The sequence below is a fragment of the Sphingomonas phyllosphaerae genome, assembly GCF_036946485.1.
GTDB classification, from domain to species: Bacteria; Pseudomonadota; Alphaproteobacteria; order Sphingomonadales; family Sphingomonadaceae; genus Sphingomonas; species Sphingomonas phyllosphaerae_E.
In genome coordinates this window covers 1-111614 of the sequence record NZ_JAQIJA010000002.1, presented here as the reverse complement: position 1 = coordinate 111614, position 111614 = coordinate 1, and the positions used below count along the sequence as shown (strand labels likewise).

General features: G+C 68.6%; 120 protein-coding genes and 1 other RNA gene (1 of these 121 running past the window's edge). 63 read left to right on the top strand and 58 right to left on the bottom strand.

The genetic code is table 11. The annotated features are described in order from the left end of the window. Positions 1 to 50 carry the 3' portion of a DUF3597 family protein gene (locus PGN16_RS20190; protein ID WP_443019588.1) on the top strand. It extends 1519 nt beyond the left edge of the window, so only the last 50 of its 1569 coding nucleotides appear in the window; the start codon falls outside the window, past its left edge; its stop codon occupies positions 48 to 50. Between the two features lie 21 nt (positions 51 to 71). On the opposite strand, the gene PGN16_RS06005 is transcribed toward PGN16_RS20190, so the two are convergent. Both PGN16_RS06005 and PGN16_RS06000 read right to left on the bottom strand, forming a co-directional pair. Continuing rightward, a complete protein-coding gene (locus PGN16_RS06005; RefSeq protein WP_335308509.1) occupies positions 72 to 764 on the bottom strand; it encodes a glutathione S-transferase in 693 nt (230 codons plus the stop codon). Continuing rightward, complete coding sequence (locus PGN16_RS06000) at positions 761 to 1030, bottom strand: BolA family protein (protein ID WP_335308508.1); 270 nt, start codon at positions 1028 to 1030, stop codon at positions 761 to 763. The genes PGN16_RS06005 and PGN16_RS06000 overlap by 4 nt, the downstream gene beginning before the upstream one ends. A 90-nt stretch (positions 1031 to 1120) precedes the next feature. Here PGN16_RS06000 and PGN16_RS05995 point away from each other — a divergent pair, with 90 nt between their 5' ends. Next, complete coding sequence (locus tag PGN16_RS05995) at positions 1121 to 1669, top strand: J domain-containing protein (protein ID WP_335308507.1); 549 nt, start codon at positions 1121 to 1123, stop codon at positions 1667 to 1669. A gap of 3 nt (positions 1670 to 1672) precedes the next feature. Here PGN16_RS05995 and PGN16_RS05990 read toward each other — a convergent pair whose 3' ends face one another. The 4 genes from PGN16_RS05990 to sdhC form a co-directional block, all read right to left on the bottom strand. After that, on the bottom strand, positions 1673 to 2245 hold the full coding sequence (locus PGN16_RS05990) for a ClpP family protease (protein ID WP_335308506.1): 573 nt from the start codon (positions 2243 to 2245) through the stop codon (positions 1673 to 1675). Between the two features lie 213 nt (positions 2246 to 2458). Further along, a complete protein-coding gene (sdhA, locus tag PGN16_RS05985; RefSeq protein WP_335308505.1) occupies positions 2459 to 4264 on the bottom strand; it encodes a succinate dehydrogenase flavoprotein subunit in 1806 nt (601 codons plus the stop codon). Further along, positions 4264 to 4641, bottom strand: coding sequence for a succinate dehydrogenase, hydrophobic membrane anchor protein (sdhD, locus tag PGN16_RS05980; protein ID WP_335308504.1), 378 nt, complete (start codon positions 4639 to 4641; stop codon positions 4264 to 4266). The genes sdhA and sdhD overlap by 1 nt, the downstream gene beginning before the upstream one ends. Then, positions 4641 to 5066, bottom strand: a complete 426-nt coding sequence (gene sdhC / locus PGN16_RS05975) for a succinate dehydrogenase, cytochrome b556 subunit (protein WP_335308503.1) — start codon at positions 5064 to 5066, stop codon at positions 4641 to 4643. Before sdhC ends, sdhD begins: the two co-directional genes overlap by 1 nt. A gap of 196 nt (positions 5067 to 5262) precedes the next feature. On the opposite strand from sdhC, the gene PGN16_RS05970 reads away from it, so the two are divergent. Genes PGN16_RS05970 through PGN16_RS05950 form a run of 5 tightly spaced genes read left to right on the top strand, consistent with a single transcriptional unit; the run spans position 5263 to position 10312 of the window. Next, positions 5263 to 6606, top strand: a complete 1344-nt coding sequence (locus PGN16_RS05970; RefSeq protein WP_443019599.1) for a methyl-accepting chemotaxis protein — start codon at positions 5263 to 5265, stop codon at positions 6604 to 6606. A 19-nt stretch (positions 6607 to 6625) separates the two neighbouring features. Beyond that, the gene (locus PGN16_RS05965) at positions 6626 to 7975 is read left to right on the top strand and encodes a methyl-accepting chemotaxis protein (RefSeq protein ID WP_335308501.1); all 1350 of its coding nucleotides are present in this window, start codon (positions 6626 to 6628) and stop codon (positions 7973 to 7975) included. Positions 7976 to 8003: 28 nt separating this feature from the next. Beyond that, positions 8004 to 8702, top strand: a complete 699-nt coding sequence (locus PGN16_RS05960) for an SDR family NAD(P)-dependent oxidoreductase (RefSeq protein WP_335308500.1) — start codon at positions 8004 to 8006, stop codon at positions 8700 to 8702. Next, positions 8692 to 9636 (top strand): 50S ribosomal protein L11 methyltransferase, encoded by a 945-nt coding sequence (locus PGN16_RS05955; protein WP_335308499.1) that lies wholly within the window; start codon positions 8692 to 8694, stop codon positions 9634 to 9636. Before PGN16_RS05960 ends, PGN16_RS05955 begins: the two co-directional genes overlap by 11 nt. 4 nt (positions 9637 to 9640) lie before the next feature. Next, entirely contained in the window at positions 9641 to 10312 is a 672-nt protein-coding gene (locus PGN16_RS05950) for a TIGR02117 family protein (RefSeq protein ID WP_335308498.1), read from the top strand. Positions 10313 to 10410: 98 nt separating this feature from the next. Here PGN16_RS05950 and PGN16_RS05945 read toward each other — a convergent pair whose 3' ends face one another. Beyond that, positions 10411 to 10767 (bottom strand): hypothetical protein, encoded by a 357-nt coding sequence (locus PGN16_RS05945; RefSeq protein ID WP_335308497.1) that lies wholly within the window; start codon positions 10765 to 10767, stop codon positions 10411 to 10413. Positions 10768 to 10804: 37 nt separating this feature from the next. After that, positions 10805 to 11179 carry a hypothetical protein gene (locus PGN16_RS05940; RefSeq protein WP_335308496.1) on the bottom strand — a complete coding sequence of 125 codons (375 nt, stop codon included), beginning with the start codon at positions 11177 to 11179 and terminating at the stop codon, positions 10805 to 10807. 127 nt (positions 11180 to 11306) lie between these two features. On the opposite strand from PGN16_RS05940, the gene PGN16_RS05935 reads away from it, so the two are divergent. Continuing rightward, positions 11307 to 12209, top strand: coding sequence for a pirin family protein (locus PGN16_RS05935; protein WP_335308495.1), 903 nt, complete (start codon positions 11307 to 11309; stop codon positions 12207 to 12209). Here the strand turns inward: PGN16_RS05935 and PGN16_RS05930 are convergent. Together PGN16_RS05930 and nusB are read right to left on the bottom strand one after the other, a co-directional pair. Then, positions 12196 to 12375 (bottom strand): DUF4169 family protein, encoded by a 180-nt coding sequence (locus PGN16_RS05930; protein WP_335308494.1) that lies wholly within the window; start codon positions 12373 to 12375, stop codon positions 12196 to 12198. The genes PGN16_RS05935 and PGN16_RS05930 overlap by 14 nt on opposite strands. Positions 12376 to 12377: 2 nt before the next feature. Then, entirely contained in the window at positions 12378 to 12833 is a 456-nt protein-coding gene (gene nusB / locus PGN16_RS05925; RefSeq protein WP_335308493.1) for a transcription antitermination factor NusB, read from the bottom strand. 166 nt (positions 12834 to 12999) lie between these two features. On the opposite strand from nusB, the gene PGN16_RS05920 reads away from it, so the two are divergent. Beyond that, on the top strand, positions 13000 to 13515 hold the full coding sequence (locus tag PGN16_RS05920) for a YciE/YciF ferroxidase family protein (protein ID WP_335308492.1): 516 nt from the start codon (positions 13000 to 13002) through the stop codon (positions 13513 to 13515). 260 nt (positions 13516 to 13775) lie between these two features. On the opposite strand, the gene hisD is transcribed toward PGN16_RS05920, so the two are convergent. Further along, positions 13776 to 15071, bottom strand: coding sequence for a histidinol dehydrogenase (hisD, locus tag PGN16_RS05915; RefSeq protein ID WP_335308491.1), 1296 nt, complete (start codon positions 15069 to 15071; stop codon positions 13776 to 13778). After that, complete coding sequence (hisG, locus tag PGN16_RS05910; RefSeq protein WP_335308490.1) at positions 15068 to 15718, bottom strand: ATP phosphoribosyltransferase; 651 nt, start codon at positions 15716 to 15718, stop codon at positions 15068 to 15070. Before hisG ends, hisD begins: the two co-directional genes overlap by 4 nt. Before the next feature lie 46 nt (positions 15719 to 15764). Here hisG and PGN16_RS05905 point away from each other — a divergent pair, with 46 nt between their 5' ends. The 4 genes from PGN16_RS05905 (at position 15765) to PGN16_RS05890 (ending at position 22065) form a co-directional block, all read left to right on the top strand. Further along, a complete protein-coding gene (locus PGN16_RS05905) occupies positions 15765 to 16826 on the top strand; it encodes a DUF2332 domain-containing protein (protein WP_335308489.1) in 1062 nt (353 codons plus the stop codon). Positions 16827 to 17116: 290 nt separating this feature from the next. Beyond that, positions 17117 to 17995, top strand: a complete 879-nt coding sequence (gene thiL / locus PGN16_RS05900; RefSeq protein WP_335308488.1) for a thiamine-phosphate kinase — start codon at positions 17117 to 17119, stop codon at positions 17993 to 17995. A 79-nt stretch (positions 17996 to 18074) separates the two neighbouring features. Further along, positions 18075 to 20255, top strand: a complete 2181-nt coding sequence (locus PGN16_RS05895) for a sodium-translocating pyrophosphatase (protein ID WP_335308487.1) — start codon at positions 18075 to 18077, stop codon at positions 20253 to 20255. A 202-nt stretch (positions 20256 to 20457) separates the two neighbouring features. Then, positions 20458 to 22065 (top strand): DNA methyltransferase, encoded by a 1608-nt coding sequence (locus tag PGN16_RS05890; RefSeq protein ID WP_335308486.1) that lies wholly within the window; start codon positions 20458 to 20460, stop codon positions 22063 to 22065. A gap of 135 nt (positions 22066 to 22200) precedes the next feature. Here PGN16_RS05890 and PGN16_RS05885 read toward each other — a convergent pair whose 3' ends face one another. The 8 genes from PGN16_RS05885 to PGN16_RS05850 form a co-directional block, all read right to left on the bottom strand. Then, positions 22201 to 22446, bottom strand: a complete 246-nt coding sequence (locus PGN16_RS05885; RefSeq protein ID WP_335308485.1) for a hypothetical protein — start codon at positions 22444 to 22446, stop codon at positions 22201 to 22203. Positions 22447 to 22531: 85 nt separating this feature from the next. Next, positions 22532 to 22855: a YbaB/EbfC family nucleoid-associated protein gene (locus PGN16_RS05880; protein ID WP_028965658.1), complete on the bottom strand. Its 324-nt coding sequence runs from the start codon at positions 22853 to 22855 to the stop codon at positions 22532 to 22534. Continuing rightward, positions 22852 to 24489 carry a DNA polymerase III subunit gamma/tau gene (locus tag PGN16_RS05875; RefSeq protein ID WP_335308484.1) on the bottom strand — a complete coding sequence of 546 codons (1638 nt, stop codon included), beginning with the start codon at positions 24487 to 24489 and terminating at the stop codon, positions 22852 to 22854. Before PGN16_RS05875 ends, PGN16_RS05880 begins: the two co-directional genes overlap by 4 nt. A 538-nt stretch (positions 24490 to 25027) precedes the next feature. After that, an RNA gene (gene ffs / locus PGN16_RS05870) (signal recognition particle sRNA small type) lies at positions 25028 to 25125 on the bottom strand. A 49-nt stretch (positions 25126 to 25174) separates the two neighbouring features. Further along, entirely contained in the window at positions 25175 to 25504 is a 330-nt protein-coding gene (locus PGN16_RS05865; RefSeq protein ID WP_335308483.1) for a hypothetical protein, read from the bottom strand. A gap of 70 nt (positions 25505 to 25574) precedes the next feature. Continuing rightward, positions 25575 to 25862, bottom strand: a complete 288-nt coding sequence (locus PGN16_RS05860) for a 2Fe-2S iron-sulfur cluster-binding protein (RefSeq protein ID WP_335308482.1) — start codon at positions 25860 to 25862, stop codon at positions 25575 to 25577. Further along, positions 25859 to 26938 (bottom strand): cysteine desulfurase family protein, encoded by a 1080-nt coding sequence (locus PGN16_RS05855; RefSeq protein ID WP_335308481.1) that lies wholly within the window; start codon positions 26936 to 26938, stop codon positions 25859 to 25861. Before PGN16_RS05855 ends, PGN16_RS05860 begins: the two co-directional genes overlap by 4 nt. Next, the gene (locus tag PGN16_RS05850; protein WP_443019587.1) at positions 26935 to 27987 is read right to left on the bottom strand and encodes a cysteine desulfurase family protein; all 1053 of its coding nucleotides are present in this window, start codon (positions 27985 to 27987) and stop codon (positions 26935 to 26937) included. The genes PGN16_RS05855 and PGN16_RS05850 overlap by 4 nt, the downstream gene beginning before the upstream one ends. A gap of 84 nt (positions 27988 to 28071) precedes the next feature. On the opposite strand from PGN16_RS05850, the gene PGN16_RS05845 reads away from it, so the two are divergent. Next, entirely contained in the window at positions 28072 to 28728 is a 657-nt protein-coding gene (locus PGN16_RS05845) for an alpha/beta hydrolase (protein WP_028965652.1), read from the top strand. 133 nt (positions 28729 to 28861) lie between these two features. After that, on the top strand, positions 28862 to 29107 hold the full coding sequence (locus tag PGN16_RS05840; protein WP_335308479.1) for a hypothetical protein: 246 nt from the start codon (positions 28862 to 28864) through the stop codon (positions 29105 to 29107). 282 nt (positions 29108 to 29389) lie between these two features. Here the strand turns inward: PGN16_RS05840 and PGN16_RS05835 are convergent, their stop codons facing one another. Both PGN16_RS05835 and PGN16_RS05830 read right to left on the bottom strand, forming a co-directional pair. Next, a complete protein-coding gene (locus tag PGN16_RS05835; protein ID WP_335308478.1) occupies positions 29390 to 29569 on the bottom strand; it encodes a hypothetical protein in 180 nt (59 codons plus the stop codon). After that, entirely contained in the window at positions 29566 to 30528 is a 963-nt protein-coding gene (locus PGN16_RS05830) for a threonine ammonia-lyase (protein WP_335308477.1), read from the bottom strand. The genes PGN16_RS05835 and PGN16_RS05830 overlap by 4 nt, the downstream gene beginning before the upstream one ends. Before the next feature lie 149 nt (positions 30529 to 30677). Between PGN16_RS05830 and PGN16_RS05825 the strand changes: the two genes are divergently transcribed. The 4 genes from PGN16_RS05825 (at position 30678) to PGN16_RS05810 (ending at position 34595) form a co-directional block, all read left to right on the top strand. Then, positions 30678 to 31910: a type III PLP-dependent enzyme gene (locus tag PGN16_RS05825; RefSeq protein ID WP_335308476.1), complete on the top strand. Its 1233-nt coding sequence runs from the start codon at positions 30678 to 30680 to the stop codon at positions 31908 to 31910. Between the two features lie 109 nt (positions 31911 to 32019). Next, the gene (locus tag PGN16_RS05820) at positions 32020 to 33078 is read left to right on the top strand and encodes a 1,9-bis(guanidino)-5-aza-nonane synthase (protein WP_335308475.1); all 1059 of its coding nucleotides are present in this window, start codon (positions 32020 to 32022) and stop codon (positions 33076 to 33078) included. A gap of 62 nt (positions 33079 to 33140) precedes the next feature. Next, a complete protein-coding gene (locus PGN16_RS05815; protein WP_335308474.1) occupies positions 33141 to 33566 on the top strand; it encodes an MAPEG family protein in 426 nt (141 codons plus the stop codon). 72 nt (positions 33567 to 33638) lie between these two features. Beyond that, positions 33639 to 34595 carry an alpha/beta hydrolase gene (locus PGN16_RS05810; protein ID WP_335308473.1) on the top strand — a complete coding sequence of 319 codons (957 nt, stop codon included), beginning with the start codon at positions 33639 to 33641 and terminating at the stop codon, positions 34593 to 34595. On the opposite strand, the gene PGN16_RS05805 is transcribed toward PGN16_RS05810, so the two are convergent. Then, a complete protein-coding gene (locus tag PGN16_RS05805; RefSeq protein ID WP_335308472.1) occupies positions 34561 to 36294 on the bottom strand; it encodes an asparagine synthetase B family protein in 1734 nt (577 codons plus the stop codon). The two genes, PGN16_RS05810 and PGN16_RS05805, sit on opposite strands and share 35 nt — an antisense overlap. 76 nt (positions 36295 to 36370) lie before the next feature. Beyond that, positions 36371 to 37423: a LacI family DNA-binding transcriptional regulator gene (locus PGN16_RS05800; protein ID WP_335308471.1), complete on the bottom strand. Its 1053-nt coding sequence runs from the start codon at positions 37421 to 37423 to the stop codon at positions 36371 to 36373. Between the two features lie 273 nt (positions 37424 to 37696). Here PGN16_RS05800 and PGN16_RS05795 point away from each other — a divergent pair, with 273 nt between their 5' ends. From PGN16_RS05795 to PGN16_RS05785, 3 genes are read left to right on the top strand one after another with little or no spacing between them, the layout of a single operon-like run. Beyond that, on the top strand, positions 37697 to 38683 hold the full coding sequence (locus tag PGN16_RS05795; protein ID WP_335308470.1) for an alpha/beta hydrolase: 987 nt from the start codon (positions 37697 to 37699) through the stop codon (positions 38681 to 38683). Between the two features lie 29 nt (positions 38684 to 38712). After that, positions 38713 to 40767, top strand: coding sequence for a TonB-dependent receptor (locus PGN16_RS05790; RefSeq protein WP_335308469.1), 2055 nt, complete (start codon positions 38713 to 38715; stop codon positions 40765 to 40767). 36 nt (positions 40768 to 40803) lie between these two features. Further along, positions 40804 to 42246, top strand: coding sequence for a flavin-containing monooxygenase (locus PGN16_RS05785; RefSeq protein WP_335308468.1), 1443 nt, complete (start codon positions 40804 to 40806; stop codon positions 42244 to 42246). A gap of 1 nt (position 42247) precedes the next feature. On the opposite strand, the gene glmS is transcribed toward PGN16_RS05785, so the two are convergent. Both glmS and glmU read right to left on the bottom strand, forming a co-directional pair. Further along, on the bottom strand, positions 42248 to 44071 hold the full coding sequence (glmS, locus tag PGN16_RS05780; RefSeq protein ID WP_335308467.1) for a glutamine--fructose-6-phosphate transaminase (isomerizing): 1824 nt from the start codon (positions 44069 to 44071) through the stop codon (positions 42248 to 42250). Position 44072: 1 nt separating this feature from the next. Continuing rightward, positions 44073 to 45422 carry a bifunctional UDP-N-acetylglucosamine diphosphorylase/glucosamine-1-phosphate N-acetyltransferase GlmU gene (gene glmU, locus PGN16_RS05775; protein ID WP_335308465.1) on the bottom strand — a complete coding sequence of 450 codons (1350 nt, stop codon included), beginning with the start codon at positions 45420 to 45422 and terminating at the stop codon, positions 44073 to 44075. A gap of 61 nt (positions 45423 to 45483) precedes the next feature. Between glmU and PGN16_RS05770 the strand changes: the two genes are divergently transcribed. The 12 genes from PGN16_RS05770 (at position 45484) to PGN16_RS05715 (ending at position 56374) form a co-directional block, all read left to right on the top strand. Further along, positions 45484 to 46155, top strand: coding sequence for an HAD-IA family hydrolase (locus tag PGN16_RS05770; protein WP_335308464.1), 672 nt, complete (start codon positions 45484 to 45486; stop codon positions 46153 to 46155). Next, positions 46152 to 46499, top strand: a complete 348-nt coding sequence (locus PGN16_RS05765) for a hypothetical protein (RefSeq protein WP_335308463.1) — start codon at positions 46152 to 46154, stop codon at positions 46497 to 46499. The genes PGN16_RS05770 and PGN16_RS05765 overlap by 4 nt, the downstream gene beginning before the upstream one ends. A gap of 43 nt (positions 46500 to 46542) precedes the next feature. Next, positions 46543 to 47745 carry an ATP-binding protein gene (locus tag PGN16_RS05760; RefSeq protein ID WP_335308462.1) on the top strand — a complete coding sequence of 401 codons (1203 nt, stop codon included), beginning with the start codon at positions 46543 to 46545 and terminating at the stop codon, positions 47743 to 47745. Between the two features lie 73 nt (positions 47746 to 47818). After that, positions 47819 to 48883: a substrate-binding domain-containing protein gene (locus PGN16_RS05755; RefSeq protein WP_335308461.1), complete on the top strand. Its 1065-nt coding sequence runs from the start codon at positions 47819 to 47821 to the stop codon at positions 48881 to 48883. Continuing rightward, positions 48883 to 50259, top strand: coding sequence for a phosphate ABC transporter permease subunit PstC (gene pstC, locus PGN16_RS05750; protein WP_335308460.1), 1377 nt, complete (start codon positions 48883 to 48885; stop codon positions 50257 to 50259). The genes PGN16_RS05755 and pstC overlap by 1 nt, the downstream gene beginning before the upstream one ends. Further along, positions 50252 to 51520 carry a phosphate ABC transporter permease PstA gene (pstA, locus tag PGN16_RS05745; protein WP_335308459.1) on the top strand — a complete coding sequence of 423 codons (1269 nt, stop codon included), beginning with the start codon at positions 50252 to 50254 and terminating at the stop codon, positions 51518 to 51520. Before pstC ends, pstA begins: the two co-directional genes overlap by 8 nt. Then, the gene (pstB, locus tag PGN16_RS05740) at positions 51517 to 52317 is read left to right on the top strand and encodes a phosphate ABC transporter ATP-binding protein PstB (protein ID WP_335308458.1); all 801 of its coding nucleotides are present in this window, start codon (positions 51517 to 51519) and stop codon (positions 52315 to 52317) included. The genes pstA and pstB overlap by 4 nt, the downstream gene beginning before the upstream one ends. Positions 52318 to 52328: 11 nt before the next feature. Next, on the top strand, positions 52329 to 53015 hold the full coding sequence (phoU, locus tag PGN16_RS05735; RefSeq protein WP_335308457.1) for a phosphate signaling complex protein PhoU: 687 nt from the start codon (positions 52329 to 52331) through the stop codon (positions 53013 to 53015). Further along, on the top strand, positions 53015 to 53707 hold the full coding sequence (gene phoB / locus PGN16_RS05730; RefSeq protein WP_022686745.1) for a phosphate regulon transcriptional regulator PhoB: 693 nt from the start codon (positions 53015 to 53017) through the stop codon (positions 53705 to 53707). The genes phoU and phoB overlap by 1 nt, the downstream gene beginning before the upstream one ends. A 110-nt stretch (positions 53708 to 53817) precedes the next feature. Further along, a complete protein-coding gene (locus PGN16_RS05725) occupies positions 53818 to 54312 on the top strand; it encodes a hypothetical protein (RefSeq protein WP_335308456.1) in 495 nt (164 codons plus the stop codon). A gap of 88 nt (positions 54313 to 54400) precedes the next feature. Further along, positions 54401 to 55300 (top strand): SDR family NAD(P)-dependent oxidoreductase, encoded by a 900-nt coding sequence (locus PGN16_RS05720; RefSeq protein WP_335308455.1) that lies wholly within the window; start codon positions 54401 to 54403, stop codon positions 55298 to 55300. 48 nt (positions 55301 to 55348) lie between these two features. Further along, positions 55349 to 56374 carry a hypothetical protein gene (locus PGN16_RS05715; protein WP_335308454.1) on the top strand — a complete coding sequence of 342 codons (1026 nt, stop codon included), beginning with the start codon at positions 55349 to 55351 and terminating at the stop codon, positions 56372 to 56374. Positions 56375 to 56413: 39 nt separating this feature from the next. On the opposite strand, the gene PGN16_RS05710 is transcribed toward PGN16_RS05715, so the two are convergent. After that, on the bottom strand, positions 56414 to 56758 hold the full coding sequence (locus PGN16_RS05710) for a DUF2794 domain-containing protein (RefSeq protein WP_028965627.1): 345 nt from the start codon (positions 56756 to 56758) through the stop codon (positions 56414 to 56416). Beyond that, positions 56758 to 57450: a serine O-acetyltransferase EpsC gene (gene epsC / locus PGN16_RS05705; protein WP_335308453.1), complete on the bottom strand. Its 693-nt coding sequence runs from the start codon at positions 57448 to 57450 to the stop codon at positions 56758 to 56760. Before epsC ends, PGN16_RS05710 begins: the two co-directional genes overlap by 1 nt. Positions 57451 to 57608: 158 nt before the next feature. Between epsC and PGN16_RS05700 the strand changes: the two genes are divergently transcribed. After that, positions 57609 to 58379: a sulfite exporter TauE/SafE family protein gene (locus PGN16_RS05700; RefSeq protein ID WP_335308452.1), complete on the top strand. Its 771-nt coding sequence runs from the start codon at positions 57609 to 57611 to the stop codon at positions 58377 to 58379. Positions 58380 to 58421: 42 nt separating this feature from the next. On the opposite strand, the gene PGN16_RS05695 is transcribed toward PGN16_RS05700, so the two are convergent. Further along, positions 58422 to 58943 (bottom strand): carboxymuconolactone decarboxylase family protein, encoded by a 522-nt coding sequence (locus tag PGN16_RS05695; protein WP_335308451.1) that lies wholly within the window; start codon positions 58941 to 58943, stop codon positions 58422 to 58424. A 156-nt stretch (positions 58944 to 59099) separates the two neighbouring features. After that, positions 59100 to 59645: a peroxiredoxin gene (locus PGN16_RS05690; RefSeq protein ID WP_335308450.1), complete on the bottom strand. Its 546-nt coding sequence runs from the start codon at positions 59643 to 59645 to the stop codon at positions 59100 to 59102. Positions 59646 to 59796: 151 nt separating this feature from the next. On the opposite strand from PGN16_RS05690, the gene PGN16_RS05685 reads away from it, so the two are divergent. Next, a complete protein-coding gene (locus tag PGN16_RS05685) occupies positions 59797 to 60699 on the top strand; it encodes a hydrogen peroxide-inducible genes activator (RefSeq protein ID WP_335308449.1) in 903 nt (300 codons plus the stop codon). A 203-nt stretch (positions 60700 to 60902) separates the two neighbouring features. Then, positions 60903 to 61577 (top strand): energy transducer TonB, encoded by a 675-nt coding sequence (locus tag PGN16_RS05680; protein WP_335308448.1) that lies wholly within the window; start codon positions 60903 to 60905, stop codon positions 61575 to 61577. On the opposite strand, the gene PGN16_RS05675 is transcribed toward PGN16_RS05680, so the two are convergent. The 3 genes from PGN16_RS05675 to pgsA form a co-directional block, all read right to left on the bottom strand. Continuing rightward, complete coding sequence (locus PGN16_RS05675) at positions 61578 to 62009, bottom strand: molybdenum cofactor biosynthesis protein MoaE (RefSeq protein WP_335308447.1); 432 nt, start codon at positions 62007 to 62009, stop codon at positions 61578 to 61580. Then, a complete protein-coding gene (moaD, locus tag PGN16_RS05670) occupies positions 62006 to 62257 on the bottom strand; it encodes a molybdopterin converting factor subunit 1 (RefSeq protein WP_335308446.1) in 252 nt (83 codons plus the stop codon). Before moaD ends, PGN16_RS05675 begins: the two co-directional genes overlap by 4 nt. A 139-nt stretch (positions 62258 to 62396) precedes the next feature. Beyond that, complete coding sequence (gene pgsA, locus PGN16_RS05665) at positions 62397 to 62963, bottom strand: CDP-diacylglycerol--glycerol-3-phosphate 3-phosphatidyltransferase (protein ID WP_028965618.1); 567 nt, start codon at positions 62961 to 62963, stop codon at positions 62397 to 62399. 128 nt (positions 62964 to 63091) lie between these two features. Here pgsA and PGN16_RS05660 point away from each other — a divergent pair, with 128 nt between their 5' ends. Then, positions 63092 to 64387, top strand: coding sequence for an MFS transporter (locus tag PGN16_RS05660; protein WP_335308445.1), 1296 nt, complete (start codon positions 63092 to 63094; stop codon positions 64385 to 64387). Between the two features lie 4 nt (positions 64388 to 64391). On the opposite strand, the gene PGN16_RS05655 is transcribed toward PGN16_RS05660, so the two are convergent. Next, complete coding sequence (locus tag PGN16_RS05655; RefSeq protein ID WP_335308444.1) at positions 64392 to 64559, bottom strand: hypothetical protein; 168 nt, start codon at positions 64557 to 64559, stop codon at positions 64392 to 64394. An 86-nt stretch (positions 64560 to 64645) separates the two neighbouring features. Between PGN16_RS05655 and PGN16_RS05650 the strand changes: the two genes are divergently transcribed. Together PGN16_RS05650 and PGN16_RS05645 are read left to right on the top strand one after the other, a co-directional pair. Next, entirely contained in the window at positions 64646 to 65170 is a 525-nt protein-coding gene (locus tag PGN16_RS05650) for a gamma carbonic anhydrase family protein (RefSeq protein ID WP_335308443.1), read from the top strand. Positions 65171 to 65345: 175 nt separating this feature from the next. Then, positions 65346 to 66356: an NAD(P)H-dependent flavin oxidoreductase gene (locus PGN16_RS05645; RefSeq protein WP_335308442.1), complete on the top strand. Its 1011-nt coding sequence runs from the start codon at positions 65346 to 65348 to the stop codon at positions 66354 to 66356. Positions 66357 to 66612: 256 nt separating this feature from the next. Here the strand turns inward: PGN16_RS05645 and PGN16_RS05640 are convergent, their stop codons facing one another. Further along, a complete protein-coding gene (locus PGN16_RS05640; RefSeq protein ID WP_335308441.1) occupies positions 66613 to 67074 on the bottom strand; it encodes a DUF1465 family protein in 462 nt (153 codons plus the stop codon). A 105-nt stretch (positions 67075 to 67179) separates the two neighbouring features. Continuing rightward, entirely contained in the window at positions 67180 to 67389 is a 210-nt protein-coding gene (locus tag PGN16_RS05635; RefSeq protein WP_335308440.1) for a YdcH family protein, read from the bottom strand. A 165-nt stretch (positions 67390 to 67554) separates the two neighbouring features. On the opposite strand from PGN16_RS05635, the gene PGN16_RS05630 reads away from it, so the two are divergent. Next, a complete protein-coding gene (locus PGN16_RS05630; protein WP_335308439.1) occupies positions 67555 to 67713 on the top strand; it encodes a YdcH family protein in 159 nt (52 codons plus the stop codon). A gap of 51 nt (positions 67714 to 67764) precedes the next feature. Here PGN16_RS05630 and PGN16_RS05625 read toward each other — a convergent pair whose 3' ends face one another. The 3 genes from PGN16_RS05625 to PGN16_RS05615 form a co-directional block, all read right to left on the bottom strand. Further along, positions 67765 to 68139, bottom strand: coding sequence for a hypothetical protein (locus tag PGN16_RS05625; RefSeq protein WP_335308438.1), 375 nt, complete (start codon positions 68137 to 68139; stop codon positions 67765 to 67767). 66 nt (positions 68140 to 68205) lie between these two features. Next, on the bottom strand, positions 68206 to 68943 hold the full coding sequence (locus tag PGN16_RS05620; protein ID WP_335308437.1) for a prepilin peptidase: 738 nt from the start codon (positions 68941 to 68943) through the stop codon (positions 68206 to 68208). 8 nt (positions 68944 to 68951) lie between these two features. Further along, complete coding sequence (locus PGN16_RS05615; protein ID WP_335308436.1) at positions 68952 to 69200, bottom strand: hypothetical protein; 249 nt, start codon at positions 69198 to 69200, stop codon at positions 68952 to 68954. 79 nt (positions 69201 to 69279) lie between these two features. Between PGN16_RS05615 and PGN16_RS05610 the strand changes: the two genes are divergently transcribed. Together PGN16_RS05610 and PGN16_RS05605 are read left to right on the top strand one after the other, a co-directional pair. After that, entirely contained in the window at positions 69280 to 70467 is a 1188-nt protein-coding gene (locus PGN16_RS05610) for a thiolase family protein (RefSeq protein ID WP_335308435.1), read from the top strand. Positions 70468 to 70756: 289 nt separating this feature from the next. Beyond that, positions 70757 to 72394, top strand: a complete 1638-nt coding sequence (locus PGN16_RS05605) for a Na+/H+ antiporter (RefSeq protein WP_335308755.1) — start codon at positions 70757 to 70759, stop codon at positions 72392 to 72394. 102 nt (positions 72395 to 72496) lie between these two features. Here the strand turns inward: PGN16_RS05605 and PGN16_RS05600 are convergent, their stop codons facing one another. The 5 genes from PGN16_RS05600 to PGN16_RS05580 are packed head-to-tail and all read right to left on the bottom strand — an operon-like array spanning position 72497 to position 76932. Then, positions 72497 to 72844: an L-rhamnose mutarotase gene (locus PGN16_RS05600; RefSeq protein WP_335308434.1), complete on the bottom strand. Its 348-nt coding sequence runs from the start codon at positions 72842 to 72844 to the stop codon at positions 72497 to 72499. After that, on the bottom strand, positions 72841 to 73686 hold the full coding sequence (locus PGN16_RS05595) for a fumarylacetoacetate hydrolase family protein (RefSeq protein WP_335308433.1): 846 nt from the start codon (positions 73684 to 73686) through the stop codon (positions 72841 to 72843). The genes PGN16_RS05600 and PGN16_RS05595 overlap by 4 nt, the downstream gene beginning before the upstream one ends. Positions 73687 to 73696: 10 nt before the next feature. After that, complete coding sequence (locus tag PGN16_RS05590; RefSeq protein WP_335308432.1) at positions 73697 to 74428, bottom strand: SDR family oxidoreductase; 732 nt, start codon at positions 74426 to 74428, stop codon at positions 73697 to 73699. Positions 74429 to 74431: 3 nt separating this feature from the next. Beyond that, the gene (locus PGN16_RS05585; RefSeq protein ID WP_335308431.1) at positions 74432 to 75634 is read right to left on the bottom strand and encodes a UxaA family hydrolase; all 1203 of its coding nucleotides are present in this window, start codon (positions 75632 to 75634) and stop codon (positions 74432 to 74434) included. After that, positions 75631 to 76932 carry an aldo/keto reductase gene (locus PGN16_RS05580; protein WP_335308430.1) on the bottom strand — a complete coding sequence of 434 codons (1302 nt, stop codon included), beginning with the start codon at positions 76930 to 76932 and terminating at the stop codon, positions 75631 to 75633. The genes PGN16_RS05585 and PGN16_RS05580 overlap by 4 nt, the downstream gene beginning before the upstream one ends. A 151-nt stretch (positions 76933 to 77083) precedes the next feature. Between PGN16_RS05580 and PGN16_RS05575 the strand changes: the two genes are divergently transcribed. Further along, entirely contained in the window at positions 77084 to 77836 is a 753-nt protein-coding gene (locus PGN16_RS05575) for an IclR family transcriptional regulator (RefSeq protein WP_335308429.1), read from the top strand. Between the two features lie 26 nt (positions 77837 to 77862). On the opposite strand, the gene PGN16_RS05570 is transcribed toward PGN16_RS05575, so the two are convergent. Both PGN16_RS05570 and PGN16_RS05565 read right to left on the bottom strand, forming a co-directional pair. Next, positions 77863 to 78240, bottom strand: a complete 378-nt coding sequence (locus PGN16_RS05570) for a hypothetical protein (RefSeq protein WP_335308428.1) — start codon at positions 78238 to 78240, stop codon at positions 77863 to 77865. A gap of 59 nt (positions 78241 to 78299) precedes the next feature. Then, positions 78300 to 79619, bottom strand: coding sequence for a sugar porter family MFS transporter (locus PGN16_RS05565; RefSeq protein ID WP_335308427.1), 1320 nt, complete (start codon positions 79617 to 79619; stop codon positions 78300 to 78302). A 153-nt stretch (positions 79620 to 79772) separates the two neighbouring features. Here PGN16_RS05565 and PGN16_RS05560 point away from each other — a divergent pair, with 153 nt between their 5' ends. From PGN16_RS05560 to PGN16_RS05545, 4 genes are all read left to right on the top strand, one after another. Next, positions 79773 to 83021, top strand: coding sequence for a glycoside hydrolase family 2 TIM barrel-domain containing protein (locus PGN16_RS05560; protein WP_335308426.1), 3249 nt, complete (start codon positions 79773 to 79775; stop codon positions 83019 to 83021). 308 nt (positions 83022 to 83329) lie between these two features. Beyond that, positions 83330 to 83755, top strand: a complete 426-nt coding sequence (locus PGN16_RS05555; protein ID WP_335308425.1) for a YbaN family protein — start codon at positions 83330 to 83332, stop codon at positions 83753 to 83755. After that, complete coding sequence (locus PGN16_RS05550) at positions 83740 to 84087, top strand: HNH endonuclease (RefSeq protein ID WP_335308424.1); 348 nt, start codon at positions 83740 to 83742, stop codon at positions 84085 to 84087. The genes PGN16_RS05555 and PGN16_RS05550 overlap by 16 nt, the downstream gene beginning before the upstream one ends. Before the next feature lie 221 nt (positions 84088 to 84308). Further along, positions 84309 to 84908, top strand: a complete 600-nt coding sequence (locus PGN16_RS05545) for an opacity protein (RefSeq protein ID WP_335308423.1) — start codon at positions 84309 to 84311, stop codon at positions 84906 to 84908. Positions 84909 to 85020: 112 nt separating this feature from the next. On the opposite strand, the gene PGN16_RS05540 is transcribed toward PGN16_RS05545, so the two are convergent. From PGN16_RS05540 to lepB, 3 genes are all read right to left on the bottom strand, one after another. Continuing rightward, positions 85021 to 85884 carry an alpha/beta fold hydrolase gene (locus PGN16_RS05540; protein ID WP_335308422.1) on the bottom strand — a complete coding sequence of 288 codons (864 nt, stop codon included), beginning with the start codon at positions 85882 to 85884 and terminating at the stop codon, positions 85021 to 85023. Positions 85885 to 86109: 225 nt separating this feature from the next. Continuing rightward, positions 86110 to 86805, bottom strand: a complete 696-nt coding sequence (gene rnc / locus PGN16_RS05535; RefSeq protein WP_443019584.1) for a ribonuclease III — start codon at positions 86803 to 86805, stop codon at positions 86110 to 86112. A gap of 2 nt (positions 86806 to 86807) precedes the next feature. Next, positions 86808 to 87623 (bottom strand): signal peptidase I, encoded by an 816-nt coding sequence (gene lepB, locus PGN16_RS05530; RefSeq protein WP_335308420.1) that lies wholly within the window; start codon positions 87621 to 87623, stop codon positions 86808 to 86810. A gap of 89 nt (positions 87624 to 87712) precedes the next feature. On the opposite strand from lepB, the gene pgi reads away from it, so the two are divergent. From pgi to gorA, 4 genes are all read left to right on the top strand, one after another. Further along, positions 87713 to 89209: a glucose-6-phosphate isomerase gene (gene pgi / locus PGN16_RS05525; RefSeq protein ID WP_335308419.1), complete on the top strand. Its 1497-nt coding sequence runs from the start codon at positions 87713 to 87715 to the stop codon at positions 89207 to 89209. A gap of 44 nt (positions 89210 to 89253) precedes the next feature. Further along, positions 89254 to 89460 (top strand): type II toxin-antitoxin system VapB family antitoxin, encoded by a 207-nt coding sequence (locus PGN16_RS05520; RefSeq protein WP_335308418.1) that lies wholly within the window; start codon positions 89254 to 89256, stop codon positions 89458 to 89460. Beyond that, on the top strand, positions 89457 to 89855 hold the full coding sequence (gene vapC / locus PGN16_RS05515) for a type II toxin-antitoxin system VapC family toxin (RefSeq protein ID WP_335308417.1): 399 nt from the start codon (positions 89457 to 89459) through the stop codon (positions 89853 to 89855). The genes PGN16_RS05520 and vapC overlap by 4 nt, the downstream gene beginning before the upstream one ends. Positions 89856 to 89985: 130 nt before the next feature. Next, positions 89986 to 91335 carry a glutathione-disulfide reductase gene (gene gorA / locus PGN16_RS05510; protein WP_335308416.1) on the top strand — a complete coding sequence of 450 codons (1350 nt, stop codon included), beginning with the start codon at positions 89986 to 89988 and terminating at the stop codon, positions 91333 to 91335. 143 nt (positions 91336 to 91478) lie between these two features. Here gorA and PGN16_RS05505 read toward each other — a convergent pair whose 3' ends face one another. From PGN16_RS05505 to PGN16_RS05480, 6 genes are all read right to left on the bottom strand, one after another. Further along, complete coding sequence (locus PGN16_RS05505; protein WP_335308415.1) at positions 91479 to 91919, bottom strand: hotdog fold thioesterase; 441 nt, start codon at positions 91917 to 91919, stop codon at positions 91479 to 91481. Then, a complete protein-coding gene (locus PGN16_RS05500; protein WP_335308414.1) occupies positions 91916 to 92380 on the bottom strand; it encodes a vgr related protein in 465 nt (154 codons plus the stop codon). Before PGN16_RS05500 ends, PGN16_RS05505 begins: the two co-directional genes overlap by 4 nt. After that, positions 92371 to 92667, bottom strand: a complete 297-nt coding sequence (locus PGN16_RS05495; protein ID WP_335308413.1) for a hypothetical protein — start codon at positions 92665 to 92667, stop codon at positions 92371 to 92373. The genes PGN16_RS05500 and PGN16_RS05495 overlap by 10 nt, the downstream gene beginning before the upstream one ends. Beyond that, complete coding sequence (locus PGN16_RS05490; RefSeq protein ID WP_335308412.1) at positions 92651 to 93073, bottom strand: copper chaperone PCu(A)C; 423 nt, start codon at positions 93071 to 93073, stop codon at positions 92651 to 92653. Before PGN16_RS05490 ends, PGN16_RS05495 begins: the two co-directional genes overlap by 17 nt. Before the next feature lie 168 nt (positions 93074 to 93241). Next, complete coding sequence (gene hrpB / locus PGN16_RS05485) at positions 93242 to 95656, bottom strand: ATP-dependent helicase HrpB (RefSeq protein ID WP_335308411.1); 2415 nt, start codon at positions 95654 to 95656, stop codon at positions 93242 to 93244. 216 nt (positions 95657 to 95872) lie between these two features. Further along, positions 95873 to 96865, bottom strand: coding sequence for an adenosine kinase (locus PGN16_RS05480; RefSeq protein WP_335308410.1), 993 nt, complete (start codon positions 96863 to 96865; stop codon positions 95873 to 95875). 87 nt (positions 96866 to 96952) lie between these two features. Here PGN16_RS05480 and PGN16_RS05475 point away from each other — a divergent pair, with 87 nt between their 5' ends. From PGN16_RS05475 to PGN16_RS05465, 3 genes are all read left to right on the top strand, one after another. After that, positions 96953 to 97621, top strand: coding sequence for an EI24 domain-containing protein (locus PGN16_RS05475; protein WP_335308409.1), 669 nt, complete (start codon positions 96953 to 96955; stop codon positions 97619 to 97621). Continuing rightward, the gene (locus tag PGN16_RS05470; RefSeq protein ID WP_335308408.1) at positions 97618 to 97992 is read left to right on the top strand and encodes a hypothetical protein; all 375 of its coding nucleotides are present in this window, start codon (positions 97618 to 97620) and stop codon (positions 97990 to 97992) included. Before PGN16_RS05475 ends, PGN16_RS05470 begins: the two co-directional genes overlap by 4 nt. Before the next feature lie 67 nt (positions 97993 to 98059). Further along, complete coding sequence (locus tag PGN16_RS05465; protein ID WP_335308407.1) at positions 98060 to 99361, top strand: cation:proton antiporter; 1302 nt, start codon at positions 98060 to 98062, stop codon at positions 99359 to 99361. 31 nt (positions 99362 to 99392) lie between these two features. Here the strand turns inward: PGN16_RS05465 and PGN16_RS05460 are convergent, their stop codons facing one another. From PGN16_RS05460 to PGN16_RS05450, 3 genes are read right to left on the bottom strand one after another with little or no spacing between them, the layout of a single operon-like run. Continuing rightward, positions 99393 to 99686 (bottom strand): hypothetical protein, encoded by a 294-nt coding sequence (locus tag PGN16_RS05460; protein WP_335308406.1) that lies wholly within the window; start codon positions 99684 to 99686, stop codon positions 99393 to 99395. Continuing rightward, the gene (locus tag PGN16_RS05455) at positions 99679 to 101214 is read right to left on the bottom strand and encodes a PepSY-associated TM helix domain-containing protein (RefSeq protein WP_335308405.1); all 1536 of its coding nucleotides are present in this window, start codon (positions 101212 to 101214) and stop codon (positions 99679 to 99681) included. The genes PGN16_RS05460 and PGN16_RS05455 overlap by 8 nt, the downstream gene beginning before the upstream one ends. Positions 101215 to 101234: 20 nt before the next feature. After that, positions 101235 to 101564, bottom strand: a complete 330-nt coding sequence (locus tag PGN16_RS05450) for a hypothetical protein (RefSeq protein ID WP_335308404.1) — start codon at positions 101562 to 101564, stop codon at positions 101235 to 101237. Positions 101565 to 101919: 355 nt separating this feature from the next. Here PGN16_RS05450 and PGN16_RS05445 point away from each other — a divergent pair, with 355 nt between their 5' ends. The 8 genes from PGN16_RS05445 to PGN16_RS05410 form a co-directional block, all read left to right on the top strand. Continuing rightward, positions 101920 to 103647, top strand: a complete 1728-nt coding sequence (locus tag PGN16_RS05445) for a type I secretion system permease/ATPase (protein WP_335308403.1) — start codon at positions 101920 to 101922, stop codon at positions 103645 to 103647. 3 nt (positions 103648 to 103650) lie between these two features. Beyond that, positions 103651 to 105018 (top strand): HlyD family type I secretion periplasmic adaptor subunit, encoded by a 1368-nt coding sequence (locus PGN16_RS05440; RefSeq protein ID WP_335308402.1) that lies wholly within the window; start codon positions 103651 to 103653, stop codon positions 105016 to 105018. A 268-nt stretch (positions 105019 to 105286) separates the two neighbouring features. Further along, positions 105287 to 107071: an ATP-binding cassette domain-containing protein gene (locus tag PGN16_RS05435; RefSeq protein ID WP_335308401.1), complete on the top strand. Its 1785-nt coding sequence runs from the start codon at positions 105287 to 105289 to the stop codon at positions 107069 to 107071. 217 nt (positions 107072 to 107288) lie between these two features. After that, entirely contained in the window at positions 107289 to 108209 is a 921-nt protein-coding gene (locus PGN16_RS05430) for an ABC transporter ATP-binding protein (protein WP_335308400.1), read from the top strand. Further along, positions 108206 to 109435: an ABC transporter permease gene (locus PGN16_RS05425; RefSeq protein WP_335308399.1), complete on the top strand. Its 1230-nt coding sequence runs from the start codon at positions 108206 to 108208 to the stop codon at positions 109433 to 109435. The genes PGN16_RS05430 and PGN16_RS05425 overlap by 4 nt, the downstream gene beginning before the upstream one ends. A gap of 169 nt (positions 109436 to 109604) precedes the next feature. Continuing rightward, positions 109605 to 110798 carry a TonB-dependent receptor gene (locus PGN16_RS05420; RefSeq protein ID WP_335308398.1) on the top strand — a complete coding sequence of 398 codons (1194 nt, stop codon included), beginning with the start codon at positions 109605 to 109607 and terminating at the stop codon, positions 110796 to 110798. 92 nt (positions 110799 to 110890) lie between these two features. After that, positions 110891 to 111214, top strand: coding sequence for a hypothetical protein (locus PGN16_RS05415; RefSeq protein ID WP_335308397.1), 324 nt, complete (start codon positions 110891 to 110893; stop codon positions 111212 to 111214). Then, a partial coding sequence (locus tag PGN16_RS05410; RefSeq protein WP_335308396.1) for a hypothetical protein occupies positions 111201 to 111614 on the top strand: 414 nt, incomplete at its 3' end. The genes PGN16_RS05415 and PGN16_RS05410, both read left to right, overlap by 14 nt.

The window sequence follows — 111614 nt, the reverse complement described above, 5'->3', positions numbered from 1 at the left end:
GCGAGTTGGAGAAGAGCGGCGGCACGGTGCCGGCGGCGCTCAAGGATTGACGCTTCGGCGGACGGCGGCGCTCAGTCGTCGCCGTCCAGCTCGGGATAATGTCGGAAGATGCCGTCGGTGTTGAACGCCACCCGCCGCTCGCTCGCCAGATACGCCGCCACCGCATCGTGCAGCGCCGTCAGCTGCGGATAGTGTCCGGCGAGCGCCGCCATCCGCCGCGGGAACATGTACCGCAAGCCTTCGATGATCTGGAACAGCGCCATGTCGACCCCGCTCCACGCCGCTCCGGCAACGAACGTGCCCTCTTCGGCTCCGGCCGCCGCCTCGAAATGGTCGAGGAACTTGGGGATGCGCGCGCCACGGAACTGCGCCGCCGCCCGTGCCGCCTCGGCACGTTGCTCGTCGTAATAGGCCATCGGATCGACCGGGTGATGCACCGCATGGACCTCAGCGACCAGATCGGCGACGGTCAGTTGCAACTGGTGCAGCCAGTACCGCGTCCCTTGATCCTGCGGCCCGATGCCATGGCGGTCTTGCAGGAACAGCACGATGTCCGCCACCTGCGCGACGGTGACGTCATCCGTGACCAGATACGGCGGCGCGAACGGACCGCGCGGACCGCGCGCCGCCATGTCGCGCATCATCGCCTCCGCGCCGTCCTCCCGGGCCCGGTCGCGATATCCGATCCCACCCGCCTCCAGCACCAGCCGCACGAACTCGCCGCGCCCCTGAATGGTCGGCCAGTACCACAGGTCGTAGGTCATTCGCCGGGTGCCTTTGCTTGGATCGCCAGCGCATGGATCCGCTCCGCCAGCAAATCGGCCAGCGCGCGGTTGACGAGCCGCTGCCGCGCGACCCGCGACTGGCCGACAAACGCGACGCTCTCGACGATGACGCGGAAGTGGCTTTCGCCCGTCCCGTCGTCGCCGAGATGCCCGCGATGCTGCGCGCTTTCGTTGACGACCTCGAGCTTGGTCGGGGAAAGCGCAGCGGTCAGCCGCTCGGTGATCAAGGTGGCGATGTCAGTCATGCGACCCCATATAGCGCGTCTTGTGCGTCAAGCGACGAGTGAGTGGTGAAGCCCCAGAACGATCGACCCCATACGCGTTTCCATGGCCGGGTGGCGGACTCGGACAAACCCTGCGCGCATCCCGGCTGCGCCGAGCCCGGCGAGTTCCGCGCGCCGCCGCTGGAGGGCGCGGGCGCGCACGACGGCCCGCCGCGCTTCCGCTGGTTCTGCCTCGACCATGTCCGCGCGTTCAACGCCGGGTACAATTACTTCGACGGCATGACCGCCGAGGAGATTCATCAGGCGCAACGTCCGATGGCCGGCTGGGAGGGTGAGACCCGCGCCTTTTCGCGGACGCGGATGGGCGATCAGGGGCCGCGCTGGGCCGACTTCACCGACCCGCTCGACGCGATCGGCGCCAAATACGCCCGCACCGCGGCGCGTGCCGATGGTCGTCGTCTGACCGGCGAGGATCGGCGCAGCCTCGAGACGTTGGGACTGTCGCCCGATGCCGACCGCACCGCGCTCCGCAAGCGCTATTCGGAACTCGTCCGCCGCTATCATCCCGACCGCAACGGCGGCGACCGCAGCCACGAGGCGGCGCTTGGCAAGGTCATCGCCGCCTATCAGCAGCTCCGCCGTGCGCCCGCCTTTGCGTGAGCGTCAGATGATGTCGAGCACCAGCCCGAGTTCGCGCGCCTCCGCCGCCTCGATATACCAATTGTTCGGTGCGCGTTGCTTCAGCTCGTCGAGCGGCACCTTGCTGCCGCGCACCAGGTCGGCGAATCCTTCTTCCTGGATGCGGATCGAATCCTCGATTTCGTTGAGCTTGGCCTTGAGCACCGGCGCCAAGGTGTTGAGCGGACCGGAAAGCTGGACGGTCGAGTTCATGATCCGCTCGTGGATCATGATCCGCGAGTTTCGCGTCAGGAACCTTTTGTCGACCGGGAAGGCGGACATGAACGTCGCGCCCGCCGAATAGACCGCGACCTTGCCAAGGAACAGCGCCTCGCGCCCGGTATATTCCCGCAACAAGCGGATCGAATCACCCATCGCCCGCGCCATCTCCGGGTCGCCGCCGAGCGTCGTGATCGACACGACGATCGGCCCGTCGCCGGGTGCGGCGGCGAGCTGGTCCTTGAAGTTCGCGTACATCATCTCGTCCACGGTGCCGTGGAGCTGGATGTGCGGCACGGCGAGCAGCGGATAGGCGGCGGCGTTGTGGTTCTCGGTCATGCCGCGCTCAAGCCGCGAGCCCGGCGCGAGTTCCGCCACTGTCCTACAAGGCGGCGATCCGGTAAGAGAGCGTGACACTCGGAACACGCTCTTTCTCAGCTACGATAGGCACGCAGCTCCTATGAGTCGTCGCTCCGGCCTCGAGCCGGGGCCCCGCTTCTTCCGACGCCCGGAAAAGCGGTGCCCCGGATCAAGTCCGGGGCGACATCAACCTTAGTAAACGCGCTTCTTCGGCTTGATGTACTCGACATCGTCGGTGAGCGTGTAATCATGCACCGGGCGATAATCGATGTTCGTCGCACCGCCCTTGCCACCCCAGCCGTCGAAGGTGGTGATGGTGTGCTTCATCCAGTTCGCATCGTCGCGCTCGGGGAAGTCCTCGTGCATGTGCGCACCACGGCTTTCCTTGCGGTTCTCGGCGCTCTTCATCGTCACGACCGCCTGGCCGATCAGATTGTCGAGTTCCATCGTCTCGACCAGATCGGTGTTCCAGATCAGCGAGCGATCGACGACGCTGACGTCGTTCATTCCCTGATAGATCGTCTCGATCTTCGCGACGCCCTCGCTGAGCAGATCGCTGTCGCGGAACACCGCGCAGTGGCGCTGCATCGTCCGCTGCATCTCGGCGCGCAGCTTGGCGGTCGGCGTGCCGCCCTTGGCGTGGCGGAAGTGATCGAGCCGGCCGAGCGCCATCTCTTCCGAGCCCTTGGGCAGCGGATTGTGCGGCGTATTCGGCTTGAGCGTATCCTTGAGCCGGAGACCCGTCGCCCGGCCGAACACAACAAGGTCGATCAGCGAGTTCGAGCCGAGCCGGTTCGCGCCGTGCACCGACACGCACGCCGCCTCGCCGACCGCGAACAGCCCCGGCACCACCGAGTCCGGATCGCCGTCCTTCAGCCGCACGACCTCGCCGTGATAGTTACACGGGATGCCGCCCATGTTGTAATGGACCGTCGGAGTCACCGGCAGCGGCTGGCGCGTCAGGTCGACGCCCGCGAAGATCTTGCCCGTCTCGGTGATCCCCGGCAGCCGCTCGTGCAGCACCTTGGGATCGATATGGTCGAGGTGGAGGTAGATGTGGTCCTTGTCCTTACCGACACCACGCCCCTCGCGCATCTCCATCGCCATCGAGCGCGCGACGACGTCACGGCTCGCCAGATCCTTGGCGGACGGGGCATAGCGCTCCATGAAGCGCTCGCCCTCGGAGTTGGTCAGATACCCGCCCTCGCCGCGGGCGCCCTCGGTGATCAGCACGCCCGCGCCGTAGATGCCGGTCGGGTGGAACTGCACGAACTCCATGTCCTGCAACGCCAGCCCGGCGCGCAGCGCCATGCCGTTACCGTCGCCGGTGCAGGTATGCGCCGAGGTCGCCGACTGGTAGACGCGCCCGCCGCCGCCGGTCGCCAGCACCACCGCATGCGCGCGGAAGCGGTGGATCGAACCGTCTTCCATGCACAGCGCGATCACGCCGCGGCACGCGCCGTTCTCCATGATGAGGTCGAGCGCGAAATATTCGACGTAGAAGTCCGCGTCGTACTTCAGGCTCTGCTGGTACAGCGCGTGGAGCATCGCGTGGCCGGTCCGGTCGGCGGCGGCGCAGGTGCGCTGCACCGGCGGGCCCTCGCCCATGTTCTGCATGTGCCCGCCGAACGGCCGCTGGTAGATCGTGCCATTGTCGTTGCGGCTGAACGGCACGCCGGCGTGCTCCAGCTCATAGACGGCGGCGGGCGCCTCGCGGACCATATATTCGATCGCGTCCTGGTCGCCGAGCCAGTCGGAGCCTTTGACGGTGTCGAACATGTGCCACGACCAATGGTCCGGCGTGTTGTTGCCGAGCGACGCGGCGATCCCGCCCTGTGCGGCAACGGTGTGCGACCGGGTCGGGAACACCTTGGTGATGCACGCGGTCTTCAGCCCGCTCTCGGCGATGCCCATGGTGGCGCGCAGGCCCGAGCCGCCCGCACCCACGACGACGGCGTCATACGTATGGTCGATGATCTTGTAAGCGTCGGCGGACATCAGGCGGCGGCTCCGAAAGCGACCTTGAGGATCGAGAAGATGGCGGTGCCAGCGGTCGCGGCGGTGAAGACGTTGACGAGGACGGTCAGCACGAAGCGGCTTTCCTTATGCGAATAATCCTCGATCACCACCTGCAGGCCGAGGCGGAAGTGATAGAAGACCGACGCGATCAGCAACGCCATCGGGATCGCCGCCCAGGCCGAATGCAGCCACAGCCGCACGGTCGCATGGTCATAGGACGGCAGCGTCGCGATCGACGCCAGCAGCCAGACGATCAGCAGGAAGTTGGTGCCGGCGGTCAGCTTCTGGTGCCACCAATGCTGCGCGCCATGCCCGGCGCTGCCCAACCCGCGGACGCGGCCGATCTCGGTACCCATCACTTGTTCCCCAGATAGAGCCAGAACGCGACCGTCAGCAGCGTCGAGGCGACGAAGGTCAGCAGTGCCAGCCGCTGGTTCATCTTCAGCTCGAACGCGGCGCCGGTATCCATCACCAGATGGCGGATGCCGCTCATCATATGCTGGAACACCGACCAGGTCAGCCCGACCCCGACGATCCAGCCGAGCACGTTCAGCGCCCCGGTGGAGGTGGTGAACACGTCGAGGAACACGCCATAGGCCGCAGGACCCGCCGCAATGGAGGCCAGCCACCAGACCAGCAGCAGCGTGCCGATCGTCGCCATGCCGTCGCCGGTCGCGCGGTGCACGATCGACGCGGTCATCGCCGGGCTCCAGCGATAGTGCAATTGCATGGGGCCGCTGAACAGATGCGGGCTGCGCGGGCGGGCGGGTTTCGAGGCCAAGCGCGAAATTCCTTGAATATGGGCCGGTGCTGGCGAGTTTGCGGCGGTCTATGCGTCCACGGCGCGCCCGATGCAAGCGTAGCGGGTCGATCGACCCGGCCAAAGTCGGGTTGCGTCCCTAACCCACTGTTAACGGATCATCGCTAGTCCGATGCCGGTCTCTCCCTACTGCACGGAGCACGTGTTGCCCAACGATTTGCCCCCGATCGGATCCGTCGCCGCCGCGCTGGACCTCAACGCACGTTTCGACGTGTTCGATCTGGACGGCGAGCTGACGCGCGCCGCGCGCGACGCCTGGGAAACGCTGCGCCCACAGGCGCGCACGATCGCCGATGCTTATTGGGCGCATTGGAAGCGCTGCTTCGGCACCACCGCCAACCATGTCTCCTACGAAGAGACGCGGATGATCGACCTGGGGGTCGCCTTCCTCGAAAATCGCTTCCTGCGCACCCGTGAGAGGGCCTGGGTCGAGTCGATCGAGCGTTCGGTCGCCTCGGCCTATGCCGCCAATGTATCGCCGATGGCGCTGCTGGCGATGATCAGCGCCAGCGATCGCGCCGCACTGGGCGTGCTGATGACGAGCGTGCCGCGCGAAGACCCGCGCCTGCCGCTGCTGATCGACACGCTGATGCGACTGTCGGCGCTGGAGGGCGAGATCACCGTCGCGATCTACTCGGTCTATTCGGCGCACAGTGCGCAGGGCGCGCGCGACAAGCTCGCCGCCGACTTCCGCAATGAAATCGCGGTCACGGTGGAGGCGACCACGCACGAGGGGCACAGCCTGCGCGCGCAGGCGTCGGTCGCGTCGTCGTCGGCACGCGGGATGCTGGGCAAGACCAGCGAGGTCGCCGCCGCCGCGGAACAATCCGCGGTCGCGATGCGCGACGCCGCTTCGACAGCGGCCGGGCTGATCCGCGCGATCGAGGATGCGCGTGCCGAGGTCGAGGTCGCTGCCGACATCGCCACCCGCGCCGCCTCGCAGGCCGGCGATGCGGTCGCCGTGTCGAGCGCGCTCAGCGATCACGCCAAATCGATCGAGTCGATCCTCGGGCTGATCCGCGACATCGCCGGGCAGACCAATCTGCTCGCACTCAACGCCACGATCGAGGCGGCGCGTGCCGGTGACGCCGGCCGCGGCTTCGCGGTCGTCGCGCAGGAGGTGAAGAGCCTCGCCAACCAGACCGCGCGGGCCACCGACGACATCGCCGCGAAGATCGCCGCGATCCAGGCCGCCACCCGCGTCACGGTCGACACCTCCGCGTCGATCCGCAACACGGTGGCCGAGGTGCAGGATTCCGCGACCCGCATCCGCAACGCGATGGAATCGCAGGCCCAGACCGTTACCGCCATTACCGCGGCGGTCGACGAAACCGCGCTTGCCGCCGACTCGATGTCGCACACCATCGCCACGATCCGCAGCGATACCGAAGCGGTCGCCAGCGAGATCGACCAGCTCGGCACCGGTTTCGAGTCGCTCGCCAGCCGCCTCGGTGATCTCGACACCCGCGCAGGCAATTTCGCGACGCGCGTCGCGGCTTGAGGCTCTGGGGACCGTCTCGATGAACTTGCTCGTCCACCATGATGTTCGCCCGTTGGCCGAACGCGCGCGGGACTTCGACCCCTGCGGCCGGGTGTCGGCGGATTGCGCGGAGATCGCCGCGATCCTGGACGCAGGCGATGGATGGAACGAGATCGCCACCGCCTTCTGGAGCCACCTGATCTCGCTGCCCAATGCCCCGGCGACGATCCGCGCCCTTCTGCCGGCCGAGATCGAGGGTCGGGTGCGCAAGGCGGTCGGCCACGCGCAATTGCGCTACCGGTCCCCGCTCAGCGCGGCGTGGGAAGCGATGATCGTCGGTCAGGTCGATGACTCGCAGGCGTCGGGCGTTCCGCTGACCGCGCTGCTCTCGGCGCTGCTCGCGGCGCACTGCCGCACCAACACGCTCGTGGCCGCAGCGGTCGGCAGCGACGGCCCTCGAATGCTCCGCCTCGCCAACACGCTGCTGCGGATGGCGATGCTCGAATCGGATCTGCTGACGACGCGGCTCGGCGCGATCGGCGTCGCGCGCGCCCGCGCGCAGCGCGCAGAACATGCGGCCGAGTTTCGCGCTCGCGTCGGCACGGGCATCGACGCCATTGCGGCACGCGGCCGCGTGGTGCGCGATCGCGCCCGCTCGACCGCGGGTGCCGCCAGTGGGATGATCGAGAAGACCAGCGAGGTCTCGGTCGCCGCCGAACAATCCGCGCTGGCGATGCGCGACGCCGCCTCGACCGCCGCCGGGCTCATCAACGCGATCGGCAGCGTCCAGCGCGACATGCAGGTCGCCACCCAGACGCTCACCGCCGCGACCGATCAGGCGGAGGGGGCAGTCGCCGCCTCTGCCGCGCTCGATGAGCACGCCAAGTCGATCGAATCGATCCTCGGGCTGATCCGCGACATCGCCGGCCAGACCAATTTGCTCGCGCTCAACGCCACGATCGAGGCGGCGCGCGCGGGAGACGCCGGGCGCGGCTTCGCGGTCGTCGCGCAGGAGGTGAAGAGCCTCGCCAACCAGACCGCGCGCGCCACCGATGACATCGCCGCGAAGATCGCCGCGATCCAGACTGCGACCCGCGTCACCGTCGAAAAATCCGCCTCGATCCAGACCAGCATCGAGCAGCTGCGCGGGGCCGCCTCGCAGATCAACGACTCGATGTTCGAACAGGCGCGCACCGTCACCGCGATCACCGCCGCGGTCGACGAGACCGCGCTAACCGCCGATTCGATGTCGCACACGATCGCCGCGATCCGCGAAGGGACGCAGACCGTCGCGGGCGAGGTCGAATCGCTCGGCCAGTCGTTCGAGATGATCGCACAGCGCTTCGAGACGCTGCGCGCCGAAGCGGACGGCTTCGCCAACGTAGCCTGATCGCCGCGGCGTCGTTACAGACGGCGCCATGACGAACATCCTCATTACCGGCGCCAGCCGCGGCATCGGTGCCGCGATCGCCGAAACGCTGGCGACGATCCCCGACGTGGTGGTCGCGGGACAGGGCACCAGCAGCGGCATCGCCGCCGATTTCGCTGACCCGGCCGCGCCCGACGCGCTCTGGGCCGAGGCGCTCGAGCGCCTCGACGGGCGGATCGACGTGCTCATCAACAACGCCGGGGTGTTCGAGGCCAATCCGCTCGACGCCGACGATGCCGACTGGCTGGCCGGCTGGGAGCGGACGCAGCGCATCAATCTCACCGCCGCGGCGCAGCTCTCGCGCCACGCCGTCCGCCACTGGCAGGGCAATGGCGGTGGGCGGCTGGTCAATGTCGCCAGCCGCGCCGCGTATCGCGGCGACTCCCCCGCGCACTGGCATTACGCCGCTGCCAAGGCCGGGCTGGTCGCGATGACCAAGACGATCGCGCGCGGCTATGCGGCGCAGAACATCCTCGCCTTCGCGATCTGCCCCGGCTTCACGATGACCGGCATGGCCGACGATTATCTCGCCAGCCGCGGCGGCGACAAATTGCTCGCCGACATCCCGCTCGGCCGGGTGGCGCAGCCGGAGGAGGTCGCGACGCTCGCGCGCTTCTGCGCGATCGACGCCCCGCCCTCGATGACCGGCGCGGTGCTCGACATCAACGGAGCCAGCTATGTCCGCTGACATCGACAGCTGGCGCGTCACCCTGCCCTGCACCCGCGCCGAGGCCGAGGCGATCGACGCCGCCGACGATCTCGCGATCGATGCGGTGCTGATGACCACCGAGGAGGTCGAGGACGATCGCGAGCATTGGCGGCTCGACGCCTATTGCGAGCATGAGCCCGACCAAGCGATGCTCGCCGCGCTCACCGCGCTCGTCCCCAGCGCCGCCGGCACCGCGCCGACCGTCACCCCGCTTACCGCGCAGGATTGGGTGACGATGAGCCAGGCCGGGCTCGAGCCGATCCGCGAGGGCCGATTCGTCGTCCACACCAGCGCGCATCCGGTCGAGGCGCCCGAGGGCGGCCGCGCGTTCCTGATCGACGCGGGTCAGGCGTTTGGCACCGGGCACCACGCCACCACCTCGGGCTGCCTCGCGATGCTCGACGGACTGACCGACCGTTCCGTCACCAACGCGATCGATCTCGGCACCGGCACTGGGCTGCTCGCCTTCGCCGCCGCGCATCTCTGGCCCGACGCCGCGATCACCGCCACTGACATCGACCCCGCAGCGATCGAGGTCACCCGCGAGAACATGGTCGCCAACCATGTCGGCGGCATCGAACTGATCGTCGCGGATGGCGCGCTGTCGGAAGCGATCGCCGCGCGCGCGCCCTACGACCTGCTCATCGCCAACATCCTCGCCGGACCTTTGATCTCGATGGCCCCGGAGGTCGCCGCGATCGCCGCGCCGCACGCCGCGATCGTGCTCGCCGGCTTGCTGGAGACGCAGCGCGCCGAGGTCGAGCGCGCCTTCACCGCCTGTGGCTGCACCGTCGAGGCGGTCGATCGCCGCGGCGACTGGTCGATCCTGCGGCTGACCTCGGGGGCCGAGCGCTACGTCCCGACCCGCCCGATCGATCCCAAGGGCCGCGACGGCTGGGCGCTCGACCTGTGACGCGGTGCCGCGCGCGTTGAGGCGGATCGCGACGATCGCCGCACGCGCGCTCGGCGCGCTGGCGGTCGTCGCGTTTTTCTACCTGCTCGCCGGCACTGCGCTCTCGACGATCCCGCGCAACCGCGACTGGCAACCCCCGACGACCGGCGGCGTGACGATCTGGATCGAGGACAATGGCGTCCACACCGGCATCGTGATGCCCAAGGTCGCCGCCGGGGTCGACTGGCGCGGCGACTTTCCCGCCGCCGACCTCCCCGACCCGCGCTACGCCGCGAACGACCATGTCGCGGTTGGCTGGGGCGAGCGCAACTTCTTCCTCGGCACCCCGACCTGGGCGGACGTGCGTCCCGCCACCGTGCTGCATGCCGCCTTCGGCAGCGACGAAACGCTGCTGCACGTGGAGCACATCCCCCAACCGCATTCAACGAAGGATGTGCGAGCGGTCGTACTCCGCCCCGACGAATACCGCCGCCTCGCCGCCGCGATCCGAGCCAGCCGCGCGCCCGGTGCAGCGATCCGCGGCTACACCCGCTATGATGCCTTCTACCCGGCGTCGGGCCGCTACGACGCGATCAGAACCTGCAACGCATGGACAGGCGACCGCCTCGCCGATGCGGGAGTGCAGATCGGCTGGTGGACGCCCTTCTCGGCATCCGTGATGCAGTGGTATCGCTAATACCGTCGCCCCGGACTTGATCCGGGGCCCCGCTTCTCCCTGCTGCCAAGGTCGAAGCGGAATCCCGGGTCAAGCCCAGGATGACGATCAGCGAAAACTCACCCGCTCGACGACCCGGTCTGGTTCGCCATCTCGCCCCGCGTCGCCGCCAGCGTCGGCGCTGGCCCGGTCGCCGGCCGCAACCCGTCGCGCTCCGACGCCGGCACCGGCGCGGTCGGATCGGGACGGAACGCCTCGGGCGCGCGCGTCGAGCCCGGCGTCGGCGCGTCGGCGGTGAGATCGGGCGCGTCATGCTCGGCATTGCCGGTCGGCAGGAGTCGGTCGAGCCACCCCATGCCGAACGCCGCCCCCACGCCCGCGATCACCGCGCCGACCGCGCTCGCCGCGACGATCGCCCGCGTCCGCCGGGCTTCCTGCGCCTTCACGGCGCGCGATTGCTGCTTTTTCTTGGTCATGGCCGCTTCAACCCTCACCCGTGCATCGGCGTTCCCGTCACGCCAGCGCCGGCTCGCGCACCGGCAACAGCTTGCCCGTCTGCTCATCCAGCCCGCGCGCGGTCAGCACGTCGAGCGCGGTCGTCGCCGCCACGAACGCAATCGTGCCCCAGATCGCACGGTTGCGCGGCGAACGGCGCGCGGCGAGCGCCAGCGCGCCCATGTCCATCGCATCGCCCGCGACCCGGTTCCAGACCGTCGCCGACGCCGCCGGGCTGGCGAGGATGCCGAGCCCGGACACGACCTCGCGCACCCCGAAACCGCGCACCACGCCGCGATGATCCTCGGCATCCAGCCGCCGCGCGATCCGGCGTGGCGCGAACAGTTCGGCCGCGCCCAGCGCCAGCGAGAACAGGCCAAGTCCGATACTCAAACCTTTGTAATTCATGTCAATTCTCCCGGTTTCCACCGTCCGGCGCGCTCAACGGCCCCGCGTTCCGGCCGGTTCCGCCGGCGCGACTTCGCTGCTAAGCGGCGAGAAACGCTGACGGAGGAAGCGCATGTCGACCCGCGACGATCTGGTGCTGCAGACGCTGGAGCCCGCCACCCACGATCTGGGCGGCTTCAAGGTCTATCGCACGCTGCCGCATCGCGAGCGGACAATGGTCGGCCCGTTCCTGTTCTTCGACCAGATGGGCCCGGCGCACCTCCCGCCCGGCAACGGCGTCGACGTGCGCCCGCATCCGCATATCGGGCTGTCGACCGTCACCTATCTGTTTGAGGGCGCGTTCCAGCATCGCGACTCGCTCGGCAGCGACATCCGCATCACGCCCGGCGCGGTGAACCTGATGACGGCCGGCGCAGGGATCGTCCATTCGGAGCGCTCGCCCGACGACGTCCGCGTCGACGGCCCGCGGCTCGACGGCATCCAGACATGGCTTGCGCTGCCCGACGGGCAGGAGGATCGCGCCCCCGCGTTCGAGCATGTCGCCGCCGACAAGATGCCGGTCGTCGACGCGCATGGCGCCACCGCACGCGTCGTGATGGGCTCGCTGTGGGGCGCGACCTCGCCGGTCACCGCTTATGCCGAGACGATCTACGCCGATATCGTGCTCGCCCCCGGCGCGGCGGTGCCGATCGACGACAGCACCGACGAGCGCGCCATCTATCTGGCGAGCGGCGAGGCGACGCTCGATGGCCTCACGCTTGAACCGCAGCGGCTCTACGTACTGCGCCCCGGCAACGCCGCGACCTTGTCGTCAAAGACCGGCGGCCGCGCGATGCTCGCGGGCGGCGCGGCGTTCGCGACCCCGCGGCATGTGTGGTGGAATTTCGTCCATTCCTCGCGCGACGCGATCCGCGAGGCCAAGCGCGCGTGGAAGGCCGGCGAGTTCGCCAGCGTCCCCAATGACAGTGAGTGGATCCCGCTCCCGGAGGTGCCGAAGACCGTCAGCTATCCGTGAGTTTGGCGCCGTCGAGCAACGCGTCCTTGCGCGCCTGCTCGGCGGCGTCAGCGGCCTTCTCCGCCTTGGTACGCCCGAACGCGGCCTGGTTGGCGGCGGCCTGCGTCTCCTTCGCGGCGCGCGCCTTGGCCTTGCGCGCCTGCTTGAAGGAAACGACGTCGCCCATCGTCAGGCGCGCACCTGCTTGCCGATCGCATCGAGCAGGCCGTTGACGAACCCCGCCTCGCGCTTCTGATAGAAAGCGTGCGCGACATCGACATAGGAGCTGATCGCCGCGCCGACCGGCACGTCGGCGCGCGCCAGCAATTCATAGGTGCCCGCGCGCAGGATCGCCTTCATCGGCTTGTCGAGCCGCTCCAGCGTCCAGCCGGTGCTCAGCTTGCCCTCGACCAGCGCGTCGATCTCGCCGGCGCGCGCGGTAACGCCCTTCACCAGATCGTCGAAGAACGCGACGTCCGCCTCGGCATATTCGACCTCCTCGATCGTCGCGCCCAGCCGGTGCTGGTGGAATTCGTGGAGCAGCACGGGGATGGCGGTGCCTTCCATCTCGTGCTGATAGAGCGCCTGGACGGCGGCGAGGCGCGCGGCGGCGCGGGCCTTGGTACGAGCAGCGGTGCGGGACATAGGCCGCGCGCCATAGTCGCTTGCCGCGCGTTCGTCACCCCCCCCGGGCCGCGCTCTGCACGCTCATCACACGCTGCCGCGTCTTGACCTCGATCAGCGAGATTGTTCGCAACGCTCCGCCTGGCCTCTCGTTCGTCGCGGGTAACTTCACCCGAGGAGATGGCACATGGGCCTGTTCACCAAGGACATCGCGACGCTCGAGGACCTGTTCCTGCACCAGTTGCAGGACGTCTATTATGCCGAGAACCAGATCACCAAGGCGCTGCCCAAGATGATCGAAAAGGCCACCGCGCCCGAGCTGAAGAAGGGCTTCGAGACGCACCTGCGCGAGACCGAGGGCCAGATCGCGCGGCTGGAGCAGGTGTTCGAGGCGCTCGACCAGAAGGCGAAGGCGGTCACCTGCCCGGCGATCGACGGCATCATCAAGGAGGCCAACGAAGTCGCGGGCGAGATCGCCGACAAGGCGGTGCTCGACGCCGCGCTGATCGCCTCGGCGCAGGCGGTCGAACATTATGAGATCACCCGCTACGGCACGCTGATCGCCTGGGCGACGCAGCTCGGCCACGACAAGGTCGTGTCGCTGCTGCAAGCGACGCTCGACGAGGAAAAGGCCACCGACGACAAGCTGACGACGCTGGCCGAGAAGAAACTGAACAAGAAAGCCGAACTCGCGGAGGCGTAGGTAACGGCCGTCGCCCCTGCGAAGGCAGGGGCCCATGTCTGTAAAGTCGGTCGATCGGTCTGACACAAAGCCCGAAGCTACTGTGTCAGACCCGTCACCAGGACGAAACAGCCATAGGCCCCTGCCTTCGCAGGGGCGACGGTAGGAAGAGGCAATCGCCCGAACACTCCCGTCGCCCCGGACGTGATCCGGGGCCCCGCTACCTTCGCAACGGCAGCAAGTAGCGGGGGTCCCGGATCAAGTCCGGAACGACGGAAATCTCAACGATTCGCCCGGATCCGCAACGCCACCGACTGCGCATGTGCCGGCAGCCCCTCGGCGCGCGCCAGCGCGATCGTCGCCGGCCCCAGCTCAATCAACGCCGTCTCATCCAGCTGCAGGAAGCTGGTCCGCTTCATAAAATCGCTCACCCCCAGCCCGCTCGCAAACCGCGCCCGGCGGCCGGTCGGCAGCACATGGTTCGGGCCCGCGACATAATCGCCGATCGCCTCCGGCGTATGCCGCCCGAGGAACGCCGACCCCGCATGACGCAGCATATCGAACAATGCCTGCGGATCGTCGCACGCCAGCTCGACATGCTCGGGCGCGAGCCGGTCGACCAAAGGCATCGCGTCGCCGAGCGACGGCACGATCACGATCGCACCATTGTCCTCCCACGCCACCCGCGCCACCGCCTGCGTCGGCAGTGTCTGCAACTGCCGCTCGACAGCCTCGGCGACCCGATCCGCGAACGCCGCATCGTCGGTGAACAGGATCGACTGCGTGGTCGTGTCATGCTCGGCCTGGCTGAGCAGGTCGGCGGCGATCCACTCGGGGTCGTTCGCGCCGTCCGCGACGACGACGATCTCGCTCGGCCCCGCGACCATGTCGATCCCGACCACGCCGTACACCTGTCGCTTGGCCTCGGCGACCCACGCATTGCCCGGCCCGGTCACGACATCGACCCGCGCGATCCGCTCGGTCCCGTATGCCAACGCCGCGACCGCCTGCGCGCCGCCGACCCGCCACACCTCGTCCGCGCCGACCAGATGCGCGGCGGCGAGCACCAAAGGATTGACCACGCCGTCGGGCGTCGGCGTCACCACCACCAGCCGCTCGACCCCCGCGACCCGCGCCGGGATCGCGTTCATCAGCAACGTCGAGGGATAGGCCGCCCGCCCGCCCGGCACGTAGACGCCCGCCGCATCGACGGCGCGCCACCGCGCGCCCAGCCGCACGCCCGCGGCATCGGTGTAGCTCACATCCTCGGGCCGCTGCTTCTCGTGATAGGCACGGATGCGTGTCGCGGCGAGTTCCAGCGCCGCGCGCAATTCCGGCTCCAGCCCGTCGAACGCCGCCGCGCACGCCGCCGCATCGACCCGCCACCCGGTCTCGTTCAGATCGTGCCGGTCGAGCTTCTGCGTGAAGGCGTGCAGCGCCGCATCGCCCTCGTCGCGCACCGCGCGCACGATCGTCGCCACGTCACGCGCGACATCGCTCGCCGCCTCGCGCCGCGCGTCGACCAGCGTGTCGAAGCGCGCCGCGAAATCGCCGTCCTGCGTGTCGAGCCGGATCATGCCGCCACCGCCGCGCGGAACGCCTCGACCAGCGGGAAGACATGCGCGCGCGTCTTCATCGCCGCGCGGTTGACGATCAGCCGCGCCGACACCTCCATGATCCGCTCCACCTCGACCAGTCCGTTTTCCTTGAGCGTCTTGCCCGACGACACCAGATCGACGATCCGGCTGGCGAGCCCCAGCGTCGGCGCCAGCTCCATCGCGCCGTTCAGCTTGATACATTCGGCCTGCACCCCCGCGCGTGCGAAATGCTGCGCAGTAACATGCGGATATTTGGTCGCGACCCGCACATGGCTCCACCCGCGTGGGTCGTCGCCCGCCGCCATCTCGGCCGGCTCGGCGATCGACAGCCGGCAATGCCCGATGTTCAGGTCGACCGGCGCGTACAGCTCGGCGTAATCGAACTCGGCGAGCACGTCGGACCCGACGATCCCCAATTGCGCCGCGCCATGCGCGACGAAGGTCGCGACATCGAACGCGCGCACGCGGATGAGCTCGATCCCGTCGCGATCGGTGCGGAAGCGCAACGCGCGGCTCTTCTCGTCGCCGAACGCCGGCTCGGGGACGATCCCGGCGCGCGCGAGCAGCGGCAGGGCTTCTTCGAGGATGCGCCCCTTGGGAACGGCGATAACGATCGGATCGGACATGCGCGCGGCTTTACGAAGGCACCGCGACCGGCGCAATGCGGTGCGCATGGCAGACGAGTCGACCAACCGCGCCGCCTTCGAGGTGCAGGCGCAATATTGCGACGCGATGGCCGCGCCGCAGACCGCCGCTTTGTGCCGGGCGCTCGCCCGCGTGCTGACCCGCGACACGGCGGTCGGCGCGCGGCTGCTCGACTGGCCGGGCGAGCCGGTCGCCGACGCGACGGTGCTGCGCGTCGTCGGGGGCCTCCACGCGCTCGCCCGCCGCGGCGTCGTCGACCCGTTCGCCGCCGACGATGCGACGCTGGCGACGATCCTCGCCACCCATGACGCGACGCTGCTGCCGTGGCTCGACGGCCCGCCGCAGACCAATGAAGCGCAGCGCTCGGCCGGGCTGATGACCGGGCTGCTTCACGTCGCCGCCGCGCTCGGCCCGCGCATCGAGGTGCTGGAGATCGGCTCGAGCGCCGGGCTCAACCTGTTGATCGACCGGATGCGCTTCGATCTCGGCGGCGTGCGCGTCGGTCCGCCCGACTCGCCGTTGTCGATCGTCCCGGAGTGGCGCGGCCCGCCGCCGCCCGCCGCACCGATTGCGATAACCCGCACCCGCGGGGTCGACATCGCACCCGTCGACGTCCGCGACCCGGCGCAGGCCGAGCGGCTCGCCGGCTACGTCTGGGTCGACAATCACGAACGCCTCGCGCGGCTATCCACCGCACTCGACATGGTGCGTGCGCGCCCGGTCGATCTGGTGCAGGGCGACGCCGCCGACTGGGTCGAGGCGCGCCTCGCCGAGCCGCAGGCGGAAGGCGTCGCGCGCGTCCTGATGCACTCGGTGGTCTGGCAATACCTGCCCGCGTCCTCGCGCGACCGCATCCGTGCCGCGATGGCCGACGCCGGCGCACGCGCCACCGTGGACCGCCCGCTCGGCTGGGTGATGATGGAGCCCAACCGCGACCTCCACCGCCACGAGGTGCGGGTGCAATGTTGGCCGTCGGACCAGCCGATGCAGCTGGTCGCGCTCACCCATGCGCATGGCGCGTGGGTCGAAGGGCTGCCCGCGCCCTACGAAACCCGCGACTATGTCATGCGCCGCGGTGCTTATGAGTGACCGCGACGCCCTTGACGAACAGGAGACGACCGTCCCCCCTCCCGTCATCCCGGCCTTGAGCCGGGATCCCGCTTCTTTCTTCACTCGCCACGAAGAAGCGGGGCCCCGGATCAAGTCCGGGGCGACGCAGAGATTTGCGGTGTTCCCATTGAAAACAGGCCGGCAAACCACTTCGTCATTCCCGCGCAGACGGGAATCCAGACGCGCAGGTCGTGCGGTAGAGCCGCGCCTCCTGAGGTTCTGGATCCCCGCTTCCGCGGGGATGACGGCAGTGGGCGCGCGGTAACCAAATGACCGAAGCCGACTTCCTCGCCCGCCTCCGCACGCTCCCGCTCCACCCCGGCGCGGGTGGCCTCACCGACGACACCGCCACGCTCGCCGCCCTCACCATCACCACCGACACGCTCGTCGAGGGCATCCACTTCCTCCCCACCGACCCGCCGCAGGACGTCGCGTGGAAGCTCGTCGCCACCAATCTCTCCGACCTCGCCGCCAAGGGCGCGCACGTCGAGGGCATCCTCCTCAACTACCCGCTGAGCGACGAAACATGGGACGCCGCCTTCCTCGACGGCCTCGCCGATGTGCTGGCCGAGCTGGACTGCCCGCTCCTCGGCGGCGACACCGTAACGCTCCCTGCCAACGCCCCGCGCATCCTCACCGTCACCGCCTTCGGCCGCGACGCTCCCGCCCCGCCACGCTCGGGCGCGAAGGCCGGGGACGCGCTCTACGTCACCGGCACGATCGGCGACGCGGGCGCGGGACTCGCCATCGCCCGCGCCGGCACCGGCGACCCCGCGCTGCTCGCCCGCTACCGCCGCCCGGTCCCGCGCCTCGCCGAAGGGCGCGCGCTCGCGCCGCAGGTCAATGCGATGATGGACCTTTCCGACGGCCTGCTGATCGACGCCTCGCGCATGGCCGCCGCCAGCGGCCTCGCGGTCACGATCGACCTCGCCGCCGTCCCGCTCGCCCCCGGCGTCACTGACCCGCTCGCCGCGGCCACCGCCGGCGACGATTACGAACTCCTGTTCGCCGCCGCCGCTGACCTGAAACTACCCGTCGCCGCCACCCGCGTCGGCACCTTCACGCCCGGCACCGGCCTCACCCTGACGCAGGATAACCGAATGATCCCGCTGCCCGCATCGCTCGGCTACCAGCACGGGTTGCGCTGACGCGGCCACCTGTTAGCCTCGCCTCCCCGCGCGACGTACCGGCGACAGACCGGACGCGCCACTAGGAGGGATGAAGGGCATGACGATCGTCTATCTTGCCATCGTCTGCGGCCTAATCGCCGTACTCTATGGCTTCGTGACCAGTCGACAGGTGTTGTCCGCCTCGCCGGGCAACGAGCGGATGCAGGATATCGCCGCCGCCATCCAGGAGGGCGCGCGCGCCTATCTCGGGCGGCAATATACCACCATCGCGATCGTCGGCGTCGTCGTCGCGATCGTGCTCTTCGCCACGCTCGGCACGCTGTCGACGATCGGCTTCGTCATCGGCGCATTGCTCTCGGGGGTCGCCGGGTTCGTGGGCATGACGATCTCGGTCCGCGCCAACGTCCGCACCGCCGAGGCGGCGCGCGGCTCGCTGCAGGGCGGGCTGACGATGGCGTTCCGCTCGGGCGCAGTGACCGGAATGCTCGTCGCCGGGCTCGGGCTACTCGCGATCGCGCTGTTCTTCTGGTACCTGACCGGTCCCTCCAACCTGCTCCCCAACGATCGCGCGATCGTCGAGGCGCTGACCGCGCTGGCGTTCGGGGCGTCGCTGATCTCGATCTTCGCGCGGCTCGGCGGCGGGATCTTCACCAAGGCCGCCGACGTCGGCGCCGATCTGGTCGGCAAGGTCGAGGCCGGCATCCCCGAGGACGACCCCCGCAACCCCGCGGTGATCGCGGACAACGTCGGCGACAATGTCGGCGATTGCGCGGGCATGGCGGCCGACCTGTTCGAGACCTATGTCGTGACGCTCGGCGTGACGATGGTGTCGATCGCGCTGCTGATCCAGGCGAGCCCCGCCGAGCTGATGCGCCTCATGAGCCTGCCGCTCGCGATCGGCGGCGTGTGCATCATCACCTCGATCATCGGCACCTATCTGGTCCGGCTCGGGCGCGGGACGATCATGGGCGCGCTCTACAAGGGCTTCTGGACCTCGGCGCTGCTCTCCGTCCCCGCGATCTGGGCGGTGACGCAATGGACACTCGGCGACATGCATCAGGTGATCGGCGGCGCGGGCTTCCTCGACGCCGACCGCGACGCCGCCTTCGACGCGATCACCACCGGCAGCGCCGATGCGGCGACCGCCGGCGTGCCCGCCGCAACGGCCTTCACCGGCACCGACCTGTTCTGGTGCATGATGATCGGGCTGGCCGTCACCGGGCTGATCGTCTGGATCACCGAATATTACACCGGCACCAACTATCGCCCCGTCAAGTCGATCGCCAAGGCCAGCGAGACCGGGCACGGCACCAACGTCATCCAGGGCCTCGCAATCAGCCTCGAGGCGACCGCGCTGCCGACGATCGTGATCGTGATCGCGGTGATCGCCGCCTACAAGCTCGCCGGGATCATCGGCATCGCCTTCGCCGCCACCGCGATGCTCGCGCTCGCCGGCATGGTCGTCGCGCTCGACGCTTATGGCCCGGTCACCGACAATGCGGGCGGCATCGCCGAAATGGCCGGGCTGGAGGACGAGGTCCGCGAACGCACCGACGCGCTCGACGCGGTCGGCAATACGACGAAGGCGGTGACCAAGGGCTATGCGATCGGCTCGGCGGGGCTCGCCGCGCTGGTGCTGTTCGGCGCCTATACGACGGACCTCAGGACTTACTTCCCCGACCTCACCGTCGATTTCTCGCTGAGCAATCCCTACGTGATCGTCGGACTGCTGCTCGGCGCGCTGCTGCCCTATCTGTTCGGCGCGTTCGGGATGACCGCGGTCGGCCGCGCGGCCGGCGCGGTGGTGCAGGAGGTCCGCGACCAGTTCCGCGACAATCCCGGCATCATGCAGGGCACCAGCCGCCCCAATTACGGCCGCACCGTCGACCTCGTCACCCGCGCCGCGATCCGCGAGATGATCGTGCCGTCCTTGCTCCCGGTGCTGTCGCCGATCGCGCTCTACTTCATCGTCCGCGCGGTCGACGGACAGGCGAGCGGCTTCGCGGCGCTCGGCGCGATGCTGCTCGGGGTGATCGTCTCGGGGCTGTTCGTCGCGCTGTCGATGACCAGCGGCGGCGGCGCGTGGGACAATGCCAAGAAGTATATCGAAGACGGCAACCACGGCGGCAAGGGCTCGGAGGCGCACAAGGCAGCGGTGACCGGCGACACGGTCGGCGATCCCTACAAGGACACCGCCGGACCGGCGGTCAACCCGATGATCAAGATCACCAACATCGTCGCGCTGCTGCTTTTGGCGGCATTGGCCGGCCACGGCTGATTCCCGTCCGTCACCCCGGCCTTGAGCCGGGGTCCCGCTTCTTCTGATCGCGACCTAAGCGGGACCCCGGCTCAAGGCCGGGGTGACGGACTTTTTACCTCCATTCCGGCGCAATCCCCGCCGAGCACGCAAGCCCCAACCCGCTCCGCAACGGCTCCACCTCGCCGCGACAACCCTGCCGCACCCCGCTCCAGTCGCGCTTATGTCCAGCGCGAACCGACCCACCAACCACCTCTATTACGGCGACAACCTCGACGTGCTCCGCCGCGAGATCGGCGACGCGTCGATCGACCTCGTCTACCTCGACCCACCCTTCAACTCGAACGCCAATTACAACATCCTCTTCCGCTCGCCGACCGGCGACAGCGCCGATGCGCAGATCGCGGCGTTCGAGGACACCTGGCGCTGGAACGACCGCGCCGAGGACGCCTTCGACCAGGTCGCGCGCAGCGGCCACACCAAGGCGTTCGACCTGCTGAACGCGATGCGCGCCTTCCTCGGCGAGAATGACATGATGGCCTATCTCTCGATGATGGCGGTGCGCGTGATCGAGCTGCACCGCGTGCTCAAGCCGACCGGCAGCCTCTATCTCCACTGCGATTCCACCGCGAGCCACTACCTCAAGCTGCTGCTCGACGGCGTGTTCGGCGCCGAGCGCTACCGCAACGAGATCATCTGGAAGCGCACCACCGCGCACGCCGACGGCGGCCGCTGGGGGCGCAACCTCGACACGTTGCTCTTCTACACGCGCGGCGCGGAGTACATATGGCACCCGCCCCACACCGCCTATGACGCCGAGTACGAAGCCCGCTTCCGCCAGCGCGACCCCGACGGCCGCCGCTGGATGGACGACAACCTCACCGCCAAGGGGCTGTCGGGGGGCGGCTATACCTATGAGTATAAAGGCGTCACCTCGCTGTGGCGAATGCCCGAGGAGACGATGCGCCGCCTCGACGCCGAGGGCCGGCTGCATTTCACGCGCAGCGGCGGCATCCGCCTCAAACGCTATCTCGACGAGGCCAAGGGGATGCCGGTGCAGGCGTTATGGGCCGACATCCCCGCGCTCAACTCGCAGGCGCAGGAGCGGCTCGGCTACCCCACGCAAAAGCCGCTCGCCTTGCTGGAACGTATCATCGCCGCCTCCTCGAACGAGGGCGATGTCGTGCTCGACCCGTTCTGCGGCTGCGGCACCGCGGTTCATGCCGCGCAGAAGCTCGATCGCCAGTGGATCGGGATCGACGTGACGCATCTCGCCATCTCGCTGATCGAAAAGCGGATGCAGGCAGCCTTCCCCGGCATCGCCTTCACCGTCGAGGGCACCCCGCGCGACCTAGCCTCCGCCGAGGATCTCGCTCGCCGCGACAAATACCAGTTCCAATGGTGGGCGGTGTCGATGGTCGATGCCATGCCCTATGCCGGCCGGAAGAAGGGGGCCGATGGCGGGATCGACGGCATCATCTACTTCAAGCCCGACGGCCGCCGTACCGAGCGCGCTTTGGTGTCGGTAAAGGGCGGCGATCACGTCGGCGTCACGATGATCCGCGACCTCCACTCCGCAATGATCCGCGAAAAGGCCGCCGGCGCGGTCTTCGTCACCAAGGCCGCGCCGTCGCGCCCGATGGAGAAGGAAGCCGCCGCCGCCGGCCGCTTCACGTCGGAGGTAACGGGCAAAAGCTACCCGCGCCTCCAGATCATCACGCTGGCCGAGCTCTTCAAAGGCCGCCGACCCGACCTGCCCTATGTCGATGCCACCGCGGCGTTCCGCCAAGCCCCGCGCGAAAGCAGCGCCCGGCAGGGATCGTTGTTGTAAGCAGAGACTTGTAGTTCTGCCGTCACCCCGGACTTGATCCGGGGTCCCGCTTTTTATCTCACGCCCGGTGTAGAAGCGGGACCCCGGATCAGGTCCGGGGTGACGGAGGAGGGCTGGATTGACCAGCCCAGCCAATCACTTCTTATCGGTCGCCCCGTCGATCGCCGACCCAGCCTTGTCCGCGGTGCTCTCGACGCTCTTCGCCGCCGAGGTAATCGCATTGTTCTTCGCGGTCTCGCTGTCACCGCGTGCGATCATGAAATAGGCCGCCACCGCCACGACGATCAGCACCGCCAGCCCGATCAGCAACCCGCCACCACCGCCGCCACGGCGTTCGATGATCGTGGTGTGCGGGGTCTGCGTCACGCGATCGTCACTCATGGCTCTCTCCCTCTCGGTTGATGGAGCCATGAATGCGACCGCGCCGGCAATGTTCCGTTACCGGAAGGATCGCCGCTGTGCCGAATCAGAACGGCAGCTTGAACCCCGGCGGCAACGGCAGCCCGCTGGTCATCTTCGACATTTCGGTCGACGACGCCGCATCCGCCTTGGCGCGCGCATCGTTCAGCGCCGCCGCGATCAGGTCCTCGAGCATCTGCTTCTCGGACGGCACGATCAGCGAGTCGTCGAGCGCGACCGAGATGATACGCCCCTTCGCCGACGCCTTGACCTTCACCAGTCCACCGCCCGCGACGCCCTCGACCTCGATCGTATCGAGGCTGTCCTGCGCCTTTTGCAATTCGTTCTGGACGTTCTGGGCCATCGCCAGAATGTCGTTGAGATCCTTCATGTAATACTCCTCTGCGCAGGTTTCGGATCGATCAGTTCGGCGCCCGGGAAGGCATCGAAGGCCGCGGCGACGATCGGGTGCGCGCGCGCCGCGTCATGCCGCGCCTGCACCACATCCTGCTCGGCCTCGAACATCGTCGGCGCGCCGGGCAGGTCGGCCATCGCCAGCTTCCACGGCGTTCCCGTCGCCTCACGCAGCACCGCCGCTAGCTCGGTGAGCGTATCGGTCGACAAGGGCCGCGTCCCGCTGAACACGATCTCGGGCGGGGCATAGCGCACGAGGCTCGCCCCGCGCCGCAATCGCACCAGCAGGTCGAGCTTGCCGCGCTCGTCGAGCAGCGTCAGCACCCCCGCGAACTCCTTGGGCGCACGATCCTCCGGCGCAGGCGGCGCAACCGGTGCAGCAGGCGCGCTCGGCACCGCGACCGGCACATCCCCCGCCGCCAGCCGCCGCGCCAGCTCGCCCGGATCGGGCAGCGTCGAGGCATGGATCGCGCGCAGGATTGCCATTTCGGCGGTCTCGATCGGCAGCGCCGCGCGCCCGACCTCCTCATGCCCCTTCAGGAACAATTGCCACAGCCGGTGCAGCGCCGGGAACGACAGCCTGCCGGCCCACTCCCGATATGCCGCGCGCTCCTCGGCCGGCTGCGCGGGATCGTCGGGCGCGCCGACCTTCACCTGCGTCACGCCATGCACCGCCTCGAGCAAAGCGCGCATCACGCCGAGCGGATCGACCCCCAGATCATATTGCCGCCTGAGCGCCGCCAGCGCGCCGGGCGCATCCGCGGCGAGCACCAGCGCCAGCAGATCGCGCACCGCATTGCGGTCCGACAGCCCGAGCATCTCGCGCACCGCCTCGGCGCGCACCCCGCCGCCTTCCAGATCGGCATGCGCGATTGCCTGATCGAGGATCGACAGCCCGTCGCGCGCCGACCCTTCCGCCGCACGCGCGATCAGCGCCAGCGCCTCGGGGTCGGCCTGCGCGCCCTCCGCCTCGACGACGCGCCCGAAATGCTCGGCGAGCAATTGCGCCGGGATTCGCCGCAGGTCGAACCGCTGGCAACGCGACAGCACCGTCACCGGCACCTTGTTCACCTCGGTGGTCGCGAACAGGAACTTCACATGCGCCGGCGGTTCCTCCAGCGTCTTGAGCAGCCCGTTGAACGCCGCCTTCGACAGCATATGGACTTCGTCGATAATGTAGATCTTGTAGCGCGCCGACACCGCGGCATAGCGCGACGCCTCGATGATCTCGCGCACGTCGTCGATGCCGGTATGGCTCGCGGCGTCCATCTCCATCACGTCGATATGCCGCCCCTCGGCGATCGCGCGGCACGGCTCGCACAACCCGCACGGATCGATCGTCGGCCCACCCTGTCCGTCCGGCCCGATGCAATTGAGCGCCTTGGCGATCAACCGCGCGGTCGAGGTCTTGCCGACTCCGCGCACCCCGGTCAGCAGAAAGGCATGTGCGATCCGATCGCGCTTGATCGCGTTGCCGAGCGTCTGGACCATCGCGTCCTGCCCGATCAGCGCGGCGAAGGTCTGCGGCCGGTATTTGCGCGCCAGCACGCGATAAGGCTGCGCGCTTGCCGCAGGCTGCGGCGGCGTACCGAGGTCGAGAGAGTCGGACATTACCGGCGGATATAGGAGCGCGCATGCGGCTTGTCGAAGGCTTCTCCGGCGATGGAGGAACGTGACCGACATCCGCCCGAAGCCTTCGCCCCGGACTTGATCCGGGGCGAAGGCTTCTTCTTGACGAGGGTAAAAGCGGGATCCCGGATCAAGTCCGGGATGACGAGGAAAGACCGTCGCCCCTGCGAAGGCAGGGGCCCATGTCTGTACAGTCCCGCGATCCGCTCGCCGAAACAACAATCACCGATGTGTCAGAAAAACAAACCCCGCCGCGGCAAAGCCGCGTCGTCGGCCGGAGCTACGCCCCGCCGGCCGCGCTTGCGCGTCTCGCGGCCAGCATGGCCGCGTGCGCGCTGCGCCCCGTCGCCCCTGCGAAGGCAGGGGCCCATGTCTGTAAAGTCCCGCGATCCGCTCGCCGAAACAACAATCACCGATGGGTCAGAAAACCGCCACGGCAAAGCCGCGTCGTCGGTCGGCGCTACGCCCCGCCGGCCGCGCTTGCCAGCGTGGAGCGGCATCGCCGCTCTCTCGCTGGCTGCGCGGTGGGAGCCGGAACGACCCGCGGCGAAATCGTTGTGGCTGCTTCCGTCAGGACCTGACCAGGTTGGCGACGACCACGTCCGCCCGACTCCCGCGCGCCATATGGCGGAGCCGGGCGGCCCGATCAAGTCAAAGCGTCAAACCGTTAGCGACGCACGCGGAAACAGCGGCGCTGCGGCCCATAATAACCGTCTACCCAGCGGCACACGGTCTGCGTGCGCGGCCCGCGATAGCCGTTCCACGCATAACGGTCGCCGCGCCAGCCGCGATCGCCCCGCCAGCCGCGATCCCCACGCCACCCGCGGTCACCGCGCCAGCCACGCCGGTCATCCCAGCCGCGCCGGTCGTCACGCCGGTCGTCCCAGCCACGTCGGTCGTCCCAGTGATGCCGCGGTCCCGGCTGTGCGGAGGCCGCGGTCGGCACCAATGTCATGGCGGCCATCAGGCCCGCGAAGCTCAAGGTCATCAGTTTCATACGCTCTACTCCCGAAATCCCCTGCCTTGCTTGGCAAGATGCGCGGGAGGCGCTGCACCGACCCTGAACCCTATGGTAAGCTAACAGAAAGCTTGTCGATGTCCGGCGTCAGCACGATCTGGCACGCCAGCCGGCTGGTCCGCCGCGCATCGGCGACGAGGTCGAGCATGTCCTCCTCCTCCTCGCGCGCGGCCGGCAATTTCGCAAACCAGTCGGCATCGACGATCACATGGCAGGTCGCGCACGCCAGATCGCCGTTGCACGTCCCCTCCAGCGGCAGTCCGTTGCGCCGCGCGACGTCGAGCAGCCGCTCTCCCACGCTCGCCGCCCGTTCCTCGCCGTCAAAGATCACCTTCATGCCGCCACCTTCTGCGCGTCCGCCGCCGCCACCAGCCGGTCGAGCGCCGCCAGCAATTCCTCCTCGCGCGTATAGCGCCCGAACCCGATCCGGATCGTCGCACGCGCCTCCGCATCGCTCAGCCCGATCGCGCGCAGCACATGGCTGGTCCGCCCCGACCCGCTCGCGCACGCCGACCCCGCCGAGAACGCCACGTCGCGCACGTCGCTCATCAGCCGCGCGACATCCAACCCGTCCCGCCGCACGCTCAGATTGCCCGGCCAGCGCGTCTCTTCAGCCCCATTGAGCGTCCACCCGTTCAACCGCCCGCGCGCCACGCCAAACAGCCGCGCGGCCTCTGCCGCATCCTCGGCCATCCGCGCCTTGGCCAGCGCCGCCGCCGCGCCGAACCCCGCGCACAGCGCCGGGCTGAGCGTCCCCGAGCGACCGCCTTCCTGATCGCCGCCATGCAACAGCGGCGTCAGCGTCACGCCTTCGCGAATCCACAAAGCGCCGATCCCCTTCGGCCCGTAGATCTTGTGCGCCGACACCGCGACCATGTCGCACCCGTCCGGGATCGCGATGCGACCGAACCCCTGCACCGCATCGCACAGCAGCAGCGCGCCGAGCGGCCTCACCGCCGCCGCAATCTCGGCGACCGGCTGGATCGTCCCGATCTCGTTGTTGACCAGCATCACCGCCACCAGCCGCGCGCCCCTCTCCTGCACCGCCGCCGCGACCGCATCCGGCGCGACCCGCCCGTCGCGCTCGACCGGCAGCACCACATTCCCGCGCGCGCTCGCCGCCACCGTATCAAGCACCGCGGCATGTTCGGTCGCCTGCGTCACGATCGCGCCGCTTGTGCCCTTGATCGCCCAGTTGAGCGCCTCGGTCGCCCCGCTCGTGAACACCACGCGTCCGCCGGCGGGCAACAACGCCTCGACCTGCGCGCGCGCCACCTCCACCGCCGCCTTAGCCGCGCGCCCGGCGCGGTGCGGTGAATGCGGATTGGCGTGCTGGTCGCGCAGCCACGGGAGCATCGCGTCCAATGCCTCCGGCGCGAGCGGGGTCGTTGCCTGATAATCGAGATAGGTCACGCCGCGAACCGCCCGGTTGCACGCGCCACCCCGCGCCATGCCGCGATGAAGCGTTCGACGTCTTCGTCGGTCGTCGTCCGTCCGAAACTGACCCGCACCACCTCGCGCGATGCCTCCTCGCTCCACCCCATCGCGCGCAGCACATGGCTGGGCTTGAGGCTCCCGCTCGCGCACGCGCTCCCCGCCGATACCGCGATGCCCTGCAGATCGAAGCGGATCAGCTGCGCCGCCGACGCCACCCCCGGCATCCGATAGGCGCCGATCGCCGGGGTCCGCGCGGCGTCCTCCGCGACGACGATCCCGCCCGAGCGCCGGATCGCATCGTCGAGCCGCGCGCGGCGTTCGCGATGATCCGGCTCCGGCTCGTCCAGCGCCACAGCATGGCCGAGCACGCCCGGCAAATTCTCCGTCCCCGGCCGATAGCCGCGCTCCTGCCCCCCGCTCGGATGCAGCGTCGCCACATCGCGCACCAGCAGCGCCCCCGTCCCCGGCGGGCCGCCACGCTTGTGCGCCGACACCGCGACGAAGTCAGCCTCCCCCGCCAGCTCCTCCGCAGCGGGCATCTGCGCCGCATCGACCAGCAGCAACCCGCCGCCCGCATGCACCGCCGCAGCAATCTCCGCGATCGGCTGCATCACCCCGGTCTCGCTGTTGCACCATTGCACCGCCACCAGAGCGCCCGCCACGTCGCCCAGCGCCTTCGGATCGACCCGCCCCAGCGCATCCACCGGCACCACATCGGCCCGCCCCGCCGCGCGCAGCACCGCGTCATGCTCCACCGCCGACACGATCCGCCGTCCGAGAATGCACCGCCCCAGCGCGATCGCCAGCGACTCGCTCGCCCCGCTCGTCAGCAACACCTCGTGCCGCCAGCCATAAGCCGCACCGATCCGCCCGCGCGCCGCCTCCAGCGCCGCGCGCGCCGCGCGCCCGGCAGCATGCGGCGAGGACGGATTGGCCCACATCCCCATCCCGTCCCGCACCGCCTGCACGGCCGCGGGGGTCATCGGAGTCGTCGCGGCGTGGTCGAGGTACAGCGGCTCGGTCAAGACACATTCCATTTTCGGCGTCCGGGCCTATATAGCGCGCTTCCCGCCGGCCCCAACGGCTGCCTGTCCAAGCACAAGGTCATCATGCCAGAAGTCATCTTTCCCGGACCCGAAGGCCGCATCGAGGGGCGCTTCGCCCCCGCCCCGCGCCCGCGCGCGCCCGTCGCGATGATCCTCCACCCGCACCCGAACGCGGGCGGCACGATGAACAACAAGATCGTGCAGGAATTGTACAAGACCTTCCAGCGCCGCGGCTTCGCGACGCTGCGCTTCAACTTCCGCGGCGTCGGCAAGAGCCAGGGGACGTTCGACAACGGCATCGGCGAACTGTCCGACGCCGCCTCCGCGCTCGACTGGGTGCAGAGCTTCCATCAGGAGGCGCAGACCACCTGGGTCGCCGGCTTCGGCTTCGGCGCTTGGATCGCGATGCAGCTGCTGATGCGCCGCCCGGAGATCCGCGGCTTCATCTCGATCGCGCCGCCCGCGAACCTGTTCGACTTCTCGTTCCTCGCGCCGTGCCCGTCGTCGGGGATCATCATCCAGGGTGCCGAGGACGAGGTCGCCACCCCGCTCGCCTCGCAGAAGCTGGTCGACAAGCTGCGCACGCAGAAGCACATCACGATCCACCACGACGTGATCCCGCGCGCCAACCACTTCTTCGAGCATGAGATGGACGACCTGATGAAGTCGGTCGACAATTACCTCGACATGCGTTTGGATCCGAACTCGCCGATCAAGTAAGGCTGGCGCGAGCGGATCAGCCGCGCTGATCCGCGCCACGCGCGCCAGCCCGGCCGGCGGCGCTCCGCGCCGACCGACGACGCGGGCTTCGCCCGCGTCCACCCCCGCGCTATAATGCCGGCGGAGGTACGCGATGCCGTCACACCCGCAAAAGCCATGGTTCGCCCCGAAGCGCTACGGCTATGGCGCGGGAATGCCGATCGCGTGGCAGGGCTGGGCATTACTGGCGCTCTTCTTCGCGATCCTGACGCTCGCCAACATCTTCCTCGACCATGCCGCACGAACCGCCGCGATCCTTGCCGCCGCGGTGCTGCTGTCGGTCGTCGCCGCCTTTAAGACCGACGGCGGCTGGCGCTGGCGATGGGGCGAGCGCGAATAGGAATATAGTATCGGTGCGGCAGGTTCTCCCGTCGCCCCGGACTTGATCCGGGGCCCCGCTTCAATCGACGCCGGACAGAAGAAGCGGGATCCCGGATCAAGTCCGGGATGACGGACACCGCTCTCCACGCAACCGGCCTTTCCTACACGCCCCGACAAGGCGTATTGGCGGGCCGTCATGCCTGCGCCGCGCCCTTACCCCCGCCACCGCCTCGACAGCCGCAAGCGCCCCGCCCGCGCCAACCCCGCCATCGTCTCAACATTCGCAACATTCGCGCGAGCGTCACAGCGTCCAGATCAGCACATTCCCGACCAGCACCGCCGCCATCACCAGCATCAGCACGCCCTTCAGCCGCTGCCGCCGCTTGACCAGCAGATACCCCCCGCCGATCGCGCATGCGAACGCCGCCAGCATCGCCACCGCCGGCGCGACCGCCGCGATCCCCGTCAGCGTCCCGTTCACGCGCCTTCCCCCGCCAGCACCCGCGCATAGTCCGCCATGTCGACGTTCCCGCCCGACAGGATCACCAGCATCCCCGGCTCGACCGCGACCCGCCCGGCCAGCACCGCGGCCAGCGCCACCGCCCCGCCCGGCTCGACCACCAGCCGCAACTGCGCCGCCGCCCAGCGCTGCGCCGCGCGCACCTCCGCCTCGCTGACCGCCACCCCGGTCGCATCGCGCCGCGACAACACGTCGAACGTCAGCGGCGAGACGCGGGTCGTCTGCAACGCATCGCACGCGGTCGGCGGCGGCGCATCGCCGACCGGCTCGATCCAGCTCGCCTCCAGACTGCGGCGCATGTCGTCCCAGCCCTCGGGCTCGACCACCGTCACCCGCGCCTCGGGCAACGCCAGCGCAAGCCCGGCCGCCAGCCCACCGCCGCCGCACGGGACGACGACATGCCGCGGCGCGCCCAATCCAGCCGCCGCCATCTGCGCCGCCGCCTCGACCCCGGCGCTGCCCTGTCCCTCGATCACCCACGGATCGTCGAAGCTCGGCACCAACGTTGCGCCACGCGCTTCCGCCAGCCGCGCCGCGATCGTCTCGCGCGATTCGGTCGCGCGATCATACGACACCACCTCCGCCCCCAGCGCCAGCGTCGACTCGCGCTTCGCGGCGGGCGCGTCGGCGGGCATCACGACCGTCGCCGAAATCCCCAGCCGCTTCGCTGCCCAGGCGATCCCCTGCGCATGATTACCCGAAGAGAAGGCCACCACCCCACGACCACGCGATTCTTCGCTCAAGGCGGTCAGCCGGTGCCATGCGCCACGTACCTTGAACGCACCGACCGGCTGGAGACACTCGGCCTTAAACGTGACATCTATTCCATTGATTTCGAGCGAGAATATCGGTGTCGATGGCAGCACTGCGGCGACCTTGGCGGCAGCATCGCGGACCCCCGCGCGGGTCGGTTGTCGCATAATCGTCACAAATGCACCTTTCGTCGCGATGGACACTTTACATTAGGGTCCAGCGATCATATTTCGCGCCTCCGCTGCCCCATGGGACTTCCAACCGCAAGGCAGCTTTTTGTCACCGTATGCCGCAAGGCAATTGGAGGTCCCTTGAATTGCACCAGCATCATCGCGCGCTGGGGCTAGCGCCCCTCTCGACCGTTCCCGCCGATCACGTCGCCGGGGCCATCGACATCGCTGCTCGTCAGCCGGTCCAGCCGGTGACGATCGTTCGTCCGCACGCCGCGGCACGGGCCGCCCGCTTCTTCACGGAGAAGTTTCCGGGCCGGACCATGTATGCGGTCAAGGCGAACCCGAGCCCGGAGCTGCTACGCACGCTCTATGACAATGGTGTGACGACCTACGACGTCGCCTCGATCGCCGAGGTCCGTCTGGTCGCCCGCACCTTGCCGGACGCGACCCTGTGCTTCATGCACCCGGTCAAGGCCGAGGAAGCGATTGCCGAGGCGTATTTCACGCACGGTGTCCGCACCTTCTCGCTCGACAGCATGGAAGAGCTGGCGAAGATCGTGCGTGCCACCCGCGGCGCCGCCGACCTCACCCTGTGTGTGCGGCTGCGCGTCTCGTCGGAGCATTCGAAGCTCAGCCTGGGCGCGAAGTTCGGCGTGTCGCCGGACGAGGCCAAGGAACTGCTGCTCGCCACCCGTCAGGTCGCCGACGCGCTCGGCATCTGCTTCCACGTCGGCTCGCAGGCGATGACCCCGGATGCCTATGCACAGGCGATGGAGCGCGTGCGTCAGGCGATCGTCGCGGCGGCGGTGACGGTCGACGTCATCGACGTCGGCGGTGGCTTCCCCTCGGCCTACCCGGGCATGACCCCGCCGCCGCTGGAGCGTTATTTCGAGACGATCCACCGCGCCTTCGAGAGCCTGCCGATCAGCTATTCGGCCGAACTCTGGGCGGAGCCGGGCCGTGCGCTCAGCGCCGAGTACAGCTCGGTCGTGGTGCGCGTCGAGCGGCGCCGCGGCGAGGAACTGTACATCAACGACGGCGCCTATGGCGCGCTGTTCGACGCGGCGCACATCGGCTGGCGCTACCCGGTCGCGCTGCTGCGCGAGCCCGAGTCGACCGTCCGCGATCATGCGTTCAGCCTGTGGGGCCCGACCTGCGACGACATGGACTATATGCCCGGTCCGTTCCCGCTGCCCGCGGACGTGACGGTCGGCGACTATGTCGAGATCGGGATGCTCGGCGCGTACGGCGCGGCGATGCGCACCGCGTTCAACGGCTTCACCTCGGACGAGACGGTGGTCGCCACCGACGAGCCGATGGAGTCGCTCTACATCGAACTGCCGCGTCAGGTTACCGGCAACGTCGTGAAGCTGTAACCTTCCGACTTCAGTGATCCGGTGACGGCGTGCGGACATTCCGCGCGCCGTCATCGTTCGGGTCTTCGCGTCCCCATTGAACGACGTGCATTTCCCTGTGGGAGCCCCCATGACCGACACCAAGATCAACGACCATCGCAAGGCCGAGCTGCTGTCGAAGCAGGTCAAGCACATCGACATCAAGAGCTTCGACGCGCGCCCGATCGTCGACGCGATGAGCGACATGAGCTTCACCAGCCGCGACCTCGGCCGCGCGACGAAGATCTACAACCAGATGCTGGGCGACAAGGACTGCACCGTCGTCCTCGTCATCGCCGGGTCGACCTCGGCCGGCGGCTGCATGGACCTCTATGCCGAGCTGGTGCGCAACAACATGGTCGACGTGATCGTCGCCACCGGCGCGACCATCGTCGACATGGATTTCTTCGAGGGCCTCGGCTACAAGCACTATCAGGCGCTCGAAGTGCCCGACGACGACACGCTGCGCTCGCTCTACATCGACCGCATCTACGACACATACATCGACGAGGAGCAGCTTCAGGACTGCGACCACACGATCTACGAGATCTGCAACTCGATCGAGCCGAAGGCCTATTCGTCGCGCGCCTTCATCCGCGAGATGGGCAAGTATCTCGTCGAGCACGGCAAGAAGGAGAACAGCCTCGTCAAGCTCGCCTATGAGCATGACGTGCCGATCTTCTGCCCGGCGTTCGTCGACAGCTCGGCGGGCTTCGGCCTCGTCAAGCATCAGGTCGACCGTGCCAAGGAAGGCAAGCCGTATCTGATGATCGACGCGGTCGCGGACTTCCGCGAGCTGACCGACATCAAGATCAAGGCCGGCACCACCGGCCTGCTGATGATCGGCGGCGGCGTGCCGAAGAACTTCATCCAGGACACCGTCGTCTGCGCCGAGATCCTCGGCCATGACGATGTCGAGGTGCACAAGTACGCGGTACAGATCACCGTCGCCGACGTCCGCGACGGCGCGTGCTCGTCCTCGACGCTTCAGGAAGCGGCGAGCTGGGGCAAGGTCAACACCGGCATCGAGCAGATGGTGTTCGCCGAGGCCGGCTCGGTGATGCCGCTGCTGGCGTCCGACGCCTACCACCGCGGCCTGTGGAAGGACCGCCCGACCCGCAAGTGGGCGACCCTGTTCGACGGCAAGTAATGTTGCGCTGGCAGACGCGCTGATGCAGCCTTCCCCGGGGACCAACTGGGGAAGGCTTTTTCATGCACAGCGATATCCTGCGCCCGATGGTGGCGCTGATCGCCTGGACGCTGGTGATGCTCTGCTGGATGATCGCGACGCGCATGCCTGCCATGGCGGCAGCGGGCATCGATGTGCGGAAGCTGGTCGGGAGCAAGGGCGCGGACGCCGATCGCGCGCTGCCCGCCGCAGCGCAGTGGAAAGCGCATAACTACAATCATTTGATGGAGCAGCCGACGCTCTTCTATGCCGTTTGCGCCGTCATCGCGATCAGCGGCACGGGCAACGGGATGAATGCGTGGCTCGCCTGGGGCTATGTGGCGGTCCGCGTCGCGCACAGCCTGGTGCAGGCCACCGCCAACCGCGTCGCTCCGCGCTTCGCCTTGTTCCTGATGTCGAGCCTGCTGCTCGCCGCGCTGACGCTCCACGCAGCGGTCGCGGTCTTCTGACCTGACGAAGTTGCGTGCCGCTCGGCCGCCGTCTTACACCAGCGCGACGAAGAACAGCGGGAGGACATAGCGATGCACATCGACCGGCGCGCCTTGATCGGCGGAACGGCAACTCTCGCCACCCTCGCAATCGCGCAGCGGGCGGCCGCGCAGGACGCCACCGGCATCACGCCATGGCCACCGCGCGAGCACTTCAAGCTCTGGCCGAACCGGCCGCCCAACAGCCCGCGCCGTCTCCCCACCCCGAACAACGAGATGAGCGGCCAGCCCCTGCGCCGCGAACTCCACCTGCGCGGAGTCGCCGAGCCGGTCGTCGGGGTCTATCGCCCCGCCCGCCCCGATGGCCGCGCGCTGCTGTCGCTGCCCGGCGGCGGCTACCGCTTCCTTTCGGTCGAGAATGAAGGCATCAACGTCGCGCGCACCTTCAACCCGCTTGGCGTCACGGTCTTCGTCCTCGCCTATCGCCTGCCCGGCGAGGGCTGGCTCGAACCACAGGACGTACCGCTCCAGGATGCGCAGCGCGCGATCCGGCTGATCCGCGCCCGCGCCGCCGACTTCTCGATCGACCCCGCGGGGCTCGGCGTGGTCGGCTTTTCGGCGGGCGGCCTGCTCGCCGCCAGCATCGCCACCGCCTACGCCGATCCCGTCTACGATCGCGTCGACGCCGCCGACGACCAACCCGCGCGTCCCGCCTATGCCGGGTTGATCTACCCCGTCATCACCGGCGACCGGATGCGCGTGGGCACGCTCGGCGCGGCGCGCTTCGATACCGACCGGCGCGTCAACCGCGAGACCCCGCCGATCTTCATCACCCATGCGCTCGACGATCCGGTCGTCCCCGCCGCGCAGCCGATGGCGATGCTCGCGGCGTGTCAGGCGGCGCGCGTGCCGGTCGAGGCGCACTTCTTCCAGGAAGGCGGCCACGGCTTCGGCCCCGCCTATCTCCCGCCCGAGCTCCCCGGCTCGCACTGGCCGCAATTGTTCGACCTGTTCATCAAGCGGACGCTGGCCAGCCGAACAAGCGGCTGAGGCTCCGCTCGAGCACTAGCAACCGCCACAACAGCGCACCGTGCTGGTCATCCCCGGCGCGGTGGCGCTCGACCAGCGCAGCGATCCCCGCCATGTCGAACCAGCCCAGCTCGGCAAACAGCCGCGACCCCGCCACCTCCGCCGCCAACGGCCCGCGCAGCCATTGCGACACCGGCAGCGGCGGCGCGGACACCGGCATCGCGGGCAGGTGCCGCGCCATCGCCCCCACCAGCGGCGACGTGCGCGCCTGCCGCACGCCACTCGGCAGCGACAGCATGAACGCCACCAACCCCGCGTCGGCGAACGGAGTCCGCCACTCCGCTCCCGCCGCCATCCCGGCGCGATCCGCGATCGTCAGCGCCTGCCCCGGCAGCCGCGTCGCCAGATCGCCACGCAGCGCGGCGTCGAGCGGATCGCCCTCACGCCACGCCGCGGCGAAGCGCCGCATCACGTCATGCCCGTCCAGCGCGCGCCGCCCCGCCGCGCTCCACACCCCGCGCGTATCCGTCGTGCCGAGCGCCAGCGCATAGTCCGCCCCGGCCTCCCCCAGTCCCGGCGGCGTCCACCGCCAGCGCCGCCAGCGCTCGCGCCGCGCGAACCGCCGCCATCGTCCGCCCTCCATCAGCAAGGACGCACCGGCCCCCGACATCACGACCGGCCCGCTTCCCCGCGCCGCGACGAGCGCCGCCAGCGCCGCAGGATCGCCGCACGGCTCGTCGAAGGTGGCGACCAGATCGGCAAGCAGCCCCGGCAGGTCGTCGAGCGCGGCACGGCGATGCGCGGTCGCGAACCGCGCCGCCACGCCGCCATCGTCTCCCACGCCCACGGTCGGCACCGCCTTGCCGCTCGCCTCCGCCGACAAGGCGACCACCGCCGCATCGCCCATCCCGCCAAGCAACAGCGCCGTCGGCCGCGCCTCACCCGTCGCCCGCGCCACCGCCGCGCGCAGCTCGGCCAGCAACGCATCGCCCGGCGCGTCGCCCCGCTCGGGCAGAGCCCACCACCGTCGCGCCCCGCGCAACGGCCGCGCGCGCTCGACCAGCAGGAAATGCCCCGCCGCCAGCTTCTCCACGCCCGCGATCACGCAGGCATCGTCGGGCACATAGCCCAGCGTCAGATAGTCCGCGACCGCCGCCACGTCGGGCACCCGCCGCAACAGCGGATGCGCCAGCAACCCCTTCAACTCGGACGCGAAGATCAGCGCCCCGTCCGGCAGCATCGCCAGATGCAGCGGCTTCGCCCCCAGCCGGTCGCGCGCCAGGAACAACGTCTGCGTCGCCGCATCGTGCACCGCGATCGCGAACGCGCCCTCCAGCCGGTCGAGCAGCGAAGGCCCCCAGGCCGCAAAGCCGTGCAGCACCACCTCCGCATCGCCGTCGCCCGCGAACCGATGCCCCAGCGCGCGCAGCTCCGCACGCAGCGCCGCATGGTTCAGGATCGTCCCGTCGAGCATCGCGGCATAGCGCAGATCGGGGGTCGCGACCGGCTGCGTCGCCGCCGCGCCGCCGACCACCGCCAGCCGCCGGTGCGCAAAGCCGACTCCCGGCGCGGTCCACTCACCCGCGCCGTCGGGTCCGCGATGCGCCATCGCCGCGGCCATCGCGCGCACGCGCGCCGGATCGACCGGCTTCGGCGTCGAGGGGTGAAACAGCCCGGCGATCGCGCCCATCTCAGCCGCGCCCCGCTGCCACGCCGTCACTCACCGTCGAACCTCCACGCCCCCGCTGCGGCTCGCGCGCTATCACGCGCGGCGCGGTTCAGCGACCCCCGGCGCGTCAGCCTCGTCGCGGCGGCGCGTCGGACCGCCGCCGCACCAGCGTATAATCCAGCGTCACCTGTCGCGCGGCGGCGCGCCCACCCTCGCGCCGTTCCGCCAGCATCGTCGCCAGCAGTCGCACCGCCGCGCGGCTCATGTCGGCGATCGGCTGGCGGATCGTGGTCAGCTCCGGCCAGATCGTCGTGGCAAGCGCGCTGTCGTCGAACCCGCACACGGTCAGGTCGCGCGGCACGTCCAGCCCCCGGCGATGCGCGACCGCCACCGACGCCGCCGCCATATCGTCGTTGCTGGCGAAGATCGCGGTCGGCGGTTCGGCGCGATCCAGCAACGCCTCCGCCGCCGCCAGCCCGGAGCGATAATCGTACAGCCCACGCGCCACCAGCGACTCGTCGGGCGTCACCCCCGCCGCCGTCAACGCGTCGCGATACCCCGCCAGCCGCTCGGCGCTGGCATGGATGTTGTCGTTGCCCTTGATGAAGCCGATCCGCCGGTGCCCCAGCGTCAGCAGATGCTCGGTCATCGCCTGCGCCGCCGCGCGATCGTCGATCGCCACTGCGCCGGCCTGTGGCGGCGATGCGCTGGTCGCGACCACCACGGTGGGAATATCGGCGGCGAGCAGCACGTCGAGCACCGCCGGCGAATCGCACAGCGGCGGCGGCAGGATGATCCCGTCGATTCCGCCGCGCACCAGTCGCTCGGTCACGTCGCGCTCGTGATCGTCCAGCTCGCATTTCTGCACCACCAACTGGATGTCCGATTGCCCGGCCTGGTCGAGGCTGCCGAGCAGGAACGCGCTCAGATACGCCTCGCTGGGATTGCTGAACAACAATCCGATCCGCACCTGCGCGACGCCCGCCAGCCGCCGGGCGGCCGGGTTCGGCGAATAATCGAGTTGCCGGATCGCCGCGTTCACCACGTCACGCGTTTCCGCGCGCACATTGCTTTCGCCGTTGATGACGCGCGACACCGTCATCTGCGAAACGCCCGCCAGCCGCGCAACGTCGGCAATCGTCGGCACGCCCGATCGGCGCTTGCGTTTCTCCCCCGTCATCCCCCCTGCTTAGCAGCAACATTGCCGCAGGTAAGTCATTCCCGCACATTTTGATGATAGCGTTCACAGGTGAACCTGCCCCTCTTCGTCGCCCCGGACGTGATCCGGGGGCCCGCTTCGTCTTGGCGGCCGGAGGTAGAAGCGGGATCCCGGATCGGGTTCGGGATGACGGCAAGAGGCAGCGTGAGACACCACCAATCCCCCCACCAACACCACCTTGTTGCAACCTCACACAAACCCTAAGCCGTGCGCGGTAACACCCGGAGAGATAGCATGGCCGCGACGATCGACGCCCCCACCCGCCGCGCCTTGCTGGCCGCATTTGCCGCCGCGCCGTTCGCGCCGACGCTCGTCGCGGCGCAAACCGGTGACGACACGCTCCCGCTCTGGCCCGGGTCGCCGCCCGGCGCCCCGGCCACCCTTCCGACCCGCAAGGTCGAGCAACGCTCGAAGACCGCCGGCTTCAACGATCGCTGGCTGACCGGCATCGCGATGCCGACGCTCACCGTCCGCCGCCCGGCGCAGCCGAACGGCGCGGCGGTGATGCTGATTCCCGGCGGCGGCTATGGCTTCCTCGCCTGGGACAATGAAGGCGAGGAGCAGGCGCGCTGGCTCACCGCGCGCGGCGTCACCTGCTTCATCCTCACCTATCGCCTGCCCGGCGAAGGCTGGCGCGACCGCGCGTTGGTGCCGCTGCAGGATGCGCAGCGCGGGCTGCGGCTGATCCGCGCCCATGCCGCGCGCTATGGCGTCGATGCCAGCCACGTCGCGGTGCTCGGCTTCTCGGCCGGCGGGCATCTCGCCGGCAGCCTCGCCACCCGCCATGCGGAGCGTACCTACACGCCGGTCGATGCCAGCGACCGGCTGTCGGCACGCCCCGATCTCGCCGGCCTGATCTACCCGGTCGTGTCGCTCGCCGAGCCGTTCACGCATGTCGGCTCGCGCGACAATCTGCTCGGCACCCCGTCGGACGAGGCCGCGCGCCGCGCCGCGTCGGTCGAGCGCCATGTCGATGCGCAGACCGCGCCGATCTTCCTCGCGCACGCCAGCGACGACGGGCTCGTTCCGATCGCCAACAGCCTCGCGCTCTATCAGGCGCTGCTCGCCGCACAGCGCCCCGCCGAGTTGCACGCCTTCGACAAGGGCGGGCACGGCTTCGGCGTCCGCCTGCCCGCCGGCACCCCGGCTGCCGCCTGGCCGACGCTCTTTTCCGCTTTCGCCACGCGGCTCGGCATCCTTCCGTCCGCGCAGGCGTCCTGACCGAGGGCGCTGCCGCCCGGAGTATATTGATGAAACGCCTGACCACCGCCTTGCTGCTCGCCGGCACGCTCACCACGCCGGCCGCCGCGCAGGAGGGCGAGGAGGTGGTCGTGCGTGGCCGCGGCCTCGCGCCGCGCCCGGGTGACAAGGCCGCGTCCGTCGTCACGCTCGACGCCGCGCGCATTCGCGAGAATGCCAGCAACCGGCTCGAAAGCGTCCTCGCCGATGTCGCCGGGCTCCAGCAGTTCCGCCGCGCCGATTCGCGCTCCGCCAACCCGACCAGTCAGGGCATCTCGTTGCGCGGGATCGGCGGCAACGCGTCGAGCCGAGCCTTGCTGATCCTCGACGGCGTGCCGCAGACCGATCCGTTCGGCGGCTGGGTGCCGTTCCCCGCTTATGCCACCGACCGGATCGGCGCGATCCGCGTCACGCGCGGTGGCGGCAGCGGCTATTTCGGCCCCGGCGCGCTGGCGGGCACGGTCGAGATCGACAGCAGCGGCCCGCGCGAGCAGCCGCCGCTCGCCGCCGACCTCGCTTATGGCAGCCGCGATTCGGTCGACGCGACCGCCTCGGCATTGCTCGAACGCGGCGCCGGCTTCGCGACGCTCTCCGCCGCTTATGCGCGCGGCGACGGCTTCATCCCCACGGTCGCCGGGCAACGCGGCCCCGCCGACCGGCCTGCGCCCTACGAGCAATTCGCCGCCGCCGCGCGCACCGTCGTCACCGTTGCGCCGTCGACCGAATTGCAGGCGAACGTCTCGGGCTTCACCGACACGCGCGAGCGCGGCACCGCCTTCACCGCCAACCGCAGCGAGGGCGCCGACACCAGCCTGCGCGTCGTCGGGCGCGGCGCGCTCGGCTGGTCGGCGCTCGCCTATCTCCAGACCCGCGCCTTCGCGTCGCAATTCGCCAGCGTCGATGCCGCGCGCCAGACCGCGACGCAGACGCTCGACCAGTACAACACCCCCGCCACTGGCATGGGCGGGCGGATCGAGCTTGCCCCCCGCCTCGGCATGGGCCGGGACCTGCGCTTCGGTGCCGACATCCGCCGCGTCGAGGGGCGAACGCAGGAACTCTACACCTATGTCGCCGGCCTTCCGACCCGCCGCCGCGTCGCGGGCGGCGCGGCGCTCAACTGGGGCGTGTTCGGCGACGGCACGCTGACCGCCGGCGCGCTGACGCTGACGCTCGGCGGGCGCGTCGATCGTTGGCAGCTCACCGACGGTCGCCTGCGCGAGGTCGCGCTGACCAACGGCGCGGCGCTGACCACCAGCGATTTCGCCGACCGCAGCGGCGCCGAATGGACCGGGCGCGCCGGGGCGGCATGGACGATCGCGCCGCCGCTGACGCTGCGCACCTCCGCCTATCGCGGCTGGCGCTTGCCGACGCTCAACGAACTCTACCGCCCGTTCCGCGTCGGCACCGATGCGGTCGCCGCCAATGCCTTGCTGTCGCCCGAGCGGTTGACGGGCGTCGATGGCGGCGTGACGCTGGTGCCGGTCGGCGGGGTCAGCCTGACCGGGACGTTGTTCTGGAACCGGCTGAGCGATGCGATCAGCAACGTCACCGCCGGGCGCGGCCCCGGCACCTTCCCCGGCGTCGGCTTCGTCGCGGCCGGCGGCACCTATCGCGTCCGCCAGAACCTCGACGCGATCGAGTCGACCGGGGTCGAGCTGGACGCGCGCTGGGATCACGGACCATGGTTCGCCAGCGCCTCGTGGAGCCATGTCAATCCGCACGTCCGCGCCTCCGGCAGCGCCGCGACGCTCGACGACCTGCGCCCCGCGCAGACCCCGCGCGATCTCGTCTCGGCCGCACTCGGCTGGCGACAGGACGACGCCGCGCTTTCGGCAACGCTCCGCCACAGCGCCGCGCAGTTCGAGGACGATCAGAACAGCCGCACCCTCGCCGCGGCGACGACGCTCGACGGCTATGCCGCGCTCCCGATCACCCGCCGCATCGCGATCGAGGCGCGTGCCGAGAACGTCTTCGACGCGCGCGTCGAGGCGGGGATCAGCGGCACCGGCGTGGTCGAGCGCGCCACCCCGCGCACCTTGTGGATCGGCGTCCGCCTCCGCTCGTGATGACAAGCCCGCGCCCGCTCTCGTAAGGGGGCCGGCATGAACGAGCATCTCGACGTGCTGATCGTCGGCGCCGGCCTGTCGGGGATCGGCGCCGCCTACCGGATCGGCCACGACCGTCCCGACCGACGCTGGGCGATCTTCGAGGCACGCGACGCGATCGGCGGCACCTGGGACCTGTTCCGCTATCCGGGCATCCGCTCGGACTCGGACATGACGACGCTCGGCTTCCCCTTTTATCCGTACCGCGGCGAGAAGGCGATCGCGGACGGCGCCGACATCCTCGCCTACCTGCGCGACACCGCACGCACCTTCGGCATCGACCGCCACATTCGATACGGCCACCGCGTCGTCGCCGCCGACTGGTCGAGCGCCGACGCGCGCTGGACCATCACCTACGAAGTCGACGGCCAACGCGCACGAATGACGTGTCGTCTCGTGTTTTTCTGTTCCGGCTACTACGACTACACGCGTGGTCATGCTCCCGAATGGCCCGGCATGGCCGATTTCGGCGGTACGATTGCGCACCCGCAAGCGTGGCCGGTGGATTTTCCAATCACCGGCAAGCGCGTGGTGGTGATCGGATCGGGCGCGACCGCGGTCACCCTCGTCCCCGCGCTGGTCGCGCAAGGCGCCGCGCACGTCACCATGCTGCAACGCTCGCCCTCCTATATCGTCGCGATGCCGGCGCAAGACCGGCTCGGCGCAGCACTCTCCCGGCTGCTTCCGACGCGGATAGCCGACACGCTAACCCGCTGGAAGAGCATCGCTTACAGCGTCGGCAGCTACACGCTCGCCCGCCGCCGTCCCGATCTGGTGAAGCGCCAGATCGCCAAGCAGCAGCGCGCCGCGCTCGGTGACAGCTACGACGTCGCCAAGCATCTGACACCGCGCTATAACCCATGGGACCAACGGCTCTGCCTCGTCCCCGACGGCGACCTGTTCGCCGTCCTCCGCGATGGTCGTGCGACGATCGTCACCGATACGATCGACCGCTTCATTCCCGCCGGTATCGCCCTGACATCGGGTGACATTCTCCCCGCCGACCTGATCGTCACCGCCACCGGGCTCCGCCTGAAGCTCTTGGGTGGCGCCACCCTCTCGCTCGACGGCCGTACGATCGAACCGCACCGCCACCTCGTCTACAAGGGCGCGATGTTCAGCGACGTACCGAATATGGCGTTTTCAACGGGTTACACCAACGCGTCATGGACATTGCGCAGCGACCTGAGCGCCCGCTTCGTCGCCCGCCTGCTCGCCCACATGGACGCGACGGGTGCCACCGTCGCCACCCCCGTACCGCAGGCGGTCGAGGAAGCCACCACCCCGCTCCTCGATCTCAATTCCGGCTATATTCAACGCGTTGCTCAGTGGCTGCCCCGCCAGGGAAGGCGCGTGCCGTGGTTGGTGCAGCAGAATTACGTTCGCGACACGCTGACGATGCGCGGCCGCGTCGACGATGGGGTGCTACGCTTCCGCTAACCTACTCGACCGTCACGCTTTTCGCGAGATTGCGCGGCTGGTCGACGTCGGTGCCCTTGGCGACCGCGACATGATAGGCGAGCAACTGCACCGGCACCGCATAAACGATCGGCGCGATCAGCGGGTGAACCTTGGGCATGGTGATCGTCGCGACACACCCCTCGCCCGCCGCCTCGACCCCGTCATAATCGCTGATCAGCAGGACTTTCCCGCCGCGCGCCTGCACTTCCTGCATGTTGCTGACGGTCTTGTCGAACAACGGCCCGGAAGGGGCGATCACCACGACCGGAACGTTCTCGTCGATCAGCGCGATCGGGCCGTGCTTCATCTCGCCCGCCGCATAACCTTCGGCATGGATGTAGCTAATTTCCTTCAGTTTTAGTGCGCCCTCAAGCGCGAGCGGATAGTCGGTGCCGCGCCCCAGATACAGCACGTCGCGCGCCCCAGCGATTACCCCGGCGATCGCCTCGATCGACTCGTCATACGCCAGCGCACCGTTGATCGCGGCGGGCGCTTCGGCGAGCTGGCGGACGATGCTGCGCTCCTCGCTCTCGCTCAGCCGCCCCTTTGCCTTGGCGAGGTTCGCCGCCAGCGCTGCCAGCACGGAAAGCTGGCACGAGAAGGCCTTGGTCGACGCGACCCCGATCTCCGGCCCGGCGTGGGTCGGCAGCAGCAGGTCGGCCTCGCGCGCCATCGTGCTGGTCGGCACGTTGACGACGACCGCGATCGTCTGCCCCTCCGACCGCGCATGGCGAAGCGCAGCCAGCGTATCAGCAGTCTCCCCGGACTGGCTGATAAACAACGCCAATCCGCCCTCTTCCATCACCGGCGCGCGATAGCGGAACTCGCTCGCGACATCGAGATCGACCGGCACGCGCGCGAACTGCTCGAACCAATATTTGGCGACCATTCCGGCATAGAAGCTCGTCCCGCACGCCACGATCGTCACGCGCCGGATGCCCGACAGGTCGAAGTCGGGGATCGGCAGCACGATCTTGCCCTCGAACCGCTGGAGGTAGCTGCGCAGCGTCTGCGCGACCACGATCGGCTGTTCGTAGATCTCCTTCTGCATGAAGTGGCGGTGATTGCCCTTGTCGATCAACGCGCCGGTCACGCCCGAGATCGTCACCGGCCGCTCTACGGCCACGTTGTCGCGATCGTACACCTGCGTGCCGTCGCGCGCGCAGACCACCCAGTCGCCCTCTTCCAGATAGGCGATCCGCTGCGTCAAGGGTGCCAGCGCCAGCGCGTCCGAGCCGAGATACGTCTCATCGTCGCCATAGCCGACCACCAACGGCGAGCCGAGCCGCGCGCCGATCAGCAGTTCCGGGTGGCTGCGGAACAAAATCGCCAGTGCGAACGCACCGTGCAGCCGCGGCAGCACCTCGCGCACCGCCTCGACCGGCGACTTGCCGCCCTCGACCTGCTCGCTGATCAGATGCGCGACGACCTCGGTGTCGGTCTCGCTGGTGAAGACGCGCCCGCGCGCCTGCAATTCCTCGCGCAGCGTCTTGAAGTTCTCGATGATCCCGTTGTGAACGACTGCGACTTCGTCGGTCGCGTGCGGGTGCGCGTTGTTGGTGGTCGGCCCGCCATGCGTCGCCCAGCGCGTGTGCGCGATCCCCGTCGTGCCGGGCAGCGGATGCGCGGCGAGTTCCTTGCCGAGGTTGACGAGCTTGCCCGAGGCGCGCCGCCGCTCAATCGCACCATCGACGATCGTCGCGATCCCGGCCGAGTCATAACCGCGATATTCGAGCCGCTTGAGCCCGTCCAGCAGGCGATCGGCCACATCGTCATGGCCGAGGATACCGACGATACCGCACATCTTACTTGTCGCCCTTCTTCTTCGCCGTCATCGCATCGCGAAAGCGCTTCGCCCAACCGTCGCGCTCTTCCTGCCGGCCGCGCGCCAAGGCAAGTGAATCCGCGGTAACATCCCGGACAACAACCGAACCTGCCCCGACGATCGCCCCCGCGCCCACCGACACCGGCGCGACCAGCGCGCTGTTCGATCCCACGAACGCGCCCTCGCCGATCACGGTGCGATATTTGAAGAAACCATCGTAATTGCAGGTGATCGTTCCCGCGCCGATGTTCGCGCGCGCGCCGACCTCGGCATCCCCGATATAGGACAGATGGTTGACCTTCGCGCCGACGCCGACGGTCGCCTTCTTGATCTCGACGAAATTGCCGACCTTGGCGGTCTCCGCCAGCACCGCACCCGGCCGCAGCCGCGCATAAGGGCCGACATCCGCACGCGCGCCGACCGTCGCGCCCTCCAGATGGCTGAACGCGCGGATCGTCGCGCCGTCAGCCACCGACACGCCAGGCCCGAACACCACGTTAGGCTCGACGGTCACATCGCGCCCCAGCACCGTATCATGCGCGAACCACACCGTTTCCGGCGCGATCAGCGTCGCGCCGTCCGCCATCGCCTGCGCGCGTCGCGCCTGCTGCCACATCGCCTCGACCGCCGCGAGTTCGCCGCGGCTGTTGACGCCGGTCACTTCGTCGGCGCTCGCCTCGACCACCACCGCCGCGCCTGACAGCTCAACGACGTCGGTCAGATAATATTCGCCCGCGGCATTGTCGTTGCCGAGCCGCGCGAGCAGGTCGAACAGCAATTCGCCGCGCGCCGCCATCAACCCCGAGTTGCACAAGGTCACCGCGCGCTCGGCGGCATCGGCGTCCTTATACTCGACAATCTTATCCAGCCGGTCTCCACCCTCGGCGACGATCAGCCGTCCGTAAGCGCCTGCATCGGCGGGCCGGAACCCCAGCACCACCACCGCGGGCGCATCCTCGCCATCAAGTCGGTCGAGCATCGCGCGCATCGTCTCCGCGCGCACCAGCGGGACGTCGCCGTAGAGGATCAGCACGTCGCCCGTGAAGCCGGCGAGCGCCTCCCGCGCCTGCATCACCGCATGGCCGGTGCCAAGCTGTTCCGCCTGCACCGCGATCTTCGCGCCGAGCGGCGTCACCGCCGCCTCGACCTGTTCGCGCCCCGCGCCGGTCACCACCACCGTCCGTTCCGGCGACAACGTTGCGGCGGAGGCGAGCAGATGCAGCAGCATCGGCCGCCCGGCGATCGGGTGCAGCACCTTGTGCAGGTCGGATTTCATGCGCGTGCCCTTGCCCGCGGCGAGGACGACGACGGCGATCTTGCGGCTCGACATGAGGACGCCCTGCCATCCTTTGCTTGCCAATTCCAGTAGCGCACGGCAACGCCCGCAACCGATGACTGACTTCCCCTTCCGCATTGTCGGCTTCGATCTCGACGGCACGCTGCTCGACACGTCGGGCGATCTCGCCGCTGCGCTCAACCACGCGCTCGCCAGCGCCGGGCGGCCGGCGCTGTCCGTCGAGCAGGTCAAGCCGATGATCGGCGGCGGCGCGCGGCATATGCTTGCACAGGGGATGGCGGCGACCGGCGGCTGCACCGATGCCGAACTCGACGTGCTGCAACGCCGGTTGCTCGACCATTATCAGGCCAACATTGCCGTCCTTACCCGTCCCTTTCCGCACGCGCTGGACGCGCTCGACCAGCTCGCGGCGCGCGGCGTGACGCTGGCGATCGTCACCAACAAGCTCGAGGCACTCGCGCGCCAGATTATCGCCGACCTCGGGCTCACCGACCGTTTCGCGACGATCATCGGCGGCGACACGATGGGGCCGGGGAACGGCAAACCCTCGCGGCTGCCGATCGACGCGATGGTCGAGCGCTGCGGCGATGGCCGCGCCGCGTTCGTCGGCGATTCGATCTACGACATCACTGCCGCCCACGCTGCCGGGCTGCCGGCGATCGCCTGCTCGTTCGGCTTCCTGATGCAACCGGTCGAGGAACTTGGGGCCGAGATAGTGATCGACAGCTTCGCCGAATTGATCCCGGCGCTGGAGCGACTGGCATGACCGAGGTGCGCGTTCCGTGGTTCTTCGCGCTGATCGTCGCGACACTGTTCGCCGTCGGCATGGCGCTGATGCCGCATCCGGTGCCGATCGTCGAAGTCGGCGACAAATGGCAGCATATGGCGGCGTTCGGCACGCTCACGCTGTTGTCGGTACTCGCCTTTCCGCGTGGCTCGCTGCTGCGCATCGGAGAGCGGCTGTCGTTTCTCGGCGCAATGATCGAGGTGTTGCAGTCGATCCCCTCGCTGCACCGCGATTGCGACATCATGGACTGGGTGGCGGACACCACGATCATCGTCGCGGTCCTGATCGTCGTTCGGCTCGGGCGCGGGGCGCGACGGCGCTGAAACGCTCTGCCCTTCGTCACACGGCTGCGCTATCGCGACGTTCGTGATCGACGAACTTCCCTTGCGCACCTGGCTGGCGGTGGCGATCGCCGTCGCGACCGCCGCAGTGGTCTGGCTGCTCGCGCGCGATGGTCAGGCGGCGCTCGCGGCGCTGGCGGGCGGCGCGGCGCTCGTCGTCATCATCGCCACGATCCCGGAGGAAGTGGCCGAAGCGGAAGCCGAGCCCCTCGCCCCGTCCTACGATCTGCCCGCCGCCGCCATCGTGGAGGCGGTGTCGGAGCCGGTGCTCGTGCTGCGCGGCGGCCGCGTCGCGCTCGCCAATGGCGCCGCGCGCACGTTGCTGGGCGCGCATATCATCGGCGAGGATGCGCGCGTGGCGATCCGCCACCCCGGCGCGGCCGCGCATCTGGCAGAGGGCGTGACCCAGCCGGTCGATCTCGTCGGAATCGGCACGCTCGATCAGCGTTGGGAAATGCGCGCCGCGCCGATCGGCGACGATGCGCGGCTGGTGCAACTGGTCGACCGGACCGGGCAGCACGCCGCCGAGAAGATGCGCGTCGACTTCGTCGCCAATGCCAGCCACGAACTGCGGACCCCGCTCGCCTCGATCCTCGGCTATGTCGAAACACTGGCGGATGAAGCGGGCGACGACCCGGGCTTGCGCAAGCGCTTCCTGGCGATCGTCTTCGACGAAGCGCGACGCATGGAGCGGCTGGTCGAGGACCTGATGAGCCTGTCGCGGATCGAGGCCGAGAAGTTCCGCGAGCTGCGCGCCGCCGTCGACCTCGCCGATCTCGCGCAAGAAGCGTGCGATGCGCTGGCGACCACGCATGGCGACCGTGGCGAGGACATCCAGCTCGACATCGCCGACGATCTTCCCCCGGTCACCGGTGACCCGATCCAATTGTCGCAGTTGATCCACAATCTGATCGGCAACGCGATGAAATACGGCCGCGCCGGCACACCGGTCGAGGTGTCGCTATGGACCCAGGCGCAGAACGTCTGCCTGCGCGTCGCCGACCATGGCGATGGCATTCCGCCCGAACATCTGCCGCGCCTGACCGAGCGCTTCTACCGCGTCGATCCCGGCCGCAGCCGCTCGATCGGCGGCACCGGCCTCGGCCTCGCGATCGTCAAGCATATCGTCGAGCGGCACCGCGGCCGGCTGGACATCGCCAGCACCGTCGGCGTCGGCACGCGGGTCACCGTCACGCTCCCCGCGCCGGCACCGAAGCCGGTGTCATGAAGGCGTAACCTCTATGTCACACGGCGCGCTGCATGAGGGCTGCCGTGTCGGCGAACGCCCATGCGGGGGATTGATGTCGCGCTTCGTTCAGGCGCTTGCAGCCATGCTGCCGCTCGCCTTGGCGTGCGGTCTGGCGGCGTGCGTCGATCAGGCGGCGGGTGGCGGCACGGGCGCGCGCGATCAGATTACTGCGGTCGGCTCCTCGACCGTCTATCCCTTCACCACGATCGTTGCGGAGCGCTTTCTCGAAGTGACGCCGCACGCCCGCCCGCCGGTGATCGAATCGACCGGCACAGGTGCCGGCTTCCGCCTGTTCTGCGCCGGGATCGGTGCCGCCCACCCCGATATCGAGGATGCGTCGCGCCGGCTGCGTCGTGCCGAATACCAGGATTGCGCCCGCCACGGTGTCGACCAGATCCTCGAGGTTCAGATCGGCATCGACGGCATCGCCTTTGCCGAGGCGCTCGGCGGGCCCGGCATGGCGCTGACCCCCGCCGACATCTACCGCGCGCTCGCCATGGCACCGCTTGGACGCCGCAATACTGCGCGCCTGTGGCGCGACGTCAATCCGGCGCTGCCCGCGATCCCGATCCAGGTCTACGGCCCGCCCGCGACCAGCGGCACGCGTGATGCGCTGGCCGAACTGATCCTCGCCAGGGGATGCGAAGCGGTCGAGCCCGACACGATCGGGATGCACGAACGCGATCCCAATGCGTTCGCCAGCCGCTGTCAGCGGATTCGAGAAGACGGCGCCTATGTCGACGCGGGCGAAAACGACAATCTGATCGTCCAGAAATTGCGTTCGAACCCCAATGCGCTCGGCATCTTCGGCTATGGCTATCTCGAACAGAATGCCGGCGTGGTCCGCGGTGTCGCGCTGAACGGCGTGTCGCCCACTTATGCCACGATCGCGTCCGGTGCCTATCCCGGCGCCCGCCCGCTGTTCGTCTACGTCAAGAAGGCGCATCTGCGCGCGATTCCCGGACTGCGGGGATTCATGAGCCAATATGCGGCGCTGTGGGGTGCCGACGGTCCGCTGGTAAAGCGCGGGCTGATCGCCGCACCGGCCGCCATCCAGCGCCGCTCGGCCGCGATCGTCGCCAACGAGATCGCGCTCGACCCGCGCGAGCTGCGCTGATGTCCGCCCTCGCACTCGTTTTCCTGATCGCCGCGCTCGGCCTGATCGGCTGGGTCGTCGCCCGCGCGCGCGCCGCGCGGTTCCGCAGCACCGCGACCCGCCGCTTCAGCTCGCTGCCCCAGCATCACGGCTGGTATGTCGCGATGTGGACCTTGCTCCCGCCGCTCGTGTTCCTCGCGGTGTGGCACTCGGTCGCGCCCGCGTTGGTGACCGATGCGGTACTCGCCACGCCGACTGCCGCCGCCCTGCCCCCGCCGGGGCTCGACCGCGCCGCGATCCTTTCGGAGGCGCGCAATCTCGCCAATGGCGACGCCTGGGGCGCCTTCCATCCGCTGTCGGAGCGGCTCGCCCCCGCTTACGCCGCGGCGCAGGCCCGGCACGACTGGATCGCGACCGCCGTCGCGCTGCTGCTCGCCTTCGCGGGCGGCGCGCTCGCCTTCCTGCGCGTGCGCCCCGGCTTCTCGGCGCGCTCGCAGGTCGAACGGGTGGTGATGGGGCTGCTGCTCGTCGCCTCGCTGATCGCGATCCTCACCACGATGGGCATCGTCGCGTCGCTGCTGGTCGAAAGCGCGCGCTTCTTCCGCATCGTGCCGATCACGCAATTCCTGTTCGGCACCCACTGGAGCCCGCAGGTCATCGACGCGCGCGATCCCGGCGCGACGCTGGGCGCGGTGCCGCTGTTCTGGGGCACGTTCTTCATCGGCGCGGTGATCGCGATGGCGGTCGCGGTACCGCTCGGGTTGATGAGCGCGATCTACCTGACGCAATATGCGCACCAGACCACCCGGCGCTGGATGAAGCCGATGCTGGAGGTGCTCGCCGGCGTCCCGACCGTCGTCTACGGCTATTTCGCCGCGCTCACCGTCGCGCCGGCGGTGCGCGATCTCGGCGTCGCGCTCGGTGTGCGCTGGGCATCGTCGGAAAGCGCGCTGGCCGCCGGGGTCGTGATGGGCGTCATGATCATCCCGTTCGTCTCCTCGATGGCCGACGATTCGCTGTCCGCCGTCCCCGCCTCGATGCGCGACGGCAGCCTGGCGATGGGCGCGACCAGTTCGGAGACGATCCGCCGTGTGCTCGTCCCCGCCGCGCTGCCCGGCGTCGTCGGTGGCGTATTGCTGGCGGTCAGCCGGGCGATCGGCGAGACGATGATCGTCGTCATGGCCGCCTCGGGTGTCGCCTCGCTGACGCTCAATCCCTTCGCCAGCACCACCACCGTCACCAAGCAGATCGTCGACCTGCTCACCGGCGAGGCCGAGTTCGATTCGGCCAAGACGCTTGCCGCCTTCGCGCTGGGGCTGACGTTGTTCGTCATCACCTTGCTGCTCAACGTCGTCGCGCTGATCGTCGTGCGTCGTTACCGGGAATCCTATGAATAAGCGGCCGCCCGCTGCCGAGCGCCAGCCGACCGACTGGCAGACCCCTGCGATGCAGCGCCGCGTGAAGCGTCGCTATGCCGCCGAGCGTCGGTTCCGATTGCTCGGCATGGCGGCGGTGTTCGCGTCGGCGGCGTTCCTGATCTACCTGCTCGCCACGATGCTCGGGCAAGGGGCCAGCGGCTTCACCGAGACGCGGATCGCGCTTCCGCTCGATCTGCGCGGCCGCGTGACGGTCGCTCCGGCGAAGCTGGAGGGTGCCGGCGCCGATCTCGCGCTGGCCGGCGCTGGTCTCGAAAACGCGGTCGATGCCGCCGCCAACGCGGCGTTCGCCCGGCAGGGCGGCGCGCTGCTGCTCTCCGACGGCGCATGGCTGCGCGTCCGCGATGCGATCAAGCGCGATCCGGCGCTGCTGCAAGCCCCGACGACGATCGACGTCCCTGTCGCGACCGACATCGACATGGCGTACAAAGGCGCGGGGTCGCCAGATAGCGAGGCCGCGGTCGCCGCGCTCGGCACGCACCTGTCGCGTGGCCTGAACGTCAGCTTCTTCACCGGCGCCGACGCCACCGACCCCACCCGCGCCGGCATCTGGGGCGCGCTGAAGGGCTCGCTGCTGACGATGATCGTCACGCTCGCGCTCGCCTTCCCGGTCGGCGTCCTTTCGGCGCTCTATCTCGAAGAATATGCGCCGCGGAACCGCTGGACCGACCTGATCGAAGTCTCGATCAACAATCTCGCCGCGGTGCCCTCGATCATCTTCGGCCTGCTCGGGCTGGCGGTGTTCCTCGGCACCTTCCACATGCCGCGCTCGGGTGCGATCGTCGGCGGCCTGACGCTCGCGCTCATGACGATGCCGGTCATCGTGATCGCCGGGCGCAATGCGATCACCGCGGTGCCGCCGTCGATCCGCGACGCCGCACGCGCACTCGGCGCGTCGCCGATCCAGGTCGTCTTCCACCACGTCCTGCCGCTCGCGCTGCCCGGCATCCTGACGGGCACGATCATCGGCATGGCACGCGCGCTGGGGGAAACGGCGCCGCTGCTGATGATCGGGATGCGCGCCTTCATCGCCGCGCCGCCGAACAAGCTGACCGATCCCGCCACCGTGCTGCCGGTGCAAATCTTCCTGTGGTCAGACGACGTGCAGACCGGGTTCGTGGAAAAGACCTCGGCGGCGATCATCGTCCTGCTGGTCGTGTTGCTCGCGATGAACGGCCTCGCCATCTATCTTCGCAACCGTTTCGAGACCCGCTGGAAATGAGCAACGCCCATGAAAAGGCCGCCGTCCTGCGGGCGGCGGATGGCCCGAAAATGACTGCCACCGGCGTCAACGTCTTCTACGGGCGCAAGCAGGCGATCCGCGACGTCTCGATTGATGTGCGGCGCGAGGACGTGACCGCCTTCATCGGCCCGTCGGGCTGCGGCAAGTCGACGTTCCTTCGCACGCTGAACCGCATGAACGACACCATCCCCGGCGCACGCGTCGAGGGCGACATCCGGCTCGACGGCGAGGACATTTACGCCAGGGCAATGGACGTCGTGCAGTTGCGCGCGCGGGTCGGCATGGTCTTCCAGAAACCCAACCCCTTCCCGAAATCGATTTTCGAGAACGTGGCATACGGCCCGCGCATCCACGGACTGGCGCGCTCCAAGGCCGATCTCGCGCAGATCGTCGAACGCTCGCTGACCCGTGCCGGGCTATGGGCCGAGGTCAAGGATCGGCTTTCGGAGAGCGGCACCGCCTTGTCGGGCGGTCAGCAGCAACGGCTGTGCATCGCGCGCGCGATCGCGGTCGACCCGGAGGTGATCCTGATGGACGAGCCGTGCTCGGCGCTCGATCCGATCGCCACCGCCAAGATCGAGGAACTGATCCACGAGTTGCGCGGCCGCTACGCGATCGTGATCGTCACCCACAACATGCAGCAGGCGGCACGCGTCAGCCAGCGGACCGCCTTTTTCCACCTCGGCCAGCTCGTCGAATATGGCGACACGTCGGATATCTTTACGAACCCGCGTCAGGACCGCACGAAGGACTATATTACAGGCCGTTACGGCTAAGGATCGCAGACATGGCCAATACCCAGGAACATACCGTCAAGGCGTTCGATCAGGACATCGGCCAGTTGCGCGGCCTGATCTCGCAGATGGGCGGTCTTGCCGAAAGCGCGATCGCCGATGCGATGATCGCGCTGCAACGCGGCGACGCGGCGCTTGCGGAGCGGATCGCCGCCGACGACAAGCGGATCGACGCGATGGAAACCGAGGTCGAGCGCACCGCGGTCCGCATCATCGCGCTGCGTGCCCCGATGGCCGACGATCTGCGCGAGGTGGTCGCCGCGCTCAAGATCGCCAGCGTGATCGAGCGGATCGGCGACTACGCCAAGAACATCGCGCGCCGGGTGCCGCGGATCGAAAGCGAGCATCGCATCGAGCCCTTGTCGATCCTGCCCGCCATGGGACGCATGGCCGCGGCGATGGTGCATGACGTGCTCAACGCCTTCGCCGCGCGCAATCCAGAGGCGGCGCTGGCGGTGTGCGAGCGCGACAATGCGCTCGACGATTTCTACGACAGCATCTTCCGCACCCTGGTCACCTTCATGGTCGAAAACCCGAAGACGATCAGCGAGTGCGCGCAATTGCTGTTCGTCGCCAAGAATCTCGAGCGGATCGGCGATCACGCCACCAACGTCGCCGAGATGGTCTATTTCGCCGCAACCGGGGTGCGGCTCGTGGAACGCGAAAGAGGAGTCGATTGATGGCCAAGGCCCGCATGTTGCTGGTGGAGGATGACGCCAGCCTCGCCGAGCTGCTGGTGTGGCATTTCACCCGCGAGCATTTCGACGTCCAGCACACGATCGACGGCGAGGAGGCGCTGCTGCTCGCGCGCGAGACCCCGCCCGACATCGTGCTGCTCGACTGGATGGTCGAGGGCATTTCGGGGATCGAGGTCTGCCGCCGTCTGCGCCGCGCCGCCGAGACGCAGAACGTGCCGATCATCATGCTCACCGCGCGCGGCGAGGAGGAGGATCGCGTCCGCGGGCTCGAGACCGGCGCCGACGATTACGTCACCAAGCCGTTCTCGCCGCGCGAATTGGTGGCGCGCGTCGGTGCTGTGCTGCGCCGCGTGCGCCCCGCACTGGCCGGCGAGCAGCTTACCTACGCCGATCTCGAGATGGATACGGTCGGCCACAAGGTGCGCCGCGGGGGCGACGTCGTGGCACTCGGGCCGACAGAATTCCGTCTTCTCAAGCACTTCCTCGAACATCCCGGTCACGTTTTCTCGCGTGAGCGTCTGCTCGACAGTGTCTGGGGCCACGACAGCGACATCGAAAGCCGCACCGTCGACGTTCATATCCGCCGCTTGCGCAAGGCGATCAATGAAGGCGGGCGTCCCGACATTATTCGGACCGTTCGTTCAGCGGGTTACGCGCTCGACACCGGCCACTGAATCTTTCCGCTTTCGCAACGAGGGACCTTTTTTCTGTCGTGGGGCGTTGCCCGGACCGCGTGATAAACAACGCGTTTCTGACCGAACGCACACGGCAGGAGAAAGATAAGATGAAGGCCATTCTTCTCGCGGCAGCGGCCGTGATCGCCATCCCCGCGACGGCGATCGCGCAGGACACCCCGCAGACCACGACGACCGCGCCCGATACCGGCGCCGCCCCGGCGACCACCGCGGATCCGAGCGCGTCCACCGATCCGGCCGCTGCGCCGCAGACCGACGCCACGGCACCGACCACGCAGGCCGATCCCGCCGCCCCCGCCCCGGAGGCCAATGCGCCGATGACCCCGCCGGCCGGTGGCGCGATGACGCCGCAATCGGGTGGCAGCATGGGCACCGAGAGCGCGGGCGGCTATCAGCCGTCGCAGCCGGCGGTGTCGGGCACGCCGCAGCCGGGCGCGACCGTGCGTTTCCAGCCGGCCCCCTCGCCGTCGCAGGCTTTCCCGGCGCCCGCCGCCAAGGAAAGCTATCCGATCTGCAAGAAGGGCCAGTATGACGGCTGTATGCAGGCCAGCGACGCGCGCAAGACGACCCGCCGTCGCCGCTAGGCACCGGTAGCGACCGAACGGGCATTGCGCCCGTTCGAAGACCAGGTATGGAAGGCGCTTCATCCGTTCAGGAGGGAGCGCCTTTTCCATGTCGATCCGTTTCGATGATCGCGTCGCCATCGTCACCGGTGCCGGCGGCGGCCTGGGCCGACACTATGCGCTCGAACTCGCCAAGCGCGGCGCGCGCGTCGTGGTCAACGATCTCGGCGGCGACCGCAGCGGTACCGGCACCTCCGACGCGGCCCAGGCGGTGGTCGAGGAGATTCGCGTCGCTGGCGGCACCGCGATGGCGAACGGCGCCAGCGTCGCCGATTACGACCAGATGGCGGAGATGGTCGCGCGTGCCAACGAAGCGTGGGGCGGCGTCCATATCCTCATCAACAATGCCGGGGTGCTGCGCGACAAGTCGTTCGCCAAGATGGAGCCCGCCGATTTCGCGTTCGTGGTGCAGGTCCATCTGCTCGGCACGGCCTACGCGACCAAGGCGTGCTGGGACACGTTTCGCGCCCAGAACTACGGTCGCGTGCTGATGACCTCCTCGTCCTCCGGGCTGTTCGGCAATTTCGGGCAATCCAATTATGCCGCCGCCAAGCTCGGCATCGCCGGGCTCGCGCGCACCTTGCATCTGGAAGGCGCCAAGCACGACATCCGCGTCAACACGATCGCGCCCACCGCCGGCACCCGCATGACCGAAGGGCTGTTCCCCGATGCCGCCTTTGCGGCCTTCGTCCCTGAAAAGGTCGCTCCCGCCGCACTGTATCTGGTCAGCGAGGATGCGCCCTCCGGCCAGATCGTCGGGGCGGGCGCGGGCGTCGTGCAAGCGAGCTATCTCACGCTGACGCCCGGGGTGGCGCTGCACGGTGACGACCTGTCGCCCGAAGGCGTCGCACGGCACTGGACGGCGATCACCGAGCGCGCCGGGGAGATCGTCCCCGGCTCCGGCGCGGAACAGGCGATGCTGATCGCGCGGACGTTGCACGGCGGTTGAGTCTCCGAGGCTCGCGCGATAGCCTCACCGTCGTCAGGGGGAGTGACCATGTACAGCGAGAGCGATATCGACCAGGCGGTCGCGGCCGGCGTGATGCCCGCGCAGGTTGCCAGCGATTTCCGCGACCACGTCGCCGCCCTCCGCGCGACACCGGCGGTCGATGAAGAGCATTTCCGCTTCCTGACCGGCTTCAACGACATCTTCGTCACGATCGCGATCGCATTGTTGCTGGTCGCGGTCGGCAACATCGGCGGCAATATCGATGCGGCGGCCGGCGGAGCCGGGGTGGCGGGCGTGGCGTGGCTGCTGGCCACCTATTTTACGGCGAGGCGGCGGATGGCGCTGCCCAGCATCGTCTTGTTGCTGGCGTTCGTCGGCGGACTGGCCGCGATCGTCGCCGCGCTCGGCTTTTCGATCGTCGACGACCCCAGCGATCGACAATCGGCGGCGATCGGCGCGGTCGCGGCTGCGGTCGCTGCCGTCGGCGCATGGCTGCACTGGCGTCGCTTCATGGTGCCGATCACCCCGGCGGCCGGCGCGGCCGCAGCCGTCGGGCTGGTGGTCAGCCTGTTGCTGACGATCCTGCCGGAATCGCTGCGGCTGGCCTGGCCGTTGCTGTTCGTCGGCGGGATCGCGGTGTTCGCCTATGCGATGCGCTGGGATCTGTCGGACCGTGCGCGCCAGACGCGCCGCGCCGACGTCGCCTTCTGGCTGCACCTGGTCGCCGCCCCGATGATCGCGCATTCGACGTTCCAGATGATGGGCGTGTTCGAAGGCGACATGGGGCTGGGCAAGGCGGTGGTGGTGCTGCTGCTCTACGTCGCCTTCGCGCTGGTCGCGCTGGTGGTCGACCGGCGAGCATTGCTGGTCTCCAGCCTCGTCTACGTCCTCTACGCGATGTCGGTGCTGATCCGCACCGCCGGCTCCACCGAATTGTCGCTGGCGTTCACCTCGCTGGTGATCGGATCGGCGCTGCTGTCCCTGTCGGCGTTCTGGCAGCCGATCCGCGCGCGGGTCATTGCGCGGCTGGGTCAGTGGGGCGACCGGCTGCCACCGGTGCAGATGGCGGGGTGATCGCCCCGCAGTGCGGTCCCTCCGACCCGCGCCGCGACCCTATTCCTCCACCAGCTTCATCAACCGCCGCTCGACCGGGGCGAGCACCGGCCCGAGTTCATGCCCGCGCCGCACCACCTGCCCTGCCTCGCCGACCAGCGCCCACATCCCCTGCCGGTTGCGCAGGGCCGGTCGCTTCTCGACGCGGAACTCCGGCCGCTCGGTGGCACGGCGAAACGCCGAAAATACCGCCGCCTCTCGCCCCAGATCGATGGCATAGTCGCGCCAGTGCCCGGCCGCGACCATCCGTCCATACAGATCGAGGATGCGCATCAACTCGGCCCGATCGAACGCCACCTGCCGCGGCTGACCGGCACCGGCCGGAAAGGGTGTGACGATCCCCATCAGGCGCGGTCACGCTCCTGCCCGGCGGCGTGCTCCTGCTCCTCGATCAGCGCATCGAGCCGCTTCTTCATCGCCTCAAGCTCACAGCGCAGCAACTCCACCCGCTGCGTCGCGGGATCGAACATCTCGCGGCACGGCGTACCGTAGGGAACGAAGCGCGGCTCGGGCGCCGCCCCCCCTTCGACCACCGTCGGGCGTGCCGGAATGCCGACCATCACCGCGCCCGCCGGCACGTCGCGCGTCACCACCGCATTGGCACCGACCCGCGCGCGCGGACCGACCGTGATCGGCCCCAGCACCTGGGCACCCGATCCGATAATCGCACCATCGGCGATCGTCGGGTGGCGCTTGCCCGCCACACCATTGTCGGGACTGGTGCCGCCCAGCGTCACGCATTGATAGATGGTGACGTCGTCGCCGATCTGGGCGGTTTCACCGATCACCACGAAGCCGTGGTCGATGAAGAAATTGCGCCCGATCGTCGCACCCGGATGGATGTCGATCGCGGTCAGCGCGCGCGAAAAGTGGTTCACGATACGCGCAGGCACGTAGAAACCGGCGCGATACAGCCGGTTGGCAACGCGGTGCCAGGCGAGTGCCCACACACCGGGGTAGGTCAACACTTCCAGACGCGAATGCGGCGCCGGGTCGCGCGCGCGGATCGAATCCAGATAATCGGTCAGTCGCGACATCCGCGTCCCCTTCTCTCTTCGCCGCAAGATAGAACGTCGCCGCGCCGGTTTCCATAAGCAGCGCTATCGGGCGAGAAAGCGTATTTTCCTATCGTCATTCTGGGATATGACCCATGCCGAGCCGGCGCGGCCGTTCCGATCGCGCTTGGGGAGACCGGATGCAGGCGCTGACGCAATTCGACCTTTCGGCCTTGTGGCCGTTCATCGCCGTGGGCTTCGGCGCCCAGCTCGTCGACGGGGCACTCGGCATGGCGTTCGGCGTCATCTGCAATACCCTGCTGGTCGCGGTGATCGGGCTGCCGCCGGCGCGCGCCTCCGCCAACGTCCATATCGTCGAAACCTTCACCACCGCGATTTCCGGGATCAGCCATGCCATCACCGGCAACATCGACAAGGGGCTGTTCCTGCGGCTGCTGATCCCGGGCGTGATCGGCGGAGTGGCGGGCGCCTATATCCTGACCAACATCGACGGCGCGGTCGTGAAGCCGTTCGTGCTCGCCTATCTGGTCATCATCGGCATCTATCTGCTGGTGCGCGGGCTGATGTTCCCGCCCAAGGTCAGCAAGCCCAAGGTGGTCGAACCGCTCGGGCTGCTCGGCGGGTTCATGGACGCGGCGGGCGGCGGTGGCTGGGGCCCGATCGTCACGTCCAACCTGCTGGTGCAGGGCGTCGAGCCGCGCAAGGTGGTTGGGACGGTCAGCGCGGTCGAATTCTTCCTGACCGCGGTCGTGTCGGCGACCTTCATCTACCATCTCGGCATCAAGGATTTCGCGACCGCGACGGTCGGGCTGCTGATCGGCGGCGTCTTCGCCGCCCCGCTCGGCGCCTTCTTCGCAAAGCGCATCCCGATGAAGGTGATGCTGGTGATGGTCGGCACCGTGCTGACGATCACCAGCACCTACGGCTTCATCCGCGCCGTGCTGCTATAGGCTTGGCCATCATTCCCGCCTCCGCGGGAATGACGGAGCTGCTTACGCGCTGACCGCGTGGACCGTCGCCACCGCCTTCATCACCGAGGCGATGCGCGCGGCGGTCTGGATCACCTCGGCGGTGACGCCCGCCTTCTTGAGCACCTGCTCATGGCTGTCGATGCACATGCCGCAGCCGTTCATCGCACTGACCGCGAGGCTGAACAGCTCGAAATCGACCTTGTCGATCCCCGGCGCGCCGATCACGTTCATCCGCAGCTTGGCCGGCATCCGGCTATATTCCTCGTTGCTGGCGAGGTGCGTGAAGCGATAATAGACGTTGTTCATCGCCATGACCGCCGCTGCCGCGCGCGCTGCGGTCGCCGCCTCGGGCGACAGCTTGTCCGCGACCTCGGCCTCGGTCGCCTCGACCAGCGGCTTGTAGCCCGAGCCATGGGCGCAGGCGAGCAACGTGCCGTACTTGCGCTGGTCGTTGAGCACCGTCTCGTTCAGCAGCGAGCCGACGTTGAGGCGGATGTCCTTGGCGAAATCGGGCAAGGTGCCCGCGAATTCCTTAAGAGCCATGTGTGTCTCCAGCCACGACCCGTCATTGCGAGCGCAGCGAAGCAATCCAGAGCCCAGCGCGTGACGCTCTGGATTGCTTCGCTGCGCTCGCAATGACGGGCGGGCGATAGATTTTAGGAAGTAGAGGGCGGGACCAATCGGCCCCGCCCTGAAAAATCAGGCCGCGACCTGCAGGACGTCGTCGCCCTTGTTCCAGTTGCACGGGCACAATTCGTCGGTCTGCAGCGCGTCGAGCACGCGCAGCGTCTCCGCCGGGTTGCGGCCGACGTTCAGGCCGTTGACCTGCACCGCCTGGATGACGTTGTCGGGATCGACGATGAACGTCGCGCGGAACGCGACATGCTCGTTCTTGTCGACAATGCCGAGCGCGTCGGCCAGCTTGCGGCCGTTGTCCGCCAGCCACGGGAAGTCGGCTGCGGCCAGATCCGGGTCCGACTTGCGCCATGCGAGGTGGACGTGCGCGGTGTCGGTCGAGGCGCCGATCAGCACCGCGTCGCGGTCCTCGAAGTCGCCCTTGATCTGGCTGTAGCCGACGATCTCGGTCGGGCAGACGAAGGTGAAGTCCTTCGGCCAGTAGAACAGCACCTTCCACTTGCCCGGATAGGCGGTGGTCAGGTCGAGCGTCTCGCCGTTCGGGAGCGCGCTGGTGCCCTGCTGGACGGGGACGGTGATGGGGGGGAAAGTATCGCCGATGGTCAGCATGTCTGGCTCCTGTTGTGAATGCGGAGTTCCAGTCATCCTCTCTGCCGGGGCCGCGTCGCTGCGCCGCCTCTCGCTGCGTCATCGATATAGGGGGCTTCGCGTGATCGAGCAAATCGTCTATTCCATCTCTTGTGATCGACGGAGACGATGAATGGCCGCCACCTACCTTCCGACGCTCAAGCAGTTGCAATATCTGGTCGCACTCAAGGATCACGGCCACTTCGGGCGCGCGGCCGAGGCATGCTTCGTCACCCAGTCGACCTTGTCGGCGGGCCTGCGCGAGCTGGAGACGCTGATCGGCGTCACGTTGGTCGAGCGCACGCGCCGCGTGGTGCGGTTCACCCCGCTGGGCGAGCAGATCGCGACCAAGGCGCGCGTCGTACTGCGTGAAGCGGAGGAGCTGGGCGATCTCGCGCGCGCCGCCGGCCGCCCGCTGTCGGGCGAGATGCGGCTGAGCGTGATCCCGACGATCGCGCCGTTCCTGTTGCCGCGCATCCTCCCGCGGCTGCGGCGCGACTATCCCGATCTGAAGCTCTACCTGCGTGAGGAACCGAGCGGCCCGGCCTGCGAAGCGCTGCACAACGGCCGCACCGACTGCGTGCTGCTCGCGCTGCCCTATGCCTGTGGCGAGGTGACGGTGCTAAAGCTGTTCGACGACCACCTGTTCCTCGCCTTTCCCGAAGGCGAGATGCCGACCGATCTCTCGGCGGTGCGCCCCGACGACATCGACGAGACGCGGCTGTTGCTGCTTGAGGACGGCCATTGCCTCAAGGAACATGCGCTGGCGGCGTGCAACCGCGCCGAGCTGCGTGCCGAGGCGACGATGCTCGGCACCTCGCTCCACACAATGGTGCAGATGGTCGACAATGGTCTTGGCGTCACGATGCTGCCGAAGATCGCGCTCGACGCCGGCATTCTCGACCATACCAAGGTCGTCGCGCGCCCGCTCGACGCCGCCGCGCCGGTGCGCACGCTGGCACTGGTCTGGCGCCGCGCCTCACCGCGCGAACGCGATTTCCACCTGCTCGGCGAGGTGCTGAAGGCGGCGGCCTGATAATCCTTTTCGTCGCCCCGGACTTGATCCGGGGCCCCGCTCCTTCTTGCGCCCGAGGGGAAGCAGCAGCCTAAACCTTCATCCAGACCGGGCCATCACCGCGATTGACGCGCAGTCGCAAACGGCGCAGCATCGCGATCTGGAGCTCGTCGTTCGTCGGGCATCGTGTCCGTCGTGGCGCCTCCGGTCGGGAGGTTGGTCGCATGGCTTATGCAAATCGGATCGACAATTCACGGCGTTTCACCACGATCGCGGGCGTCGCCGCGATCCACGGCCTGATCGGCTACGTCTTCATCAGCGGCATGGCGACCAGCTTCGTCCAGTCGGTGTCGAAGCCGTTCATCACCACCAACATCCCGGTCGACACCCCGCCGCCGCCCGACATCACGCCGCCCAAGCTGGAGAAGGTGACGCCGCAACAGCCCACCACCACGATGCCGCCGCTCACCACCGTCACACCGATCGTCCCCAGCCGGACGACCAGCGAGAACGTGGTCGTCATCACGCCCCCGATGCCGCCGGTCGATTTCGGCACCGGCACCGTGACGGTCGACCCGCCTGCCCAGCCCGCGACGGTCAGCAAGGCGAGCGGGGTGCTCGCGCGCGGCAACCGCAACGACTGGATCAGCACCGACGATTACCCGCCCTCCGCCTTGCGCGCCGAGGAAGAAGGCGTCGTGGGCATCTCGATGCGGATCGGCGCCGATGGGCGGGTCGACTCCTGCACGGTGACCGCGCCGAGCGGCCATGCTTCGCTCGATCAGGCAACCTGCCGCCTGTATCAGCGCCGCGCGCGCTTCACGCCCGCCCGCGACGACGCCGGAACCCCGATCGCCGGGACCTTCAACGATCGTATCCGGTGGCAACTGCCGAAATAATCAGCGCCAGCGCGCCGCCGCATCCTCATCGGCGGCGCGCGCCTCCACCCAGCGCGAGGCGCCATCGACGATCTCGCGCTTCCAGAATGGCGCGTCGGTCTTGAGCCGGTCGATCAGGAACGCGCAGGCCTCGAGCGCGGCGGCCCGGTGTGCCGAGCAGGTGCCGACGAACACGATCCGCTCGCCCGGCGCCATCGGCCCCACCCGGTGCACGATCGTCGCCGCCGTCAGCGACCAGCGCGCGGTCGCGTCGTCGGCGAGCCGCGTCAGCGCCGCTTCGGTCGCGCCGGGATAATGTTCCAGTTCCAGCGTCGCGACGCCGTCGTCGGCGCGCACCAGCCCGGTGAAGGTCGCGACCGCCCCGCCCTGCTCCAGCCGTGCGAATTCGGCGGTGACGTCGATCGCATCGCACGAGACGAGGACGCGGATCATCCGCCCGTCACCGGCGGAAAGATCGCCACCTCGCGCGCGCCAGCGATCGGCGTATCCAGCGGCACGAACGCCTGATCGACCGCCGCCCGCAGCCGCGCCGGATCGGCGAAGGCGGCACCATGCCCGGCGCTGCGCGGCGCAAGCCACGCGACGAGGTCGGCGACCGTGGCGACCCCGGCCGGCGGTGTCACGTCTTCCTCGGCGACGCCGATCCGTTCACGCACCCAGGCGAAATACAAAAGTTTCATACGCGTTCCTGACACATTCCCGCTCGTGCTGAGGAGGCATTGAGCTTGTCGAAATGCCGTCTCGAAGCACAGGTCCTTCGAGACGAGGCTTCGACAAGCTCAGCCTCTCCTCAGGACGAACGGAGGAGAGGCCGGCTCCTCAATCCATATGCTTCAAACCGACCCGCAGGTAATCCCACCCGGTCACGATCGTCAGCGCCGCAGCGCCCCACAGGCTGGCGAGGCTCGCCACCTTGATCCACGCCTCGCCCGGCAGCGCACCCGACAGGATCAGCCCGCCCAGCGAGACGAGCTGCAAGGTCGTCTTCCACTTCGCCAGCCGCGACACCGGCAGTGACACCTGCAACCCGGCGAGGAACTCCCGCAACCCGCTGACCGCGATCTCGCGCAACAGGATCACCAGCGCGGCGATGATATGCACCCCGGTGATCGCCGCGACATCGTCGTGCCGCGTGCCGACCAGCATCAGGATCACCGCCGCGACCATGATCTTGTCGGCGATCGGATCGAGGAACACGCCCAGCTTCGACACCGTCCCCTGCGCGCGCGCAAGATAGCCGTCGAAATAATCGGTGATCCCCATCAGGCAGTACAGGCCGAAGGCGACCCCGAAACCGAACCGCCAGCTCGGCCACCAAAGGAACGCCACCAGCAGCGGCACCGCGACGATCCGCGACAGCGTCAGGATGTTGGGCAGGGACAGCATGGGTGCGACGTGGACCCGCGGCGCGGGCAGCGCAAGCGCCTGTCGCGCGAAAATCGCCGTTGGATCGCGGCGGCCCAGCCGCTATGGCTCGGCGAATTGCCAACTATCCGGGGGCCCGTTCCCGCGTCATGATCAATGCCCTCGGGCTTCTCAAGCGGCGGCGCTTCCTGCCGCTGTTCACCACGCAATTCCTCGGTGCCTTCAACGACAATCTGTTCAAGACCTCGATGGTGCTGTTCGCCACCTATGAGATCTTCGCCGACGAAACGCAGGAGAGCTTCTTCAACGCGCTGACCGCCGCGCTGTTCATCCTGCCGTTCTTCGTGCTGTCCGCACTGTCCGGGCAGCTCGCCGATTCGAGCGACAAGGCACGGATCATCCGACTGGTGAAGACCGTCGAGATCGCGATCATGGCCGTCGGCAGCGCCGGGCTGTTGCTGGCGCGCACCGGTGCGGTCACGCTGCCGCTGGTGCTGATGCTCGCCGCGGTCACCGGGCTGGGCGTCCACTCGACGTTCTTCGGCCCGATCAAATATGCGATCCTGCCGCAGCATTTGGACGAGGACGACGTGCTCGGCGGCACCGGACTGGTCGAGGCGGGTACCTATCTGTCGATCCTGCTCGGCACGATCGTCGCCGGCTTCGTCTATCACTCGCCGCTGCTCGTCGCGTTGCTGACGATCGTGGTGGCGCTGCTCGGCTGGCTCAGCGCCCGTGCGGTGCCGCCCGCGCCGCGGCTCGGGCCGAAGCTGAAGCTCGACTATAATCCCGTCCGCGCCTCGTGGCGGCTGATCGCCGAGACGATGCACATCCCGCGGCTGTTCCTCGCCATCTGCGCGATCAGCTTCTTCTGGACGATCGGATCGGTGCTCATCATCGTCTTCCCGCCGTTGGTGAAGAACGTGCTGACCGCCGACGCCAGCGTCGCCAGCCTGGTGCTGGCGGTCTTCTCGATCGGCGTCGCGATCGGATCGGTGGTCATCAACCTGATGTTGCGCGGCCAGATCTCGGCGCGCTTCTCCCCCGCCTCGGTGATCGCGATGGGACTGGCGGTGCTCGCCTTCTGGTGGGTGGTCGGGCTGTGGACCCCGGCGCCCGCCGGCCACCTGTTCGACATGGCCGCCTTCATCCGCCAGCCCCATGCCGTGCCGGTGCTGCTCGCCCTGCTCGGCGTGGCGGTCTTCGGCGGGATGTTCGTGGTGCCGCTCTACGCCTTCCTCACGACGACCGTGACCAAGGACCATACGGCGCGGACGGTCGCGGCGAACAACGTCGTCAACGCCGGGGCGATGACGTTCGGCTCGATCGCGGTCGCCGGCATCACCGCGCTGGGGGTCACGCCGTCGCAGTTGCTGCTGCTGGTGGTCGGGATGTGCGTGATCTCGGCCATGCTCGCGCAGCGCCTGCATCGCGCCTGCGACTGACCGATCAGAAGATCATCGTCGAAAAGGTGATGAAGAAGGCGGCGAAGCTGAGCAGGAACAGCCGCACGTCATGATCCCCCACCTTCGCCTCCGGCATGGCGGCGGGCGGCGGCAGGGTGCGGCGGAAAGGGTGTCCCGCACCCTCGTTCGTCAGGACCAGTCGGCGTTGCATAGCCAGGTCTTAACGCGCTGTTTACGATTTCGGCTACCATCGACCGGCGCGGCGCCTGTATCGCCGCGGGACAGCAGGAGACCGCAATGCCGCTCTATGCCTTCAAGGGCCACCGCCCGACCCGCCCCGCCTCGGCCTGGATCGCGCCCAACGCCGATGTGATCGGCGACGTCGTGCTCGGCGAGGAGGTCGGCATCTGGTTCGGCGCGGTGATCCGCGGGGACAACACCACGATCGCGGTCGGCGCGCGCAGCAATGTGCAGGAAGGCGCGATGCTTCATTCCGATCCCGGTGCGCCGCTGACGATCGGCGAGGAGTGCACGATCGGCCACCACGCCGTGCTCCACGGGTGCACGATCGGCGATCGCGTGCTGATCGGCATGGGCGCGATCGTCCTCAACCGCGCGGTGATCGGCGCGGATTGTATCGTCGGCGCGGGCGCGCTGGTGACGGAGGGCAAGACCTTCCCGCCGCGCTCGCTGATCGTCGGCAGCCCGGCGCGCGTGGTGCGCGAGCTGGATGATGCGGCGGTCGCCGCGCTTCGAATATCGGCGGCGCACTATGTGGAGAACGCCCGCGCGGCCGCCGAGGGGCTGGAGCGCGTAGGATAAACCTCCTCCGTCATTCCCGCGCAGGCGGGGATCCAGACGCGCAGGTCAGCGCAGGAGCCGCGACGTTGGCAGTTCTGCATTCTCGCCTGCGACGGAATGACGATGGAAAAAACCCGCCCCACCTGACGTGGCGTCAATCTTGCCACGCCCCCGGACGCCCCACATAACTCCGGTCATGTCGATCCCCCCGCTTCTGTCGCACCTGCGTCTGCCCGTCATCGGGTCGCCGCTGTTCATCATCTCCAACCCGGATCTGGTGATCGCGCAGTGCAAGGCGGGGATCGTCGGCTCTTTCCCGGCGCTCAACGCGCGCCCGGCGTCGCTGCTCGACGAATGGCTGCACCGCATCACCGAGGAACTGGCCGCGCACGACCGCGCGCACCCCGATGCCCCCGCCGCCCCGTTCGCCGTCAACCAGATCGTCCACAAATCCAACGACCGGCTGGAGGCCGATCTCGCGGTCTGCGCCAAGTGGAAGGTCCCGATCACGATCACCTCGCTCGGCGCGCGCGAGGAACTCAATCAGGCGGTGCACGGCTGGGGCGGGATCACGCTCCACGACGTCATCGACGATCGCTTCGCGCGCAAGGCGGTCGAGAAGGGCGCCGACGGGTTGATCGCGGTCGCGGCCGGTGCCGGCGGCCATGCCGGCCGCCTGTCACCCTTCGCGCTGGTGCAGGAGATCCGCACCTGGTTCGACGGTCCGCTCGCCCTGTCCGGCGCGATCGCCAGCGGCGACGCGATACTGGCGGCGCAGGCGATGGGCGCGGATTTCGCCTATATCGGCTCGGCCTTCATCGCCACCGACGAGGCCAATGCCGACGCGCGCTACAAACAGGCGATCGTCGACGGCCGTGCGGCGGACATCGTCTATTCGGACCTGTTCACCGGCGTCCACGGCAATTACCTGCGCGCCTCGATCGTCGCCGCCGGGCTCGACCCGGACAATCTGCCGCAGGGCGATCTCAAGACGATGAGCTTCGCCTCGGGCGGCGCGGCCAAGGCGTGGCGCGACATCTGGGGCTCGGGTCAGGGTATCGGCGCGATCGATACGGTCGTCCCCGCGGCCACGCGCGTGGCGCAATTGGCGGACGAATACCGGGCTGCGCGCGACCGGCTGCTAGGGCGGATCGACATTCATGATGGTGTCCTCTTGCCCTCGCCCCTGGACAGGGGAGAGGGATAGCGGAGCTTGCCAGCTTGCTGGCTAGCGCAGCTTGGGTGAGGGGTTGAGCGAGCCAAAGGCTCGCGCGCTCGCTTGCGCGAGCGCCACCCCTCACCCAGCTCCGACCAAGACTTCGCTGCGCAAAGCCTAAGTCTGCGCAACCCTCTCCCCTCTGCGAGGGGCGAGGGCAGGCAACCATGAATGTCGATCGCCCCTAGGTCGCTGATCACCCGTCCGTGCGAGCGTCGCGAAGCAATGACGGCTTGGATGCCGCCGCTTAGAACGCCGTCGCCAGCCGATCGAGCATCGACCGCGCCGGGCTCACCACCGGCATCTCACCGGCGCCGGCTGCATCCAGCAACGCCACGCGGCGATGCAGGTCGATGCTGCTCCCGATCACGCCTTGTGCCTGTGCCGGAAACCGTTCCAGCAGCGAAGCGTCGGTCGCCGGGGATGAGCCAAGCCGCCGCGCCGGATCGAGCGCCTGCGTCGCGGTCAGTTCCCCCGCCGCGATCGCGCGCTGCGTCAGCAACCAGGCGATGACATGCATCAGCCGCGTCGTCACCTTCAGCGACTCGCAACTGAACGCCACCCGCTCCATCGGCGGCAACGCCTCGCGCTCGGCCCGCCCGCCCTCGTCGAAATAATGCCGCGCCTCGTCGGCCAGCAGCATCGCCTCCGTGTAGAAGGAGTCGATCAGCCGGCGATGCAATCGTGGGTCGTGGGCGTGGTCGGCCATGCCGCCGTCCTTGCCATGAGCGCGGGTGACCCGCCAAGCGCGTTCATCACGTTTGTGGCCGTTCCGGGCGCGCGATCGTCCCGAAATGCGCCGGATCGCCGCGCTTCAGGCGATGATGTCCGGGATGATCTGATCTTCCAGCAACGCGATTTCGTCGCGCAGCCGCAGCTTGCGCTTCTTCAGCCGCATCATCTGCAACTGGTCGGGTGCGCCGCCGGTGGACAGCGCCGCGATCGCATCGTCCAGGTCGCGATGTTCGACGCGCAGCATCTCCAGCCGCGCGGCCAGCTCTGGATCATCGCCCCTGTCGTTCATCGCACGCGTCCCCGGTCCCGAGTCGCGCCTGCATAGCCGCCCGGCCCGATCGGCGCGACCCGTCGTACGAAAGTCGCAGATGATCGCGTGCAAGCAAAAGTGACGGGACATATGCCGGCTTTCGTGATTTCCTTCCTATCCCTCTCAACCATGAAGGAGACTGCCATGCAGACCGCGCACATCTCGGCCCTGGAGGCCAAGCATGCGACGCTCGACCAGCGGATTGCCGCCGAGTCGCAACGTCCCGTGCCCGATACGATCGTGCTTGCGGAACTGAAGAAGCAGAAACTACGGTTGAAGGAGGAAATCACCTCCTCGCATTGAGCTGAGCAAGGTGGCGCCCGGTGGACACGTTCCGCCGGGCGCTTTCCTTTTTTACTTCGCGCAGCCCACCAATCCGGCCAGCGGCACGATCACGGTGTCGCGCCCTTCGCGATCCAGCCGCAGCGTCGCGGTCGGCACCGCCCCGCCTTCGGTGAGGTTCTGGCGCAACTCCACCGTCATCTGCACCGTCGCGACCATGTCGCCCGCGCGATAGACCGTCTCCGCGTTGAAGCCGAGCGGCGCGTTGCCGGTCGCACCGGTGCGCGGCAGGTCGATCAGCTTGCCGTCGATCGACAGGCGCAGCGTCGCGGGGTCGGCGGTCGCCAGTGCCGCCAGCGTCCGGGTCGTGCCGGTGGAGAACAGATAGGCCGCGCACCCCCCGCGCCGGCAGCGCCTGTTGCGGCAGCGCGCCGATCGGCAGGCCATCGATCGTCGACGACGGCGGGGCGGTGGGGGCCACGGCCTGCACCGCCGCCAGCAGGAAGGCGAACATCATGCCCGCAATCCTATCATGAGCAGCCACGCCGGGTAAGCCGCGATCGCCAGCAGCGTGCCGAGCGGCAATGCGTCGTCGGCCGCCATCGCCCGCCCGCGCAGCCGCTGGAACGCTACCCAGCCGAGCCCGATCAGCCCCGCGACCAGCAGCACCGCCGGCAACATCCGCCAGCCGAGCGCCAGCCCGATCGCCCCGAACAATTTCGGATCGCCCCCACCCAGTCCCTCCCGTCCGCGCCAGCGCCGGTAGAATGTGGCGATCGCCCAGAGCAGCGCGAAGCCCCCCGCCCCGCCGATCGCGCGCTCGACCCACCCGGGCGGCGCGACGCCAGCACCCGCGATAGCGACCAGCGCCAGTGCGGCGACCAGCGGATCGGGCAGCCAGAAGTCGCGCGCGTCCATCACCGCCAGCACCAGCAGCAGCCAGCCGAACGCGGCGCCGGCCAGCGCCACCGGCGCCGGTGCGACCAGCGCCGCGATCATGCCGACCGCGGCGCAGCCGGCTTCGATCAGCGGGTGGAGCGGATCGATCCGCGCGCCGCATGTCCGGCAGCGCCCGCGTGCGACCAGCCACGACAAAAGCGGCACCAACTCACTCCCGCGCAGCGTTCTGTTGCAACCGTCACACGCAGATCGCCCGTATTTTACCGACCGTCCCTGTGGCCAGCGGATCGCGATCGTGGCCAGAAAGCTGCCGATGACGGCACCCAGCACGCCAAACGCCGTCACCCACATCCACCGACTCAGCCCCGCTTGCGAATCAAATAGCGATACACGCCGAAGCTGTTGATGCCGAGCAGCACGCCGTTCTGCACGCCCAGCGGCTCGTCGCCGGTCAGCCACGCGCCGGTGATCCATGCGATCGAAGAGGTGACGAAGATCGCCATCCCCCAGCCGGTCACGCGCCGGCCGCTGTCCAGCGACACCATGAACGCCGCCGCGATCCCGCTCAGCGCCGCATACCATTTCAGCGCTTCCGCAAGGGCTTGCATAAAGAGCGGCGTAGCTGTTTGCGCCGTCGGGCACGAGCGCTTACACGCCGATCGAGATCAAGCGAGGAACCGCGGAATCATGGCTACCGATCCCATCGTCATCCTGTCCTATGCGCGCACCCCGATGGGCTCGATGCAGGGCAGTCTCGCCGCTTTGTCGGCCAGCGAACTGGGCGCAGCGGCGGTAAAGGCCGCGGTCGAGCGCGCCGGCGTCGACGCCGCCGCGATCGAACGCATCTATATGGGCAACGTCCTGTCGGCCGGCGTCGGCCAGGCCCCGGCACGGCAGGCCGCGATCGGCGCGGGCCTTGGCGAGCATGTCGAGGCGACGACGCTCAACAAGGTTTGCGGCTCGGGAATGCAGGCCGCGATCCTCGGTGCCGAGGCGCTGGGCGCGGGCTCGATCGACCTGCTGGTCGCGGGTGGCATGGAGAGCATGACCAACGCCCCCTATCTGTCGAAGGCACACCGCGGCGGCGCGCGCTTCGGCCACGACCGGCTCTTCGATCACATGGCGCTCGACGGGCTGGAGGACGCCTATCAGTCCGGCACCGCGATGGGCGTGTTCGCCGACGATACCGCGCGCGAGTATCAGTTCACCCGCGAGGCACAGGATGAATTCGCGATCGCCTCGCTGACCCGGGCGCAAAAGGCGCAGGCGTCCGGCGCGTTCGATCGCGAGATCGTCGCGGTGGAGGTGAAGGGTCGCAAGGGCAGCGTCACCGTCTCGGCGGACGAGCAGCCCGGCAAGAGCGATCCCGCCAAGATCCCGTCGCTCCGCCCTGCCTTCACCAAGGACGGCACGGTCACCGCCGCCAATGCCTCGTCGATCTCGGACGGTGCCGCGGCGCTGGTGCTGACCCGCCTCTCGGTCGCCGAGAAGCTCGGCATCACCCCGGTCGCGCGGATCGTCAGCCACGCCGCGCACGCGCACGCTCCGGCGCGCTTCACCACCGCTCCGGTGCCCGCAATGCGCAAGGCATTGGAAAAGGCCGGCTGGTCGGTGGGCGACGTCGACCTGTGGGAAGTCAACGAGGCGTTCGCGTGCGTCGCAATGGTCGCGATGCAGGAACTCGCGCTCGACCACGAAAAGCTCAACATCAACGGCGGCGCGTGTGCGCTCGGCCATCCGATCGGCGCATCGGGCGCGCGCATCCTCGCGACGCTGCTCGGCGGCTTGCAGACCACCGGGCAGAAGCGCGGCGTCGCCTCGCTGTGCATCGGCGGCGGCGAAGGCGTCGCAATGGCGGTCGAACTGATGAATTGACCTTCGTCGCAATCGACTCAATTATCGCGACCTACCCACTCTCGTCGCCCCGGGCTCGACCCGGGGCCCCGCTTCTTCTTCCCGGCGCAAGGTAGAAGCGGGGTCCCGGATCAAGGCTCTCCTGAGCTTGTCGAAGGGGCCGGGCCGACGGCTACTTCAGGGGTCGGCGGCTCACCCCTCCCCGCGACAAATCATTGCACCGACCCGGATCGGTGCGCTGAACGGTTGCGCGGCGCGCCACTTCCGGCGATCCCCCTCCTCATCCCTATCCCGAAGCAGGTTGCGCGCCTTGGAAGTCGTCTCGATCGTTCTGTTGTTGTTGTTTGCCGTCGTCATCAGCGGCGCGATCGCGCGCATTCTCCCGATCAACATCCCCACTCCGCTCGTCCAGATCGCGTTCGGCGCCGCGATCGGCATGGCCGCGGACCTGCGGGTGACGCTCGACCCAGAGATCTTCCTGCTCGTTTTCCTGCCGCCGCTGCTGTTCATCGACGGCTGGCGCATACCGAAGGATGAGTTGCTGAAAGACGTGCCGGTCGTCGTCGAGCTGGCGCTCGGGCTGGTCCTCACCACCGTCGTCGGCGTCGGTTTCTTCATCGACTGGCTGATCCCCGCAATGCCGCTGGCGGTGTCGTTCGCGCTCGCCGCGGTCGTCTCGCCCACCGACCCGATCGCGGTGTCGGCGATCGCCGCGCGCGTGCCGATCCCGCGCCGGATGATGCACATCCTCGAGGGCGAGGCGCTGCTCAACGACGCCTCCGGCCTGGTCTGTCTGCGCTTCGCGATCGCTGCCGCGCTGACCGGCGCCTTCTCGCTCGCCGACGCCGCCGCCAGCTTCGTGTGGCTCGCTGCCGCCGGCATCGCGATCGGCGTCGTCACCACCGTCGCGATCACGCGCGCCAAGGCATGGGTGTCGCGCCGCTTCGGCGAGGACACCGGATCGCAGGTGCTGGTCAGCCTGCTGATCCCGTTCATCGCCTATATCGCCGCCGAGCATTTCCATGCCTCCGGCATCCTCGCGGTGGTCGCGGCCGGCGTGACGATGACCTTCGCCGAACTGTCACGACAGGCGCTCCCCGCCACGCGGATGCGCCGCAATTCGGTATGGGACACGATCCAGTTCGCGCTCAACGGCATCATCTTCGTGCTGCTCGGCGAGCAACTGCCGGTGATCCTCGCCGGTGCGCGCGAGACGGTGCGGCTCACCAACCACGACAATCCGTGGTGGCTGGCGCTTTATGTGCTCGCGATCGTCGCGGTGCTCGCCGGCCTGCGCTTCGTCTGGGTCTGGGTGTCGTTCCGGCTGACCGTGCTCCGGCGCGGCGTCGACGATTCCCCGCTGCGCAGTCCGGACTGGCGGGTGTTCGCGGCGATGTCGCTCGCCGGGGTGCGCGGAGTGATCACGCTGGCGGGCGTGCTGACGCTGCCGCTGGCGCTGAGCGACGGATCGCCCTTCCCCGCGCGCGACCTCGCGATCGCGCTGGCCGCCGGGGTCATCATCGTCTCATTGGTCGCGGCGAGCATCGGGCTGCCGTTGGTGCTGCGTGGGCTGGCGCTGCCCCCCGAACCGTCGAAGCAGGGCGAGGAAAACCGCGCGCGCGTCGCCGCCGCCCGCGCCGCGATCCGCGCGGTCGACGGCGCGCAGCACGACCTGTCGCGCGACCGCGACGACGCCGACGTCTATGCCGAGGCGGCGACGCGGATCATGGACCTCTACCGCGAGCGCATCCGCGTCCGCGTCGATGGCGAACCCGAACTGGCAGTGATCCAGCAGAACGAGCGCATCGACCGCGTGCTGCGGCTGGCGGCGATCCGCGCCGAGCGCGAGGAGGTGTTCCGGCTGGAACGCGCCCGCGCGATCGGCAGCGAAACCGGCCGCAAGCTGACCCGCGAACTGGACTTGCTGGAGGGCCGGTTGCGGGGGTGACGATCGCGTCCCGTCGTCCCGGGCTCGACTCGGGACCCCGCTTCTTAATCACGCCGGCCACAGAAAGCGGGGTCCCGGATCAAGTCCGGGACGACGGGTGAACTATTGCTCCGCCAGCGAGAATATCCGCCGCGCCGCCACCCATTTCACCCCCGGCTCCGCCCACGGCAGACGCCGCTGATAGGCGTCCATCTTCTCCTCCCACGCCTGCACCGTGGGATCGGCCGCATCCGCCGCCGCCTTGGTCGCGGCATCGAAGGAGGCGTCGGTCTCCATCACCATGACCAGCCGGCCGCCGGTGCGATAGATGTCCATCGCCGTAATCCCCGCCGCCCGGATGCTCGCGACGATCGGCGCGGGCACCGCGCCGGGGGCGTGCCACGCCTCATAGGCCGCGACCGCCTCCGGCTCGTCGGCGATATCGACCAGCAGGACGTGGCGTTCGGTCATGCCTGACAGGCCACGACGGTCTGGCGCTGCTGCCCCAGCCCTTCGATCCCCAGCTCCATGACATCGCCCGCCTTCAGGAACACCGGCGGCTTCTGCCCCATGCCGACGCCCGGCGGGGTGCCGGTCGAGATCACGTCGCCGGGCTGGAGCGACATGAACTGGCTGACATAGCTGACCAGAAACGCCGGCTTGTAGACCATCGTCGCGGTCGAGCCGTCCTGATAGCGATGGCCGTTGACCTCAAGCCACATCCCCAAGGCGGTCGGGTCGGCGACCTCGTCGCGCGTCACCAGCCACGGCCCGATCGGCCCAAACGTGTCGCAACCCTTGCCCTTGTCCCACGTCCCCTGCCGCTCGAGCTGGAAAGCGCGCTCGGACACATCGTTGATGACGCAATAGCCGGCGATGTGATCCAGCGCGTCGGCCTCGTCGACGTAGCGCGCCGTCTTGCCGATCACGATCCCCAACTCGACTTCCCAATCGGTCTTGGTCGAGCCCTTGGGAATTTCGACATTGTCGTCGGGGCCGATGATAGCGCTGGTCGCCTTGGTGAAGATCACCGGCTCGGTCGGCACGGTCGCGCCGGTCTCGGCAGCATGATCCGAATAGTTGAGCCCGATGCACAGGAACTTGCCGACCGCGCCGACACACGGGCCATAGCGCTCGACCTCCACCACCGGCAGCGTCACCGGATCGATCGCCGCCAGCCGCGCCAGCTCGGCACCGCCCAGCGCCGCGCCCGCGATATCCGCGACATGCGACGACAGGTCGCGGACCTGACCGTCCGCGTCGACCATCCCCGGCTTCTCGGCGCCCGGCGCCCCGTAACGTACCAGCTTCATGCGCTTTTCCTCAATTGACCCAGCCGCCGTCGATGACATGCACCGCGCCGGTCGTGAAGGCGGCCTCGTCGCTGCCCAGATAGGCGACCAGCGCCGCAATCTCTTCCGCGCGCCCCAGCCGCCCCATCGGCTGCCGCGCGACGAACGCCTGTTGCGCCGCCTCGTAATCGCCGGTGTCGCGCAGCCGCTGCTGGAGCGACGGCGTGTCGACCGTGCCCGGGCAGATCGCGTTGCAGCGGATGCCCTGCCCGACGAAATCGGCCGCGACCGCCTTGGTGATCCCGATCACCCCCGCCTTGGTCGCGGTATAGGCGAAGCGGTTGGGGATGCCCTTCACCGAGCTGGCGATCGACGACATGTTGACGATCGCGCCGCCGCCCGCCGCCAGCATCCCCGGCAGCACCGCGCGGATCGTCCGCATCATCGCGGTCATGTTGATCGCGACCGCCTGTTCCCATTCGGCATCGCTCATGTCGAGGATCGTGCCCGCATGGACGACACCAGCGATATTCGCGAGCACGTCGATGCGTCCGACCTCATCCACCAGCGCCGCGATCTGCGCCGCATCGGTGACGTCGAGCGCCCGCTGCTCGCACCCGTCCAGCCCTGCCAGCGCCCCCGCGTCGATGTCGGTCGCGATCACCCGCGCGCCCTCGGCGGCATAGCGCAACGCGGCGGCGCGCCCGATCCCGTTGCCCGCCGCGGTGATCAGCGCGACCTTGCCCTTCAACCGGCCTTCCATCGATTAACTCCGTGCAGCGACCGGCAGGCACGCCGGCCCGACCGGATCGAACGCCTTGTAGGTCAGGATGAATTCGCGGTGCCCCAGCGCCTCGGAAACGCTCGGCTGTCCGCCCGCCACCGCCATGATCGCGTCGACGATCTCGTCGCCGACCTCGTCGAGCGTCGCCTCGCCTTCGAGGATGCGACCGGCATTGATGTCCATATCCGCCGCCAGCCGCCGCGCCGTCTCCGGGTTGGCGCAGATCTTGATGACCGGCGCGATCGCCGACCCGACCACCGAGCCGCGGCCGGTGGTGAACAAGGTCAGGTGACACCCGCACGCGATCATCTCGACGATCTCGGCATTGTCGGAGATGTTCGGAAAGCCGAAGCGCGGTTCGCCGTCGGGTACGACGTCCAGCAGGTACAGCCCGCCCGCTGGCGGCACGTCGCCAGGCTTGATGATCCCGCTGATCAGCGACGATCCCGATTTGGAATACGCCCCCATCGACTTTTCTTCCTGCGTCGTCAGCCCGCCCTCGGCATTGCCGGGCGCGAAGCTGCCGAAGCCCATGATCGTGTAATATTCCTCGGCCTTGCGGACACAGGCCATGATCTCCTCGCCCAGCTCGGGGGTCAGCGCGCGATCGGCCATGATCCCTTCGCACCCGACCAGCTCGCCGGTCTCCTCGAAGATACAGGTCGCGCCGTCCGCGACTAGCCGGTCGAACGCGCGCCCGACCGCGGGGTTGGCGGTGATCCCGCTGGTCCCGTCCGACCCGCCGCAGATCGTGCCGACGATCAGCTCGTCGACGCGCATCGGCACGCGCGGCACGTCGGCGATCTGCGCCTTGACCCGCGCGACCGCCTCCAGCCCGGCGGCGATCGTCGCCGCGGTGCCGCCGGTCTGCTGGATGACGTACAGCTCGACCGGCCGGCCGCTGTCGCGGATCACCTGCTGCAGGCGCTCGCGGTCGAAACTCTCGCACCCCAGCGACACGATTACCACCCCGCCGACATTGGGATGCGTCGTCACCGCCTCCATCACCCGCGCGGCATAGGCATTGGGATAGCAGCCGGGGAAGCCGATCAGATGCACGTCGACGTCATCGGCCTTGTCGACGATCTTGCGCGCCACATGGTGCGCGCACTCGACCAAATAGGCGACCGCGATGGTGTTGCGGATGCCCTTGCGCCCGTCGGCGCGCTGCCACGCGTCGATCATGCGCGCTGCTCCGTCACGGTGCTGCGCGTGTGGCTGGCGATATAGTCGCTCTTCATATTGTGCATATGGACCCACTGTCCGGCCGCCGCGGCATCGGTCATCGACCCGATCGGCGCACCATATTTGATGACCTTGTCGCCCGCGCTCAGCGGATAGCGCGCGATCTTGTGCCCGACCGTCACGCCCTCGCGCGCCGGGATCGTCCCGCCCGACACCGGCAGCAGGTCGCCCACCGCGATCGGCGCGACGCAGATCATCACATTGTCGTCGGGGTGGAGCAGGATCAGCTGCTGCGGCGCGCGCGCCTCGAGCGCCGGCCACAGGTCGTCGGGGATCGGCGCGGCAATCCGGGTGCGGAGATCGGCGACCTCCTCCGGGTTGCCGAGCCCGGCCAGCACGCACACCACCGCCGGATGGCGCAGCGGGAACTGGATCGCGGCGGCGGGCAGCGCCACGCCGGCGGTGGCGCAGGTGCGGGCCAGCGCGCGCGTCCGTCCGACCAGCGCGGCGGGCGGCGGGGAATAATCGTAATGCGACTGCGCCGGATCGGCCTCCTGCGGATCGCGTGCCAATATGCCGCTGTTGTACGCACCACCGATGATGACGCGCACGCCCTGCGCCTGGCACCGATCGAGGAACGGCTTCGCGCTGCGATCGAGCAACGTATAGCGCCCCGCCAGCAGGATCACGTCGAGCGGCACCTGGTCGAGCAGTTCCTCGCAGACCGCGACCTCGTTCACGCCGACCCCGATCGCCCCGACCACCCCCGCCTCGCGCAACGCCACCATCGCGGCATATCCGCCGTCGAGGAAATCGCGCAGGTGCCGCTCATGCCGCTCGCCATGCGTCAGCCGCCCCAGATCATGCGCCAGCAGCACGTCGATCCGGTCGCGGCGCAGCCTCGCGCAACTCGCCTCGAACGAGCGCCGCACGCCATCGGCGGTATAGTCGAACACCGGCTCGAACGGATCGGCGTCGACGAAGCCGTGCCGCACCCCCTCGGCCTCCGTCGGCGACAACAACCGCCCGACCTTTGTCGACACCAGGCAATTCCGCTGCGGATCGAGCCGCGCCAGCGCGGCACCGAGCCGCCGCTCCGCCAGCCCGAAACCGTAATGCGGCGCGGTGTCGAAATAGCGCAAGCCGGCTTCGAGCGCCGCAGCCACCGTCGCCTCCGCGGTGGCGTCATCGATCGCGCGATAGAGATTGCCGATCGCCGCCGTCCCCATGCCGTACCGCGGCACCATATCGCCGGCCGGGTCGATCGGCGGTGAACCAGCGGCCAACTCTTGGAACATCCACGCTTCCTCTCTTCGCCCCCTTATCGCACGGGCACGGATCGCCAACCTAGGACACTGGTATGACAATTGAAATGTGAAAGATGCTTTTATTAACGGGAATTCTGGAGTGCTGGCGTCGTTCCGCTCGCGTGGCTACGATGGGGCGACCATGACCAACCCGCCCCGCTATCAGGCACCGGCCCTCAAGAAGGGGCTGGAGATTCTCGAACTGCTCGCCACCTCGGAACAGGCGCTGACGATGTCGGATATCTCCGCCGCGCTCGGCCGCTCGGTGGGCGAGATCTTTCGTATGCTTCAGGTGCTTGAGGAGCATCGCTATATCGCGCGCGACGACGAGGGCTATCGCCTCACCAATCGCCTGTTCGCGCTGGGAATGGGCCGCCCGCCGGTACGCGACCTCACCGTCACCGCATTGCCGGTGATGCAGGGCCTTGCACGCGCGACCGGGCAGAGCTGCCACCTCGCCGTCGCTTCGGGGGCGGAGATGGTGGTGATCGCCGGCGTCGAGGCGCCCGGCCTGTCGGGCTTTGCGGTCCGCGTCGGCTATCGGCGCCCGCTCCACCGCTCGAACTCGGGGCGCGTGCTGCTTGCCTTTCAGACAGCGCCGATCCGCGCCGCAATGGTGGCGGAGGTCCGCGAAGCGGGTGGCGACATCGATCCGGCACTCGACGGGCAACTCGACGCGCTCGTTATCGAGGGCGATGCGGTCACCCCCAGCCCGATGCTGGAGGGCATCACCGATCTGTCGGCGCCGGTGCTCGAACATGGCGCTGCGCGCGCGGCACTGACCGTCCCGTTCGTTGCGGGACGCGCGGCGCGGGTCTCGCTGGACGAAACGCGCGCGCTGCTCCGCGATGCGGTTCGCTCGGTCAGCGCGCATCTACAGCCGACCATTGACTAGCCTGCCCGCTGTTGCCCGCGAAGCGCCTACGCGACCATCGCCAGCATGATCCGCGTCGAACACAGCGAGCAATGCAGCGCACGCGCCGCGCCCTCCGGGCATTTGATGCGCGCGCGCTGCGGACGCGAGCCCTCGAGCAAATCGATCAACATCCGCTCGTCCGCCGACAGCGCCGCGACCGTTCCGACCCGAAACGCGCGCCCCAGCGCCGCCTCGTACAGCGTCATCAGGCTGTCGAACACCGGCGCCAGCATTCCGGCGTGATGCGGTGCGAGCAGCCGGTGCAGCCGTTGCTGCGTGCAGGCGTGACGGTCGCGCGCCGCGCGCCACCCGCGCGCCAGCGTCGGCAACAGGTGCGCAATCCCGCGCGACGGTGACGACAAAGGGTGCGCGACGATGCTCATACCTGATCCTCCACGACCGGGATCAGCGCATAACCTACATGCGAATGATTATCAATAGATCAATCCGCACCGATCGCCTCCAGCGAGCGCTGCTTGGTCTCGGGGAAGAACATCAGCACCACGACGAACTGCACCGCCATCATCGCCGCGAAGACGACGAACGGCAGCCCGCGCGTGTGCGCCGCGATCACCGGGAAGGCCATCGCGATCACCGCGTCCATCGCCCAGTGCGTCGAGGAACCGAGCGCCTGCCCGCGCGCGCGGACGTCGGTCGGGAAGATCTCGCTGATATAGACCCAGATCACCGCGCCCTGGCTGAACGCGAAGAAGGCGATGAACGCGATCAGCAGCGCGAGCAGATATTGCTGCCCCTCCCCACTCAGGAACACCGCCGCGGTCCCGCCCAGCGCCAGCGTCAGCCCGACCGACCCGATCAGCAGCAACGTCCGCCGCCCCAGCCGGTCGATCACCAGCAACGCCAGCGCGGTGAAGACGAAATTGCACAGCCCGATCGTCACCGCCTGGCGGTCCGCCGAGACGGCGTCATAGCCGGCCGCCGCGAAGATATCGTTGAGATAATAGAGGATCGCATTGATCCCGGAGAGCTGGTTGAACGACGCCACCGCAAAGGCGAGCAGGATCGGCCTGCGATGCCGCGCCCATGACAGCCGCGGCGCGCTGCCCACCGCCACCGCCGCCGCGGCGCGCGCATAGCTGTCCAGCTCGTGCCGCGGATCGGCGACGCCCAGCCCGACCAGCACCGTCTCGGCCTCGTCCTCGCGCCCCTTGGCGGCCAGCCAGCGCGGGCTGTCGGGGATCGTGAACATCAGCGACAGCAGCAGCAGCGCCGGCACCGCGCTGACGCCCAGCTTCACCTGCCAATCGCCCGCGCCCAGATCGAAGCTGCCGACGATCGCATTGCTCAGATAGGCGGCGAGGATGCCGAGCACGATGTTGAGCTGGAACGTCCCCACCATCAACCCGCGTCGTTCGGCGGGCGCGATCTCGGCGAGATAGACGGGCGCGAGCACCGACGACGCCCCGACCGCCAGCCCGGCCATGACCCGGAACACGATCAACGCCGGCCAGCTCCACGCGATCAGGCACCCCAGCCCCGACAGGCAATAGAGCAGCGCGATCCCCTTCAGGGCGTTGCGTGCGCCGTAACGATCGCCCGGCAACCCGGCGAGCAACGCCCCCGCCAGCGTTCCCCACAGCGCCGCCGATACGGTGATGCCGACTCCGCTCGCATCGAGCGCGAAGGCGGTGCGAATCCCCTCGGTCGTCCCCGCGATCACGGCGGTATCGAAGCCGAACAACAGCCCCGCCAGTCCACCTACCAGCACGCCGCGCAGCAAGGTCATATTCAAAATCGTCATGCTCCGCCCGTGCCTTCCGCGCCATGCGGACCGGTCGCGCACAGGGACCGCAAAGCACCCGCGTCGTCAACCCGCGCATGCTCTTGGCAAAGCCGAAAGCAGCCGATACTTGTCTTACAAAATGACTTAATCGGTTCAATCGGGAGGATCACCGTGCATCATGTCGGCCAGCGCCGGAGCGCTGTTCTCGTCGCAGCGCTGCTCGCAAGCGTGTCGGGCCATGCCGCCGCGCAGAACGAACTGCCGCCCGCGCCGCTCCAGCCGCAAATCGATCCGCGGCGTCCCGACTGGGAAAATCCGGCGGTCAATTACATCGGCCGGATGCCGGCGCACGCCACCGGCTTCCCGTTCGAGACGCGCGACAAGGCGCTCGCCGGCCACCGCACGCAATCGTCGCGCTTCCTGTCGCTGAACGGTCAATGGCAGTTCAGCTTCTCGCCGGACGCCGACAAGCTGCCGACCGGCTTCGAACGCCCCGATTACGATGCCTCGCAGTGGAAGACGATCAAGGTGCCTGCCGACTGGCAGACCGAGGGCTATGACCAGCCGCGCTACAACAACATCACCTATCCCTTCCCCGCCAACCGCCCGCTGATCCCTCACGCCACCAACCCGGTCGGCTCGTACCGCCGCACCATCGATCTGCCGGCGGGCTGGTCGGGGCAGGACGTGGTGCTCCACATCGGCGCGGCCGGTTCGGCCTATAAGGTGTGGGTCAACGGTCAGCAGGTCGGCTATGCGGAGGACAGCAAGCTCCCCTCCGAGTTCGACGTCACCCGCTTCGTCAAGCCCGGCGCGAACACCGTCGCGATCCAGGTGTTCCGCTGGTCGGACGGCAGCTATCTCGAGGATCAGGATTTCTGGCGCGTCTCGGGGATCGAGCGCGAGGTCTATCTGATGGCCGCGCCGAAGACGCGCATCCGCGACTTCTTCGTCCATGCCGGGCTCGACGAGCAGTATCGCGACGGCAAGCTGGCGGTCGACCTGACGGTCGCGCCGGGCGCGGCGGTCAGCGCGCGCTACGTGCTGATGGACGGCGACCGGATCGTGTCGCAGGGCCGCGCGCCGCTCGCCGCCGGTGACGCCGATCGCAAGACGACGCTCTCCGCGACCGTCGCCGGCGTAAAGCCGTGGAGCGCGGAAACGCCCAACCTCTATATGCTGTTGGTCGAGCTGTACGACGCCAAGGGCGCGATCATCCAGTCGACCTATCAGCGGATCGGCTTCCGCACCGTCGAAATGAAGAACGGCCTCGTCAGCGTCAACGGCAAGCCGATCACGATCCGCGGCGTCAACCGCCACGAACACGATCCCGAGACCTTCCACGTCGTCAGCCGCGAGTCGATGGCGCACGACATCCAGCTGATGAAGCGCAACAACATCAACGCGCTGCGCACCTCGCACTATCCAAACGACCCGTATCTCTACGAACTCGCCGATCGCTACGGCCTGTACGTCATGGACGAGGCCAATATCGAGAGCCACGCCTATATGGAGCTGGGGAACAACTATCCCCGCCAGCGCAGCGTGTATCAGCTCGGCTTCGACAAGGCGTGGCAGTCGGCGCACGTCGACCGCGTGCTCAACATGGTCGAGCGCGACAAGAACCATCCCTCGATCATCTTCTGGTCGCTCGGCAACGAGGCCGGGATCGGCCCGAACTTCGCCGCGGCCGGCACCGCCGCCAAGACCCGCGATCCCGGCCGCCTGATCAGCTATCTCGGCTGGGGCACCTATGAGGGCGTGCAGCAACACCGCCCGAACTGGTTCGCCGACATCTACGCGCCGATGTACGATCCGGTCGCCAAGATGATCGATTACGCGACCAACTGGAACTACAAACAGCCGATGATCCAGTGCGAATATGCGCACATGATGGGCAATTCGGGCGGCAACCTGAAGGAATATTGGGACACGATCTACGCACACCCCGACAAGCTGCAGGGCGGCTTCGCATGGGACTGGGTAGATCAGGCGATGTACCGCTACACCAAGGACGGGCGGCGCTATTGGGGTGACGGCGGCGAATACGGCCCCAACCCCGGCGGTGACATCGAGTTCGGCGACGGAATGCTCCAGGCCGACCGTACCCCCAATCCGCAGCTCTACGAGGTCCGCAAGGTCTACGCGCCCGTCCAGTTCACCGGCTACGACGCGAATGCCGGCCAGCTGACCGTCGCCAACCGCCACGACTTCCTCGGTGCGGATGCCTATGACTATAGCTGGGAAGTGCTCGAGAACGGCGTCGCGGTCGCGCGCGGTACGCTGGCGGCCCCGACCGTCGCCGCGCACCAGAGCGCGCGCGTCGCGCTCGCCCCGACCGGCTTCACCCGCCGCCCCGACGCCGAATATTTCCTGACCGTCAGCTACCGCGCGAAGGCCGGCACCACCCCCGGCGTCGCCGCGGGCACGCTGGTCGGTTGGGAGCAGTTCCCGCTCTCCGCTTTGCCGGCCGCCACGCCGTTGGCCGACAGTGGCGCGGTCAAGCTCGACAATGGCGGCGGCACCGTCCGGCTGTCGGCGGGCGAGACCGAGCTGGTGATCGACCGCAAGACCGGGCTGGTCGATCGCTATGCGACCGGCGGGCGCGTGCTGCTGTCGGGCGGCGCGCCCAACTTCACCCGCGCGCTGACCGACAACGACCTCGGCGTCGGCAGCGAGCGGCGCAACGTGCCGTGGCAGCGCGCCACCGACGAGCGCGTCGTCGAGGGCATCGACACGCAGAAGCTGCCCGGCGGCGGCGCGGCGGTGACCGTCCGCTGGCTGACCGGCGGCAATGTCGCGCGCTTCTCGACCCGCTACCAGATGGCGGCCGACGGCAGCGTCGCGGTAACGGGCGACTTCCAGCCGCTCGACACCACGCTCGGCGATCCGCTGCGCGTCGGCCTCTCCTACGTCACCCCGCGCGACTATAAGGTCGTGCAATGGTACGGACGCGGGCCGCACGAAAGCTACAGCGACCGCAAGACCTCGGCGCCGATCGGCCTGTGGCGCGGCGACATCGCGGCGCAGAACCACGATTATCTCCGGCCGCAGGAAACCGGCAACAAGGTCGACGTCCGCTGGATGGAACTGGTGCGCGGCCCCGATGGCGGCCTGCGCGTCACCGGCGACCAGCCGCTGTCGATGAACGCGCTCGCCTTCCCCTACACCGAACTCAACCGCCGCACCCCCGGCACGCGCAAGAGCACCGACATCGTTCCGGGCGCGAACGGCAGCCTGCTGGTCGATGCGGTGCAATCGGGGATCGGCGGCGACACGCAATGGAGCGACTGGGGCCGTCCGCTCCCGCAATATCGCATCAAGGTCGCGCCCTTGCGCTACGGCTTCACGCTGTCGCCGATCGCCACCGACGCGCATGGCACAGGCGCGAAGCCGGCCAGCGCGACCGGGGAAGAATAAAGGAGTGCTGGTCGCCCCGGACTTGATCCGGGGCCCGCTTCTTCGCTCACCAACCGACGTTGAAGAAGCGGGACCCCGGCTCAAGGCCGGGGCGACGAAGATGACTCCTTAATCCGTCATCCCCGCGCAGGCGGGGATCCAGACGCGCAGGTCTGGCGATGGAGCCGCAACGGCAGAAGTTCTGGATTCCCGCCTTCGCGGGAATGACAGTGTAAGCGATCGAAGCGCCCCCCCATCAAAACCCCTTGCACGGCACCGATCCGCCACGCGAAACGTTCCCTGCCCGCCGCAGAGGAACCGAGACGAACGTGACCGACCTCCCCGCCGACCCGATCAAGCCCGGTCGCCTGCACGCTGCGGCGCGCTACGGCTGGCTGGCGCTCGGCTTCTTCTTCGTCGCGCTGGGCGTCATCGGCGCGCTGCTGCCGCTGATGCCGACCACGATCTTCCTGATCCTCGCCGCCGGCTGCTTCGCGCGCTCCTCCCCGCGACTGGAAGCATGGCTGCTCGACCATCCCCGCTTCGGCGCTACGCTGCGTGCGTGGCGACGCGATCGCGCCATCCCGCGCAGGGCCAAGTGGCTCGCTTGCACCGGCATCGCCGCCGGTTACGCGATCTTCCTCGTCACGGCCCGCCCCCACTGGCCGCTGGCCCTCCTCGTCGCCGCGGCGATGGCGGCGTGTGCGCTCTTCATCCTCTCGCGCCCGACCGCTGCTGCATGGTCGGACGCATAAGGCGCAAGGCCGGACTCGCCGAGGCCGCGGCGCGCGCGCAGGAAGCCGCTGCCACACCCCGCATCTGTGCGCTGTGCGGCCGCCCGCTCGGCACCCGCGTCGAATGGCACCACGTGATCCCACGAAGCGAGGGCGGGACGGATACCCAACCCGTCCACCCGATCTGCCACCGCGCCATCCATGCCGCCGCCGACAATGCCACCCTCGCCCGCGCCGGAACGCTCGATGCGATCCGTTCCATTCCGGCACTGAGTCGGTTCCTTCGCTGGATCGCCGACAAACCCGCCGACTTCCACGCCCCGACCCGCCGCGCGCGCGACCTGTCGCATTAAGGCCACTTTGCGGCGGCCTCGGCCGAGTGTGGCCGTGATGCGGCACGTTCATTCATCCCGCCGACAGATTGCGTGACTTTTGCGCAACAGTAAGAATCTTCATCGCCAGATCGGAGCTTTTCCGCGCAACCAAGCCGGGAGGGCGTGGTTAGAGCAGTCCCCGGCCCGGCCGCACTTGGTGCTGCGACAAACCGGGCAACGAAACTGTATTGAGGTATTTTATGCGTAAGCTCGTTCTTGCGGCCGTTGCCGCATCCGCCGCGTTCGTCGCCACCCCGTCGCTGGCGCAGGACGCCACGTCGACCACCGACACCACGACCGCGACGGCTCCGGACGGCACCCGTGCGTTCGGGATCGAGCCCTATGTCGCCGTCCGTGGCGGCTGGGAAGAATTCCAGAGCGACAGCGTTCCGGGCGCCCCGCGTCAGAACAAGCTGAACGGCTCGCTGGTCGAGGGTCTGGCCGGCGTCAACATCCCGCTCGGGCCAGTGTTCGTCGGCGCCGAAGGTAACGTCGCCAAGGGCATCTCGGGCGACATCGACTGGCAGTATGGCGCCGCCGGCCGCTTCGGCTTCCGCGCCGGCGACAGCGGCCTGATCTACGGCAAGGTCGGCTACCAGTGGGTGAACTTCGACAAGCGCGTGAACACCGACCGTGACTTCCACGACATGACCTACGGCATCGGCTTCGAGGTCGGCCCGAAGGACATTGGTCTGGGCGGGATCACCAGCAACTCGGGCATCCGTCTGCGCGGCGAAGTGTCGAGCTACGGCTGGACCAACAGCTTCCGCCCGACTTTGGGCATCGTCGCGCACTTCTGATGCGCTGACGAACGAGTTTCCGGTCGCCAAGGGAGCACCAGGCGACCGGGCCGCACCAGTTGCGTTTCGTGCGGGGAGAAAAGGGCGGGGCCGGATGGCCTCGCCCTTTTCCTTATCCGGGCACAGCCGGCAGCCACTCGGTCAGGATCGTATTCACGGTTGCCGCCCCCTCCCGCTGCACCCAATGGCCGACGCCCGCGATCCGCCGGATCGTCACGTCGCGCACGAATTCGTCGGTGCGGTCGAGCGTCTCCAGCCCCAGCGTCTTGTCCTCGTCGCCCCAGACGATCAGCGTCGGCACGTCCACGCGCCCATTGTCGGGCAACCAGCGCGGTCGAGGGTTGAGCGGCACCGCGCGATACCAGTTGAGCATCGCGGTCATCGCCCCCGGTCGCAGCGCCGCCGCCGCATAGATGTCGACGATTTCATCGGGAAACAGCGTCGGATCGACCGCATGGCGCGTGAAGATCCGTCGCAGCGCCGCCGCGTCGTTGCGCAACAGCATCCGCTCGGGCAGCTCGGGCGCCTGATAGGCCGCCAGATACCAGCTCCGCCGCTGCTGCGGCCAGTTGCGCAGCGCCCGCGCGAAGCAGCGCGGGTGCGGCATGTTCATGATGACGAGCCGTTCGAGAGGCCGGACGCGGTGGATCGCGAACGACCAGCATACCGCCCCGCCCCAATCGTGTCCGATCAGCGTCAGCGTCTTCGCACCGCTGGCGTCGAACAAGGCGGCGACATCGGCGACCAGACATTCCAGCCGATAGGCGTCGATCCCGTCAGGCTTCGACGTCGCGCCATAGCCGCGCTGACATGGCGCCCACACGCGATAGCCCATCGCCGCGAGCACCGGGAGTTGATACCGCCAGCTGAAGGCGAGTTCGGGATAGCCATGGAGGCAGATCGCGAGATGATCGCCCGCGCCGGTCTCGACCACTTCGAAGGACAGGCCGCGCGTCGCGATCTCACGCACGGTCATGCCGCTATCGGGGGCGGGCTGCCAGCTCGGTATCACGCGCCGATGCCCGCACGAACGGTCGACGTCTGCGTCATGACCGGCCTCTCATTGCCTCTCCATGCTTATCTTAGATGAGGCGGAAAGGCAGGCAAGTCATTGCAATCGATGGCGTGATTCAGCGTGGACGCCCGCACCTCGGTTCGGAAACACACGTCGGATCCACGAGCGTGGGGTCGGCAAGCCCGTCTATCGCCGCCGCTTCCGGCGCGGCGCGGGCTGCGCGCTCAACTCCGCCAGCAACGCGCGCGCGGCCGCAGTTTCGGCCTCCTGCTTGCTGGTGCCCTCGGCGCTCACCTCGTCCTTGCCAACCGTTACCCGCACCGTGAAGCGCGGCGCATGGCCAGGCCCGGCGCGATCGACCAGTTCATAGGCCGGCACCGCGCGCCGGTTCGCCGCCGCCCATTCCTGCAACGCCGACTTCGGGTGCTGCGGCGCCTTGTCGTCGCTATGGATGCGATCGGCCCACAGCCGCCGCACCGCCGCGCGCGCCGCATCCAGCCCAGCGGTGCGATACAGCGCGCCGAGCAGCGCCTCCATCACGTCGCCGAGCAGATTGTCACCATGCTGCGCACCATCGTCGCGCGCCTGCTTGCCGAGCCGGACATGCGCCACCGCGCCGATGCCGCGCGCCACCTCCGCGCATACCGTACCGGTAACCAAGGCATTGAAGCGCTTCGACAATTGCCCTTCGGGCTCGTCGGGGAATACTTCGCTCAGCCACTCGGCCATGAGGAGCCCGAGCACGCGATCGCCCAGAAACTCGAGCCGCTCGTAGCTTTCACCGGCATGGCTCGAATGCGTCAGCGCACGCTTGAACAACTCTGGGTCGTCAGGCCTGACCCCCAGAACCTCGTCCACCCATGAAGCGACATCGTCGCTCACGCTCAGAAGCCGTGCCCGATCCGGCTGAACCGCGCCGCCGACACCCAGGTCCATGGCTTGATCCATTCCGCCGAACCGTCGGTCGACCAGAAGGTGACCAGCGCCTTGCCCTGGATGCGCTCCATCGGAATGTAGCCCATGCCCTCGGGCGGCGCGAAGCGGCTGTCGGCGCTGTCGTCGCGATTGTCCCCCATCAGGAACACGTCGCCGGCCGGGACGGTGTACACATCGGTGTCGTCAGCGATCGGCAGGTTGCCCTGATCGAGCACCTCATAGCTGCGCCCGCCCGGCAGCGTCTCGCGGAAGCGGGGGTAGCGACAGATCGGCTGCCCGGCCTTGTCGACGTCCTGGAATTCCGCGCCGCACTTCTCGGCCGGAAAGTTCGGGGTCAGCGGCACGATGAAGTCGGCGACGCGCTGCTTGGGGACCGCCTTGCCGTTGAGGAACAACTGGCCGTTGCGCATCTGGATCGTGTCGCCGGGCAGGCCGATCACGCGCTTGATGACGTCGTGATCGTCCGGCCCGAGCGAGCGGAACACCACCGTGTCGCCGCGCGTCGGCGTGCTCGCGAAGATTCGCCCGGGGATCAGCGGGATCCCCCACGGCAGCGACCAGCGCGAATAGCCGTAGCTCCACTTCGACACGAACAGATAATCGCCGATCAGCAAGCGCGGCAGCATCGATTCGGACGGGATCGAGAATGGCGAGAAGATGAAGCTGCGCAGGATGAACACGAATAACGCCAGCTTCAGCAGGAAGCGGATCGTCTCGCCGGTTTCGGATTGCGCGGGCTTGCCGGGGGCAGCAGGGGTGGCCATGAAGCACCGCGTCGCGCAATGCCCGCGCTTCGTCAAGCGGAGCCTTGGCCGGCGCGAACGGTTGTGACCCGCAATTGCTCGGAAGGAAGATGCACGTGGCGGATTGGTCAAGGATCGAAGCGCTCCCCAAGGAGCGGCTGGAGACGCTGTTCGCGAACGACCCGGAACGGCTGGCGAAGCTGTCGCTTGATGTCGCCGGCATCCACTTCGACTGGTCGAAGACGCATTTGACTCCCGAATCGGTTGCCGCGTTCGAGGCGCTGGCGAAGGAAACCGATCTCGCCGGCAAGCGCGAGGCGATGTTCGGCGGCCAGAACGTCAACGTCACCGAGGATCGCCCGGTCGAGCACACCGCCGAGCGCGGCGAGGGCAAGGACGAGAGCGTCGCGCGCGCCGCTTCCTATCACGCACGGATGCGCGCGGTGATCGATGCGATCGAGGCCGACGCCTTCGGCCCGATCCGCAGCGTCCTGCACGTCGGGATCGGCGGTTCGGCGCTCGGTCCGCATCTGCTGATCGACGCGCTCGGCCGCGACAGCGACCGCTATGACGTCGCGATCGTCTCGAACGTCGACGGCATGGCGCTCGAAGACGTGTTTGACCGTTTCGATCCCGCCACGACCTTGCTGGTCGTCGCCTCGAAGACCTTCACCACCACCGAGACGATGATGAACGCCGAAAGCGTCATCGCCTGGATGAGCGGGGCGGGCGTCGAGGACCCTTATGGCCGGGTCATCGCGCTGACCGCCTCGCCCGAAAAGGCGATCGAATGGGGCGTCGACGAGACACGCATCCTGCCCTTCTCCGAAGGCGTCGGCGGCCGCTATTCGCTCTGGTCGTCGATCGGCTTCCCGGCGGCGATCAAGCTCGGCTGGGAACAATTCCAGGAGCTGCTCGACGGCGCCGCGGAGATGGACCGCCATTTCCGCCTGACCGCGCTGCACGAGAACGCGCCCGCGCTCGCCGCCTTCGCCGACCTCTATTACACGCAGGTCCGCCATGCCGAGACCCGCGCGCCTTTCGCCTATGACGAGCGGTTGCGGCTGCTCCCCAGCTACCTCCAGCAGCTCGAGATGGAGTCGAACGGCAAGGGCGTGACGGTCGACGGCCAGCCGGTCGGCCGCCCGACCGCCGCGATCACCTGGGGCGGGGTCGGCACCGATGCGCAGCACGCGGTGTTCCAGTTGCTCCATCAGGGTACCCACCTCGTCCCGGTCGAATTCCTTGCGGTGATTGAGGCCGGCGACACGCTCCCCGAGGAGCATCATCGCCAGTTGCTGCTCAACGCCTTCGCGCAGGGCGCGGCGCTGATGCAGGGCAAGCAGGTCGACGATCCCGCACGCAGCTATCCCGGTGACCGCCCCTCCTCGACGCTGCTGCTCGATCGCCTCGACGCCCGCACGCTTGGTGCGCTGATCGCCTTCTACGAGCACCGCGTGTCCGTTAACGGCGTGCTGCTCGGCATCAATTCCTTCGACCAGTTCGGCGTCGAGCTGGGCAAGGAAATGGCCAAGGCGGCGGCGAAGGGCGGCGGCGACTTCGACCCCTCCACCACCGACCTGATCGCGCGCGCCGGTCTGGCATAAGCGCACGCGGCCGATTATGTGTATGGCTCGGCGGAGCCATACACATGCGGATGAACCTCGATCTCGACGACCAGCTTGTCGCACTCGCAGTGCGCTGTAGCGGCAAACGGACTCGTAGCGAAGCGATCGAGGCCGCGCTGCGCCAAATGATCGCGATAAAGCAACAGGAAGCGATCAGGTCCTTGCGCGGCATCGGCTGGGAGGGAGATTTGGATGAGATGCGGACGAGCAAGTATATCGCTGCGGAATGATGGTCGTCGTCGACTCGAGCATCTGGATCGATTTCTTCCGTGACCGCTCGACGCCAGGCACGGCAGCGCTCAGCTCTCTCTTGACCACGCGCCGGGTTGCGATCGGTGACCTGATCCTGACAGAAGTTCTGCAAGGATTTGCAAGTGACGCGACGTTCGAGCGAGCTCGGCAAATTCTACTTTTAGCCGCGCCGCTGACGATAGTCGACGACGCCGTGGCGCTGCAATCTGCCCGCAACTATCGTACGCTTCGCTCGCTCGGTGTAACCGTCCGCAAGACGATCGACACACTGATCGCCACGCGCTGCATCATCGACGACATCCCGCTCCTCTACAGCGACCGCGACTTCGATCCATTCGTCGCGCATCTCGGCCTTCGCTCCGCCATAACCTGACGCCTTACCTGTCCTACGCCGCCCCGTCCTGCTAACAGCGGCACCATCCGGCCTGCCGCTGGTTCACCATCCAAACCCAACCCGCGATCGTCTCAACATTCGCAACATTCGCGCCCAACGGAGCCTGTTCATGTCCGACTTCGACTACGATCTTTTCGTCATCGGCGCCGGCTCCGGCGGCACGCGCGCGGCGCGCGTTGCGGCGGCGCATGGCGCGAAGGTAGCGGTGGCGGAGGAATATCGCGTCGGCGGCACCTGCGTGATCCGCGGCTGCGTGCCCAAGAAACTGCTCGTCTACGGCGCGCATTTCGCCGAGGACCTGCGCGACGCGCGTCACTTCGGCTGGGACGTGCCCGACGATTGCGCCTTCAGCTGGCCGCGGCTGCGCGACAATGTGATGAAGGAGGTGGACCGCATCAACAAGGCGTACACCACCACGATCGAAAGCTCGGGCGCGGAGATCATCCACCAGCGCGCCACCGTCTCCGGCCCCAATGAGGTCACGCTCGCCGACGGCACGAAGAAGACCGCCAAGACGATCCTGATCGCGGTCGGCGCCCACCCCGCCATCCCGGAATGCCCCGGCCACGAACATGGCATCACCTCGAATGAGGCCTTCCATCTCGACAGCATCCCCAAGCGCATCCTGATCGCGGGCGCGGGCTACATCGCCAACGAGTTCGCGGGCGTCTTCCATCAGCTCGGCGCGCACGTCATCCTGATGAACCGCACCAAGGAGATCCTGCGCGGCTACGACCTTCAGATCCGCGACCGGCTCCTGCAGATCAGCATGATGAAGGGGCTGGAGTTCCGCTTCGACGCCGCTTTCCAGGGGATCGAAAAGCAGGACGACGGCTGCCTGACCGTCCATATGTCGAACCACGAACCGGTCACCGTCGATCTCGTGATGTTCGCGACCGGGCGCAAGCCGAACACGTACGGCCTCGGGCTGGAAACCGCGGGCGTCGAACTCGACGATCATGGCGCGATCAAGGTCGACGAAGACAATCGCTCGACCTGCGCGTCGATCTACGCGGTCGGCGACGTCACCAACCGCATCCAGCTCACCCCGATCGCGATCCGCGAAGGGCAGGCGTTCGCCGACAACATGTACGGCGGCAAGGCGACCAAGGTCGATTACGACTGCGTCCCCTCCGCGGTGTTCAGCCACCCGCCGCTCGCCGGCGTCGGGCTGACCGAGGCGCAGGCGCGGCAAAAGCTCGGCTCGGTGAAGGTCTATTCGTCGGACTTCCGGCCGATGAAGAACGTCCTCGCCAATCGCGACGAGCGTGCGCTCTACAAGATGGTCTGCGATGGCGAGACCGATCGCGTCGTCGGCATCCACATGATCGGACCGGACGTGCCCGAAATCATCCAGGCCGCCGCAGTGGCGGTGAAGGCCGGGCTGACCAAGGCGCAGTTCGACGCCACCGTCGCGCTCCACCCGACGATGGCCGAGGAATTGGTGCTGCTGAAGTAGCACATGCGAACCTACTTCCGTTCGTGCTGAGGAGGCATTGAGCGAAGTCGAAATGCCGTCTCGAAGTACGCTTGTTGCGCGAGCCCTTCGAGACGAGGCTTCGACAGGCTCAGCCTCTCCTCAGGGCCAACGGGAAGTGTACCCTAGCCCACCACCCCCCGCCCCACCGGGATCACCGCCGCGGTCATTCGCGCGAGGCACACCAGCCGCTCCGCCTCGTCGGTGACCCGGATCGTCCACACCTGCGACGATCGCCCACGCGCCTCGCTGATCGCCGTGGCGTAGACGAACCCCTCGCCGACCGGCCGCAGATGGTTGGCGTTGATCTCCATGCCGACCGCAGCGGACTGCGTCGGATCGAGCGTCGCCATCGCCGCGACGGACGCCACGGTTTCGGCCAACGCCACCGAGGCGCCACCGTGCAACCGCCCGTAGGGCTGGCGGGTCCGCTGGTCGACCGGCATCCGCGCCCTCAGCCAGTCGTCGCCAGCGTCGACGAACGTAATCCCGAGGAAGCCTGGCATCGAACCGGCGCAGGCGGCGGTCAACGCGTCGAGTTCCAGAGCGGAATGCCAGATGCTCACGCATGATCTCCAAACGGCAGAATGGTTTCGTAACACGCCCGTTCCGGCGCGCCCGGCACGATCGCACCGTGCCGCAACAGAAAGGCGTGGCGGACGATTTCGGCCTGTTGCTCGATGCCATAACGCTCCAGCCGCCAACCGGGGCGGATCGCATAATCGTAGCGGCAGAACGGATGGCGCTTCAGCGGCAGGAAGACGCCACGCTGGTGCTGCCAGATGTGGCACATCTCGTGGATGAACAGCCCCTGCCGGTCGAGCGAGGCGGCGGCAAAATCCTCGCACCACAAGTCACCCTGAGGATGGAAGTGGATGCAGCCACGCGGCGCCATCACCACGTCGCGCGGCTGGAAGAACGCCCATTTGCGATGGGTCAGCCGCACCGCATCGTAATCGATCGCTTCGCCATATATCGACCGGGCGAGTGCGATCTCGCCTTCGGTCAGCGAGCGCTTCACCACCATAGGAACAGGAACTCGCTCGCAATTTCGCCGGCACTATACCCCGTCAATCGCCGACAATGACGATCGATCCACAACAGCCCGGCAATCCCGCCGATGATCGAGACGCCGATCCCGATCTCATGCCCGACGTCGATCTGTCCGTTGCGCACCAGAAGATAGCCGGCGAAGGCCGCAATCCCGGCACCGGCGCTTTCCAGTATCAGGAAGAACACGAAGACCAGGCATCCGGCGACACCATCCAGTTCCGTGTCCAGCGGCCGGTACTGCGGCTCACTCCGGTGCGCCATCGCCCGCCGCAATCACCTTCGCCGCGACGCGCGTCGCCGTGCCGTCGGCGAAACGCAGCGTCAGCGGCACTTCGGCACCCGCGACCATCGATTTTGGCAGGCCGAACAGCATCACGTGCCGCCCGCCCGGTGCGAAGGCGACATCGGCCTTTGCCGAGACGGGCACCGCGGACAGCGATTCCATCGTCACCATCCCGTTCGACGTCATACGACTGCCGTGCATCTCGGCGCGTGACGCCCCCGGCGCCTCGACTCGCACCAGCGACGTGTCCTTGGCGCCGCCGAGCAAGTTGAAATACCCTACCGCCGGCCGCCCGGGTACCGCCGCCAACCGGATATAAGCGTCATCCGCAACCGGGACCGACGCTTGCGCAGAACATCCCGCGGCGAAGAGCAGAGATGCCATCATCAAGCGGCGCTGCATGGTCTTTTCCCTCGATTGATCGTCCGGTGTACGGTCCACAACCAGCGCGGGCAAGCGGTGCCAGCTCTCGCTTCATTCCCGGACGCGCCATCGTCGCAGGCTCGCTCACGACATCCGCTTCTTCGCTGCGGGCCGATGCGACGAGGAAGGCTATCGCCGCGCATCCGCCTTCTTCGTCCGCAACGTCGGCGCGGCCGCGGCGGGATCGTCGGGCCATGGGTGGCGCGGATAGCGCCCGCGCATCTCGCGCGCGACATCCCGCCAACTCCCCTGCCAGAAGCCGGGCAGGTCGCGCGTCGTCTGGATCGGCCGCCCGGCCGGCGAGGTCAGCGACAGCACCAGCGGCACGCGCCGCTCGCCCACCACCGGGTGCTCACCGAGGCCGAACAGCGCCTGCACCCGCAATTCGACGGTCGGCCCCGCCTCCGCGCCATAGTCGATCGCGTGGGTCGACCCGGCCGGGCTGGTGAAATCGGCGGGCGCGAGCCGGTCGATCTGGCGCAGCGCGTCCCAGCCGAGCAGCGTGCGCAGCGCTTCGGTCAACGCACCCGGCGGAATCGCATCCAGCCGCCGCCGGCCCACCACCAGCGCCGGCAACCACTCGTCGAGCCGCTCGACCAACGTCGCGTCATCGAGCGGCACACCCGCAAAGGCGGCGCGCGTCCGCAGCGCACGCGCGCCGTCCGACCACGGCAACAGGTCGAGCCCATGCGTTCGCACGCCCTCGATCAGCGCCGCCGCGACCGCCCCCGGGTCCGCCTGGCTGTCAGGTCCGCTGGATACCCGGATCGCGCCGAGCCGCCGTTCGCGCAGCGGCTGGACGCCGCCGGTCGCCGGATCGAACACCGCCGTCCGCTTCGTCTCGATCCGATCGGCGAACAATGTCTCGACCTCGCTCGCGTCGATCGCCGCGCCCGAGAGGATGCGCGCACCCGCCGCCATCCCCTGCGTCTCCGCGACCGCCAGCCACTCCGCTCGCGCCAGCGATGCCGTGGCGTCGAGCCGGAACCCGCGCCCGCCCGCCGACACCCAGCGCTCGCCGCTCGCATCGCGCCGCCGCGCCACCCGGTCCGGGAAGGCCAGCGCCACACACGCCGCGATCGTGTCGCCACTCCCCTCGCGACCGGCCATCGCCGCCCAGCGCTTCGCCAGCGCGCGCGCATTCTCCGCCTTGGGCGAGCGATCGCCACGCCAGCGCCGCAGCCGCAGTTCGAGGTCCGGGTCCTGCCCGCCCAGCCCGCGCTCCTGCAACAACACCGCGATCTCCGCCGCCAGGCGCTTGTCACCCGCACGCAGCAGCATGTGCGCCAGGCGCGGCGTCATCGGCAGCCGCGCGAGCTTGCGTCCATGCGCCGTCGGCCGCCCGTCGGCGTCGATCGCCTCCAGGGTCGACAGCCGCGCGCGTGCCTCCTCGATCGCCACTGCGGGCGGTGGATCGATCCAGCGCAACGCGCGCGGGTCCGCCACCCCCCACAGGGCGGACGCCAGCACCAGCGCCGACAGATCCGCCTCCAATATCTCCGGCGCGTCGAAGCGCGGGATGCCCGCGGTCGCGGCGGCCTCCCACAAACGATACGCCACCCCCGGTCCCTGCCGTGCCGCGCGGCCGGCACGCTGCGTCGCGGCCGCCTGACTCGCACGCTCGGTCACCAGTCGCGTCATGCCGGCCGCGCGATCGTAGCGCGGGCGCCGCGCCAGCCCGCTGTCGACCACCACGCGAATGCCGTCCAGCGTCAGGCTCGTCTCGGCGATCGAGGTCGCGAGCACCAGTTTGCGCGCGCCATCGGGCTCGGCGCGGATCGCCGCGCGCTGTGCCGCCGGGTCGAGGCTGCCATGCAGGCGGTGCAGCCGCACGCCCGGCAGGTCGCCGATCCGCTCGGCGGTGCGCTCGATCTCGGCAACGCCCGGCAGGAAGGCGAGCACGCCGCCCGCCTCCTCGGCCAGCGCGCGCCGTATCGCCGACGCCATCGCATCCTCGATCCGCGCCTCCGCGGCGCGACCGATGTGGCGCAGCTCCAGCGGATGGCTGCGTCCCTCGCTCTCGATCACCGGCGCATCGTCCATCAGAGCCGCGAAGCGTGCGCCGTCGAGCGTGGCGGACATCGCCACCACGCGCAGATCGGGGCGCAACCCGGCCTGCGCGTCGAGCGCCAGCGCCAGTCCGAAATCGCCGTCCAGGCTGCGCTCATGCACCTCGTCGAACAGGATCGACGAGACGCCGGTCAGTTCGGGATCGTCCTGCAACCGTGCGGTCAGGATGCCCTCAGTCACGACTGTCACCCGCGTCGCCGCCGATCGTTTCGTGTCGAGCCGTGTGGCATAGCCGAAGGTGCGCCCGACTGGCTCGTCCGCCTGCGCCGCCATCCGCTCGGCCGCCGCGCGCGCCGCGAGCCGGCGCGGGCTGGTGACCAGCACCTCGCCCGTACACCATGGTTCGCCGATCAGCGCGGGCGCGACGGCGGTGGTCTTGCCGGCCCCCGGCGGCGCGACCAGCACCGCCGACGACCGCTCGCGCAGCACGGCGAACAGGTCGGGCAGGACGGCATGGATCGGCAGCGAGGTCACGCGCGGGTCTGTGGCAGATCGAGCCGGCGTTGAGAACCGTCGCCGCACCCGCCGTCGCCCCTGCGCAGGCAGGGGCCTATGTCTGTGGAGTTGGAGCGCAACGCAGACACACTTGCGACGCGCCTGTGTCCATCATGATCCCAAGACGACACAGACATGGGCCCCTGCCTGCGCAGGGGCGACGGGGAATGAGGCGGTTAGTCGCCCCCCGCGCGATCAAACCCCCGCCGTAATCGCCTTCAGGTCGACGATCGGCCGCGCGCCGAAATGCTGGATCACCTCCGCCGCGCAGATCGCGCCGAGCGTCAGCGACGCCTCCAGCGACTTGCCCTGCGCCTGTCCGTGGAGAAACCCGGCCGCGAACAGGTCGCCGGCGCCCGTCGTGTCGACCACCTTGTCGATCGGCTGCGCCGGCACCACCACGCGCTCACCATTGGCGACCGCCATCGCGCCGCGCTCCGCCAGCGTGACGACGACCAAGGGCACCTTGCCCTGCACCGCCGCGACCGCCGCGTCGACCGAGCCGGTCTGCGTCAGGAACATGATCTCGGTCTCGTTGGCGAACAGCACGTCGATCAGCCCCTGATCGATCAGCGCGTGGAACGCATCGCGGTGGCGGTCGATCACGAACTCGGCCGAGAGCGTGAAGGCGACCTTGCGACCCGCACCGCGCGCGATGTCGATCGCGGCGCGCATCGCGGCCCGCGGCTCTTCCGGATCCCACAGATAGCCTTCGAGGTACAGATAGCGCGCATCCGCGATCAGCCCGGCGTCCAGCGCCTCGGCGGGCAGATAATGCGATGCGCCCAGGAACGTGTTCATCGTGCGCTGCCCATCCGGCGTCACGAAGATCAGGCACCGACCCGTCGTCGGCGCACCCGCGCGCGCGACGGTGTCGAAGCGGATGCCCGCCGCGCGAATGTCATGCGCGAACACCTCGCCGAGCTGGTCGTCGGCGACCTGCCCGATGAACGCGCACCGGCTGCCCAAGGCCTCCATCCCCGCAATCGTGTTCGCGGCCGAGCCGCCCGACACTTCCTGCCCCGGCCCCATCTTCGCGTAGAGCGCGTCGGCTTCCTCCGGCGAGAAGACCAGCGCCATCGCGCCTTTGGTCATGCCGTTCTCGGCGATGAACGCATCGGCGGCGGGCGAGAGGATGTCGACGATGGCGTTGCCGATCGCGACCACGTCATAGCGGGGTTCGGTCAAGTGCGTACTTCCTGGAAGCCGGGAAAGCGCCCGAGTAGAGGCCGCCCGCGGCTTGCGCAACGGCCAAGCGTGGCGCATCGCTTCGCCATGGCACGCGCGTTCCTGCTTTCGCTGCACCAGCTTGGCGATCCCGCGATCCTGCGCGTGCTGGCACAGTCGCTGGCGATCACGCTGGGGATCTTCGTCCTACTCGGCGGCGCGGCCTGGTGGCTGATCGACGCCGCCCTCGCCGGGGTGACGTGGCACGGCACGCTGGCCGGGGTCGCGGCCACGGTCCTGACCGTGCTTGGTGGGTGGCTGCTGTTCCGCGCGGTGGCGATGCTGGTCGTCGGCTTGTTCGCCGACACGATCGTCGCCGCGGTCGAGCGGCGGCATTACCCGGCGGCCCTTGCGAGCGCGCGACCGGTGTCGGTCGCGCGCGGGGTGCGGATGGGCGTGGCATCGGCGGCGCGCTTCGTCGCGGCCAACCTGCTCGCCGCCCCGGTCTATGTCGCGCTGCTCGTCACCGGGATCGGCACCGCCGCGGCCTTCTTCGTCGTCAACGGCTGGTTGCTTGGACGCGACCTGGGCGAGATGGTGGCGGCCCGCCATCTGCCCGCTGCGGCGATGCGAGACTGGCGTGCGGCCACCGCCGACCGCCGGTTCGCGCTGGGGCTTGCCGCGACCGGGCTGTTCGTGGTTCCGCTCGTCAACATCCTCGCGCCGGTGCTGGGCGCGGCGATGGCGACGCATCTCTTCCACGGAGCCCGCCGATGAAGTCCCTCGCCCCGGCCGTTATGCTCCTCCTTCCGCTCCTCGCCGGATGCGCCACCACCACCGCCCCGCGCCCGGCGGTATCGCGCGCGATCCCGGTGGCGCTGCCGACGCTCGGGCTGGAGGCGGTGATGGGGCAGGACGCCGCCCATCTCACCCGAACGTTCGGGACGCCCGATGCCGATGTGCGCGAAGGCAGCGCGCGCAAGCTGCAATTCTCCAGCGCGATCTGCATCCTCGATGCATATCTCTACCCGTCTGCCGATCGCGCCGAGCCGCGCGTCACCTGGCTCGATGCGCGACAGCGCGACGGCAGCAGCATCGACCGCGCGAGTTGCGTCGCGGCGCTGACCCGCCGCACGGGCGGCCGGTAGCGCCAACATCGCCGTTGAGCGCGCGGCGCCCCGCCGTTAACCTGCCGAAAACGGGTGGGGATTCGTGATGGCACCGGCGCAGCTCAGCGTCCTTTTCTTCATGCAGTTGTTCGCGATCGTGGCGGTTTCGCGCGCGGTCGGCTGGTTGGCGAAACGCTATCTGGGACAGCCGCAGGTCGTCGGCGAGATGATCGCCGGCGTGCTGCTCGGGCCGTCGCTGCTCGGGCTGCTCGCCCCCGAATGGCAGGCGATGCTCTTCCCTAAGGACACGCGCGGCCTGCTCTACGCCGTCGCGCAACTCGGCGTCGGGCTCTACATGTTCATCGTGGGGCTCGGCTTCCGCGCCGACCATTTCCGCAGCAACGCGCGCAGCGCCACCGCCGTCTCCTTGTCGGGGATGATCGCGCCGTTCCTGCTCGCCGTCGCGATCGCACCGTGGCTGCGCACGATCCCCGGCCTGTTCGGGCCGGGCGTGACCGCCACACAGGCGGTGCTGTTCACCGGCGCCTGTATCGCGATCACCGCCTTTCCGATGCTGGCGCGGATCATCCACGAGCGCGGACTGTCGAACACGCCATTGGGCACGCTGTCCCTGTCATCGGGCGCGATCGACGACGCCGGCGCCTGGACGGTGCTGGCGGTGGTGCTCGCCACCTTCGGCGATGGGCCGGGCGTCGCGGTGAAAGCGATCGGTGGCGCGGCGGTCTTCGCCTTGCTGGTGCTCGGCATCGGTCCCCGGCTCCTGCGCCCGCTCGGCCGTCGTGCCGAACGCACTGGCGCGATCGGCCAGACCGAAACCGGGATCGCGCTGATGCTCTTCCTGCTCGCTGCCTTCGCGATGGATGCGGTGGGGATGCACGCGGTATTCGGCGGCTTCCTGCTGGGCGTGGCGATGCCACGCGGCGCCTTTGCCGAAGGACTGAAGCGGCAGCTGGAGCCGATGACGGTCCTGCTGCTGCTCCCGTGTTTCTTCACCTTTTCCGGGCTCAACACGCAACTGGCGCTGGTCGCCGACCCCGCACTGCTCGGCGTGACGTTGGTCGTGCTCGCCGCCTCCGTGCTGGCCAAGGGCGGCGCGTGCTGGGCCGCGGCGCGGCTGACCGGTCAGGACAATGCCACCGCGCTGGGCGTCGGCGCGCTGATGAACGCGCGCGGGCTGATGGAACTCATCATCATCAACATCGGGCTGGCGCGCGGCATCATCGGGCCGGCGCTGTTCTCGATGCTCGTCCTGATGGCGATCGCGACGACGCTGATGGCCTCACCGTTGTTCGAAGCGGTCTATGGGCGCAAGGCGCGGGCGGCCGGCGAACTGGGCGCGCTCGAAGAGGGCGAGCCCGCCTCGCTTCGTTCGGGCGCCACCTCCTGACCGGACGTCCCGCGCGCGGCGTCGCTTTCGCTCAGGAGCGGCGCAACGCCCGGCGCACCGGATAGAAGACCGCGCCGGGCTTTACAGACAGCGCCAGCACCACGGCGACCGCCGCGATCGACGCACAGGTCAGCAGCCGTACCCAGCGCTCGCCGTCCATCGGCGTGCCGACGCGGATCAGCGCCAGCGCGATCACCGCCGCCGCGGCACCGCGCAACGCGCGCACCGCCCGCTCGCCCGACACGCCGGCTTCGCGCCGGAACTTGTACGACGACGCCGCCAGCAGCACGAATGCCAGCGCGCAGAGCAACACACCCTCACACATGCACCACCTCCCTGCTCCGCCGCGCCACGCGCACCGTCCGTGGACGGCTCGCGCGCCATGCCGCGACGCCCAGCAGCGCCGCGATCGCCAGCATCGCTAGATCGAAACCCATGAACAGACCGTCACCAGCGCGCCACGACGCCGCCAATCCGCGCGACGTGGTCAGCGCATTGGCAACCGGAATTGCCACATAGACGGCCGCGCCGGCCGCGAAGAGCATCCCCCACGCCTGCTTCGCCGGGCGCAGCAACTGGAGCAGCGCGACACCACCCCACACGTAGAACATCGTCGCCACTTCCGCGTCGGCACGTCCTGCCATGCCGGCCGGGATCAGGCGATTGGCCAGCAGATACGACCCCATCGCCAATGGCAGCCCGGCGATGGTCGCGATGTTCAGCCGCTCCACCAGGCGCAACCCGAAGAACGGCGCTGCACCGGGCTTGCGCCGCGCGGCGGTCCACAGCAGCAGCCCGGTGCCGACCATCGCCGCCCCGGTCAGCCCCAGCAGGAACAGCACCCAGCGCAGCGCCGGCGCCGCAAAATGCGCGAGGTGCAGGCCCAGCATCACCCCGACCGTCGACACCGCCGGGCCAGCCCCACTCGGCGGCTGAAGCAACGCGCCGGTGGTCCCCGAATAGACGACGGTTCCCGCGCGCGCGTTCAGGCTCGACATCGGCGCGCCGGTGATCGCGACGATCGCGGCGGCGTCGCCGGGATGCTGCACCATCACGCGCGAGACGGGCGTGCGCAGCCGCGCCTCCGCATCACGCACCAGCGGCGCGATCGGCACCAGCGGCACCCGGCGACCGGTCGCCGTCACGTCGCCGGGCAGGCCATAGGCCGCGCGGCCGAAGTCCAGCGGATGCTTGTAGTTGATCGCGATCGGATACGGCAGGTACATCAGCACCAGCGTCATCAGCCCGGTATAGGTGATGACCGCATGAAAGGGCAGCGCCAGCACCGCCGAGACGTTGTGTGCGTCCAGCCAGCTCCGCTGTCCCTTGTTCCAACGCAGCGTGAAGAAATCGGCGAAGATCCGCTTGTGCGTCACCACGCCTGAGATGATCGCGCCGAGCATGAACATCGCGCAGATCCCCGCCAGCCACCGGCCCCAGGGGAATGGAAGCTGAAGCTGGAAGTGGAAGCGATAGAAATGCTCGCCGCCGCGCGTGTCGCGCGCGTGGATCGGCGCGCCGGTTGCGGGATCGAGCACCTGCTCCGCCGGCCGCTGGCGTACCTTGGCGGCTTTGTCCTTCTCGGCCGGAGGTTTCGGCGTGGCGAAAACGCGGGTGACGACGTCGCGGTCGTCGGGGAGCTGGATGAACCATTGCTGGTCCCTGATGCCGCCTTGCGACAGATGCGCGATCGCGGTCTGGGCGGCAATGGCGCCCGACGTGCGGTTCATCGGCAGTTCGGGCTGCATCCAGCGCGTGATCTCCGGCCGGAAATAGCTGGCGGTGCCGGTCAGGAACATTGCGAACAGGATCCAGCCGGCGAGCAGGCCGAGCCAGCCGTGGATCCACGCCATCGATTGCCGCAGCGATCGTGTCATGGCCGCACGCCCAGCCACCACAGCGCCAGCCCGGCGGCGATCGTCCCGCCCCAGATCCAGCCGGCGACGCGACTCAGCTTCGGCTCATGGAAGCTCCATAGCCCGACGACGGCGTAGAAGAGGAATCCGGGGATCATCCCCCAGACCGTGGCCTCGACCCGCGCGATCGGCAGCAGCCGGGCGACGAGCGTGGCAACGACCGCCGTCAGTGCGTAGCCGCCGAGCAAGGCAGTGAGGCAACGCACCGCCATCGCCACCGCGGCCCGCCGGACACGGCGCGCTCGCGGTGCCGGCGTCATCGGCGCACCCACCCGCTGCATCAGCATTCGCCACCTTCCCCTGCCGTCGAACGAGCGCCGCCATATCAGCGATTGCGACTGACTAGCAATAGTGTTCGGCAAAGTGGTGTGGGCGACAGGGGCGATTCGCTGGGGAAAGTTCGATCCGGGTTAGTCGTCGATCGGCAGGCTTGGCCTCGCCCACGCCGCGCGTCGCACAGGCACTAGCGATTTCTTTAACCATTCCTGCGATGTACGCCGTGGGAAGGGGAAACGACGACCACGCGTGCGGGGCGAGCCGGAGTATGGGCCCGCTCCGCACGTACCCGGTCGCTTTGACGAAACGGTGATGCTAGGCGTTGGTTCCATGATGATTGCCACGAATCCGGGTACCGAAGGCCCGATGCGGGCAGCGCTTTCGCTGTGCCGCCGCCACATCATGGCGGCGTTCGGGTTCAGCGCGCTGGTCAACATCCTCTACATCGCGCCGACGCTCTACATGCTGCAGGTCTATGACCGGGTGGTGCCGACGCATGGTCGGTTGACCCTGTGGTTCCTGACCGCGGTGCTGCTGTTCGCCCTCGTCACGCTGTCGATGCTCGACCGCGTCCGCACGCGGTTGCTGGTGCGCGCCGGGGTCCGGCTCGACGCCACGCTCGCGCCCGTCCTGCTCGACGCCACGCTCGGCCGTCCCGATCAGCCGGTCGCGCGGCAGGCGCTGCGCGAGTTCGACAACGTCCGCCAGACGATCAGCGGGCCGGGCGTGCTCGCGCTGTTCGATGCGCCCTGGACGCCGATCTACATCGCGGTCTGCTTCCTCGTCCATCCGGTGCTGGGGATCGTCGCGCTGGTCGGCGGCACGATCCTGCCCGTGATCGCGTGGCGCAACGAAAAGGGCACCCGCACCGCGCTGGAGCGCGCGCAGGTCGCCGCCACCACCAGCTACGCCAGCCAGGAAGCGATGCTGGGCGGAGCGGAGGCGGTACGCGCGCTGGGGATGCGCCGCGCGATGGTCACGCGGCAATTGCGCTACCGCGAGGCGATGCTCGCGCTGCAGACCCACGCCGGCTTCACCAGCGGCAATTACATGACCGCCACCAAGTTCGTCCGGCTCGCGCTGCAAAGCCTCGCACTCGGGCTGGGCGCGTTGCTGGCGATCGACAACCAGATTTCGGGCGGCTCGATCTTCGCCGCCTCGTTCCTGATCTCGCGCGCGCTCGCACCGATCGAATTGCTGATCGGTAGCTGGAAGGGCATCGCGCAGGCGCATGGCAGCTACCTGCGGCTCGACAAGCTGCTGACCGAGACTCAGACCACCGGCGCAGTGACCCAACTTCCCGCCCCCAAGGGTACGCTGCGGCTCGAAAACGTCACGTTGTTCAACGATGCCCGCGACGGCACGATCATCAGCGACGTCTCGCTGCCGATCGCCGCTGGCGAGGTGATCGCGATCGTCGGCCCGAGCGGCGCGGGCAAGTCGACGCTCGCCCGGATCATCGCTGGCGCGATCCGCCCCGACCGCGGCCGCGTCCGTATCGATGGCGCCGACGTCACCGACTGGGACCCGGAACTGCTCGCCGAACATATCGGCTATCTCCCGCAGGACCCGTCGCTGTTCGCGGGCACGGTGAAGGAGAATATCGCGCGCTTCCGCACCGAACTGGCGCACGACCCCGCCGTGATCGACGCCGCCGCGATCAAGGCCGCCGAGCGTGCCCGCGCACGCGAGCTGATCCAGCGGCTGCCGGGCGGCTTCGATCACGAACTGAAGCCCGGCGGGCGCGGCCTGTCGGCGGGTCAGGCACAGCGCGTCGCGCTGGCGCGCGCGATGTTCGGCGATCCCGCGGTGCTGATCCTCGACGAACCGAACGCGCACCTTGATGCCGAGGGCGACAGCGCGCTGCTCGCGGCGATCGACCATTACAAGAAGGCCGGGCACACCATTCTCGTGGTCAGCCACAAGCTCGGCATCCTGCCCGTCGTCGACAAGCTGCTGGTGATGCGCGGCGGCCGGGTGGAGATGTTCGGCCCGCGCGACGAGGTGCTGCCGAAGATCGCGCCGCAACGTCCGCGCGCGGTGCCGAGCCCCGGCACGCCCCCGACGATCACCGCCCCCAGCGCGAGCGCCTGAGCCATGGCCACCCTGCCCCTTTCCCCTTCCCCGCTGTCGGCGACCGGCGACGACGCTGTCCACCTGCCCGCCGATCCGCGCAGCGACATCCGCAACGGCCTGATCGTCGCGGCGCTGTTCTTCATCGGGTTCCTCGGCTGGGCCGCGTTCGCGCGGCTGGACGCGGCGGCCTATGCCGAAGGCGTGCTCGCGGTCTCCGGCCAGCGGCAGGCGGTCCAGCACCGCGACGGCGGCGTGGTCGACAAGATCTTCGTCCGCGATGGCCAACGCGTCCAGCAGGGGCAATTGCTGATCCGCCTCGGCTCGCCGGAGGTGCTCGCCAGCGAACGCGCCCTCGCGTCGCAAACCATCCGCCTGCTCGCGCAGCGCGCGCGGCTCCAGGCCGAACAGCTCGGTCAGACCCGCATCCCCGCCCCGCGCGAGTTCGCGACGCTCAACGCCGAGGACCGCGCCGAGGCGGCGCTCGCGATGCGCCTCCAGCAGACCGAACTCAACGCCCGCACCGCCACGCTCACCGCGCAGCGCGACGCGCTCGGCCAGCGCGCGGCGCAGTCAAACGAACAGGGCCGCGGCTATGGCGAGCAGGTCGTCTCCGCGCAGGAGCAATTGAAGCTGCTCGACGCGCAGCTCGACGCGCTGCGCCCGGTCGCCGCCAAGGGCTTCGTCTCGCAGACCCGCCTGCGCGAGCTGGAGCGGATGCGCGCCGAGTTGCAGGGCCAGCGCGGGCAATATTCCGCCAGCGTCGCCCAGACCCGCGAGGCCGCGCGCGAAAGCCAGATCCAGCGGCTGGAGGCCGAACGCACCTTCACCGAACGCACCGCCGCCGATCTGCGCGACGTCGAGGTCCGGCTTGGCGAGCTGTTGCCGAAGCTGGGCGCCGCGCGCGAGCAACTGGCGCGCACCGAAATCCGCGCCCCCGCCACCGGCGCGGTGGTCGGGCTGACCGTCTTCACCCCCGGCGGCGTGATCCAGCCGGGGCAGAAGCTGATGGACATCGTCCCCGAACAGGCACCGCTGCGCATCCAGGCGCGCATTTCGCCCGACGACGCCGACGACCTGAAGGTCGGCCAGCACACCACCGTCAAGTTCCCGAGCCTCCACGAACGCGACATTCCGCCGCTGAACGGCACGATGACGCGGCTGTCGGCGGACAGCTTCACCGACGAGAAGACCGGCGTCAGCTACTTCACCGCCGAGATCACCGTGCCGCCGGAAGAGCTGCACGTCCTCGCCAGGTTCCGCGGCGAACAGTTCAAGCTGCGTCCCGGTATGCCCGCGCAGGTGCTGATCCCGCTGCGCAAACGTACCGCGCTCGATTACGCGCTGGAGCCGCTGGTCGGCGCCTTCTGGTCCTCGTTCCGCGAGCATTGATCCGCTCCGCTCGACCGACACAGGAAGTGGAAGGACGGCAACTTCACCGTCATTGCGAGCGTAGCGAAGCAATCCAGGGCCGGACCCGGACGCCCTGGATTGCTTGGCTACGCTCGCAATGACGAAGGATAGCGGAAGGTTCGGCTGACCTGTGACTATGTCGCCGTCACCCCCTCGCCACACCTCCCGTTAACCATCTTCCCTTACGACGGCCGTCAACGGCGACCCGATGCGCCGCCACATCCTCTTATCGATTCGTGAGTTGGCCATGCCCCTGTCCGCCGAACGCACCCGCTCGCCGCACGTCGTTCTCCGCGCGCTCGCGCTGCTCCGCCCGGAGCGCCTGAAGGCCGGCTCGCTGCTCGGCGCGGGCGCGCTGGTCGCGTTCCTGCAAGTCGCCGAGCCGCTGCTGTTCGGCAAGGCGGTCAATGGCCTCACCACCGGCGCCAATCCGATGCGCTACGTCGGCCTGTGGTGCGCGATCAGCATCACCGTCTTCGCCGCCGGCGTGGTCATCGCGCTGCTCGCCGATCGCATGACGCACCGGCGCCGGCTGATCGCCATGTCCACCTATGTCGAGCATCTGCTCGCCCTGCCCCCCGCCTTCCACACGCAGGCGCGCTCGGGCCGGCTGATGCGGATCATGATCTCGGGCTGCGAGGGGCTGTTCAACCTGTGGCTGCCGCTGCTGCGCGACCAGATCACCAATATCGGCATCCTCGCGCTGCTGCTGCCGATCGCGATGATGACCAACTGGCGGCTCGGGCTGGTGCTGGTCGTGCTGATGCTCGTCTATACGGCGGTCAACCTGATCGTGATGCGCCACACCGCCACCGGGCAGGCGCGCGTCGAAGATCGCTTCACCGACATTTCGGGCAATCTCGGCGACCTGTTCGGCAACGTCACCGTGCTCCAGAGCTTCCTCGCGGTGCCCGGCGAGATGGGCAACGTCCGCCGCTCGCTCCACGATCTGCTCCACGCGCAATATCCGGTGCTCAACTGGTGGGCGGTATCGGCGGTGCTGACGCGCGGCGCCTCGTCGATCGCGATCGTCTCGGTGTTCGGCTTCGGCGCGGCGCTGATCGCGCGCGGGCTGGCGACGATCGGCGATGTCGTGTCGTTCGTCGGCTTCGCGACGCTGATGATCGCGCGGCTGGAAACGGTCACCGGCTTCATCGTCAACGTCGCCCAGCGCCTCCCCGCGCTCCGCCAGTTCTTCGAGGTGCTCGACCAGCAGAGCCACATCACCGAAGCCGCCGACGCGGTGCCGCTCGCGATCGCCGACGGGCGCGTCACCTTCGAGAACGTCTCGTTCCGCTACCCGACCGGCTCGGGCGCGGTCCACGACCTGAACTTCGAGGTCGCCCCCGGCGAGACGGTCGCGATCGTCGGCCCGACCGGCTCGGGCAAGTCGACCGCGCTCGGCCTCTTCCAGCGCGCATGGGACCCCGAGAAGGGCCGCATCCTCGTCGACGGTCAGGACATCAGCGGCGTCACCCTCGCCTCGCTGCGCGCCGCGACCGGCGTGGTGTTCCAGGAGGCCGGCCTGTTCAACCGCTCGATCGCCGAGAATATCGCGATGGGCAATCCCGACGCCACCATGGAGCAGATCGAGGATGCCGCGCGCATCGCGGGTGCCTGGGACTTCATCATGCGCAAGCCGGACGGCTTCGCCACCGCCGTCGGCGATCGTGGCGCGGGGCTGTCGGGCGGCGAGCGGCAACGGATCGCGATCGCCCGCGCGCTTTTGAAGAACGCGCCGATCCTGCTGCTCGACGAAGCGACCAGCGCGCTCGACGTCGCCACCGAGGCGCGGCTTCAGGAAAGCCTCGAGCGACTGCGACAGGGCCGGACGACCTTCGTCATCGCGCATCGCCTCTCCACCGTGCGCGCGGCGGACCGGATCGTCGTGCTCGATCAGGGTCGGATCGTCGAACAGGGCGGCTTCGACGAACTCCTCGCGGCGGGTGGTGCCTTCGCGAAGCTGGCGCAGGACGGCGGCCTGACCACCCCGGCCGCCAACGACGACGCCGGCGCCCGCGCCGCCGCCTGAGCAAGGGCCATTCAACGGCTCGACCATGATGACGTGAGGTCGAATATCCCTCCCGTTATTGCGAGCGTGGCGAAGCAATCCAGGGCGTCCTGATCCGGCTCTGGATTGCTTCGCTACGCTCGCAATGACGGCCCGACGCCACAGGACGATCCGGCAATAGCGATTGGCGACGGCTCCGCGCGCCGCTACGCTCCCCGACGACAAGGGGAACGCACGCGTGGCATCGAGTGATTATGCCGTCATCGCCGACGGATTGGTGAAACGATACGGCGAGCGGCACGTGGTCGACGGAGTCGATCTCGCGGTGCCGGCGGGCATGATCTACGGCGTCCTCGGCCCCAATGGCGCGGGCAAGACGACCACGCTGCGCATGACGCTCGGCATCATCGAACCCGATGCGGGGACGCGCACGTTGCTCGGCAGCGGACATCCGCGCGACGTCGGCGACCGGGTCGGCTATCTGCCCGAGGAGCGCGGGCTCTATCCGTCGATGAAGGCGCGCGAGGCGGTCGCGTTCATGGGCGCGTTGCGTGGGCTCGACTGGCAGACCGGCCGCGCCCGCGCCGCCGAGCTGCTGGAGGCCGCCGGCCTCGGCCACGCGATCGACGAGAAGATCCGCAAGCTGTCGAAGGGGATGGCGCAGCTCGTCCAGCTGCTCGGCGCGGTCGTTCACCGCCCCGACCTTCTGGTCCTCGACGAGCCCTTCTCGGGGCTCGACCCCGTCAATCAGGAACGGCTGGAGGCGCTGATCCTCGCCGAGCGCGATCGTGGCGCGACGATCCTCTTCTCCACCCATGTCATGCAGCACGCTCAGCGGCTGTGCGACCGGCTGGCGGTGATCGCAGGCGGGAAGCGGCGTTTCGAAGGCACCGTCGACGACGCACGCGCGCTCCTTCCGCAACAGGTCCATTACGTGCCCACCCACGCCGACCCGCAACTCGCGGCGATGCTCCCGCCGTCCGCCCGCCTTGACGGAGAGGGTTGGCGTTTCGCGCTGCCCAAAGAAGGGATCGAGGGACTGCTCCGCCGGCTGATCGACGCCGGCTATGGCATCAAAGGCCTGTCGATCGAACGCCCCGGCCTGCACGATGCCTTCGTGCGGATCGTCGGGCAAGCCGCCTCGGAGTCGAACGCATGAGCCCGCTGCGTCGCCAGATCCGCCAGACGCTGACGATCGCCCGCCGCGATTTCACCGCGACGGTCTTCACGCCGATTTTCCTGCTCTTCCTGTTCGCACCGGCCATCATGGGCTCGCTGAGCGTGCTCGGCGGGCTCAGCGCCGCCTCGGTCACGCAAGGCTCGACCGACAAGGCGCGGCTGGTCGCCATGCTCCCCGCCGCATCGGCGAAGGCGCTGCGCAGCGCCGATGCGCAATTGCGTCCGCTCATGCGCGGTGACGCGGCCCCCCCGCCGCTGACGCTGCACCCTTCGGTCGAAAAGAACGCGCAACTTGTGTCCCGTGCGATGCTCGATGCGCCCGGCGGCGACGTCAACGCGGTTTTATACGGCACGCTGGCGCAACCGAGAGTGCTATTTTCGGCCGGAAACCGCAACGAAGCGCGCTATCTTGCCGTCGTGGCGCGACAGGCCGCGCTGATCGAACGTGCCGGCACCGCCCCGCCGACGGTGCGGATGGAGCCCGTCAAAACCGCCGCCCCGACACTCGGCGATCGCAACGCTGCGGCGTTCCTTACCGTGTTCGGTATCTTCTTCCTGACCCTGTTCCTCTCCGGTCAGGTGGTGGGTACGATGGCGGAGGAGCGCAACAACAAGGTCATTGAAATCCTTGCCGCTGCCGTCCCACTGGAGAGCGTTTTCCTCGGCAAGCTGCTCGGCATGTACGGCGTTGCGCTGCTGTTCGTTACATTCTGGGGTACGGTGCTCGGCCAGATCGGCGCGCTGCTCCCCGGCGACATCGGCGCCGACCTCGCCCAGCTTCATCCGGCGATCGGCCTGATGCCCTTCGCCCTGCTCTTCGCCGCCTATTTCACCACCGCCTTCCTGCTTTTAGGCTCGGTTTTTCTAGGGGTTGGCGCCCAAGCCGGCACGATGCGCGAAGTCCAGATGCTGTCGCTTCCGATCACGATCATCCAGGTCGCGATGTTCGGCCTCGCCTCCTCCGCAGTGTCGCACCCGGGCAGCGCCCTCGCGACGGCCGCCGAATTTTTCCCGCTTTCCTCGCCGTTTGCGATGGCCGGACGCGCGGCGTCGGACGCGCGATGGTGGCCGCATCTCGCGGCGCTGGCCTGGCAATTGCTGTGGGTGGCGGTGTTCATTACGGTCGGTGCGCGGCTGTTCCGCCGCGGCGTGCTGCAATCGGGCAGCGCCAAGCCGGCCTGGAAGCGGCTGTTCGCGCGCGGGTGACCTGACCGGGTCAAGGCTGCTGTCGCTTTTATGCAACGCCACGGCAAACTATTACCAAGGCGCGGCAATCGACTCGTAAGTGTCACGCAACCTTCACATACTCCGGCCATCGGCGCCCCAACGACGAAACCGTCGCGGGTCGCGCTGCGGCAAAAGGGGACATTTTCCGATGCGAAACAATCTGTTCGTAGGCGTGGCTGCGGTCGCGCTGGTCATGCCGGCCGCCGCAATGGCGCAAGAAACCACCTCGTCGATCCGCGGCACCGTGACCGCCAATGGCGCGCCGGTCGCAGGTGCGTCGGTAGAGATCGTGAACGCATCCACCGGCACTCGCTCGACGGCCACGACCGACGCGAACGGCGGCTTCAACGCGACCGGTCTGCGCGCCGGCGGCCCTTACACGGTGTCCGTCACCGCAGCCGGCTATCCTACCGCGCAGGTCACCGACATCGGCACGACCGCCGCCCAAACGTTCGACCTGCCGATCGAACTGGCAACGGAAAACGCTGGCGGCGGCGACATCGTGGTTACGGCTGCAAGCCTGCCCAACGCCCGCTCCGTGTCGCAGGGCCCGGCCACCGTCCTGAACGCGGCGCAGATCGCGCAGGTCGCGACGATCAACCGTGACATCCGCGATCTGGAGCGTCGCGATCCGTTCGCTCGCCTCGACGATTCGCCGACCGGCGGTCGCGCCATCTCGTTCGCGGGCCAGAATGCGCGCTACAATCGCTTCTCGGTCGACGGCGTGCCGATCACCGACAATTTCGGCCTGAACACCGATGGCCTTCCCAGCCGTCGTTCGCCGATTCCGCTCGATGCGATCGGCCAGTTCCAGGCGAAGATCGCCCCCTATGATGTCCGCGAAGGCAACTTCCAGGGCGGCGCGATCAACATCATCCTGAAGTCGGGCACCAATCAGTTCCATGGCACCGGCTTCTACTCGTACACCGGCGACAAGCTGGTCGGCGACCGCACCAAGCCGGGGCCCGGGATCACCACCGGTCGCGCCACCATCCCGAACTTCAAAATCGACAATTACGGCGCCGAACTGTCCGGCCCGATCATCAAGGACAAGCCTGTTCTTCATGGTTGCGGGCGAGCGTCTGCGCGGCGGTCGTCCGATCCCCGAAGGTCCGAGCGACAACAATGCGGGGATCACGATCCCCAACCTGACGCAGGCACAAGGTCGACAAAATCAGCCAGATCGCGCAGAAACGTGTACGGCTACAACACCGGGGGGCGTGCAGCGCGAACTGGGCGACAAGGACGATCGCGTCGTCGCACGCATCGACGCCAACCTGGCCGATACACAGCGGCTGTCGTTGACCTACCACCTACGCCAACGACGCCATCAACCTGCTGAACAACACGTTTTCGTCGATCACCACCGGCAGCCCGGGCCTTGGCCCTGGGCCTCGAACGCCTATATCCAGGGCAACCGTCCTGCACACCGGCGTGGCGCAGTTGAATTCGGACTGGTCGGACACCTTCTCGACCGAAGTCCGTGCCTTCTACAAGAACTACACCCGCATTCCAGGAGCCGCTGCTCGGCCGCGGCTTCGCGCAAATTCCGTGTCTGCAACCAATCCCACGAACAGCGTGGTCAGCTCGTTCAATGCCTCCGTCTCGCCGACCGGCTGCGAGCGGAGCAGCGCTTCGGAAACCGGCACTGATCCGGTGGTGTCGTTCGGGCCGGACAACTCTCGCCAGACCAACCAGCTGCGCACCGAAAACGTGGGGCGGCCTGGTCCAGACGCGCCTGACGATGAACAACCATGACCTGCGTATCTTCGGCGAGATGGCGGCGGTCAGCGTGTTCAACGCCTATCCTGCAGAACAGCTCCGGCAACTATTACTTCGACTCGATCGCCGACTTCCAGAACCGGCCGGCAGCTCGATAACCTATGCCAACGTCCATTCCTTCGTTCGATCCGAACCAGGCCGCGGCCAACTTCAAATACAACAGCTTTGCTTTCGGCATCATGGATGCGTGGCGCATCAGCGATACGCTGAACGTAACCTATGGCATGCGCTTACGACCTGTATTCGCAGCATGACAATCCCGGCGTTCAGCCCGGCCTATGCCGCCCGGTATGCGAACGGTGCCTATGTCCGCGGCGGAGTTGGTGCAGGTCGGCCACGAACCTCACCAACATCTCGGGCTTCAATCTCTTCCAGC

Coding starts and splice junctions, on each gene's coding strand:
- PGN16_RS05645 (WP_335308442.1), top strand. CDS start 65,346: ATGTCGATCCCCCCGCTTCTGTCGCACCTGCGTCTGCCCGTCATCGGG.
- PGN16_RS05785 (WP_335308468.1), top strand. CDS start 40,804: ATGAACGAGCATCTCGACGTGCTGATCGTCGGCGCCGGCCTGTCGGGG.
- PGN16_RS05680 (WP_335308448.1), top strand. CDS start 60,903: ATGGCTTATGCAAATCGGATCGACAATTCACGGCGTTTCACCACGATC.
- PGN16_RS05965 (WP_335308501.1), top strand. CDS start 6,626: ATGAACTTGCTCGTCCACCATGATGTTCGCCCGTTGGCCGAACGCGCG.
- PGN16_RS05845 (WP_028965652.1), top strand. CDS start 28,072: ATGCCAGAAGTCATCTTTCCCGGACCCGAAGGCCGCATCGAGGGGCGC.
- PGN16_RS05630 (WP_335308439.1), top strand. CDS start 67,555: ATGCAGACCGCGCACATCTCGGCCCTGGAGGCCAAGCATGCGACGCTC.
- PGN16_RS06000 (WP_335308508.1), bottom strand. CDS start 1,030: ATGACTGACATCGCCACCTTGATCACCGAGCGGCTGACCGCTGCGCTT.
- phoB (WP_022686745.1), top strand. CDS start 53,015: ATGGCCAAGGCCCGCATGTTGCTGGTGGAGGATGACGCCAGCCTCGCC.
- PGN16_RS05540 (WP_335308422.1), bottom strand. CDS start 85,884: ATGACCGTGCGTGAGATCGCGACGCGCGGCCTGTCCTTCGAAGTGGTC.
- PGN16_RS05610 (WP_335308435.1), top strand. CDS start 69,280: ATGGCTACCGATCCCATCGTCATCCTGTCCTATGCGCGCACCCCGATG.
- PGN16_RS05575 (WP_335308429.1), top strand. CDS start 77,084: ATGACCAACCCGCCCCGCTATCAGGCACCGGCCCTCAAGAAGGGGCTG.
- PGN16_RS05460 (WP_335308406.1), bottom strand. CDS start 99,686: ATGTGTGAGGGTGTGTTGCTCTGCGCGCTGGCATTCGTGCTGCTGGCG.
- PGN16_RS05820 (WP_335308475.1), top strand. CDS start 32,020: ATGACCGACACCAAGATCAACGACCATCGCAAGGCCGAGCTGCTGTCG.
- epsC (WP_335308453.1), bottom strand. CDS start 57,450: ATGTCGCGACTGACCGATTATCTGGATTCGATCCGCGCGCGCGACCCG.
- sdhD (WP_335308504.1), bottom strand. CDS start 4,641: ATGGGTACCGAGATCGGCCGCGTCCGCGGGTTGGGCAGCGCCGGGCAT.
- PGN16_RS05545 (WP_335308423.1), top strand. CDS start 84,309: ATGCGTAAGCTCGTTCTTGCGGCCGTTGCCGCATCCGCCGCGTTCGTC.
- PGN16_RS05800 (WP_335308471.1), bottom strand. CDS start 37,423: ATGACGGGGGAGAAACGCAAGCGCCGATCGGGCGTGCCGACGATTGCC.
- PGN16_RS05570 (WP_335308428.1), bottom strand. CDS start 78,240: ATGAGCATCGTCGCGCACCCTTTGTCGTCACCGTCGCGCGGGATTGCG.
- PGN16_RS05860 (WP_335308482.1), bottom strand. CDS start 25,862: ATGAAGGTGATCTTTGACGGCGAGGAACGGGCGGCGAGCGTGGGAGAG.
- PGN16_RS05455 (WP_335308405.1), bottom strand. CDS start 101,214: ATGGCGTGGATCCACGGCTGGCTCGGCCTGCTCGCCGGCTGGATCCTG.
- PGN16_RS05810 (WP_335308473.1), top strand. CDS start 33,639: ATGCACATCGACCGGCGCGCCTTGATCGGCGGAACGGCAACTCTCGCC.
- PGN16_RS05905 (WP_335308489.1), top strand. CDS start 15,765: ATGGCAGACGAGTCGACCAACCGCGCCGCCTTCGAGGTGCAGGCGCAA.
- moaD (WP_335308446.1), bottom strand. CDS start 62,257: ATGAAACTTTTGTATTTCGCCTGGGTGCGTGAACGGATCGGCGTCGCC.
- PGN16_RS05640 (WP_335308441.1), bottom strand. CDS start 67,074: ATGGCCGACCACGCCCACGACCCACGATTGCATCGCCGGCTGATCGAC.
- gorA (WP_335308416.1), top strand. CDS start 89,986: ATGTCCGACTTCGACTACGATCTTTTCGTCATCGGCGCCGGCTCCGGC.
- PGN16_RS05725 (WP_335308456.1), top strand. CDS start 53,818: ATGAAGGCCATTCTTCTCGCGGCAGCGGCCGTGATCGCCATCCCCGCG.
- PGN16_RS05600 (WP_335308434.1), bottom strand. CDS start 72,844: ATGACCGAACGCCACGTCCTGCTGGTCGATATCGCCGACGAGCCGGAG.
- PGN16_RS05960 (WP_335308500.1), top strand. CDS start 8,004: ATGACGAACATCCTCATTACCGGCGCCAGCCGCGGCATCGGTGCCGCG.
- PGN16_RS05885 (WP_335308485.1), bottom strand. CDS start 22,446: ATGAGTGACGATCGCGTGACGCAGACCCCGCACACCACGATCATCGAA.
- PGN16_RS05990 (WP_335308506.1), bottom strand. CDS start 2,245: ATGACCGAGAACCACAACGCCGCCGCCTATCCGCTGCTCGCCGTGCCG.
- PGN16_RS05955 (WP_335308499.1), top strand. CDS start 8,692: ATGTCCGCTGACATCGACAGCTGGCGCGTCACCCTGCCCTGCACCCGC.
- PGN16_RS05790 (WP_335308469.1), top strand. CDS start 38,713: ATGAAACGCCTGACCACCGCCTTGCTGCTCGCCGGCACGCTCACCACG.
- PGN16_RS05865 (WP_335308483.1), bottom strand. CDS start 25,504: ATGAAACTGATGACCTTGAGCTTCGCGGGCCTGATGGCCGCCATGACA.
- PGN16_RS05495 (WP_335308413.1), bottom strand. CDS start 92,667: ATGGCGCACCGGAGTGAGCCGCAGTACCGGCCGCTGGACACGGAACTG.
- PGN16_RS05720 (WP_335308455.1), top strand. CDS start 54,401: ATGTCGATCCGTTTCGATGATCGCGTCGCCATCGTCACCGGTGCCGGC.
- PGN16_RS05700 (WP_335308452.1), top strand. CDS start 57,609: ATGCAGGCGCTGACGCAATTCGACCTTTCGGCCTTGTGGCCGTTCATC.
- PGN16_RS05470 (WP_335308408.1), top strand. CDS start 97,618: ATGAAGTCCCTCGCCCCGGCCGTTATGCTCCTCCTTCCGCTCCTCGCC.
- hisD (WP_335308491.1), bottom strand. CDS start 15,071: ATGATCCGGCTCGACACGCAGGACGGCGATTTCGCGGCGCGCTTCGAC.
- PGN16_RS05615 (WP_335308436.1), bottom strand. CDS start 69,200: ATGCAAGCCCTTGCGGAAGCGCTGAAATGGTATGCGGCGCTGAGCGGG.
- PGN16_RS05710 (WP_028965627.1), bottom strand. CDS start 56,758: ATGGGGATCGTCACACCCTTTCCGGCCGGTGCCGGTCAGCCGCGGCAG.
- PGN16_RS05920 (WP_335308492.1), top strand. CDS start 13,000: ATGGGCCTGTTCACCAAGGACATCGCGACGCTCGAGGACCTGTTCCTG.
- hisG (WP_335308490.1), bottom strand. CDS start 15,718: ATGTCCGATCCGATCGTTATCGCCGTTCCCAAGGGGCGCATCCTCGAA.
- PGN16_RS05840 (WP_335308479.1), top strand. CDS start 28,862: ATGCCGTCACACCCGCAAAAGCCATGGTTCGCCCCGAAGCGCTACGGC.
- PGN16_RS05465 (WP_335308407.1), top strand. CDS start 98,060: ATGGCACCGGCGCAGCTCAGCGTCCTTTTCTTCATGCAGTTGTTCGCG.
- PGN16_RS05450 (WP_335308404.1), bottom strand. CDS start 101,564: ATGCTGATGCAGCGGGTGGGTGCGCCGATGACGCCGGCACCGCGAGCG.
- PGN16_RS05880 (WP_028965658.1), bottom strand. CDS start 22,855: ATGAAGGATCTCAACGACATTCTGGCGATGGCCCAGAACGTCCAGAAC.
- PGN16_RS05625 (WP_335308438.1), bottom strand. CDS start 68,139: ATGGCCTGCCGATCGGCGCGCTGCCGCAACAGGCGCTGCCGGCGCGGG.
- glmU (WP_335308465.1), bottom strand. CDS start 45,422: ATGTCGAGCCGCAAGATCGCCGTCGTCGTCCTCGCCGCGGGCAAGGGC.
- PGN16_RS05590 (WP_335308432.1), bottom strand. CDS start 74,428: ATGGAAGGCCGGTTGAAGGGCAAGGTCGCGCTGATCACCGCGGCGGGC.
- glmS (WP_335308467.1), bottom strand. CDS start 44,071: ATGTGCGGTATCGTCGGTATCCTCGGCCATGACGATGTGGCCGATCGC.
- PGN16_RS05445 (WP_335308403.1), top strand. CDS start 101,920: ATGCGGGCAGCGCTTTCGCTGTGCCGCCGCCACATCATGGCGGCGTTC.
- PGN16_RS05795 (WP_335308470.1), top strand. CDS start 37,697: ATGGCCGCGACGATCGACGCCCCCACCCGCCGCGCCTTGCTGGCCGCA.
- pgi (WP_335308419.1), top strand. CDS start 87,713: ATGCACGTGGCGGATTGGTCAAGGATCGAAGCGCTCCCCAAGGAGCGG.
- PGN16_RS05425 (WP_335308399.1), top strand. CDS start 108,206: ATGAGCCCGCTGCGTCGCCAGATCCGCCAGACGCTGACGATCGCCCGC.
- PGN16_RS05620 (WP_335308437.1), bottom strand. CDS start 68,943: ATGTGGGTGACGGCGTTTGGCGTGCTGGGTGCCGTCATCGGCAGCTTT.
- lepB (WP_335308420.1), bottom strand. CDS start 87,623: ATGGCCACCCCTGCTGCCCCCGGCAAGCCCGCGCAATCCGAAACCGGC.
- PGN16_RS05595 (WP_335308433.1), bottom strand. CDS start 73,686: ATGAAGCTGGTACGTTACGGGGCGCCGGGCGCCGAGAAGCCGGGGATG.
- PGN16_RS05585 (WP_335308431.1), bottom strand. CDS start 75,634: ATGATCGACGCGTGGCAGCGCGCCGACGGGCGCAAGGGCATCCGCAAC.
- phoU (WP_335308457.1), top strand. CDS start 52,329: ATGGCCAATACCCAGGAACATACCGTCAAGGCGTTCGATCAGGACATC.
- PGN16_RS05685 (WP_335308449.1), top strand. CDS start 59,797: ATGGCCGCCACCTACCTTCCGACGCTCAAGCAGTTGCAATATCTGGTC.
- PGN16_RS05945 (WP_335308497.1), bottom strand. CDS start 10,767: ATGACCAAGAAAAAGCAGCAATCGCGCGCCGTGAAGGCGCAGGAAGCC.
- thiL (WP_335308488.1), top strand. CDS start 17,117: ATGACCGAAGCCGACTTCCTCGCCCGCCTCCGCACGCTCCCGCTCCAC.
- PGN16_RS05690 (WP_335308450.1), bottom strand. CDS start 59,645: ATGCTGACCATCGGCGATACTTTCCCCCCCATCACCGTCCCCGTCCAG.
- PGN16_RS05550 (WP_335308424.1), top strand. CDS start 83,740: ATGGTCGGACGCATAAGGCGCAAGGCCGGACTCGCCGAGGCCGCGGCG.
- PGN16_RS05520 (WP_335308418.1), top strand. CDS start 89,254: ATGCGGATGAACCTCGATCTCGACGACCAGCTTGTCGCACTCGCAGTG.
- PGN16_RS05695 (WP_335308451.1), bottom strand. CDS start 58,943: ATGGCTCTTAAGGAATTCGCGGGCACCTTGCCCGATTTCGCCAAGGAC.
- PGN16_RS05435 (WP_335308401.1), top strand. CDS start 105,287: ATGCCCCTGTCCGCCGAACGCACCCGCTCGCCGCACGTCGTTCTCCGC.
- pgsA (WP_028965618.1), bottom strand. CDS start 62,963: ATGCTGTCCCTGCCCAACATCCTGACGCTGTCGCGGATCGTCGCGGTG.
- PGN16_RS05770 (WP_335308464.1), top strand. CDS start 45,484: ATGACTGACTTCCCCTTCCGCATTGTCGGCTTCGATCTCGACGGCACG.
- pstB (WP_335308458.1), top strand. CDS start 51,517: ATGAGCAACGCCCATGAAAAGGCCGCCGTCCTGCGGGCGGCGGATGGC.
- PGN16_RS05675 (WP_335308447.1), bottom strand. CDS start 62,009: ATGATCCGCGTCCTCGTCTCGTGCGATGCGATCGACGTCACCGCCGAA.
- PGN16_RS05440 (WP_335308402.1), top strand. CDS start 103,651: ATGGCCACCCTGCCCCTTTCCCCTTCCCCGCTGTCGGCGACCGGCGAC.
- PGN16_RS05500 (WP_335308414.1), bottom strand. CDS start 92,380: ATGGTGGTGAAGCGCTCGCTGACCGAAGGCGAGATCGCACTCGCCCGG.
- PGN16_RS05660 (WP_335308445.1), top strand. CDS start 63,092: ATGATCAATGCCCTCGGGCTTCTCAAGCGGCGGCGCTTCCTGCCGCTG.
- PGN16_RS05650 (WP_335308443.1), top strand. CDS start 64,646: ATGCCGCTCTATGCCTTCAAGGGCCACCGCCCGACCCGCCCCGCCTCG.
- sdhA (WP_335308505.1), bottom strand. CDS start 4,264: ATGTCCGCCGACGCTTACAAGATCATCGACCATACGTATGACGCCGTC.
- PGN16_RS05490 (WP_335308412.1), bottom strand. CDS start 93,073: ATGGCATCTCTGCTCTTCGCCGCGGGATGTTCTGCGCAAGCGTCGGTC.
- pstC (WP_335308460.1), top strand. CDS start 48,883: ATGTCCGCCCTCGCACTCGTTTTCCTGATCGCCGCGCTCGGCCTGATC.
- PGN16_RS05830 (WP_335308477.1), bottom strand. CDS start 30,528: ATGCGACAACCGACCCGCGCGGGGGTCCGCGATGCTGCCGCCAAGGTC.
- PGN16_RS05580 (WP_335308430.1), bottom strand. CDS start 76,932: ATGTTCCAAGAGTTGGCCGCTGGTTCACCGCCGATCGACCCGGCCGGC.
- PGN16_RS05715 (WP_335308454.1), top strand. CDS start 55,349: ATGTACAGCGAGAGCGATATCGACCAGGCGGTCGCGGCCGGCGTGATG.
- PGN16_RS05655 (WP_335308444.1), bottom strand. CDS start 64,559: ATGCAACGCCGACTGGTCCTGACGAACGAGGGTGCGGGACACCCTTTC.
- PGN16_RS05875 (WP_335308484.1), bottom strand. CDS start 24,489: ATGTCCGACTCTCTCGACCTCGGTACGCCGCCGCAGCCTGCGGCAAGC.
- PGN16_RS05930 (WP_335308494.1), bottom strand. CDS start 12,375: ATGGGCGACGTCGTTTCCTTCAAGCAGGCGCGCAAGGCCAAGGCGCGC.
- nusB (WP_335308493.1), bottom strand. CDS start 12,833: ATGTCCCGCACCGCTGCTCGTACCAAGGCCCGCGCCGCCGCGCGCCTC.
- PGN16_RS05635 (WP_335308440.1), bottom strand. CDS start 67,389: ATGAACGACAGGGGCGATGATCCAGAGCTGGCCGCGCGGCTGGAGATG.
- pstA (WP_335308459.1), top strand. CDS start 50,252: ATGAATAAGCGGCCGCCCGCTGCCGAGCGCCAGCCGACCGACTGGCAG.
- PGN16_RS05890 (WP_335308486.1), top strand. CDS start 20,458: ATGTCCAGCGCGAACCGACCCACCAACCACCTCTATTACGGCGACAAC.
- PGN16_RS05815 (WP_335308474.1), top strand. CDS start 33,141: ATGCACAGCGATATCCTGCGCCCGATGGTGGCGCTGATCGCCTGGACG.
- PGN16_RS05755 (WP_335308461.1), top strand. CDS start 47,819: ATGTCGCGCTTCGTTCAGGCGCTTGCAGCCATGCTGCCGCTCGCCTTG.
- PGN16_RS05895 (WP_335308487.1), top strand. CDS start 18,075: ATGACGATCGTCTATCTTGCCATCGTCTGCGGCCTAATCGCCGTACTC.
- PGN16_RS05935 (WP_335308495.1), top strand. CDS start 11,307: ATGTCGACCCGCGACGATCTGGTGCTGCAGACGCTGGAGCCCGCCACC.
- PGN16_RS05475 (WP_335308409.1), top strand. CDS start 96,953: ATGGCACGCGCGTTCCTGCTTTCGCTGCACCAGCTTGGCGATCCCGCG.
- PGN16_RS06005 (WP_335308509.1), bottom strand. CDS start 764: ATGACCTACGACCTGTGGTACTGGCCGACCATTCAGGGGCGCGGCGAG.
- PGN16_RS05565 (WP_335308427.1), bottom strand. CDS start 79,619: ATGACGATTTTGAATATGACCTTGCTGCGCGGCGTGCTGGTAGGTGGA.
- PGN16_RS05765 (WP_335308463.1), top strand. CDS start 46,152: ATGACCGAGGTGCGCGTTCCGTGGTTCTTCGCGCTGATCGTCGCGACA.
- vapC (WP_335308417.1), top strand. CDS start 89,457: ATGATGGTCGTCGTCGACTCGAGCATCTGGATCGATTTCTTCCGTGAC.
- PGN16_RS05420 (WP_335308398.1), top strand. CDS start 109,605: ATGCGAAACAATCTGTTCGTAGGCGTGGCTGCGGTCGCGCTGGTCATG.